We start from the raw sequence: 107,971 nt of genomic DNA on the forward strand, positions 1-107,971 counted from the left end.
AAATCAAATTGGGCCCAGAAAATCGACAAAGGACCCTTCCGCGCGTTCCCAGTTACTGGCGGGATAACATTCACTTACGGTGGATTGAAAGTAGATGACAAGGGTGGTGTCCTCAGGGAAGGTGGTTCAACAATTGCAGGCCTATTTGCATGTGGCGAGATCGTCGGCGGCGTCTTTTTTGCGGGCTACCCGGGCGGGTCCGGCCTCACGTCAGGCGCTGTATTTGGCCGCCGCGCGGGGTATGGGGCATCTCAGGCATAATGCAATCAATGACATCTGTGCTGTTGATCGTTGAGTGCGACAAAGATCGTTTCGGGAAAGCTGTCTTGCAGCGCTGAACGAATAGCCAACTTGCGTTCGGTTCTGGATCAAACGTTTTCAAATTCCGGTTTCCCGAAAGTCGACTTTAGCCGTAGCACAGAAAACTGTTAATTATGGGCTCACTGCTGTCATTCGCTGCGCTTGCACTCAGATCGGGACATCGAAAAGACCGCCAATAGCCGCTGTGCGGGACAAAGCATGCGTAATTGAGCTGCCTCTGTTCTGAGGTCGAGCTCCCGATAAGATCACAGGATTACTGTGAACAAGGGAGATTGAAGATGGAATATTATGCTGGATTGGATGTGTCGCTACGGTCGTGCGCTGTTTGCATTATCGATAACAAAGGAAAGGTTGTGCTTGAACGTGAGCTTGCTTGTGAAGTGAGTGATATTTCTGACTGGTTGAGGAAGTTCGCGTATTCGGTTGAACGGGTCGGTTTTGAAGCAGGAACGATGAGCCAGCTTTTGTTCTTTGGTCTCCAAGGCGAGGGTTTAGCTGTCGTTTGCATGGAGGCGCGACAAGTGAACGCCGCCCTGTCAGCGATGCGCAACAAGACCGACAAGAACGACGCGCGAAGGATCGCTCAGATCCTGCCCACGGAGGGGTTCAGTCCGGTTCATATGAAGAGCCGCGAGGCGCATGGCTTAAGAGCTCGCTTGAGCAGCCGAAAGGCGCTGCTCAACAAGACCATCGAACTTTCGAATGAAGTGCGCGGGTTGCTGAAGATCTTTGGTTTGCGTCTGCCCAAAACCGTTGGTCATGGAAGCTTTGACGATATCGTACGGCCTATGATCCAGATGAATGACGTCCTCATTCATGCCTAGATACCGCTGCTGGACGCGCGGGTCGCTCTGTCTCAGCACTATCTTGAACTGGATCACCGCGTGAAGCGCGCGGCCAGCCACGATGAAGTCTGCATGCGGCTGTTGACGGTTCCGGACGTAGGAATGATAGCCGCGCTCACGTTCAAAGCGGCTGTAGATGATCCTTTGCGGTTCAAAAGCTCCCGCATGGTTGCCGCGCATTTTGGTCTCACTCCGCGACGATACCAATCTGGCGAGAGCGACAATCCTGGCAGAATATCACGTGCGGGAGACCGCGATGTTCGATCAACACTCTATTCCGCCGCAAACGCGATGCTAATGCGAACGATGGCGGCGTCACAACTGAAGTCATGGGGTATGCGATTGATGCGTACAAAGGGGCGACGGCGCGCTGTTGTTGCTGTTGCGCGCAAGCTGGCGGTCCTGCTGCATCGGATGTGGATTGAGAATACGGAATTCCCTTTCGAAGGGCTGGAGAGTATCAAATGTTTCTAGCTGACCCAATACTCAACCAAACGGGATCGTCCTTTCCGGACGAGGTCTGTGGGTGAAGCCGAATATGGCTGCTGCGCAACGAGAAGCGCGAGACGAAGCAAGGCTCTCCACAACCGATCCGGCATATGCATGCAGGGTGCCGCATAGCTACCAGTCAGACTGCGCAGAGAAGCGTGACTGTGATAAGTACGATGCCAAACTGATCAAAGGAAAAGAGCTTGACCGATAGACTGAATTAGGGAAGGAGTCTTTTGCTATAAATTCGCAAACGGCTGCTTTTTATGCGTAACGGAAAGCGAAAGTTTGCAGGAATGCAAGCGGCCTTCCACTTTTTATGCATAACGGGCAAATGGGAGCGGGTGAGTCAGATTCCTTTTTTGGGAATGGTTATCCAGAAAAACCCTCAGCTAAGCTTTCAATGCCGTTCCAGCAAAAATATCGACTGGGATACTGCGTAGGCTTTGTCAGTTCGAAATTTTTATCACAAGAGAGGGCTGTTATCAAGCTCGCTGTATTTCGTAAAACGCAGATGCCGGCTTCTCAAAGAGTTTCAAACACTGGGCTCTGTCACTCTTGGCGGCGCTCTGTTCACGGGTTTTTCGAGGTAACGAGATAAGTAAAATGCTACATCCGGTAATTCTGTGCTTCTCAATATCGCCGGCGAGGGTTTCCAATCGCGATTCAAGTACGGTTTGCGAGGGTTTCGAGATGTTTACTGCAATCGTGATCGGGGTTGATACCGGCAGTCCCTGCGAGATCAATTGGGACGCAACTTCGGCGGATTTTCCGATAGCCATGTAGAAGGCTAAGGTTGTGCCGGGCTTAGCGTGGCTATGCCAATCGGGCATCTGTGCACCTGGTTGGGTCTGACCTGTTGAGAATACAACTGTGTCGGTTTCTCCACGACTGGTAAGGGGACGCTTCAATGTTGCCGCAGCCGCACTTGCTGCGGTGACGCCAGGAACAACTTCGATTGGAATGCCTGCAGTGTGGGCGGCATCCAATTCTTCCGTCGCGCGGCCGAACAACATTGGATCGCCAGATTTGAGCCGCACGACCCGTTTGCCCTGTTTGGCCGCGGCCACGATAACGGCGCAGATGCGGTCCTGTGGCCATGCGCTGGCGCCAACGACTTTTCCCACAAATACGCGCTCGGCGTCGCGGCGGGCAAGTTCAAGAACTTCAGTATCCACAAGGCGGTCGTAAAAAATGATGTCAGCCTCTTGGAGGCGTTCAACAGCACGAAGTGTCAGCAGGTCTCGCGCGCCGGGGCCTGCACCGACCAGCGAGATTGATCCTGTGGCGTCGGTCTGTGGTGCACCGCCAGCTTGGATGGCATCTTTTAACAGGCTGGCGGCGTCACGTTCGGCGCCCCGTTTGTGCGCCTGCCAAGGCGCGCCGGAAAACGCCCATCTCCAAAATGCGCGCCGCTGCGCACGCGGCACGCGCATGGCAGCAGCGCCCCGCATGCGTCCCGCAAGGGCCGCAAAAGAGCCCAAAGACGGATCGAGCAGTTGTTCAACTTGTGTCTTGATGCCGCGTGCCAGTACCGGGGCGGTGCCTTCTGTCCCGATGGCCACGACAACCGGATCACGGTCGACCAAAGACGGCGTTGTGATGTCACATAAATGCGGCTGGTCAACGACATTGACGGGCACTGATGCGGATTTGGCGATTGCGTGCAGGCTGGCATCAATGCCGGGACAGCCTGTACCGATAAAGGCCATGGCGGCCCCTTGGAAACTGTGGGCTGTGATGGGCCCTTTTATGTGTGCAGCACGCCCTTCGGCCACGAGACCTTGCAATTCATCGTCCGGCTCATCTGCCAACAGTACGATTTCAGCATCGGTTTTCAGCATCAGACGCGCCTTTTGCGCGGCTTGCTCCCCCCCGCCCGCAATTACGATGCGGCGATCGGTTGTTTTGATGAACATCGGAAAACTTTTCATGCGTGGTCTCCTGTCAGGCGGCTTTTTTGCGATGGCGGTTGGTCCATAGATCACGGGCGCGGCTGTCAGGGTGTGCAACACCCAGCGTATCGAGTGCGAGCGCTGCCGTGCCTTCGACGACGGCTTGTGCAAAGGGATCATCAAGATGGCCTGCCCACAGCGCCGCGAGATCGGAAGGATCAGGCTCCACCGAGGCCAGACGCCGTATCTCGTCCAATTGTGCGACCGCTTTGCCCTGCCACGCGGTGCCATCTCGCAGGCCAAAGGCCGCAACGTCTTTGCTGGGGTGCCGTTCGAATTCACCGCCGCCGCCTTTGATGACGCTCAGGCTTTGCTGTCCCAAAAGAGCAGAGGCATCGGCTTGGATTTCGCGGTATACGGGATGGAACACGCCCTGCACCGAAGCATCCGTAGCACAGGGGTTCAACAGGCGCACGACCGTATTGATGCAAGAGCGTAGCCCCAAGCTATTGCGCAATTGCAAGAGCGCGAAGAGCGGCGGCGATAACACTTCAAGCGGGAGATAGGTGATGCCCGCGCAGGACAGCGCCTTGTTTGCGGTCGAAAGATCGGGTGCGATCTGAACGCCTAATGCGGCACACCCGTCCCGTACATCAGCGTGATTGGCCTGATGGGAATTCCAGCCATGCAGCAAAACAGGATAACCCGCTTGCGCCACCAGTTTCGCGCTGAGCAGAAACCACGGCAGGCCGCGGGTGCGACCCGCAGCGTAGCTTGGCCAATCCAGTGCGGGCGAGAGGGAGGACAGCTTGATGTGGCTACGAGCAGCTTGCACAAACCCGGCAAGCTCTGCTGCCGTCTCCCCTTTCATGCGCATCAGCATTAGCAGCGCGCCGATGGCCTCTGGTGCGGCATTGCCCGATAGGATGACCTCCATCGCCTCGCGCGCCTCATTCTGATCAAGAGAACGCGCGCGGCCCGGACCGCGCCCTAAAATCCGCACATAAGGGGCAAGGCTCATTCTGCAGCCTCGCGGATGACGCCCGCGCCAAGGAGCGCCCGAAGCTCGGGGCGGCAGGAGCCACAGTTTGTCCCGGCCTGAAGGGCTTCGCCAATTTGCTCGACGGAAGACAGCCCGTCGGCCTCAACCGCACGCAAAATGGTATTCACGCCGACTTTGAAGCAGGCGCACAGGACTGGTCCGGGATCGGGCCGCCCGATGGGCGCGCGACCGGACAACATGTCATCAGGCAATTCGGCAAGGTAGTCCCGCATGAGGCTGACGGGTCGCGGCGCTACAAATACGGCGGCTTCCACACCGTCATCGCCTATAAATGCGGCACGAAAACTGCCGCCATGAAGGTCTTGTATGGTTTGCGCTGGCAAATCACCCACACCGAGCATGTCGCGGGCGTAGCTTTCCCAATCCTGCGGTGCTTGCGCCCCCGCCAACTCACAGCGCCACCCCGCATCGGTGCGCACCCGCGCCCAATAGGCGCTTTGGGGATTTATTGGCCTCCGAGAGATGGCAAAGGCGTACCAGTTTGCGGCGTAAGGGGCTAACGCGACGGCGGCCCCTTTGCTTTCTGGCTGGCCCGAGACGGGATCAACAGCGGCTGGAATAACAACATCGATGCGGCCGCTGGGCGCTGTTTCCCCTGTCCAATGGATCGGCGCAAAGATCTCCCCCTTGCGCACGCGGTCGGTGATTAATGCCCGCAGGATCGCTGTGCCTGTGCCGCTCGTGACCTGCACAAGGCTTGCGTCTGTAGTGCCTGTCGCGGTGGCATCTGCGGGATGTATCTCGATAAAGGGCTCGGCCAGATGGGCAGAGAGGCGGGCGGATTTTGCGGTGCGTGTCATTGTGTGCCACTGATCGCGGGTGCGCCCGGTGTTGAGGCGGAACGGAAAGTCGGAATTTGTTGGCTGCGCCATTGGTAAGGGCGTTAATGCCAACATACTGGCGCGGCCCGACTTGGTGAAAAAACCGCCGTCTGCAAAGAACCGTCCGCCTTCTTGCGAGGCATAGGGCCAGCGGAACGGGTCGAGTGCGTCGTATTGCGCATCTGTCAAATCGGCATGGCCAGAGATGTCGAAATCGCGTCCCAGTCCGCCCGCGATGCCAGACAATGCGGCGTGCTCCCGAAAAATCTCGGCCACGTTCGCGAAATCGAAAGCTGAATGCCAGCCCATCCGCCGACCCACCTCCGCCAACTGCGCCCAATCGGGCCGCGACGCCTCATAACTGGGCAGAACAGCGCGCTGGCGGCTGATGGTGCGATCCGAATTGGTAACCGTGCCGTCCTTCTCGCCCCACGCACTGGCGGGCAGCAGAACATCGGCAAGCTGTGCGGTGTCTGTCCGGCCCGTTACATCGCTGACGACGGTAAAATCACATCCCTTGATCGCGGCGGCGACAGCATCTGCATCGGGCATGGAAACAGCCGGATTGGTGTGAATGATCCAGAGTGCCTTGATCTTGCCGCTGCCCACCGCGCGGAACATGTCTACGGCCTTGAGGCCTGCGGCCTCCGGCATCTTGGGCGCGTCCCAGAACAAGCGGACCGCATGGCGGTGGGCAGGGTTCTCCAGATCAAGGTGGCAGGCCAGCATATTGGACAGCCCGCCCACTTCGCGCCCGCCCATGGCATTGGGCTGGCCGGTCACGGAAAACGGCCCACAGCCCGGCGTGCCGATGCGCCCCGTCGCAAGGTGGCAATTCAGGATCGCGTTGACCTTGTCGGCCCCGCTGGTCGATTGGTTCACCCCTTGGCTGAAGATGGTGACCGTCTTTTCCGATCGCAGCCAGATGTTGACAAACGCGCGCAGCTGGTGTCCGTCGAGTTCGGTTAACGATACATCACTGGCGCGGGCGCAGCGCAGCGCCTCGGGATATCCGTCGACATGGGCCGCGACATAGCCCGCATCGAGGGCACCTTGTTCGTCAATCTGGGTCAGCAGATGATTGAACAGCGCCACATCCGACCCCGGTGCCAGTGGCAGATGTAGATCCGCCGCATCGCAGGTGGCCGTGCGGCGGGGGTCGATCACCACCAGCTTCAAGTGCGGCCTTGCGGCTTTGGCAGCCAGAATGCGCTGGTGCAACACCGGATGGCACCACGCGAGGTTGCTGCCTACCAGCACAATCGTATCGGCCAGTTCAAGGTCCTCGTAAGTCCCTGGCACCGTATCTGTGCCAAAGGCGCGTTTATGCCCCGCAACAGTCGACGCCATGCACAGTCGTGAATTGGTGTCGATATTGGCCGTGCCCATGAAGCCTTTGGCCAGCTTGTTGGCGACGTAGTAATCCTCGGTCAGCATCTGGCCCGAGAGGTAGAAGGCAACACTGTCGGGGCCGTGCTCGGCGATGGTATGCGTGAACCTGTCCGCTACCAGTTGCAGCGCCTCGTCCCACGCCGCTTCTTTGCCGTTCACCATCGGTGCGGCGAGCCGCCCCTCATGGCCAACGGTTTCGCCCAGAGCTAACCCTTTGGAGCACAAGCGGCCAAAGTTGGCAGGGTGATCAGGGTCACCTTTGACCTCCAACCCCGCGACAGTTGCGGTCAGCAAGACGCCGCAACCGACACCGCAGTAAGGGCATGTGGACCGGACGGTCACGCTGCGGACCGTCCGGCAAGTGCTGTGCCATCCAGCAGAATGCGACCGTCCTCAACCTTGACATCATAGGTAGGGATTTGGCCTGTGTCGGCACCTTGGGCCTGCCCCGTCTCGAGCGAAAAAACCCAATTATGCAGCGGACAAGTCACCGCGCGGCCGTGCACGATCCCCTCGGACAGTGGTCCGCCCTTGTGCGGACAGGTATCCGAGGCGGCGAAAACTTCGGCCTCGCTGGTGCGAAACAGCGCGACACAGCCAACAGGTGTTTTGACCAGTCGCGCGCCGCGCAGCGGAATGTCTTCGATGTGGCCCACGTCGATCCAGCTCATTCTGCGGCCTCCAGTGTGAGATCGGCAAGCGGTTGGTAAGTATCCGCTTTTGCCGCATGTTCGGCCCATGGATCATTCCGGTAGATGGACTGGGACAATTCGAACCGCGCGACGAGTGCGGCGCGGTTTGCCAGATCATCAACTACCTGTTCTTTGACCCAATCGAGGCCCACTTTCGCGACCCATTTATAGCCACGATCCAGATATTTGGCGTTCTCGCGATAGATCTGGATGTAGGCGGTGGTCACGGCGATCGCTTCGTCCTCAGTTGCAACTTTCGCCAGCAACTCAGTCTCGCGCACATCCATGCCAGCGGCCCCCGCAACAGAGACCTCATAACCTGAATCGACACAGATGATGCCCACGTCCTTACAGGTTGCCTCAGCACAGTTGCGCGGGCAGCCGGAGACACCCAGCTTGACCTTATGCGGTGTCCACGACCCCCAAAGCAGCTTTTCCAGCTTGATCCCGAGGCCAGTGCTGTCTTGCGTGCCAAAGCGACAATGGTCTGTACCCACGCAGGTTTTTACCGTGCGCAGCCCTTTGGAATAGGCGTGGCCCGACACCATGCCTGCTTGGTTCAGATCGTACCACATGGACGGCAGGTCTTCTTTCTTGACGCCCAGCAGGTCGATGCGTTGACCGCCTGTCACCTTGACCGTGGGTACGTTGTATTTGTCCGCGGCGTCGGCAATCGCGCGCAGCTCGTCCGGCGTGGTGATACCCCCCCACATGCGCGGCACAACGCTATAGGTCCCGTCTTTCTGGATATTGGCGTGGTTGCGTTCATTCACGAAGCGCGATTGTGGGTCGTCCTGATACTCCAGCGGCCAGTCCGCGATCAGATAGTAGTTAATGGCGGGGCGGCAGACGTGGCACCCGTTCGGTGTGCTCCATGCCAGTTGTTGCCAAACGGCGTCCTGGGATTTGAGCGCTTGGCTCTTAATCAGGCGGCGGACGTCCTCGTGTGTTAGCTCGGTGCAACCACAGACCGAGGCCGCAGCGGGAATGACAAAATCATCCCCCAAAGTGACAGCGAGGACTTGTTCCACCAGCCCCGTGCAGGTCCCGCAAGAGCCGCTTGCCTTGGTGCCTGCCTTGATGTCGGCAAGCGTGGTGGCACCGCCTTCGATTGCGGTAACGATCTGACCTTTGCAAATGCCGTTGCAGCCGCAGATTTCTGCGTCAGCCGGTAAGGCTGCAACGGCCTGCAACGGGTCCACGGCACCGCCTTGCATATTGGGGCCAAAGATCAGTGTCTCACGTATGTCCGAGATATCGGTTTTGTCGCGGATCAGGCCGAAGAACCAATTGCTGTCGGTGGTGTCGCCATAGAAGACGGCACCAACGACCACGTTGTTTTCCAGCACCAGCCGCTTGTAAACACCCCGTGCAGGGTCGCGGAAAACGATGTCTTCGCGGCCGTCCCCTTCTGCAAAATCACCCGCACTGAACAGATCACAGCCCGTGACTTTGAGCTTGGTCGACAACTCCTTTTGCACAAAAGCGGCTTGTTCACCCATCAGCGTCTGCGCTGCAACTTTCGCCTGCTCATAGAGTGGAGCGACAAGGCCAAATATCGCACCTTGATGCTCCACACATTCACCAACGGCGAGGATATCAGCGTCAGAGGTGACCATCTGGTCATCCACATGAATGCCCTTGCCGACGGCGAGGCCTGCCTCCGCCGCCAGTTTGATGTTCGGGCGGATGCCCACGGCCATGACCAGCAGATCACAAGGCAGCTCGGTCCCGTCGTCCAGCAGCAGTGCGCGCACCTTGCCGTCCTGCCCGAGGATCTCCTTGGAATTGGCGGCGCATTTAACCGTTATGCCCTTGTCGATCAGCGCACGGCGCAGCAGATAGCCTGCCGCCTCGTCCAACTGCCGCTCCATCAGGTGGCCCATGATGTGGACCACGGTAACGTCGACGCCGCGCGCGGCCATGCCCGCCGCAGCCTCAAGCCCCAGAAGGCCGCCGCCGATCACGACCACTTTGTGCCCCTCACCGAGGTCCATCATCCGCTGGGTGTCTTCCAGATCACGATAGGCGATGACGCCTTCCAGATCGTGACCGGGCAGCGGGATCATGAAGGGATTCGAGCCTGTGCCGAACACCAGCTTGTCATAATGAAGCACATCGCCGTTCTCCGCCGTCACGGTTTTGGCCGCCGTGTTGATATCCGCGACACGCTCGCCGAAACGGCAGGTGATGCCATGCGCGCTGTACCAATCCGCGTCGTGGGTGACGATCTCCGCGTAGGTTTTCTCACCCGACAAAACGGGCGAAAGCATGATGCGGTTGTAGTTTCCGCGTGGCTCGGCATTGAAAAGCGTGATGTCGAAGCCCGCGTTTTGCTCGACCAGCGTTTCCAGCATCCGCCCCGTGGCCATACCGGCCCCGATAACGATAAGTTTCTGTCTCATGATCTACTCCGCCGCGATGGGTGATTTGAGTTTGGGTTTACCACCAGAGGTCGGCGATTTAGGTTTCGCGCCGTGCTCGTATTCCTCAAGGAAATCAAGGACCTCTTGCCGGTAGGTGTAGTAGTCGGGATGCTCCAGCAGCGCCTTACGGGTGCGCGGCCGCGGCAGTTTCACATCCGTGATCTTGCCGATGGTCGCCTGCGGCCCGTTGGTCATCATCACCACGCGGTCAGCCAGCAAGATCGCCTCGTCCACATCGTGGGTCACACAAATGGCGGTGACTTTGGTGCGTGACCAGACCTCCATCAGCACTTCCTGCAGCTCCCAGCGGGTGAGACTGTCGAGCATGCCGAAAGGTTCATCGAGCAGCAGCAGTTTGGGCGAGAGCGCAAAGGCCCTCGCGATGCCCACGCGCTGCTTCATGCCGTTCGACAGATCCGCCGCGCTCTTGTCCATGCTGTCGGCCAGACCAACCCGCTCAAGATAGTATTCCACCACATCCTGACGCTCGGCCCGTGAGGCGCGGGGATAGACTTTATCCACCCCAATCGAGACGTTCTCCTTGGCCGTGAGCCATGGAAAAAGGTTGGGCGACTGGAACACAACGGCGCGTTCGGGGTCGGCACCTTCGACGTGCCAACCGTCCAGACGGATTGCCCCGCTGGAGATCGGGTTGAGACCCGCAGCCATGGTCAGAACCGTGGACTTGCCGCAGCCCGAGTGCCCGATGAGCGAGATAAACTCGCCCTTGTTCACTTTGAGATCGAAATCCTCGACCACCGTGAGCGGGCCTTTGGGAGTTGGGTAAACCTTGTCGAGCTTCGAGAATGTAAGGTAGCGCTCGTCTAGCGGACTGGCTTGGGCGGCTTTCACGGCGGCAGGCACCGAATGGATGGGCGTGACGCTTGGCAGGGTGCGCGTTTCCTCGACCTTGGCCTCGATGCCCACATCCATCAGGTATTTCGTGATCTCGGCCCTCAGCTTCTTGAAGCCCTCGTCATTGTTCATTGCAGAGCGATCGCGCGGGCGCTGCAGCGTGATGGGAAAAGGATCGGCCAGCGTGCCATCGGGATTGAGCACGATCACGCGGTCGGCCATCAGAATTGCCTCATCCACGTCATTTGTGATCAGAAGGCAGGTCTTTTTGTCCTGCTCCCAAATCTCCAGAATTTCATCGGCCAGATTGGCACGGGTCAGCGCATCAAGCGCGGACAAAGGCTCGTCCAGCAGCAATAGCTCTGGGTCCATCGCGAGCGCACGTGCCACGGAAACCCGCTGTCGCATGCCACCCGAGAGTTCTGCGGGGCGGCGCGATGTGGCGTGCCCCAGCCCCACCATGTTGATATAGTGGTCTGCTTTCGCGGATTTCTCGGCCTTGGAGAGTTTGGGAAAGACAGCCTCGACCGCTAGCAAAATATTGCCCTTCACCGTTAGCCACGGCATCAGCGAATAGGACTGGAACACGAGGCCGCGCTCTGGACCAGGGCCTTTGATGGGCTGGCCCTTGAAGGTGACCGATCCTGTGTCGGGCGCATCCAGCCCCGCCACCATATTAATCAGCGTCGTCTTGCCCGTGCCCGAGAAGCCGAGAATGGCTATAAACTCGCCTTCCTCCACATCCATCGAGATATTGCGCAAAATCTCGGAACGGTCCGTGCCATGGCCATAGCCGCGGCAGAGGTTATCGAAGGATAGAATTGCCATATCGCTCACCGGTTATTCGAGAATGTGAACAGGGATTGCAGCGCGTACATCACACGGTCCAACAAAAATCCGATGATGCCGATGGTCAGCACCGCGACGATGATCTTGGCCAGTGATTGAGACGAACCATTCTGGAATTCATCCCAGACGAATTTTCCCAAACCGGGGTTCTGCGCCAGCATTTCTGCAGCAATCAACACCATCCAGCCCACACCGAGGCTCAGGCGGAGGCCGGTGAAGATCAGCGGAAGCGCGGAGGGCAGCACCAGCTTGGTGATCTTGGTATATGTGTTCATTTTCAGCACGCGAGAAACGCTGACGAGGTCCTTGTCGATGCTGGCCACACCAAGGGCGGTGTTGATCAGGGTGGGCCACAGCGAACAAAGCGTCACCGTGATGGCCGACACGAGGAAGGATTTCGCGAACAGTCCATCGTTTGTGACGTAGACGGCCGAGACGACCATGGTGACGATGGGCAACCATGCAAGCGGCGAGACGGGTTTGAAGATCTGGATAAGCGGGTTCAGCGCTGCGTTGGCCGTGGGTGACAGCCCCGCCGCGATGCCCAGCGGGATCGCTACGGCGGAGGCGATGAGAAAGCCAAAGAAAACTGTGCCGATGGAGGTCCATATCTGATCGTAGTACGAGGGTGGTCCCGTATATCCGATCTGCTTGACCTCATCCGCGCGGCCCGCGTCGATCAGGCGCTGGTTCCGCGCATCCACACGCTCCACGAACTTGGCTTCTTTTGCGGCCTTGCGCACGGCGTCTTCGTGCAGATTGACGGCTTCGGTCCAAACGGCGGCGGGACCGGGGATGGCCCCGAGCGATGTGACAACGCGGGGGGCCAGCATGGCCCATAGCGTCAGAAAAATCATGATCGCCAGCAGCGGCACGACCAGCAACCGCCAGATTTCCTTGACCTGCCCCTTGGGGTTGTCACCGGCAGCAGCGCGCAGCAAAGGCGTGATCCATGTCAGGCCAATGACGCTGAACCATTTGTCAGCGGTGTTGATGCGCGAGAAAAGCCGCGCCTTGCGGGCGGCCTTGGCGGCCTCGGTTTCGAAACTGGGGTCAACGGTTGTCATCGGGTGTGCTCCGGCTGGCGTGTGCGAATGGGAGGGGGCTGGGCCGCACAAAGCTCTCCTTTGCGCGGCCTGCTGGTTCAGTTGACGACTTCGTCGCCCTTGACCGTCTCACCTGATTTCAGGCCGATGGTCAGGCTGTCGATGTAGGCATTGGGCGCAGTACCATCATAGACCACACCGTCGATGATATCGCCTTCGGGCGTCGCGGGGCGGTAGCCGTTGGTGTCCCAGGGGAAGTCCGCCTCGTTCGCCAGACCCTCATCCACAAGGCTGCGGGCCGCAGTCAGATAGATGTCGGGGCGGTACACGGATTTGGCAACCTCGTCATACCAGGCATCGCTCTGCGTCTCGGCGATCTGGCCCCAGCGGCGCATCTGCGTCAGATACCAGACGGCATCGGAGTAGTAGGGATAGGTCGCGTTGTAGCGAAAGAAGACGTTGAAATCAGGGATGTCGCGCACATCGCCTTTTTCATACTCGAAGGTGCCGGTCATTGAGGCCGCGATGACATCCGCATCGGCACCCACGTACTCAGGCTGGCTGAGCAATTCGACAGCTTCCATGCGGTTGCCATTGTCATTCTCGTCCAGCCACATGCCTGCACGGATCAAGGCGCGCACGATAGCCTTAGTGGTGTTGGGATTGGCCTCTGCGAACTCTTCGGTGATGCCAAAGACCTTTTCGGGGTTGTTCTTCCATATCTCGTAGTCGGTGATCACGGGCACGCCAATGCCCTTGGCCACAGCCTGCTGGTTCCATGGCTCGCCCACGCAGTAACCGTTGATCGTGCCGGCCTCCAGCGTCGCAGGCATCTGCGGCGGAGGGGTCACGGAGAGGAAGACATCCGCGCCAATCTGGCCGGTCACATTCTCGGGGCTGTAGAAACCGGGGTGCAGACCGCCAGAAGCCAGCCAATAACGCAGCTCGTAGTTGTGGGTGGACACGGGAAACACCATGCCCATGTTGAACGGCTCCCCGCGGGAGGCGAACTCCTCAACCACCGGTTTCAGCGCCTCGGCACTGATCGGGTGCTGCGGGCGGCCATCATCCATGCTGGAAATATGCGGGCGCATCATGTCCCAGACTTCATTGGATACCGTGATACCATTGCCGTTCAGATCCATGGAGAAGGGCGTGATGATATTGGCCTGCGTGCCGTAGCCAATGGTGGCGGCGATGGGTTGGCCCGCCAGCATGTGTGCGCCTTCGAGTGTGCCGTCGATCACACCGTCGAGCAGCACTTTCCAATTCGCCTGCGCTTCGAGAGTTACAAACAGACCTTCATCGTCAAAATAACCTTGCTCATAGGCGACCGCCAATGGCGCCATATCGGTCAATTTAATAAAGCCGAATGTCAGCTCGTCGACTTCAAGATCTTGCGCCCAGGCCGGGCTGCACAGGGCCGTCGTGGCCGCAAGGGAAAGGAGAAGTTTTTGCATCGTTAATTCCTTAGGAAGAGCGTCCAGCCAAGAGCCAGACAACGAAAAAAGCCGCTTCGATCCTGTGCAGGGAGGATGCACAAGGTCGAGCGGCATTGCTCACGGAGCCCAATCTTTGGGGGTATTCCACGACAGACATCGTTGCCCGTCTGAGATCAGAAAGGTTTGATTCGGGAGATAATGCAACCCTACAGAAGATAACCATTGGATATTTTCTGCATTGCAGCAAATGCTGTGGGGCAAGTTGCCGCTTTTTTGATCACTCAGGCGTACTTGGGTCAAAAACGCGACCATCAAAGAACCTGTCCGCTGTTAAAGTGATTTGACCAAATGCTGACGCAACGGCTGTGGGGTGGGACAAGGCCCCCTCAACCCGGCTGGATGCGCCCGGTACATCCATGCCTGATCCATCAAGTGCTGCACGGTAAATGTCTGGGCGGAACACTTTGCTGGCCGCCTTCATGGACTGTACGCGGTCAAGTCCGGTACGCCGCGCCAGTTGAAGCCCAATCCATTCTGCCTGTGAGCGCCACGGAAAGGTTGCGGCACCACGGTGAAAGGCTAAGAAATCGGGTATATTACGCCGCTCGCCACGGGGTGAGATTACCAAATGCCCTGTCAGGGCCCGCTCCAATATATCCCAAGACAGATTCAAATAATCAGGTCGTGACAACATTTCAGCTGTGAGTGTAGGCGATGTCGGTTTGGCCAGCCACGCAGCGGCCTTGACCAAGCTGCGAATGAGCTTGCCGCATAGAACAGGGTTTTCTTCGGCCCACCCAGTGCGCATCGCGAGGACTTTTTCTGGAAAGCTTTGCCAGATGGCGCTGCACGGGAGCAGCAAATGTCCGACCTCCTGCTCTACCACGAGAGAGCCCCAAGGCTCGCCCACACAAAAGGCGTCAATCTCGTCTGCGGCCAGAGCATCCGCCATCGAGGAAGGGGGAACAGTTCGAATATCAACGTTTTGTGGAGCTGGAAGACCCAATGCTGAAAGCCAGTAGATCAGCAACTCTGCATGCATTGAAAACGGGAACGGTACACCGATGCGCAAGGGCACTGGTGTCGCTGCTATAAGAGCGGTGCCAGCTGCGGAGGCATCCTCAAAACCAAAATCATGGCCACCCGCCTGCAATTTTTCTGCGATTGCGTTGGATACACCGATCACAGTGCCGTTCATTGAAAGGACCGAGACAGCACAAAAAGGTGCCGTTCCAGCACCGAGATCCAGCGCTGACGCGATTGGTAAAGGGGCCAGCATATGCGCCGCGTCCACCGCGCCAAAGTTGAGCATATCGCGTACGGACGACCATGAAGGGGCTGCTTTCAAGATCAGATCCAGACCTTCCTCACGGGCAAATCCCATTTCTTGCGCAATGATCAGCGGGGCTGCGTCCAGCAGTGGAACATATCCAATCGAGATCGACGTCATGACAAAAGCCCTGCTGCTGTCACTAACCCCTGAGCCACATCCGCGACCTTGCGGCCCTGATCCATCGCCGTGCGTCGTAGCAGGGCATAGGCCTCTTCCTCGTCCACACCGCGTGCTTTCATCAAAATGCCTTTGGCACGGTCGATCACCTTGCGCTCCTCCAAGGCGCGCTTGGATTGCTCCAGCTCCTTGCGAAGCCGCCCGAACATATTAAACCGTGTGATCGCCGCATCGAGGATCGGTCGCAAACGCTTGGCGCTCAGCCCGTCCACAACATAGGCGGACACGCCCGCCTCGATGGCCGAGCGTGCCAGCCCCGCGTCATCATGATCGACGAACATCGCCACAGGCCGCGTCATCGGATCAGCGGCCAGCGTCAATTCTTCCAACGTATCGCGCGAGGGATCACTGACATCAATCAGCACAACGTCGGGATTGATCGCCTTGATACGCGCCGCCAATGTGCCGCGCTGTGTCAGCACCTCAATCGTTCCAAGACCCGCAGAAGCGAGCGCATCGACAATCTGCTCGGCCCTTTCGGTGTCCTGTTCAACAATAACAATTGAAAGAGCGTTTTCCATTCATCTCGGGTTCCATTGTGTCCGAAGAAAAGCAAGAAGAAGCGGCGCTCTTACCTCTCAAAGAATGCGGATGCACAATTTAGTGGCGAAACTGACAGGGATAAGCTCGGTAGTTGTGTATCAATACTGCCAATTCCACCCCGGCGCTATGCGCTGAAATCTCGCGAATACTATCCGGTCCATGGACCTGTCGCGGTTTGATGCCGCTCCTTTGATAGCATTTACTGCAGCAAAGTAGACGAACTATGGGACTGATGAGGACGGACGAATTTCGTCGAGATGCGGTGCGGATCGCGCTGACAAGCGGGTTGAAGCGCAAGCAGGTGGCTGACGATCCATTGCCCGGCAGGGTATTGCGCAGCAATGTCCCGATAGGGAGGGTGTCGGGATGGCGACGCTGAACAAATGGATCACGGCGCATAAGACACGGATGTGGTGACGAAAGAGGATTTGAGGCTCGCCCAAGAAAATGACCGGCTTCGGCTTGAGATCCGGCTCCTCAAGGATGAGAGGGAGATCTTAAAAAAGGCCACCCAGTTCTTTGCGGGCCTAAAGCAATGAGACTTAGGTTTGTCCACTGCCCGGCAGTGCCTTTTTGCAGGCACGAGAGGGGAAGAACACAGGGGCCATTTCCCTGCCAATCGGCTGTGTGATGTCGTTGGCGTCAGCACACGCGGGTTACGCGCATTTTGCAGCCGACCAGCCAGTCGCGGACAGCGATCTGATCTGGTCACGTTGGCCCACATCAAGAAACAGTCGCTGCTTAGTTTGGGCAGTTATGGCCGTCCACGCATGACCGAAGAGTCAAAGGAGATCGGTCTGAACGTGGACCACCGTCGTGTTGGCAGGTTGATGCGCCAGAACGGCATTCTGTTGAAACGTGAGTTTAACCCCTGCTTAGCCATCCGGCGATATTCCAATGCCCGTTCACGCGCTTGATTGATCGTTACGATGTCAGCCCCGCCCAAGCCTAAGGCAGTGCGCAGCGGTGCGCCCTTCTTGTTTCTCTGCCCTTTGACAATGACTCGCGCAATCCAACGCCGCGTTCCGGAAGGGTCCACCACCAGATAGAGACCGTCGCCATCACCATGCCGTCCAGCACCAAGACTCTCGACCAACTTTTTTGTCAGTTTGCCAGATAAGACCATCTTAGAAAGACCTTGTTCCATCCCACTCAAGGAACAAGCGTAGGTGCCATCGAAAGAAACTCAAGCCAATCGGCCAAGCCCACTAAGCCCAACCATACAAACATAAAAGGCCGCCCAAGGCGACCAGATCAAACCGTTCATAATGTAGTAGTGGCGGACCGAGGAGGATTCGAACCCCCGACCCCCTGATTCGTAGTCAGGTACTCTATCCAGCTGAGCTATCGGTCCACTGGGCGCGGTCTAATGTCCCTGTTACGGGTTTGCAAGCCCAAGTTTCACCCAAATAGAAAAGAGTGTGTCATCCGTCAGGAAATGCTGCCGCCCTTAGGCAGGGTGACACGAAAAGTCGTCCCGTTTTCGTCAGACCCGCATAATTCCAGCGTACCGCCATGACCCCGAACCAGTTCCGCCGCGATGGCGAGGCCGAGGCCCGAACCACCTTTGCGCGCACCGCCTTGGAATGGCGTAAACAGATGCGCGCGCGCCTTTGCGGGAAGTCCCGGCCCGTCATCAACGACTTCAATTTGCCAGGCTGCGTCAGACTCGACTGCTCTGAGAGTGATCTCACCGCCTTCAGCCGTCCCCGAGAGCGCTTGCCGTGCATTGCGGACCAGATTGGAAAGAACACGAAACAGTTGCTCGGGGTCGGCACGCACCATCATGGTCGCTGGAACATCGCATTTGAATGCGATCGCGTCTTCGCCGCTGGCGAACTTTTCGCCTTCAATCACGTCTTCGGCGATCTGGCTGAGCGGGATTACGGTCAACGTCGGGCCAGGCTCCTCCGCTTTGCCGAAGGCAAGTGTGCTTTCACAAAGATGCACAGCTCGGGTGATGGAGCCAACCAGTTTGGGTGCCATACGCTTTACGATCGGGTCCTCAGACGTTTCGATCCGATCGGTGAACAGCTGCGCGGTTGTCAGCATATTGCGCATGTCATGGCTGATTTTGCTCACGGCTGATCCAAGCTGTGCCAGCCGTTCCTTCTGCTTGAGTGCTTGTGTCAGATCGGTTTGCAGGCTGCGCAATGCAACCTCAGCTGCCCGCAACTCTGTCACGCTCGCTTCGGGTTCGATGATGCGGCTGGCGTCTTCTGGGGACTGAGCGTACCGCTCCATATGGCCGACAACACGGGCTATCGGTTTCAGCAGCAAGGCTCGCATCGCCAAAAACAATAACACCGCGGTGAAGACCGAGATAACTGCGGAAAGAATCAGGATACGCATGCCGTAGTCAATCATCGCCATGCGCAGCGGCCCGCTTTGCATGGTAATTTCGATCAGCAGCCCTGCTTCACGCACAGGCGCACCAATGACGCGGATCACTTCGTTCTTCGGAGATATCAACCGGATCATGGCGTCGCGGATCAAGACGACCGCAGTGGCGTCACGCAAATCATAGGTTTGCGAAATAGATTGCGGCATATCGCTTGATAACATCAATTGCCGGACTTCGTTGCGCCGCAAAACCACATTGAACACCTCGGCATTCTTGAGCAATTCGTCCTCAAGCGCCGGATCAAGCATATCGTCCGCCAAGAGCGCCAGCGATGCGATCTGCGCCCGTTCCAGCCGGTTGAGCATATAGTCTTCGCGAAAACGCGCGATAGACGGCACAAAAATCAGAACTTCTGCCAACATCACAAAGATCGTTGTCAGGATCAGCAACCGCCCGGACAGGGAATTCAGCATGCGGGCTCTAACCTTGCGCGCCGGCGGATGGGACGCCCTCGCAGACGCGTGTCGCCCGCATCATGGCACGAACCGCTGCACAAAACCGACAACGCGCTTGACCCACACGTTCTCGAACAGACGTGGACTGTAATAGGCACCAGCGGCACGTTTATTCACTTCGCCAATTGTCGGATAGGGAGCAACCATAGCTGCAATCTGGCCCATTTTCATGTTGTTTGCCAGTGCCAGCGCCCACAGGTTTATCAGTTCGCCCGCCTGATAGCCTACGATTGACGCACCGACGGGTCGGCCTTTGACCACCATCAGCTTGATGAAACCCTTTGTCTTGCGTTCAGCAATGGCGCGGTCGTTGTGGTTGTAATGGAACCTCACGACTTCTACTGCGCTCCCGTGCTCCTCTTTCGCCTGCGCTTCGGTCATTCCGACCTGCGAAAGCTCCGGCTCGGTGTAGGTTGCCCAGGGAATATGGGAGGTTTTTGCCTTTGACGGCAAGCCAAAGAGGATAGAGCGAATAATAACGCCCGCATGATATCCTGCGACATGGGTAAATTGCAGGCCACCTGCCACATCCCCGATGGCGTAGACCTTCTTATTTGTGGTGCGCAGACTGGCGTCCACTTCGATACCGTTCTTGCTTGGCTTTACCCCTGCTTTTTCCAGATCAAGCTTGTCCGTATTCGCCTTGCGCCCGACAGCCATCAAAAGATGCGTGCCGGAAAAGACACGACCATCCTCGGCCTGCACCTCAATCGCGCCTGCTGTGCCGCTGATCTCGGTTGCTTTTGCATCTTCTTCAATCACCACGCCTTCGTCGCGCAGAGTATCCAGCACAACGGCAGCAAGCTCCGGATCGTCCTTGCCCATCGCCTTTCCGCCTTCAATGACCGTCACTTTGCAGCCCATCCGGATGTGCGCTTGCGCCATTTCCATCCCAATTGGGCCACCACCGACGATCAGCAAATGCCCGGGCTTTTCGCGCAGGTCGAAAAGGGTTTCGTTCGTCTCGTAGGGCACACCATCAAGACCCTTGATCGGCGGCACCAAAGGAGACGAACCTGTGGCAATGACGATCCGGCGGGCCTTTATCACTGTATCTCCGGCCTGCACCTCGTTCTCGGAGATGAACCGGCCGAATTCGCGGATCACGTTGACACCGAATCCTTCAAACCGCTCCTGACTGTCTACGGGCGCGATCTGTGCGATGACGTCTGCGACATGATCCTTGGCCGCGGCATAATCCACCTCCCCGGCGGCATCTGCTACGCCGTATTGCGCTGAATGCCGCTGCCCATATGCTGCTTTGCCTGTGGCAATCAGCGCTTTGGACGGGACGCAACCGTAGTTGAGGCAGTCGCCCCCCATCTTGTGCCCTTCCAATAGCACGACATCCGCGCCCATCTGTGCAGCACCTGCGGCAACCGACAAACCGCCCGAGCCCGCACCGATAATGAGTACATCCGTTTTGATCCGCTTCATTTGATAAGGTCCTTCTTGCCGGTCACGGCTTTGAGTATGACGGGAAGCACTGACAACAGGCAAAGTCCCAGAATTGGCAGCAGGATATGCGGCTCAAAAATAATGCCGAGGTCGGGTGTGCCGCCTCTGGCAAACACCGCGCCCAAGCCCGCGCCTACAGAGGTGAACACCACAGAACCCGGAATGATCCCCAGAAAAGTAGAAATCGCAAAACGGTAGAGCGGAACGCCCACAAATGCGGGGATCAGATTGGCCACAAAGAAGGGCACAGCGGGCACCAACCTAATAAAGAACAGCATCGACCACTGGTTCTCGTCGATACCTGCCTTGATCTTTGAAACCACTCCATCAGAGGCGTCCATGCGCGCCTTGAGCTTTTCGCCCAGCCCCATGCGTGCGGCCTCAAAGATCAGCACAGCACCGATTGTGGCACCCGTAATGTTAAAGATCGTGCCCAAGGCGGTTCCGAACAGAAACCCACCAGTCAACGTCAGGATCACCGCGCCGGGCAGGGAAAAAGCCACGACAATGACGTAGCCAGCCAGAAACACCAGCACCGTCAAAAGATAGTTGCTGTCCCGAAAGGCAATCAGCGCCTCCCTGTTGTCGCGCAAGGTGTCAAAGCTCAGATAATCACGCAAAGTGAAAGCACCGACCAACGCCACGGCTGCAACCAATAGCAACGGAAGATAACGCCTCACGCCGGACTTCTCATGTTTTACACCGCTCATACCGCTCATCTATCATACCCCTTGCGTCACTGCGCGTTTGCCTCTTTCTTAAATGACCTGTTGGTGGTGCTTTGGACAGGTAGATCACGGTCGCTTGAACATAGGTGTTGATTTGGTGGCAAAATCATTGATGCGGAGCGTGTTCTGAAACATATCTGCGAGGTGTTGGCAGGAAATGTTGCAAATCTGCGCCAATTCCTGTCCGCAGGGTTTGACTTGCCTCCGGTGCACCAGTAAAGGACGGGCTTGAATTGCCGCTGACATACCGAATCCGGGTCAGCCACGTATTAGATGGAGCAGGACGCGATGAAACGCACCTTTCAACCTTCGAACCTTGTTCGTAAACGCCGCCACGGTTTCCGCGCGCGTATGGCCACCAAAGCTGGCCGTAAGATCATCAATGCTCGCCGCGCCCAGGGCCGGAGCAAACTGAGCGCCTAAACCGCGCCGCAGGATGACAGTTATGACACCGCCGAAGGCCCCAGAGGATGGCAAGATTGCCGCCGAAGGGAACATGCCTCCGGCGGTTTCTTTACGTGTAGAAACGCTTTCAAAACGCGCTGACTTCCAGCGTGCAACACGATCTGCACATGTGGCGAAACCCGGATTTGTTCTTCAGATGCGGCGGCGCCGCCCCGAAGAGAACGTGAACGCGGCGATTGTCCGTACTGGGTTCACCTGCTCCAAGAAAGTCGGTAATGCAGTTGCCCGCAACCGGGCCAAGCGCCGTCTGCGCGAGATTGCCCGCCTTGCCCTGCCGCATCACGGTATTGCAGGAAACGACTACGTCCTTGTCGGGCGCAAGGACGCAACAGCCACCCTGCCCTTCAGCCAGTTGCAAACTGACTTTTTGCACGCACTTGATATTCTGCATGGCCGAAAGTCGTGACTGTTCTGGCACGCATCCTTGCTTTGCCTGTCTACGGGTATCGTCTCGTCTTCAGCCCGTGGGTGGGCCACAATTGCCGCTTCCAGCCCACTTGCAGCGTATACACACTCGAAGCACTGCAGAAACATGGTGGTGTCAAAGGTGGATGGCTTGCACTACGCCGCATCTGCCGTTGTCACCCATGGGGCAGCAGTGGCATTGACAATGTACCTGACTAAATGGACTGATCACCTGACCTTGTCGAATGTGATCTGAACCTCACCGATATCCACACCGTATTTCTTCATGTAGGCTCGGTTGTAAACGCGCGTATCGCTCACCTGCCACAGCCAATCGTTAAAGTTGACCCTTAAGGTTCCGTCAGGCACCGGCAGATCAATGCTGTAAACCCAGTTGAACGCATCACCCGACGCGACGCCTTTCGCCTGTCCCAACACACCGTCCGCCGTACCCGACCACGTATCAGGGCCGGTCTTCGTCATCCGCCAGATCCGCTGCTCCGTGCTTCCGTCCGCATAGTCGAAATCCTCAACAAGCGTGAGTGTTTCACCGTCCCACGTCCCTTTGATATCAACGTCGAAACGACGTCTGACCGTTCCGAAGGTATCCTGAAATTGACCTGTCGCCAGCACACGCCCGTCAAAGAACTCTTCTATCTTTAACACGCGATCGGAAAGCTTGGGGTCATCCATCGACGGCTTGCCTGTACAGGCAGCAAGACCGAACAACATACTTAAAAGGATCGCGAAAAGGCGCATCTTTTCCTCCACTGGTTTCATCAATCGCTTGATCGGCTCTGGGCGTTGATCTAATCCAAAGCCATGCTTGATCAACCCGATGAAATTCACGCGCTCCTCCAAGGCGCACCGCAAACAACCGAGTTCAAGAAACTTCGCAAACGCATTGTGCGTCAGACCCGTGAAGCGATTGACCAATACGGGATGATCGAGCCGGACACCAAATGGCTTGTCTGTCTGTCAGGGGGCAAAGACAGTTATACCTTGTTGGCAGTGCTGCACGAATTGCAATGGCGCGGGCTGCTTCCGGTTGAACTTTTGGCCTGCAATCTTGATCAGGGTCAGCCCGGCTTCCCGGCGACCGTATTGCCCGAGTTTCTTGAAAAGATGGGTGTGCCACACCGGATCGAGTATCAGGACACCTATTCTATTGTGATGGACAAAATTCCGCAGGGTCGCACCTTTTGCGCGCTCTGTTCGCGGCTCCGTCGTGGCAATCTATACCGTATTGCCCGCGAAGAAGGATGCAGCGCCGTCGTGCTTGGTCATCACCGGGACGACATCCTTGAGACATTCTTTATGAACCTCTTTCATGGCGGACGTTTGGCAACGATGCCGCCGAAATTGTTGAACGAAGAAGGTGATCTTTTTGTCTATCGCCCTCTTGCGCATGTGGCCGAAGTTGATTGCGAGAAGTTCAGTAACGCATTGAATTACCCGATCATTCCTTGTGATCTTTGCGGCTCTCAGGACGGGCTTCAACGCCAGCAGGTCAAGCAAATTCTGAACGGGTGGGAGGCCAACAGCCCCGGCCGCCGACAGGTCATGTTCCGTGCATTGATGAACGCCCGACCTTCCCATTTGCTAGACCCGAACTTATTCGATTTCGCTGGGCTTTCGCGAGAGTAGGCAAATTTTTAGGTAAATTCCGGCGAACCTTTGAAGTGTTGTTAACACACGGATTACCTCATTCGAATTAGGGTGCCTCCAGTCGCGGTAACTGAACCGCTTGCAGGAGGTATTGATGGTGGATTCCGTGTCCCGCACCCTCGAACGGCTATGCCGTCGGGCGACGAATATACTGATGGGACCGCCGGTGTTCGCTTTTTTGCCAGCTCTTTGTCTGGCCGCATTCTGGTTCGGCGGCGAAGGTGCGTTGATCGTTCTGGCTGGTCTCTTGCCTGTGCTTTATCTCGTCGCCGGTAGCTTCAACAGTCGCTCTTGGAACCTGCAAGATACCGCAACGGGCATATTTCATCGCACTGCGTTCGAAGAATTGGTGGAGCAGATGTTCCTGCGCACGCAGGACAGTGGTCGCCACGCCGCGATCTTTTGTCTCGCGGTCGAGGATTTCAACCAGATTATCGAACGTTACGGGCATGCCGCCGCGGATACAGTCGTTCAAAAGCTCGGGGACAGGCTGATTGCTGCTTTGCGCTCTGATGATCGGGTCGGGCTTCTTGCTGATGCGCGTTATGCTGTTTGTACTGAAGCGGTACGCCATCTCGATCTTGAACTGTGCATTCAGATGGCGGGCCGCCTGCAATCTGCGGTCGAAGAACCGATATCGATTGACGGAACAGCAATTTATGTGTCGGCCTCTGTCGGTTTCTGCCAACACAGCCGCTCGCCAGGTCAGTCTGGTGCCTTATGGCTGGAAGCATCCGCTCTCGCCCTTCGTGAAGCCCAAAAGCGCGGACCGTCGGCAATCAGGGCATTCTCGGACCAAATGCGACGAGACAATGAGGCGCGCGCGGCCTTGCGCGAAGATGTTGTCGGTGCGCTAGAAGGCGGACAAATTCAGCCTTGGTTTCAACCTCAGATTTCAACAGATACAGGTGAGATCACAGGATTTGAGGCACTTGCCCGCTGGAATCACCCGGACCGCGGGATGATCTCCCCCGCGGACTTTCTGCCTGCAATCGAACAGGCAGGACAGCTTGAACGACTTGCGGAGGTGATGATCTACCACTCCTTCGCGGCGCTCAAGGCTTGGGATGGAGCGGGAGTAAATGTGCCGCAGGTTGGTGTAAACTTCGCCGGCTCAGAGCTTTCCAACCCAAAGCTGCTTGAGAAAATCCAGTGGGAGCTTGATCGTTTCGATCTGTCTCCGAACCGCTTGGCCGTTGAAGTCCTTGAAACAGTTGTCGCCAGCGCACCCGACGACATGATTACACGCAACATAAATGCGATGGGAAAACTAGGATGCCGGATTGATCTGGATGATTTCGGCACCGGCCATGCCTCGATTGCGTCCATTCGCAGGTTTTCGGTCAGCCGCATCAAGATCGACCGGTCGTTCGTGATGAAAGCTGACCGCGACGCTGAACAACAGCGTATGATCAGCGCGATTCTCACCATGGCCGAAAGGCTGGGTGTAGAAACGCTTGCGGAAGGTGTCGAAACTGTCGGGGAACATGTTCTGTTGGCACAGCTTGGGTGCGACCATGTTCAGGGCTTTGGCATCGGACGCCCGATGCCGTTCGAGAAAACTCTCGATTGGATAGACCGGCACAAGACCAAGCTTCAGGATGTTCCGCGCATTCTTGATAAGCGCGGCCTTTGAATCAAACCATCGCCCTATGCCGCCACGATTGTCAGATGGGATGCCCCAAACTGGCCCAACTGCCATACGTTATACTGGCAAAATACCCGAATCCGCTTGACCTTTAGGGCTGCACTCTGTTGAACCACCGTAGTTTTCGACAGACATTCAGGTGGCAGTTCCGATGGACGAACAGAACAAAAATCTTATCCTTGCGACGGCACTTAGCTTTGTCGTGATCCTGACATGGTTTGTCCTGTTTCCGCCTGAAGAACCCGTTCCTCCGGCCGAGGTGACCCAACAGACAACTGGCAATTTGCCCGCTGATGCAACCGTTCCGGCAGCCACCATTGATGGCACCTCCCCTGCGACGATTGCGACGGCTCCGCAAACCCGTGCCGATGTGCTTGAGAACGCGCCACGTGTCCAGATCGAGACACCGCGTCTGACAGGCTCCATCTCGCTTTTGGGCGGGCGTATCGATGATCTGCAGCTGAAGGATTACCGCACCACGGTTGATGACGGCGCACCTATTGTGACGATGTTGTCGCCAGAAGGAACACTGGATGCCTACTATGCGTTGCAAGGTTGGGCGGCAGGCAGCGGTATCGCGGCCGATGCGGTCCCTGGCCCTGACACCGAATGGACGCTGAGCGAAGGAACCAATCTTGGCGTTGATAGCCCGATTACCTTGTCTTGGGACAACGGTGCCGGTCAGGTCTTTACACGCACCATTTCTGTTGACGATAACTACATGTTTTCATTGGCACAATCCGTTCAAAACGGTGGCGACGCCCCCATAACTGTCGCCCCTTACGGGATGATCGTGCAGCATACCGAGCCTGACGATCTGGAAAATTTCTTTATTCTTCACGAAGGTGCCGTTGCAATCGCCAATGGCGAGCTTAGCGAAACGAATTGGGATGACATTGCCGAGGCAGAGGTCGACCCCGCTTGGGGACGACAGGCCATCGTTCAACAGGACGTCAGCGAAGGCTGGATCGGTTTCACCGACCATTTCTGGCAGGCCATTCTGATCCCTGGCGAGGGCGAAGTCTTTGACCAAGCGCTGACATACGACGTGCGCAGCGACATATACCGCGCCGTGACCCGTCTGCCCACGCAGACCATCGCCGCTGGTGCAGACGCCACAGTGACAACACAGTTCTTTGCAGGCGCAAAAGAATGGGCGATCCTGCGTGAATACGAAGATGCTGGTGTTCCAAAATTCATCGACAGCATTGACTGGGGTTGGTTCTTTTTCCTGACCAAACCAATTTTCTGGCTGTTGCACGAGTTGAACAAGCTGATTGGCAACATGGGTTGGGCCATCATCGGGCTGACGCTGATCATCAAAGCGGTGCTGTTTCCACTGGCGTACAAGTCTTATGTCTCAATGGCAAAGATGAAAGAGCTTCAGCCTGAAATGGAAAAGCTGAAGAAAGATGCGGGTGACGACCGGCAGAAAATGCAGCAAGGCATGATGGAGCTTTATAAGAAGAATAAAGTGAATCCGGCTGCCGGGTGTTTGCCAATCCTTCTTCAGATCCCGATTTTCTTCTCGCTCTACAAAGTTATCTTTGTGACCATCGAGCTTCGCCATGCGCCTTGGTTCGGCGTGTTTCAGGATCTCTCTGCTCCCGATCCGACCTCCATCTTCAACTTCTACGGTCTGGCTCCCTGGGCCGCGCCGGAACCAACATCGTTTATGGCGCTTATCTTTATCGGTATTCTGCCATTGCTGTTGGGTATTTCCATGTGGCTACAGCAGAAACTGAACCCGGCCCCCACTGATCCAACGCAGCAGATGATCTTTGCTTGGATGCCATGGGTCTTCATGTTCATGCTGGGTAGCTTTGCTTCCGGTTTGGTGGTGTACTGGATCGCGAACAACACGATCACGTTTACCCAGCAGTATCTGATCATGCGCAGTCAGGGGTATAAGCCGGACCTTATGGGTAACATCAAATCCAGCTTTTCGCGCAAAGCCAAACCGGCTGCCGCGAATGACAGCAAAGCGCCGACGCAAAAAGGCGGCAAGTAATGCAGATCACCGCGCTCTATCGGCATCCGATAAAGAGCCACGGACGCGAAAGTCTGGATCACGTCACGCTGATTGAAGGGCAATCCATGCCCTTCGACCGTCGATGGGCCGTTGCTCATGAAGCTGCCAAAGTAGAAGAAGCCGAATGGGTCGCCTGCGCAAATTTCAGCCGTGGATCAAAAGCTCCGCTGCTGATGGCGGTTAATGCGACGCTGGACGAGGCATCAGGCCAAATCACACTCACGCACCCTGACAGACCAACGATCACAGTGCATCCGACGAGGGATGAAAAGGCGCTGATTGACTGGGTGATGCCGCTTGTTCCCCAGAACCGCGCCTTGCCAGCCAAAGTCGTAGAACTTCCTTCGCGCGGTTATACCGACAGTCCCTACGCGTCTTTGTCCCTTTGCAACACCGCGTCCCACGCTGCGGTTGAAACACTTGCCCAGACACCGCTGTCCCCTCTGCGCTGGCGGGGCAATATCTGGTTCGACGGCGTGCCCGCTTGGGAAGAGTTCGGTTGGGTTGATCGGGATGTCCGTCTTGGTGCTGCTGTGTTGCGGATCAAAGAGCCGATTGTGCGGTGCCTTGCCACAACAGCGAACCCCGAAACCGGGGAGCGCGATGTCGATACCCTGCGTACGTTGAATATCCTTGGTCACCAAAATTTTGGCATCTACGCGGAAGTCATCACCGGCGGAGCCGTGGCCGTCGGCGACAGTCTGGAGATCTTGTAATGCAGCTACCCTTTCCCGTCGCCGAAGAAGATGATCCGCAGGTTCTTGAACAGGGGCGGCTGCTTTTTGCGGGCGAGACGACCTTTGTCAAAGGTGTTGTCGCGATGGACGGCCTACCGCCACCTGACCGTATGGAAGTATGCTTTGCCGGCCGGTCCAACGTTGGCAAATCTACCCTGATTAATGCGCTGACCGGTATGAAGGCCCTTGCACGGGCATCCAATACACCGGGCCGCACGCAAGAGATCAACTTTTTCACCGCCGCCGAGAGCCATTACCTTGTTGATTTGCCGGGCTACGGTTTTGCAAATGCACCGGTGCCGGTGGTTGAGAAATGGCAGCGCTTGCTCAAGCAATATCTCTCTGGCCGCCAGACCTTGCGCCGCGCCTTTGTGCTGATCGATGCGCGGCACGGCGTTAAAAAGGTAGATGAGGAAATCCTGTCCCTGCTCGACAGTTCTGCCGTGACCTTTCAGGCAGTCCTGACAAAGGCTGACAAGGTGAAAGAGAAAGAGCGGGAAAAAGTGCTAAATCAGGTGCGCACAGCATTGTCCAAGCACCCTGCTGCCTACCCCGAGATTGTCGTTACCAGTTCGGAAAAGGGTTGGGGCATCCCCACCCTTCGTGCCATCATCGCCACACTGGAATAACCGGCCCAACAAAACACATGAGAACACAGAACATGAATCGCGACTGGATCGCCACCGCGCAAACGCTGTCACAGGCGCTGCCGTATCTGCAACGCTACGCCGACGCGACTGTCGTGATAAAGCTGGGCGGTCACGCTATGGGCAGTGACGAGGCGATGGATGAATTCGCCCGTGACGTCGCGCTTATGCGGCAAGTCGGCGTGAACCCTGTGATCGTCCATGGCGGTGGTCCTATGATCAACGATATGCTTGGACGCCTGAATATCCAGTCCGAATTCAAGAACGGCAAACGCGTTACAGATCCCGCCACCATGGAAGTGGTAGAGATGGTCCTGTCCGGTCTCGTCAATGCCCGCATCGTGCAAGCGATCAGCGAACAGGGTGGGCGTGCGGTGGGCCTGTCCGGTAAGGATTCGAACCTGATTATTTGCGAGGCAGAGGACCCGGAGCTGGGTCTGGTCGGCAGACCGGTAAAGATTGACCCGCGTATCCTGCGTGATCTGGCGGACAAAGGCATCATCCCCGTCATCGCTCCTTTAGGTATGGGGACGGAAGGCGAAACCTTTAATATCAACGGCGATACTGCCGCCGGCGCAATCGCCGCCGCGTTACAGGCCGACCGCTTGCTGCTGCTAACTGACGTGGCCGGCGTCAAGAATGCCGAAGGCGATGTACTGACTGAACTGACCGCAGGCCAGATCAACGAAATGATCAGGGATGGATCGATTGCAGGCGGGATGATCCCCAAAACCCAAACGGCTCTTGAGGCACTTGCCGGTGGGGTCCGTGCCGCTGTTATTCTGGACGGGCGTGCGCCTAACGCCTGCTTGCTAGAACTGTTCACCGAACATGGTGCGGGCAGCATCATCCGGCGCGGATGACGTTCGAGGCGCTGCAGGACGCCGCGACAGAACGGCACCTGACTATCCTTGGTGCCTTTCACCCGACACTGCAGGATAACGCGCCCGAGGGTTGCAAGACCCTCGTGATGCTGGGGCCGGACGAGCCTGCCTTTTGGCCAGCCTTCAAAAAAAGCCCTGAAATGCAGGATGGTCGACCTGACCCAATGGACCGCTGGTCAACACGTGTGATCGGGGACTGGGCGCAGGAAATCGGTGCCACGGCGCTCTACCCATTTGGGGGCGAACCCTTCTTGCCCTTTTACACATGGGCTTTGCGCACAGGCCGCATCCACAGCTCCCCGGTTCATTTACTGGTCCACGACCACGCAGGTTTGTTTGTCTCCTTCAGGGGCGCACTTGCCCTAGCCGAACACCTGGACCTGCCCCCTGCTCCGCCAAAGCCCTGCCTTGCCTGCGCGGATCAGCCTTGCAAGAACGCCTGCCTCGCGGGTGCGCTAACACCTGCAGGGTATGACGTCCCAAAGTGCCAAGCGTTTCTGGCCACCGATGCCGGTGCTGTGAATACAAGGCTGGGCTGCAACGTACGCCGTGCCTGTCCGGTGTCACAATCTTATGGACGGATACCCGCGCAATCGGCTTATCATATGCGACAGTTTACCAAAGGTAGCTAAGATGAAACGTTTGATCCTCATGCGCCATGCAAAATCTGATTGGAGCGGAGGACCGAGCAGTGACCATGACCGCCCGCTAAACCCGCGTGGACGGAAAGCCGCCAGCGCTTTGGGGGCGTGGATGACGTCGAAAGAGCTGATGCCAGAACAGGTGCTTTGTTCATCTGCGATGCGAACGAAGGAAACCTTTGTCAGGCTTGATTTGGGCGATATCGCGAACTTCCGCTATGATCGCGCCCTTTATCTGGCAGAACCCGATACCCTCCTCAACGCTTTGCAGGCGGCGACTGGCGATTGTGTGCTGATGATCGGCCACAATCCGGGCAGCGGCATGATGGCAGAAGCGATAGTGCAGGAAACCCCCAACCATCCGCAATTCATGTCTTACCCCACGGGGGCGACCCTTGTTGCAGACTTCGATATCACCGACTGGCGCGATGCCTGTTGGGGAAAAGCAGTCGCGCGACACTTCATAGTGCCGCGCGATCTTTAACCTTGCTGGACGACTTTAACCGCCCCTGGTCAGTGACCCAGAATCTGGCTCAGGAACAACTGCGTACGCGGTGACTGCGGATTGTTAAAGAACTCTTCCGGCTCGTTCTGCTCAACGATCTGACCTTCATCCATAAAGATCACGCGGTTCGCCACCTGACGGGCAAAACCCATCTCGTGCGTCACGCAAAGCATCGTCATGCCTTCTTCGGCCAGCTCGATCATGGTGTCGAGCACCTCTTTGATCATTTCGGGATCAAGCGCTGATGTTGGTTCATCAAACAGCATAATGCGCGGCTTCATGCAAAGCGACCGCGCGATTGCCACACGCTGCTGCTGGCCACCTGACAACTGACCGGGGAACTTGTTCGCCTGATCGGGGATCTTTACCTTTTCAAGATAATGCATCGCCACTTCCTCGGCTTCCTTCTTGGGCGTTTTACGTACCCAGATCGGAGCCAGCGTGAGGTTGTCGAGAATGCTCAGGTGCGGGAACAGGTTGAAGTGCTGGAAACACATACCCACTTCCGACCGGATCTTGTCGATGTTCTTGAGGTCAGAGGACAACAGCGTCCCGTCCACTTCAATCGACCCTTTCTGGTGTTCTTCCAACGCGTTGATACAGCGGATCAACGTAGATTTACCTGACCCTGACGGCCCACAGATTACAATGCGCTCGCCCTGATAAACGGTCAGGTCGATGTCACGCAGAACGTGGAACGACCCGTACCATTTGTTCATGTTCTGGATCGAAATCGCGACCTGATCCGATACTTTCAACTTTGCAGCTTCGGCCATTTTTCTAGCCCTTTCTTAACGATGATCTGTCGCGAGACGGCGTTCGAGCCACTGCGAGTATTGTGAGATGCCATAGCAGACGACAAAGAACAGTGCGGCGGCAAAGCCGAGCAGTTCCCAATAGACGCCGTTCCATTCAGTTGAGGCGAGGATCGGTCCGCGGATCATGCCGACAAGGTCAAACATGGAGATAACCGAGACCAGCGTGGTGTCCTTGAACAGACCTACCGCGATGTTCACGATACCGGGGATCGAAATCTTCAGCGCCTGCGGGAGAATGATCAGGCGCATCGCCTGCGCATAATCGAGCCCCAGACTGTCCGCCGCTTCATATTGCCCCTTGGGCAAAGCGGCCAAACCGCCGCGCACCACTTCGGCGATATAGGCTGAAGAGAACATGGTGATCATGATCACCACGCGCAGGAAAAGATCGACTGTCGATTCAGGCGGGAAGAAATACGCCAACATAACACTTGCCACAAACAGCAGGGTGATCAGCGGCACGCCACGAATGAACTCGATGAAAATAACACAAATCCATTTGATCAGCGGCATGGAAGACTGCCGCCCCAGCGCCAGTGCAATGCCGATGGGCAAGGACAGCGATACGCAGGTCAGGCCCAGCATCAAGTTCAGCATAAAGCCACCCAGATCACGCGATGGCACGGACGCCAACAATGGCTCTTGTGGTGCAATTGCCGGAACGATGTATCCGGCGATGAACCACACGACGAGTGCTGCGGCGATACCGCCAAAGAACCCTTTGGCAAAGCTCCCTGTCACCAGACGCGCATAGACCATGTAGCCGACAACCACGCCCAGAAGCGCAAATATCGGCGTCCAGATCGTGCCACCCCAGATCAACCAATAGGCGATGAAGGGGAACAGAGCCGTCACGATCAGCAACTTGCGTGGCAGATCAAAGAACAGAACCGGCGCGATTGCCACGAACATGATCAGGAATGCGACTGTGGGCCGCCAGTAATATTCAGCCGGATAGGAATAGCCGAAGATGAGTTGGTCCCAACGGTCTGTCAGAACCGAGAAACAGGCAGCCGATTTGCCCTGCAACACTTCGCGGCATTCAGCCAAGGAGGCCGTGTTCCACAGCCCGCCAAATATCCAAGGCAGGGTATTCGACAGGATCAGATAGACCACATAGATCGCCGCAACCGTGAGCAGCGCGTTGGCCCATGTGGCGAAAAGGTTGTCGCGCATCCACTTCACAGGCCCCGACGCGTTTGCCGGTGCAGGTGACTGCGGAATTGCAGTGTCGCGGACGTAAGCGACAGATTGTGCGTGTGTATCGCTCATCTTAGCGCTCCTTCAGCTTCATTGCGTTGTTATAGACGTTCATCACCGAGGAGATGATCAGCGAAATCACAAGATAGAAGAGCATCAACAGCAGAACGCACTCAATCGCACGGCCCGTCTGGTTCAGCGTGATGCCCCCGAGCGTCGCGGTGATGTCGGCATAGCCAACCGCAATAGCGAGCGAGGAGTTCTTGGTGATGTTGAGGTATTGCGAAATCAGCGGCGGTATGATCACCCGCAACGCCTGCGGCAAGACAACAAGGCTCATGGTGCGGTTCGGGCGCAGGCCCAAAGCCGATGCGGCCTCGGTCTGGCCTTTGGAAACCGCTTGAATACCGGCGCGCACGTTTTCGGCGATGAAAGCACCGGTGTAGATCGACAGAGCGAACCATAGGGCGATCAATGGACCACCGATTTTCAAACCGCCGGCGAAGTTGAAGCCTTTCAGCTCGGGAATTTCCCAAGCCAGCCCGAGGATCAGCATCAGTATAATGATCGGCACAAACCAGATCGCGAGGTTGGTCCAGAGCGTATTCGGGCGCACGCCCGTCTCTGCCTGAACATGGTTCGCGCGCTCCGTGACTTTTCTCGTTACGAAAAAGGAGCCGACCAGCGTCGCAATCACCAACAGCCAGTTAATGATGCTGCCATCCGCGCCGCCAATACCGCGTGTGAAATAAGGACCGGGCGCATAAACACCACGGTTGGTGAAGGCGAACAGATCGAACAACATACTTGATGTCGCATTATCGCCGCGGAACGCCCTTGGTCCCGGCATGACTGCGATCATGATGGTAAAGATGATCACGATCCAGATCAAAACAGGGATATTGCGGAAAATCTCGACGTAGAAGGCCATGAGTTTGCGCACCAGCCAGTTGTTCGACAGGCGCAAAACACCGGCAACCACACCAAAGACGGTCGCGGTGATACAAGCCAGCACCGCGACAAGCAGCGTATTAAGAATTCCCACCATGGCAGCACGTAAGTTGCTGGACTGGCTATCGTATTCAATCAGTGTCTGGTTAATGTCATAGCCCGCTGGGGTACCCAGAAACGCGAATGAAATGTTCAAACCGGCAGCGCGCAAGTTCGCAGCAAGGTTGGAATAAAGGTAGGCAAGCGAAAGCGCCAATATGATGGCAGCGATGACCTGCAATGTCATGGAGCGGTAGCGCGTGTCGTTCAACAGCATGGATAGCCGGAACGAGCCCCCTTGAGGGTCGGTGGTGGTCGACATCAGAAATATCCCCGTTGGCCCGATCGGTGATTATCATCAGCACCTTTGCGGTGCCCGTATCGGGAAAGTTCGTTGGCTAAGCGCTAGGCGCGGTCGTCAAATGTGCAAAGGGCGCGGAGTGATCCGCGCCCTTTGACAGAAGTGTTTAGCGGAATGGAGGGCTGTAAAGCAGGCCGCCATCTGTCCACTGTGCGTTCAGACCACGGGCCAGACCGATTGGTGTTTCTTCGCCGATGTTTTTCGCAAAGATTTCACCATAGTTGCCCTGTGTTTCGATTGCGCGCTTGGCCCAATCTGCGTCCAGACCCAGCATCTCGCCCAGTGTACCTTCGGTACCCAGCAGACGCGCAACTTCGGGGTTGTTTGTGCCGGAAGCCATTTCGCCAACATTGGCAGAGGACACACCCAGCTCTTCAGCTGTGATCAGCGCGTTCAAAGTCCAACGGACAACATCGCCCCATTCGCTGTCGCCGTGACGAACCAGCGGGCCAAGTGGCTCTTTGGATACGATTTCTGGCAGCAGCGTGTGGTCGCCGGGGTTTTCAAATGTTGCACGTGTCGCCGCCAAGCCGGAAGCGTCCGTTGTGTAAACATCGCATGCGCCAGCAAGGTACTGCTGCTGTGCTTCTGCGTTTGTTTCAATCGGCACGGGCTCATAGTTGATGTTGTTGGAACGGAAGAAATCCGCAAGGTTCAGCTCGGTTGTTGTACCGGTCTGAATGCAGACTGTCGCGCCGTCCAGATCCTTGGCTGAGGAAACACCCAGCTCTTTAGGAACCATAAAGCCTTGGCCGTCATAGTAGTTCACACCAACGAAATCGAACTTCAGGTCGACGTCGCGTGAGAATGTCCATGTTGTGTTACGGGCCAGCATGTCGATTTCGCCGGATGCCAACGCGGTAAAACGTGTCTTACCTGTTGTCGGGACGAATTCGACGGCTGTTGCGTCGCCGATGACGGCTGCTGCAACCGCGCGGCATACCGCAACGTCAAAGCCTTTCCATTCGCCGTTTGCATCTGGAGCCGCGAAGCCGACCAGACCGGTTGTTACACCACAGTTCAGCTTACCGCGTGCTTTTACGTCGTCCAGCGTACCGGCCGCTGCTGCGCCCGCTGCCAGACCGGCAATCGTCAGAGCGCCGAAAAGTACTGATTTGTTCATTGTTACCTCTTCCTGATAATCCGCCACGTTGGATGGGCGGTTGAACCGGCGCTTTTGCGCCGGAGGCGATACCTTACGGGTTGTCCCGCTCAGTGGCCCATACTGTGCTCGGATTCCCGTTTAAAGGTCAAGAGTTAGTGCTGCAAAAACGGGCAATAACGCGCGCTGACCATCAGTAAAGATGACGAAAACATCAGTCCAGCGGATCAACGGCGCGACAAAGCGTGAACATGCGACTGGCGTGGAGGAAACTTTCTTTCTTCAACGCGGCCAACTCTTCTGCCTGATCGTCCGCGCCCCACTGCTCCGCCTGCCAGATCTCGTCCAGCCGCGACAGGGTCCAGATTTCATCGGCTGAAGCCCGGTTCAACGCTGTGGCAAATCCGAGAATCAGTGACCCCGACAGGCTCACAAGGTCGTGGAACGCTGCGAGTTCAAAGGGGCTCAGGGCATGGGTACGCCGCCGCAAAGCCTCTAGCGCGGTTGGGTCCTGAGGCGCGTGCATCACTCCAACTCGCGGTATCAGCCGTGCTTCGAGCGCTTCTGCAGCCCAATCCAGCATCGGGTCCCAAAGCGTTGCCTGACGCGCAATCAATGCGTCAGGCTGCGGTGCGCGATAACACAGCAGGTCGCTATCGCCGTAATCCGCAAGCATATCCGCAACCTCACCGTGCTGAATGGCGACTTTGTCGATTGCAGCATTCGCCGTTTTGGTCGCTGGCATCAGGTGAGGTTTGATCTCTTCTTCCTGTGCATCCCATTCTTCAGCGACGACCTGTGCCATCGCCTCCGTCGGCATAATCAGGGCGCGTTTGGCTGGTGTTTTAACTTCGCGTCCATCCAGTCGCACGCCGAAACCCTCGGCCTCTGGAACAACTGAGGCCTCTTTCCAAAACCGTTTGGCTTTCCACGCACCGCTCATATCTGCAGCCCCCACACCTCTTGCAATACAGTCGGCAAGCCCGCGAAATCATCAATCATATGCGCCGCAGCACCCAACCTGTCGCGTCCATGATAGCCCCAGCTTACCCCGATCCCCGGGACGCCTGCAGCTGCGGCCATTTCCATATCGAAACTGGTATCGCCCACCATCACCGTATCGCCGGTGCTGACGCCCGCATCTTGGATTGCCTGCCGGATCATCGACGGATGCGGTTTGGACGGATGAAAGTCCGCGACCTGCTGGGTCACGAAAAGACCTTCCAATCCATGGCCCTCTATCAGTTTATCAAGACCGCGTTTAGATTTTCCAGTCGCCACCCCAAGCAGGATATTGTCGACCGCCTGCAAGCGTTCCAGCGTCTCTTTGGCACCTGCGTAGAAAGGCGCAGTCTGGGCTGTGCCTGCTTCGGCACGCTCGGTCATATAGGTGTTCTTGTATGCTTCGACCATCTGCCGATGCGCGGTGGTCGACAGCTCGGGTGCCAGGATCGGGTAGATTTGGTCCAATGACAGGCCCACAACACTCAACAGCGTCTGACGGTCGGGAAGCGGATGATCGACGGCGGCAAACGCAGCAGCCATTGACGATACAATCGTGGCCTGACTGTCGACCAGCGTACCGTCGACATCAAAAATGACCAAACGCAGGCGGTCGCTCATTGCAGGCTCTCGAACGGATCATCAGCGGCAAGATCTTCGGTCCAGCCAAATGTCTCCCACGAATGGGCCATATGCTCGGGCAATTCCGCAGTCACTGTCATCAGCTTGCGGGTCGAGGGATGTTCAAACCGCATCAGACGGGCATGCAGATGCAGCTTTTTACTGATCATACCGCCCAGTTGCGCACCCCAGCCGTCGCCCATGTTTTCCTGACCAGATCCGCCATATTTACCATCGCCGACAATCGGATGTCCGATCTCGGCCATATGCGCACGCAGCTGGTGTGTTCGGCCCGTCACAGGCTCCAACGCAACCCATGACGCCCGCGAACCCACGCGGTAGAGCGTTGCATAATGTGTCTGTGCACGTTTGGCACCCGGTGTGTCGTTCATATCGCGCGGGTGTACGGCGATCATCTTTTCGCCTTCACCGCTCTTGCCGTGACCACCCGCTTTGACCAGCCCGTAACTGATCTGACCCAGATAGGGGGTCGGCACACCGGCGACGATAGCCCAGTAAATCTTGCGGGTCTCACGGTGGCGCATCGCTGCGGTCAGGGATTTCGCTGCTTCACGCGTTCGCGCCAACAACAAAACTCCTGATGTGTCCTTGTCCAAGCGGTGCACAAGACGCGGCTTTTCGTCTGCGTCGAACATCAATGCCTCACCAAGGCCATCAACATGCCGGTCGCCCTGCCCTGATCCACCTTGGACGGGCAAACCTGGCGGTTTGTTAAGCGCAATCACATGGTCGTCGCGGTAGATTACGCACTGACGAATAAACTTGGCATCCGCATCCGTGACCCGCGTCCGCTTGGGTGGCGGCGGCGCTTCCTGATCCGGCAACGGCGGAATACGAATTTCCTGCCCCACTTCTACACGGGTCGACCCTTTGACACGCCCCCCGTTCACACGAATCTCTCCCTTGCGGCACATCTTTTCGATTTTGCCTTGGGAAATCAGCGGGAACATGCGTTTGAACCAGCGGTCCAACCGCTGATCTCCATCACCTTCCTGCACCGTCAGGGTCTGTACCCGGCTCATAAAAACACTCCACGGGCCAGCCATAGGCCCAACATCAAAGCTGCGATCGACAGCACCACCGACAAGGCCACGTAAAGCCCTGCCGCACCATAGTTTCCCCGTTCCATCAACGTCACCGTTTCAAGCGAGAAGGCTGAAAAGGTTGTGAAGCCGCCAAGAATACCGGTCATCACGAACGGGCTGAGGTGTGTGAGCCCACGATGGGCCGCAGCAACGACAAACACGCCCATCAAAAACGAGCCAAGGATATTCACCGCGATAATTGCCAGCGGGAAGTCGGAAACACCGGTTAGCCGCAACACACCCATGCCTGCCGCAAAGCGCAAAGCGGCACCGATGGCACCTCCAAAAGCAACAAGAAACATGGTAGAAATCATCTGCGGTCTGTCGTTGTTTCAACCCGGATTGTCAAGTTTAGCGGCGCAAGCGGCCCTAGCCGTCGCGTTTGCTGCGCAGCTTGGTGAAATAATCCAACCGCTTTTTCAGTTCACGTTCGAAACCGCGCTCGACCGGTGCGTAAAGCACGGGGCGCTGCATGGTTTCAGGAAAGTAGTTTTGCCCGGAAAACCCGTCTTCGGCATCGTGGTCATAAGCATAGCCCGCGCCATAACCCATATCCTTCATCATGCCCGTGGCTGCGTTCAAAATATGCTTGGGCGGCGGCTCTGATCCGGTTTCTTTTGCCGCCTTGCGTGCACCCTTATAAGCCACATATCCCGCGTTCGATTTGGGCGCCAATGCCAGATAGGCAACCGCCTGCGCCAGCGCCAGCTCGCCTTCGGGCGAGCCTAACCGCTCGAATGTCTCCCACGATTGAAGACAGACCGCCTGCGCTTGCGGGTCTGCAAGCCCGATGTCTTCCACCGCCATCCGCGTAATCCGCCGCGCCAGATATCTGGGATCTTCGCCGCCCTCCAGCATCCGCGCGAACCAATAAAGGGCCGCGTCCGGGTCGGAACCACGCACGGACTTGTGCAGCGCAGAAATCAAATTGTAATGCGCGTCCCCGCCTTTGTCATACTGCGCCGCCCTGCGCATGAGACGCTGACCAAGCGCTGCCTTGTCCAGCTTCTGATCCGGTTTCCATGCGGCCACTTGCTCGATCAGGTTGAGCAAAGCCCGCCCGTCGCCATCAGCCATCTCAAGCAAAGCTTCCCGCGCGGGACCATCAAGGGGGAGCGTACGGTCCAGCTCCTGTTCGGCACGCTGTGCAAGCAGTTCCAACTCCGCCAGCGACAACCGCTCCAATACCAACACCTGTGCGCGGCTCATCACAGCAGCGTTCAATTCGAAACTGGGATTCTCGGTGGTGGCACCAACCAGCAAAATGGTCCCGTCTTCCATGTGCGGCAGGAATCCATCCTGCTGCGCTTTGTTGAAACGATGAATCTCATCGACGAACAACAGCGTGCCTTGCCCGTTCTGCCGTCGAATTTTGGCAGCCTCAAACACGCGCCGCAACTCGGGGACACCTGAAAAAATAGCACTGATCTGGACGAAATGGAGATCGGTCTCGTCCGCCAATAAACGCGCGATCGTGGTCTTGCCCACGCCTGGCGGTCCCCAAAAGATCAATGAAGTCAGACTTCCGGATGACAGCATCACTGTCAGTGGCGCGTCAGGCCCCAGAACCTTCTGCTGACCGATCACCTCTGCAATGGATTTGGGACGCAGCCGGTCCGCCAAAGGTCGGGGTGCCGTATCCGGCACCTCTGCGCCACTATCAAATAAATCCGCCATACCAATCATATGCGCGGCTCGATTGATCAGCGCAACACCCCGTCTTCACTTGGCCGACAAACTCAGATCCGGCCGCACAAACAAAAAGCCCTGCCAATTGGCAGGGCTTTCGTTTCGCAAAGTGCGAAAATTCTTATTCTGCGGCTTCTTCAGCTGCAACGCGGGCTTTGTCGCCGGCGCCTTTGGCATCGCGGTCGCGGTCCACGAACTCGATGATCGCCATCGGAGCCATATCACCATAACGGAAACCCGCTTTCAGAACGCGAACGTATCCGCCCTGACGATCCTTGTAGCGTGGCCCCAGAATGTCAAAAAGCTTGGCGACATACTTGTCTTGCTTGAGCTTGCTTGCAGCCTGGCGGCGTGCGTGAAGATCGCCACGCTTTGCCAGTGTGATCATCTTTTCAATCACCGGGCGCAGTTCTTTTGCTTTTGGCAATGTTGTCTTGATTTGCTCATGTTCGATGAGCGAGCCTGCCATGTTTGACCAGAGCGCCTTGCGGTGCTCATGTGTACGGTTCAGGCGGCGGTATCCACGTGCGTGACGCATGTTGTAGTCTCCTAGATGTGCCCTCTACGGGCGGTTTTACTTTGTCTGGCCCGCGATGCGTGTCTTGGGCTCTCCTTGGGGCGCTTGGGCCCGGTCGTGGTGTAAGGCGGGGATCACCCCGCCTTACGTTGGCTTAAAAGTTGTCTTCGAACTTCTTGGCCAGATCTTCGATGTTGTCCGGTGGCCAGTCTTCGACGTCCATGCCAAGGTGCAGCCCCATACCAGACAGCACTTCCTTGATCTCGTTCAAGGACTTGCGGCCAAAGTTCGGCGTGCGCAGCATTTCCGCTTCGGTCTTCTGGATCAGATCGCCGATGTAGACGATGTTGTCGTTCTTCAGGCAGTTTGCGGAACGGACGGACAGCTCCAGCTCGTCTACCTTCTTGAGCAGCAACGGGTTGAACTCCAGACCGTCATCCTCATCCGCGCGGGATGCTGATTCAGGCTCGTCAAAGTTCACAAAGATGCCCAGCTGGTCCTGCAGGATGCGTGCAGCGAATGCCACCGCGTCATCCGGCGTAATGGAGCCGTCTGTTTCAACTTTCATCGTCAGCTTGTCATAGTCCAGAACCTGACCTTCACGGGTCGGCTGCACGTCATAGCTGACCTTCTTGACCGGCGAATAAATCGCATCAATCGGGATCAAGCCAATCGGCGCGTCTTCCGGCTTGTTCTTGTCCGCAGAAACATAGCCCTTGCCGGTGTTGACTGTCAGTTCCATGTAGACGTCTGCGCCATCATCAAGGTGGCAGATCACGTGATCACGGTTCAGGATCTCGATGCCTGCGCTCTCGGAAATGTCGCCAGCCGTCACAACACCCGGACCTTTTGCAGAAATCGACAGACGCTTTGGCCCTTCAACTTCCATACGGATGGAAACACCCTTGAGGTTCAGAATGATATCGGTCACGTCTTCACGCACACCGGCAACAGATGAAAACTCGTGCAAAACATTGTCAATTTGTACGGATGTGATCGCAGCACCCTGCAGGGATGACATCAGGACGCGGCGCAGCGCGTTGCCCATCGTCAAACCAAAACCGCGCTCAAGCGGCTCGGCCATCACGGTCGCCTGACGCGCTGGGTCATTGCCCGGCTTTACGTCCAGCTGTTGTGGTTTAATCAGTTCAGCCCAATTTTTGTGGATCATGGTAACCCTCCATCCTTGTAACTGCTGCATGTCCGGTCAGCAGCTACGCTCGAGGTTTCAAAAAGCGGTATGGGGCCTGCGCATAACACGCAGACCCCGTAAGTCTTGTCGTCGCTTAAACGCGGCGGCGCTTTGGTGGGCGACAGCCGTTGTGCGCCATAGGCGTCACGTCACGAATTGACGTGATGTTGAAGCCTGCCGCGGCCAGAGCGCGCAGCGCGGATTCACGACCGGAGCCGGGACCCTGCACTTCAACTTCCAGCGTTTTTACGCCGTGTTCCTGCGCCTTGCGGCCCGCATCCTCAGCAGCCATCTGGGCCGCGTAGGGTGTGGATTTCCGTGAGCCTTTGAAGCCCATGGTGCCGGACGAGGACCATGCAATCGCATTGCCCTGAACGTCGGAAATCAGGATTTTTGTGTTGTTGAAGCTGGAGTTTACGTGAGCAACCCCTGCTGCAATGTTCTTGGAGACCTTACGCTTGGTCTTGCGTGCATCGCGTGCCATCTATTCAGCCTCCCTTATTTCTTCTTACCGGCAATGGCCTTTGCGGGGCCTTTGCGTGTGCGAGCATTTGTGTGCGTACGCTGACCACGTACAGGCAGGTTACGACGGTGGCGCAGGCCACGGTAGCAACCCAGATCCATCAAACGCTTGATGTTCATCTGTGTGTCACGACGCAGGTCACCTTCGACGGTATAGTTTTCGTCGATGTGCTCGCGGATTTTCAGGATCTCGGCATCGGACAATTCGTTGATGCGACGAGAGAAGTCGATACCAACTGCTTCGCAGATTGCTTCTGCGGAGGAGTTACCGATACCGGTGATGTAAGTGAGGGCGATTGGAACCCGCTTTGCAGTCGGGATGTTAACGCCGGCAATACGTGCCACGTGTGCAATTCCTTTTCGTTGCGGGTCCGTAATACCAGACCCTTTTTTCACAAACGAAGCCCGAGGCAATAGAGGCCGTCGGGCTAAGGCTGATCAGGTGATCTTGCGGGCGGGGGCGACCCGAACCGCAAATTGATTCTCATTCGAGATAGCGCTGACTATGGGGTTTTGGCACAGGCGTCAACCCGCTCTGACAGGATCGGAGCCGCTGGCAAAATATGCTTTGGAAATCCGTCCGGACTTTTCAATAAAGTCCGGTACGTGTCCTAGCTATCCAGCGCCTCGGCGATCTCGCCCTGTACCGCTTCCATGGAACCCAAACCGTTCACAGAACTCAGCATTTCTTTGGCGTAGTAGTAGCCAATCAGCGGTGACGTCTGTTTGTAATAAGCCATGAGACGCGTCTTCAGGCTTTCTTCGTTGTCGTCTGACCTGCGGGTGAACTCTGCTTCTTTACCGCAGTTCGTGCATTTTCCATCGGCGGGCACAGGCTTGGTATTATCGTTATAAACCTCGCCGCATTCGCTACACGTCGACCGTGCTGTAATTCGGTCAACCAGCGCTTCGTCGTCGACGCGCATCTCGATGACAGCATCAAGGGTTTTGCCCTCATCCGCCATCAACTTGCCCAGTGCATCCGCTTGTTCAAGCGTACGCGGGAACCCGTCAAAGATAAAACCGCCCGCGTTGTCGCCTTCAAGCTTTTCGCGGATCAGGCCGATCACGATCTCATCCGTGACCAACTCACCACGCGCCATGACGCCAGCAACCATATTACCCATTTCAGTGCCCGAAGCCTTGGCCTCGCGCAACATGTCACCTGTCGAAAGCTGCACCATGTTCCGCGTTGCGACCAGATGGCGCGCTTGTGTACCTTTGCCTGCGCCCGGAGGCCCTAAAAGAATAATATTCATCGACGTACCGGGCTCCGTTTCTTGCGTGTGCCTTTACCTTTGCCGCGTAGGTTCGATTTTTCAAGCAGACCTTCGTACTGATGCGCCAAAAGATGACTTTGAACCTGCTGAATCGTGTCCATCGTGACTGATACAACGATCAAGACCGACGTACCGCCAAAGTAGAACGGGATCGCGAACTGGCCGCGCAGGATTTCAGGGAACACGCAGACCAGCGCGAGATAACCAGACCCGAGCACGAGTACGCGGTTCACCACATACTCAAGATATTCGGCTGTCTTCTTACCAGGACGGATACCAGGCACAAAACCGTTCTGGTTTTTAAGGTTGTCGGCCACGTCATCGGGCTTGAAGCTTACGTTGAAGGTGTAGAAATACGCGAAGAAAACGATCATCGCGATAAAGAACAACAGGTACAGCGGCTGACCGGGGCCGAAGTTGGCCAGCAACACAGACATCACCGGACCGGTTGAATTGCCCGAGAACGTGCTGATCGTAATCGGAAGCAGCAAAAGGCTGGAGGCGAAGATCGCCGGAATAACACCTGCTGGGTTAACTTTGACCGGCAGGTGACTGGACCCACCGTCGTACATTTTCTGACCAACTTGACGGCGCGGGTACTGGATGTGGATCTTGCGCAAGGCGCGCTCCATAAACACCACAAACATGATCGTCAGAACCACCATAACCAACACGCCTACAATTACCGCAGGGCTGATGGCACCGGACCGGCCAGACGCAAAGAATTGCGCGATCGCTGCAGGAACTTCGGCGATGATGCCAACAAAGATGATCAGAGAAATACCGTTACCAATGCCGCGAGCGGTGATCTGCTCACCAAGCCACATCAGGAACATCGTGCCGCCGACCAGCGTGATCATACAGGCAATACGGAAATACATCCCCGGATCAGCCGCGATATCACCGGCTTCAAGACTGACCGCAAGGCCGTAAGCCTGCAAAGTAGCCAGCGCGACAGTACCGTAGCGTGTATATTGGTTAAGCTTCTTACGTCCCTGCTCGCCTTCTTTCTTCAGCTGCTCCCATGGGCCGTACATAGACCCCAGAAGCTGCACGATGATCGATGCAGAGATATAAGGCATGATGCCAAGCGCAAAGATACCCATCCGACCCAGCGCACCGCCGGTGAACATCGACACCATGCCCCCGATGCCCTGCCCCGCGCTGTCCATAAATTCGCGCAACGCGCCACCATCAATGCCCGGAACGGGAATAAAGGTGCCAAGGCGATAGACGATCAACAATCCCAGTGTGAACAGGATCCGGTTGCGCAGGTCTGTGGCCTTGCCCAATGCGGACCAGCTAGTGTTGGCGGCCATGTTTTCGACGGCTGATACCATTGTGCGGTCTCTTTTCGTTGTTATGCAAACGCCGCCCAAGCTGATTTCCAGCGGGCGGCGTCCCTAGAAAACTCAAGAGGTATGTAAGCGGGTCGCGGCCCGCTCACAAGCCTTGAACGTGGTTTAAGCTTCGGCCGCTTCCGCTTTTGCTGGAAGGGTCACGCTGCCGCCGGCTTTCTCTACCGCTTCGACTGCGGATTTTGACGCGCCTGCAACGTGCAGATCAACCTTGGCGGTGATGTCACCTTTCGCCAGAACCCGGATACCGTCCAGCTCACGACGCACCAGACCGGAAGCGATCAGAGCAGCCGCATCAACCGGCTTTTTCGCGTCCAGTTTCTTCTCATCGATGAATTTCTGGATCAGGCCGAGGTTAACAACGGCGTAGGATTTGCGGTTCGGCTTGTTAAAGCCACGCTTTGGCAGACGCTGGTACAAAGGCATCTGGCCGCCTTCGTAGCCATTAATCGCCACGCCCGAGCGGGATTTCTGACCTTTGATACCACGGCCACCCATTTTACCGGTGCCGGAACCCGGACCACGGCCAACGCGCTTGCGCTTCTTCGTTGCACCCGGGTTGTCGGACAGTTCATTCAACTTATACATTGTCGCTTCTCCTTTTGCCGGAAATGCCCCCCAGCGACGGGAAGTGAGCAGACGCGGCGTTGATATATAGGCGGCCGGATTCGGGGCCACTGGGGGCGTATATGCTAATCGGTTTTTCTTAGCAATAGACACCAATGCTACCTACCGCTTCAACTCCACCCAAGCATCAAATACATAGAAACCCCAAAGCAATGGATTGGACGCCCCAGATGCGCTTCTTCTATCTTATGAACAACACAGCTTTTGGGCTTTTGATAGGCTTTGAATTGGGCCTAGGTCTCGCTTGGATATTCAGCGCAGATATTGGAGATGATGTCACAAAATTCTATACTTATCTGATTGCGGCATCAGTTTCTCTGATAGCTGCAACAATTACGCTCATTGGTGTGTTCGCAAGTATTGAAAGAGCAAATTCAGCGGAAGCCGAAACGCGCCATCGAAAACTGATCTCGGCACGAGCCCTCTTGCCTACTAGCCTTGCAAAAATGTGCAAAATTTGTGAAGCTGGAATGCTGTATTCGAACGGTTTCGAAAAATTTTTGAAAGATCTAGGTGAAGCCGAATTCAGGGCTACCTCCCTGAAAGAGCTCGAAGTTCCAAGCGATGTAGTTGCCGTTTTCCGAGATATCATTGAACTCAGCGACGATGAAGCTATCAGAAACCGGATAGCCGGGGTTATTCGGGAACACCAAGTACACTTAGCAAGATGGTCTTCAGAATTTACAAAAAACACTGGTATGCTCCCTAAAACCAAAGACGAGTTAAAACAACGAACCGTCGGTTGGGCATATCTTTACGCAATCACTGTGTCGCTATTCGGCTATGGTAGAGGAGAGACTGAAAAATTGCAGAATGTCGATCCACACCAGTTAATCAGCTCTGCCCTAAATGTCCGCTACCACTCTTCAATTTTTGTTGAAGATTTTGAGGAAGAAGTCGGACTGTACGCCCGCACCTTCGAACGGCGTTTCAAATAGCAAAACGCCCCGCAGTTTCCCGCGAGGCGTTTCAATCTCAGGCAACGGAGTTTTTAAAAAACTCCGGGACGTTTTCTTCAAAAGAAAACGACTACCCCTTCTCTTCGACAATCTCGATCATGTGGCTGATCTTGTTGATCATGCCGCGCACGGAAGGTGTATCTTCCAGCTCGCGTGTGCGGTGCATTTTGTTCAGGCCCAGACCAACCAGCGTAGCACGCTGTTTTGCAGGGCGACGGATCGGAGAACCAATCTGTTTGATGACAATTGTTTTCGCCATGACTTAGGCCTCCTCAACTACGGGTGCTTGCTCACCGCTCACCTGCGGGGCATCGGTCTTGGGCAGAATGTCCGCCACTTTCTTACCGCGACGCTGAGCAACGGAGCGCGGGGAAGATTCCTTGCGCAGGCCGTCCATTGTGGCGCGGATCATGTTGTAAGGGTTCTGCGAACCGATGGACTTGGACACAACGTCCTTCACACCCAACATTTCGAATACGGCACGCATTGGACCACCGGCGATGATACCGGTACCTTCTGGTGCTGTACGCATAACCACTTTACCGGCGCCGTGACGGCCTTCCATATCGTGGTGCAGCGTGCGGCCTTCGCGCAGCTGTACGCGGATCATTTGGCGCTTGGCCTGCTCGGTTGCCTTGCGGATCGCCTCGGGCACTTCTTTGGCTTTACCTTTGCCAAAACCCACGCGACCTTTTTGGTCACCAACTACGACCAGTGCAGCAAAACCAAAGCGCTTACCGCCTTTTACAGTTTTGGACACACGGTTGATCGCGACAAGGCGATCCTGAAATTCGGGGGTCTCGTCGCGGTTATTGCGGCGGTTGCCTCCACGGTTGTCGTCTCTGGCCATGCTGGCCTCCTTGATCTGCGGGCGTGTGCCCTGTTTGGTTCAATCCTAGTGGGCATCTGCCCCCGGATCATCGAGAGGGCCGGTATGGCCCTCTTCGCATTGTTTGGATGATAGGGTGGGTCAAACCCACCCCTACATCAGATCTTCAGACCGCCTTCGCGGGCCGCATCTGCAACCGCTTTTACTTTGCCGTGGAACAGGAAACCGCCCCGGTCAAAGTATGCTTCTTCAACACCGGCTTTTTTCGCACGCTCGGCGATTGCCGCGCCCACTTTCGAAGCTGCTTCGATGTTGTTCTTGCCCACGAAACCCAAATCCTTTTCGAGTGTCGAAGCAGAAGCCACTGTCTTGCCGTTCAAATCGTCGATCAGCTGAACGCTGATGTTCTTGTTTGAGCGGTGCACGCTGAGGCGCATGCGCCCTGCGTTTACGCGGCGAAGTTTGTTCCGAACGCGCAGGCGGCGTTTGATGAACAGTTGTCTTTTGCTGTTTGCCATCTTGTGCGTTCCTTACTTCTTCTTGCCTTCTTTGCGGAAGACGAACTCACCCTTGTAGCGGATGCCTTTGCCCTTGTAGGGTTCGGGCTTGCGCCAAGCGCGGATGTTCGCGGCGACTTGACCAACAAGCTGTTCGTCAATGCCTTCCACAACGATTTCGGTCTGTTTTGGCGCCGTTACAGTCACACCATCAGGTGCAGTGTAATCAACGTCGTGCGACAGGCCGAGGTTCAGTTTCAGCGTGTTACCCTGCATTTGCGCACGATAACCAACACCTTGGATCTCAAGCTCTTTCTTGAAACCTTCGGTAACGCCGGTGACCAGGTTCGCAACCATTGTGCGGCTCATGCCCCACTGCTGGCGTGCGCGCTTGGATTTGCCACGTGGGATCACGGAAACCGTGTTGTCTTCCACTTTCAGATCGACGTCGTCTGTCGCCTTGAAAGTACGGACACCCTTGGGGCCTTTGACTTCGATTGACTGGCCAGACACAGAGGCTGTTACACCACTGGGCAGCTCAACCGCTTTTTTACCAATACGAGACATCTTGCGCTCCTTAGAATACGGTGCAGAGCACTTCGCCGCCAACATTGGCGCTACGTGCATTTGCGTCCGACATCACACCCTGAGGGGTGGAGACAATCGACACACCCAGACCCTGACGGACCTGTGGGATGTCATTGGCGCCCATGTAAACGCGGCGACCGGGCTTGGAAACCCGCTTCAGCTCGCGAATAACAGGTTCGCCCTCGTAGTACTTCAGGCTGATTTCGATGGCAGGATGGCCGTCGGCGCCTGTCATCTTTTCGTAGCCGCGAATGTAGCCTTCGTCCGCAAGCACATCCAGAACCCATGCACGCAGCTTTGAGGCTGGTGTCATGACTGTGGATTTGCCGCGCATCTGGCTGTTGCGGATGCGTGTCAGCATATCTGCGATAGGATCGTTCATAATGTGCGCTCCTTACCAGCTCGACTTGACCATGCCGGGGATCTGGCCTGCTGAGCCAAGATCACGCAGCGCGATACGCGAGATTTTCAGTTTACGGTAATAGGCGTGAGGACGGCCCGTCAGCTGGCAACGGTTGTGCAGACGCACAGCGCTAGAGTTGCGGGGCAGCTTCGCCAGCTTCAGGGAGGCGCGGAAACGCTCTTCCATCGGCTTGCTCTCATCACTTACGATTTCCTTCAAGGCAGCGCGCTTTTCAGCGTACTTCTTGACCAGTGCTTCACGCTTTTTCTCGCGTGCGATCATGGATTTCTTAGCCATATCTAAATCCTTCCCGCGCTTATTTCGTGAAAGGCATGTTGAACGCTGTCAACAATGCTTTCGCTTCTGCGTCGGTTTTCGCCGTGGTGGCGATGACGATGTCCATACCCCAGTTTTCATCGATTTTATCAAAATCGATTTCGGGGAACACGAGGTGCTCTTTGAGACCCATGGCATAGTTGCCACGACCATCAAAAGATTTAGCCGAGATGCCGCGGAAGTCGCGGATACGAGGCATAGCAATCGTGATCAGACGATCCATGAATTCATACATACGCGCGCCGCGCAGGGTCACTTTCGCGCCCATTGGCATTTCTTCACGTACGCGGAAACCCGCGATGGACTTCTTGGCAATCGTCGTCATGGCTTTTTGGCCGGCGATCAGTGTCAGGTCTTCCTGAGCTGATTTGGCTTTCTTGCTGTCACGTACGGCGGCAGCACCACAACCGATGTTCAACACGACCTTATCAAGACGCGGGATCATCATGTCGTTGCTATAGCCAAACTCTTCACGCATCTTTGCACGAATTTCATCGCGGTAGACTGTGAGAAGGCGGGGTGTGTACTCTGCGTTATCAAGCATCGATCACATCTCCCGTGGTTTTGGCAAAGCGTACTTTCTTGTCGCCTTCCATCTTGAAGCCTACGCGTGTCGCTTTGCCATTGGCATCAACGAGCGCGAGGTTGCTCAGATCAATCGGCATTGCCTTGGGGATACGACCGCCCTGGCTTTCCTGTGATTGACGTGTGGCGCGGATAGAGATGTTGATCCCTTCCACGACGGCCTTGTTGGCGGATGGCATGACGGACGTAATGTTGCCTGTCTTGCCTTTGTCCTTACCGGCCAGCACGATGACCTTGTCACCTTTGCGAAGTTTAGCAGCCATTACAGCACCTCCGGCGCGAGCGAGATAATCTTCATGAAGTTTTTGCCGCGCAATTCACGAACAACCGGCCCAAAGATACGTGTACCAACGGGTTCGTTATTGTTGTTCAGGATGACTGCTGCGTTGCGGTCAAAGCGGATGGCTGTGCCATCTTCGCGACGAACTTCTTTGGCTGTGCGAACAACGACGGCCTTACGGACGTCGCCTTTTTTCACACGACCGCGAGGGATGGCTTCCTTGACCGACACGACAATAATGTCGCCGACGGATGCGTACTTACGCTTGGAACCACCCAATACCTTGATGCACTGAACACGGCGCGCGCCGCTGTTGTCAGCAACATCCAGGTTGGTCTGCATCTGGATCATTTGGTTTCTCCCGACCTTCAGGGCGCGATGCGTGCGTGATCCCCGGGGTTTCGATTAAGTTGTTCGGTGCTTCAGGCTTCCGCCGTGATCACTTCCCAACGCTTGGTCTTTGACTTTGGTGGACATTCAATGATGCGAACGCTGTCGCCGACTTTGAATGTGTTGTTCTCATCGTGGGCCCGGTACTTCTTGGACTTACGGATGGTCTTCTTCAGAACCGGGTGCGTAAAGCGACGCTCTACGGATACGGTGACTGTCTGGGCGTTGGCGTCCGATGTAACGGTGCCAGTCAGGATACGCTTGGGCATTGATTAGGCCTCCGTCGCAGCGGTCGCTGCTTTCTGGTTCAACACTGTGTGCACGCGGGCCACGTCACGCTTGACGCTACGCAGACGCGCAGGGTTTTCAAGCTGGCCGGTGGCCTGCTGGAAACGCAGGTTGAATGCTTCTTTTTTCAGGTTCACAAGTTCATCGCGGAGTTGATCCGGTGTCTTGTCGTGCAGTTCCTTGGCGTTCATGCGCCTCTCCTTTCAACATCACCGGCAGGCCGCATGTGCGTTACCCTGATTCCGGTGGAGTCTGTTCCGAAGTGCGCCGTATAGGAGGGTTATCGATAGGGTGCAACCCTTCATTCCCACAATCACAGGATACTGCTGACGCATGTCGGCTTTTGCGTTATCCTATTACCATTTTTACAATCAATAAGGATTTCTCAATGCTATTGCGCACCCTGACCGCCCTCGTCTTCTTTGGCTTTCCCGCTCATGCCGATGTCTGGAGCTTCGGGACCCCTTCAGGAAACATCGAATGCATCGTTGGCGAAGGCTTCAACGGATCCGATATTGAGTGCACCATCTACAAACGCAACCAGCGGGCGAAGGTAAGTGCACTTGCTGCCTGCCCCACCAGTCGCGGCATCACCTTTTTCATGCAGGAGCGCGGCGGCGTTCAAGGGGCTTGCACCGCGCCCGGTGCGCGGGCCATCGGCACACAGAGGGTGGCTGAATACAACGTCGAGGGCAAATTTGGAGGATTCACTTGCTACTCAGCCACCTCTGGTTTGCAATGCCGCAACCTCGACGGCCATGGCTTCCACCTGTCACGCAACAACCAACAAGTCTTCTAGGATGATCTGGCCACTGGCCAACACGCGCGATAAGACAAACACATGACCCAAATCAAATCCCTCTTCGCCACCCGCCTTTATCACGCGCAACTCTCTGCACAGGGGAAACCCATTGATCCGGACGAGATGGAAGCCTCCTGTATCGCCATTGCCAATGACGATGAAGCGGGTCAGGATTGGTGCGAGGAGAATGGCTATGCCGGGTACACCTCTTACGCATCACTCGATGACCTGCCTTACCGGTTCCCCATATTCGCAGACCTCGTCAAAGTGCTGGACAAGCACGTGGCGGCTTTTGCCAAAGACCTCGCTTTCGATCTGGGCAACCGCAAGCTCAAACTCGACAGCCTCTGGATCAACATCCTGCCCGAAGGTGGAATCCACACCGCCCACATCCACCCTCATTCGGTGATTTCCGGTACCACGTACGTGACCATGCCCGAAGGCGCGAGCGCGATCAAATTCGAGGACCCACGGCTGGCAATGATGATGGCCTCACCGGGGCGTTTGAAGGATGCACCGGAGGAGTTGCGCCAGTTCATCTACGTAGAGCCTGAGGTTGGTGACGTCCTGCTTTGGGAAAGCTGGCTGCGCCATGAGGTGCCTATGAATATGGTTGAAGAAGATCGTGTATCGGTCAGTTTTAATTATGCGTGGGCAGCATGACCGGCAGCGCCGACCTGCGCCATACTCCCTTGGCTGATCTTGTCGTCGATGATTGTAAGCGGCCAACAAAACCCGATCTCGGCTCGGTGGACAAAAACGCCCTTCGGGCCGGCCGGCACCTTGCGGCCATCCACCGGCATTACCTTGGCGATCTCGCGCGGATAAAAGAGGTGCTGCAACGGGTTGAGGCAGGTGACGCCCCACCGGCAGAACTTGCGCACATTGTGATTGATGCGGAAATGACCAAAAATCTGCGGGCAGTAGGGACAATCTGTGGACAGGAATGCGGTGTCCTAAAAATGCACCATGACATCGAAGAGCAGTCAATCTTTCCCTTGCTACACAACCGTGGAACATCGCAGATCAAAATAATCGTTGAACGACTGCAAACAGAACACCTTGTGGTCCACGAATTGCTTGAGCGCCTTGGCACTGCCGCCCAGCAGCTTTCGAATGAACCATCTGACGATGCATTTCAGGACACAACCGCCATTTTCGATCAACTTTTGGCGGTCGTGAAATCGCATTTCAAATATGAGGAAACAACGCTGGAAGAAGCTTTGGGTGTTTTCGGCGTAAACGTCTGAACACCTCAAGATAGGTCAAACGAAAAGCCCCCGCTGATTACTCAGCGGGGGCTTTCTATTTCCTAGTAGACGGAACGGGCATTTGCGGACAAATACCCTGCCTCCGGCGCGCCAGACCCCGCCAAAGCGGGGTCTACGTTGTTACCAGTCTTCGCGTACGACGACCCGGGTCTTGATCGGCAACTTCATCGCCGCAAGACGCAGCGCTTCGCGCGCGACATCATCGTTCACGCCGTCGATCTCGAACATCACGCGACCGGGCTTCACTTTGCAGGCCCAGAAGTCCACGGAACCTTTACCTTTACCCATACGAACTTCGACAGGCTTTGAGGTGACAGGTACGTCTGGAAAGATACGGATCCAGACACGGCCCTGACGCTTCATGTGACGCGTCATGGCACGACGTGCAGCTTCGATCTGACGTGCAGTTACACGCTCAGGCTCAAGCGCCTTCAGGCCGTAGGTGCCGAAGTTCAGGTCAGACCCGCCCTTCGCCAGACCCTTGATCGAGCCTTTGAACTGCTTGCGGAATTTCGTCCGTTTTGGCTGTAGCATTTCAGGCCTCCTTAGCGCCGACCGCCGGCACCGCGAGGTGCTGGGCCGTCTTGCATTTCCTGTGCCTTGCGGTCACGCGCGGCCGGATCATGTTCCATGATCTCGCCCTTGAAAATCCACGTCTTGATGCCGATGATGCCATAAGCAGTCGCCGCTTCAACGTGGGCGTAATCGATGTCAGCACGCAGTGTGTGCAGGGGCACGCGACCCTCACGGTACCATTCGGTACGCGCGATCTCTGCACCGCCCAGACGGCCGGCAAGGTTACAACGGATGCCCAGTGCACCCATACGCATAGCGTTCTGTACCGCACGCTTCATGGCGCGACGGAAAGAGACCCGGCGTTCCAGCTGCTGTGCGATGCTTTCGCCAACCAGTACCGCATCCAGCTCCGGCTTGCGAACTTCAACAATGTTGAGGTGCAGATCGGATTTGGTGATCTTGGCGATTTTCTGACGCAGACCTTCGATGTCTGCACCTTTCTTGCCGATGATCACACCTGGACGTGCTGTGTGGATTGTCACACGGCACTTCTTGTGCGGACGCTCGATGATGACGCGGGCGATACCGGCCTGCGCGCATTCTTTCTTGATGAAGGCGCGGATGGCGAGGTCTTCAAGCAGAAGATCACCGTAGTCCTTCGTGTCGGCATACCAGCGGCTGTCCCAGGTACGGTTGACCTGCAAACGCATGCCGATCGGGTTTACTTTGTTACCCATTATGCTTGCTCCTCAACTTGACGCACGACGATTGTGACTTCGGCAAAAGGCTTCATGATCTTGCCGAACCGGCCACGCGCACGTGGACGTCCACGCTTCATGGTCAGGTTCTTGCCGACATAGGCTTCCGCCACGATCAGCTCGTCTACGTCCAAGTTGTGATTGTTCTCGGCGTTGGCGATTGCAGACTGAAGACATTTCTTCACATCCTGCGCGATCCGCTTTTTGGAGAATGTGAGGTCGGTCAATGCCCGCTCCACTTTCTTGCCACGGATCAGACCAGCAACGAGGTTCAGTTTCTGCGGCGACGTTTTCAGCATGCGCAGCTTTGCACGTGCTTCGTTGTCTGCCACGCGGCGGGGATTCTTATCCTTGCTCATGGCTTATTTCCGCTTCGCTTTTTTGTCGGCGGCATGACCGTAGTAGGTCCGTGTTGGTGAATACTCACCAAACTTCTGACCGATCATTTCTTCGCTGACGTTTACAGGGATGTGCTTGCGGCCGTTGTAGACACCGAATGTCAGACCCACAAACTGAGGCAGGATCGTGGAACGGCGCGACCAGATCTTGATCACTTCATTCCGACCGCTCTCACGTGTCGCTTCGGCCTTCTTGAGGACATAAGAGTCAACAAAAGGACCTTTCCATACTGAACGAGACATAAATTAACGCCCCTTCTTCTTGGCGTGCCGTGAGCGGACGATAAGTCTGCTGGACGCTTTGTTCTTGTTACGTGTCTTGGCACCCTTGGTTGGCTTGCCCCATGGGGTAACCGGGTGACGACCACCGGATGTACGGCCTTCACCACCACCGTGCGGGTGGTCGATCGGGTTCATAACGACACCACGTACAGAAGGACGGATGCCCTTGTGACGCATGCGGCCCGCTTTACCGTAGTTCTGGTTGGAGTTGTCAGGGTTGGACACGGCACCAACGGTGGCCATGCATTCCTGACGCACCAGACGCAGTTCGCCGCTGCTCAGACGGATCTGAGCATAGCCACCGTCACGACCAACGAACTGGGCGTATGTACCGGCGGCACGTGCGATCTGACCGCCCTTGCCGGGCTTCATCTCGATGTTGTGGATGATTGTACCGATAGGCATGCCTGAGAAAGGCATCGCGTTACCGGGCTTGATGTCTGCCTTCTGCGAAGCAATCACCTTGTCGCCAACTGCCAGACGCTGAGGGGCAAGGATGTAGGCCTGCTCGCCATCTTCGTACTGGATCAGGGCAATAAATGCTGTCCGGTTCGGGTCATATTCGATCCGAGCGACTACAGCGGACATGTCCAGCTTGTTGCGCTTGAAATCAACGATACGGTAGAGGCGCTTTGCACCACCACCTGTACGACGCATTGTGATCCGTCCGGTGTTGTTCCGTCCGCCAGATTTGGTCAAACCCTGAGTGAGGGCCTTGACCGGGCGGCCTTTCCAAAGCTCCGAACGGTCGATCAGTACCAGCCCACGCTGGCCCGGCGTCGTCGGTTTGTACGACTTGAGTGCCATGTTGTCTGTCTTCCGTTTAGCTGTGCGGCAGAGATGGCTTTTGAAGGCCGGTGTCTGCCGATGGTTATAGGGCCCCGAAGGTCCCCGATTTATCTGCTGCATGCGCAGCAATAACAAAACCCCAGACGAATCTGGGGCCATGCCGATGGGGTCGTTTAGGGGGGATGCGGGTGAGGGTCAAGTAGAACTAGGCCTTGCGATCAAGGATTGGTCTTTTCCCTGCATACTCCAGTGTTCTAGTCCTTATTCCAGAAGACAGCGCTCCGCCGATCTATACGAGTTGACCGCTGCTGAGCACACCTGCGGATTTCAGGTGCTCAACGGGTGAAACCGCTTCCTTCGCGCTTACTAGGTCGTCAGCTATCTTTCTCGGATTTACGCGCAAATATGCACGGATCTATCTGGGCCACCGCCGTTGAAAGCGCTGAAGCAACAACGGCCCTTATATCCGCTCCCCCACCCCATACCCAAACGGGTAGCTCACTACTGCCGATGCTCTCATAGCTATCCGCAGGGGCGCAGGACAGCGTGTGATCCGTCTGGCATCAATGGTCCCAAGGAAACGACCTCCAGGATGACCACAAATGAAACAACAATCGCTCCTGATGAAAGCACGCAAGGCCCGCGTCACCGCGTTACGGCGACTGAACAAGAGGGGACGCTCCAGCCGGACAAGACCTTCGCGTCTGACCTTTCGCTCTGCCACTGCTTTTGCCGAACAGATGACGGTAGACCGGTTGTTCAAGAAGTACGGCACGATGACCGGATTGGGCTAACGCCTCACCAATGGTCAAGGACCATGGTGCAACCGGCATGGATGCCTACACCCCGGACGCAAGCGTTTTGCGTCCTACCTCACTCACCGGCGCAATTCGTTGCGCCGGTCTTTTTTGTGCTGGCTGTGCTGACGCTCAGACACACATGCGGCATTCACCAACGGATCTGAAACGCAAAAAGGCCCCGCCGCTTCCGGCAGGGCCTTTTCAATTCTACGCAGACCGATCAGAGACCGGTAGATACGTCAATCGTGTTGCCCTCTTCGAGCGTCACGTAGGCTTTTTTGACGTCTTTCCGCTTGCCCAACTGGCCGCGGAACCGCTTTACCTTGCCTTTGGTGATGGTCGTGTTCACGGCCTTCACCTTAACACCGAAGAGCGCCTCGACGGCTTCTTTGATCATTGGCTTGTTGCTCTCCATCGCCACTTCGAAAACAACCGCGTTGGCTTCGGATGCCATGGTCGCTTTTTCTGTGATGATCGGCTTGCGGATCACGTCATAGTGGTTGTGCTTGGCGCTCATTTCAAACGGGCCTCCAATGCTTCGACGCCCGCCTTTGTGATCACCAGAGTGTCACGCTTGAGGATGTCATATACGTTTGCGCCCATTGTCGGCAGGATATCCAGACCTTCAATGTTACGCGCGGCTTGTGCGAAGTTTTCGTTCACTGCAGCACCGTCGATTACCAACGCGCGCTTCCAACCGAGGTTGGAAATCTGCTTGGCCAACGCGGCTGTCTTACCTTCGGATGTTGCATCCTCAATAATGACCAGCTCACCGGCTTTTGCTTTGGCGGACAGCGCATGACGCAGACCCAACTTGCGGAACTTCTTGGTCAGCTCGTGACCGTGGCTACGCACCTTGGGACCCTTGTAAACACCACCCCCGCGGAAGATCGGAGCAGAACGTGCGCCGTGGCGCGCGCCGCCGGTGCCCTTCTGGCGATAGATCTTCTTGGTGGAGTAGTCGACTTCGGACCGTGTCTTGACCTTGTGTGTGCCGGCCTGCGCGTTGTTACGCTGCCAGCGCACGACGCGGTGCAGGATGTCGGCACGTGGCTCGAGGCCGAACAGAGCCTCGTCCAAGTCTACCGAACCGGCCTTGCCGCCGTCGAGTTTGATGACATCGAGTTTCATGCGTCACCTTCTTTCTTGTCTGCATCGCCAGCTTCAGGTGTTGCACCCTCTTCTGCGATCTCGGCTTCGGCTGCTTTCAGCGCTTCTGCTTCTGCGGCTGCCTGCTCTTCTGCAAGGCGTGCTGCTTCTGCTTCGGCCTCAGCGGCGGCTGCGGCGGCTGCTTCTTCAGCGGCTTTTGCGGCTTCGCGTGCGGCAGATGCCAGTGCTGCAGGAACGATGGCATTGTCGGGGAACGGCTTTTTGACCGCGTCCTTAACTGTGACCCAACCGCCCTTGGAGCCTGGAACAGCGCCTTTGACCATGATCAGGCCACGTGCAGCATCTGTTTTCACAACTTCGAGGTTCTGCGTCGTCACGCGGGCAGCGCCCATGTGACCGGCCATTTTCTTGCCTTTGAAAACCTTACCGGGATCCTGACACTGACCTGTAGAACCGTGTGAACGGTGAGAGATGGAAACACCGTGCGTCGCACGCAGACCGCCAAAGTTGTGACGCTTCATCGCACCGGCAAAACCTTTACCGATCGATGTGCCTGCAACATCAACGTACTGACCTGCGAAATAGTGGTCCGCAATGATCTCTTCGCCAACGGGCAGCATCGCATCCGCGTCAACGCGGAATTCTGCAACCTTACGCTTTGGTTCAACCTTTGCTGCTGCAAAGTGCCCGCGCATCGCCTGAGACGTCCGCTTGGCTTTTGCTGTACCTGCGCCAAGCTGAACAGCAACATAGCCGTCCTTCTCAACTGTACGCTGTGCAACAACCTGAAGGTTATCGAGGTGAAGAACGGTTACAGGAATCTGCTTACCGTCTTCCATGAACAGTCGGGTCATCCCCAACTTTTTTGCAATAACGCCTGAGCGCAACATAACAATTACCCTCCGACTATTATGACTGCAGCTTGATCTCGACGTCCACACCAGCGGCGAGGTCGAGCTTCATCAGCGCGTCAACGGTCTGGGGAGTCGGATCAACGATATCCAGCAGGCGCTTGTGCGTGCGGATCTCGAACTGGTCACGGGATTTCTTGTCAACGTGGGGGCCACGCAGAACGGTGAATTTTTCGATTTTGTTGGGCAGTGGGATCGGTCCACGGACCGATGCGCCTGTCCGTTTCGCGGTGTTCACGATTTCCTGTGTGGAAGTATCCAGCACGCGGTAATCAAACGCCTTGAGACGGATGCGGATATTCTGGCTTTGTGCCATAAGTGTCATCCCCTTGGGTCGGGGTTTCAACGGATTGGAGGATATCGGCTCATCCGGCACCCTCATCGCGTCTTATGTCAACTCAAACGGGGCGCGCTATTTGCGCACCCCGCTGAGTTAGGTGGCGTATAGGGTGAGTCTGTTTGGGTGGCAAGAGAAATAGCAACATTTTCGAGCCGTGCCGGAACAGTCGATTTATCTAACTGTGTAGCTCCTGAAATTGCCCGTTCCAATAGATGAGGGCACCCGCCTGCGCCGTCCCCCGTATTGCCCTGACCCGTCCGATCACGATGGAGTGGGTACCGCGATCTATCATCTCATCCACCTCGCAATCAAATGCGGATGGTGCCCCCTTGAGCAATGACGCCCCCGTGACGCAGGTCTCCCACTCAGCCCCTTCGTAGCGCGCCGGCCCTTTGACGCCGCCAAATCCCGCAAACTTCTCTCCCACATCTTGATGACCGGCACCCAGCGACGACCACCCAAAGCAACCGTACTTCTTGAGCAACGGCCAACTTGACGCGTTCCGGTTGACGCAGGCCAGAAGCAGCGGCGGTTCCGCACTTAGTGAAATGGCGGAAGTGACGACAAGCCCAGACTTGTCATTACCCAAGCCAACCGAGATGATCGAACAATTCCCGACCAAGGCCCGCAAAGCGTTCGTAAAGGACTTTGGTGAAATCTCGGGCACTTATCTGATTCCGGCTTCTTCCAGAAGGGGCAGTACATTGTCACGGAAAAACGGGAACTCTTCGACGTAATCGACAAAGGAAAGTGTCGTTCCGGCAAAGCCGGTTTTATGCAATGTGATGATCCCGTCAGCGACTTGTCGTGGCGTCCCCACCAACGGAAAACCACCGTGCCCCATCGCAAAAAGGTTCTTGATCTGCGCCAACAGGTCGTGCGGAAAGCTTTGAGCATGGGCGAATTGAAGGTTAACAAGATTGTCGACAGCATCCCAATCCGCCAGATCGCCCATCAAACGGTCCCTCAGCGCCGTTGCTTCTTCTTCGGTCTCTCGACAGATCACATGGCTGAAGGTTAAAACACCGACATCGCGGCCTTTGGAGCTCGCCAAGTCTTGTAGCTCTTTGATCTCCTCAACAGAGCGCGTCAGATCAATAGCAGGGGTGAAAAGGTAATCCGCATTGTCCGTGGCAAACGCCCGCCCCGTTTCGGACCCCGCTGCATTCAGAATCGGAGGTCTGCCATCTACGGGCTTCGGATCACCGGCGACATGCTTGAGGTTGAAGTACTTGCCGTCCCAGTCGAAATACTCATCAGACGTCCAGAGGTTCTCGACGACATCGAACCATTCCTGCGCGTAACCGTACCGGGTCTCATGATCATCTGGCAGGGTCAGACCAAGCGCTTCGTATTCGGGCTTGTTCCAGCCAGCCACGATATTGAGGCCGGATCTTCCATTCCCGATCTGATCCATCGTCGCAATCTGCTTGGCCACCACAACCGGATTGTTCGCAGCCGTGTGGATTGTGGCAAAGACGGAAATATTTTTGGTTGATGCCAGTAGCGCCGTGGCCCACGTCACGGTCTCCAGCACACCCCCGTGAAAATCCGTTTCGCCGCCGTAGCCAATCCATCTGGCAATCGGCAGCATAAAGTCGATACCGGCATCATCCAGCATCTGTCCCAGCTTGAGATTATTGTCCCAGCTGTTGACCCAACGGTCAGGCGATTTGGTCACTGTCATGCCTGATGAACAGTTGGATGAGAATGTCCCGAGCTTGAAGCCTGATTTTTTCTTCATGAGGTTCGTCATGGCGTGTTCCTTTCCAAATATAATTTTAAGATAGAATATTAATTTAAAGTTAGATTCTAAAATTCGGTTGCGTCAATACTTTTGATGGGGATCAATAGGCCGCAGGAGGTAACCCATTGTCCGAAAGCGAAAACAATCGATCCAATCCGGTGAACTTCGAGTGGCATCTGGCTGGCGACCCCGTTGAGGTCGCTTTCACAGAACTTGAATTTGCCCTCATGCGCACCTTCGAAGGGTTCGGTAGATGGCAGTCAGAATGCCTTGCCTCTGTTTCCGAGCTTGCAGCAAGCGGTCCAGAGAATGCGCTGCTGCATATCATTCGAATGAATGACCGACCAAAATCGATCAAGGAACTGGCACGCCTGACCAATCGCGATGATGTCCCAAACATCCAATATGCGATCCGTAAACTGGTGGGTGCTGGCCTCGTCTGCAAAATGGGATCGGGGCGGGGCGGTGTAACCTACGAAGCCACGGCGGAAGGGCGGAAGGTTACCGATGACTACAGCGCGTTAAGGCGTGCATTACTGATCAAAGAGATCAAGAATTTGCCCGAGTTTGCTGAAAGGTTTCAAGAGGCTGTTCGAACCTTGAACATGCTCTCCGGCATTTATGAAGAGGTATCGCGCGTGGCGGCGACGCACCGGCGGTGACAAGCTGCGCGTTATGCGCAAACGTAAAAGGCCGCCCCGGTGTGGAGCGGCCTTTTGTATTTCTTGAGCAACCGAGCCGACACCTTGCTCTCGTGATCTTTTCCTCAAGGGGAAAAGACACTGCCACAAGGCGTCGCACCGGCAACAACGCCGATGTGTTGTTGCTTATTCAGTGATCTTGGAAACCACGCCCGCGCCAACGGTGCGGCCGCCTTCGCGGATCGCGAAACGCAGGCCCTGCTCCATCGCGATCGGCGCAATCAGCTCGACGTCGAACTTCAGGTTGTCGCCAGGCATAACCATTTCAGTGCCTTCTGGCAGCTGAACAGTACCGGTGACGTCTGTTGTCCGGAAGTAGAACTGTGGACGGTAGTTCGCAAAGAACGGCGTGTGACGGCCACCCTCTTCCTTGGTCAGGATATAGGCTTCGGCTTCGAACTTTGTGTGCGGGTTCACGGAACCGGGCTTACAAAGAACCTGGCCACGCTCAACACCTTCACGGTCCACACCACGCAGCAATGCGCCGATGTTGTCGCCCGCTTCACCACGGTCCAGCAGCTTGCGGAACATTTCAACGCCTGTGCAGGTCGTCTTCTTGGTGTCGCGGATACCAACGATCTCGATTTCGTCGCCAACGTTGATCACGCCACGCTCGACACGGCCTGTCACAACTGTACCACGACCGGAGATCGAGAATACGTCTTCCACAGGCATCAGGAACGGCTGGTCAACCGCACGTGCAGGTGTCGGGATGTATTCGTCAACAGCTGCCATCAGCTTTTTGATGGAGTCTTCGCCGATCTCGTTGTCACGGCCTTCCATGGCTGCCAGAGCGGAACCAGGAATGACAGGGATGTCGTCGCCAGGGTACTCGTAAGAGGACAGAAGCTCGCGGATTTCCATTTCCACCAGTTCCAGCAGCTCTTCGTCGTCAACCTGATCCACTTTGTTCATGTAAACAACCATGTACGGGATGCCAACCTGACGGCCGAGCAGGATGTGCTCGCGTGTCTGTGGCATCGGGCCGTCGGCCGCGTTCACAACCAGGATCGCGCCGTCCATCTGCGCGGCACCGGTGATCATGTTCTTAACATAGTCCGCGTGACCCGGGCAGTCGACGTGCGCGTAGTGGCGTGTCTCTGTCTCGTACTCAACGTGCGCTGTGGAGATCGTGATACCGCGTGCTTTTTCTTCGGGCGCGCCGTCGATCTGGTCGTACGCTTTGAAGTCACCGAAGTACTTGGTGATCGCTGCTGTCAGTGTCGTCTTGCCGTGGTCAACGTGGCCGATTGTGCCGATGTTCACGTGCGGCTTATTACGTTCAAACTTTTCCTTTGCCATGGTAGTAGCGCCCTTTTTGACTGAGGGGCCACAATCGGCCCGATCCTTATATGGCGGGCGATGTATTGGACTGCGGGATGAAAATCAAGCGCGAGTTGATGTATCGCGCGAAAGGATGACTATTCCGCAGCCACGGCAGCGTCAGCTGTGCCATCGAACCAGCCATTTTCCTTATTTTGCTGCACCAGATAGTTCTCAAGCTGCTTGGCAGCATTCTGCGCGAGGTTCTTAAGCTGCTCTTCGGCGGACTTGGTATATCCCGATCCGACAACAGGCCCCTGATCCAGCGATTCCAGCACCGTGATCTGATGCGGCTTGGGGGTGAGCTTTTTGTTTTTGGCGTCATCCCAGACCGTTACGTTGATGATCAGGATGGATTTGGGCGAAAATACCAGCGGAATACCGGGCTGCGCCAGCACATAACCTTCGATGCTCATCCCGAAGTGATAGTCGCGTGTACCGGAATAGCGACCAAACCGTTCTTCTGTGGCATCTGTCAGCGCTTTGACCAGCACCTCTTCGCTGACTTCGCGGCTGAGCGGGCCTTTGACGGCTTTGGGAGCAACCGCGATGTTATGGACCAGATTGAAATCGCCCAACGGCACCGGCGCATCGGCCAGATCGCGGGCACCGTTGCAGGCAGTAAGCACAAGAAGACCGATCAAAATCAAACTCTGGCGTAGCACATTCAATCCTTTATTCGTCCCGGCACAACTTGCGCGATACCCCAGTAACGGCAAATGTGCAATCTACGCAGCAGGCCGGGCTTGGCAGGTGGCTACCCTTCACTGGGCCGTCTTTTCACAGATTCTCTGTAAGGCCTGCCAGTCGCTATCACTCATCGATGGCGTATATCCGGCATCTTCCTGCACGACCGCCTGCGCCGCCGTAATGCGCTCCCCCAACGACGGGTGGCTGAGGAAATGCGCTACAACGCCATCGCTGTCGCCGTATTTCTTGCGCATATTCGCAAACATATCGCCCAGCGCGCCGGGGTTTACCCCTGCCTTGGCCAGCACGTCGTGCGCAAAAGCATCAGCGCCTGTTTCAGCCGCTTGAGAGTACTGGGCAGAAATTAGCCGTTCGGTCAGGAACAACACTGCCGCACCACCGGCAAAATCGCCAAACAAAAGTCCCAGAACGCCGATGGAGCCCGCCGAGCGCAGCGCATGGCGTGTCGGGTCACTGCTGACCACGTGCCCGATCTCGTGGGCGAGCACCGCGGCTACCTCGTCAGGGCCTTCAGCGGCTTCAATAAGCCCGCGGAACAGCACAACGAAGCCGCCGGGCAGCGCAAATGCATTGACCATCTCGTGGTCCAGAACGGACACGGTGACCTGATCGCCAAAGTCGACATCGGTGCCCAGACGTATGACCAACCGCTTCAGAGCGGCGGCACCTTCGTCAGCCTCGCACACGGCGAGCGGGTTCAGACCCGTCTCATCCAACGCATTTCTGATTTGGCCAAAGGTCGCCTCGCCCAGCGCGCGCTCGCCCTCTGGCGGGATGAACCCTGCAAGATTGTCTGCAAGCAACGGCACCAGCACGAAAATCTGCAATCCAACAGCAGCCACAGCCGCGACCGCCCAGGCGATCAACCGCCCACGCCCTTTGGGTGGTGCCGGTTTCGAAAGATTGGGCAGATGCGCCAACAGGCTCTGATCCGTGGCGAAAAGTCGGGCGACCGGATCAGTTGTGCGGCGCAGGACATAGCCGTTCTTTCCCGCCATATCCGGGAGTTTGCGGACCTCTTCGACCGGCCATCGCAATGTCTCTCCGTGGTCAAGCCCGATCTGCAGCATGCCGGCGGCGATATGCAGCGACACTTCTTCCGGTTCCGGGCTGTCACCATCGAAATAGGCGGCACCGAAGCCGTCAAACCCGATACTCATATCGCAGCCCCCAAATCGAGCGCTTCGGCAAAGCCCTCTGCTTCGGCGAATTCATCCCGCGTGCGTTGGCTAATCAGCGGCAGACCTGCGATTAACGGCAGACTGGTTGTTCGCGCCATATGACGCATCAGCGGAAATGTAACGAAAGTATTATAAAGCACGCCCCACATCAGGAAGAATGTCAGATACAGGATCGCCAGCAAAACAAACGAAAGCCAGCTTGGCATGTCCTGCAATACGTCCATACCAAGATAATTGTTCGATGCCAGACTGTCAGGTCCAGCGAACATCAATATCGCCAGCAGAACAAGGGCCAGCACCCCCAACACCAGCATGGTATAGGCGATGAAATTACCGAGCACATAGATGAAGGTCACGCGCGCACCACTTAGCGCGGAAGCGAACTGTATGCCCGGACCGATTTTGTGATTAGCCATGATCCGCTTGGACACCCAACGGTAGTAGATCGCGCCGAAAACCATGCCTGACAACGCAAGCGGGAACAGTAATAAACGCTCGGGATCGTGCCATGCCGTCGCAAGACTGCCTCCTTCGAAAAGATCCTCAATCGCCGGAAAGATCAGGCTGCTATCGCTCAGATCGGCAAGTACCGGATCCCACCAGAACGTCCAGAGCGCAGCACCTGCAAGTAAAAGCAGGCTCAGGACAAGCGGAATAGTGGCGCGGTACAGCATCTGCCAGTTTCCACCCTGCAAAAGCCGTGCGGAGCCGTAGAACGTCCGATCCGTTTTGTATTTCTCCAGCAAAAACGTCATGCGCGGCCAGAGAATGCCAAGCGTCACAATCGTCACGAACCAGTACCAAAGCGCCCGCAGTGCATAGCCCCACGCGCCTTTCTCAAGACCAAAGCGCACGCCACGCCAACGGGTGCGGGCCAGCACGTACCGCCTCGCGCGGTAGCGGGCATAAAACCAAATGGGAATGACCCCCGCGAAACTGAGCACATAGCCCAGAACGGAAGAATTGAAGACAGAGAAGCTGACGAACATTAGCAACAGGTTCACGATGCCGATGTAGAAGGTCAGGATGACCACCGCGATAAAAAAGCCCAGAAGCTTTTCCAACGGATCACCCACATATTCCAACGGATGTCCGCCGGGCCGCATGGCGGACCAATACCACCGCCGCAGGCGGGTTTTCATCCAGAAGCGGTAAAAGCCAAGTGTTAAGATTGTGAAGAATCCGGTCTTGAGCGCGAGCCAGAAGAGAGCTCCGCGTTTTCCGGTAAATGTAACGCTGATCCCGTTTTCCGGCTCCGTCCCCATGGGGACATCCAGCGGATGGGGAACAGTTCGCCATGGGCCGTTAAGATTTGTCGTCTCGGTCATGACCCTATCACGGCATCAGGTGAAAGAATTGTCACGGGGAAAACCGCGCGGTGCCATTCTGCCGGCCCCGGCCCGCTTGCCCGTCCATTCGGCCAACTCTGTCTCTGTACGGGTGCGTCCCGCCGGATCAAGCCACGACAGCCCTTCGTCACGCAGGAAGGTTGTGGCGTCAGACAACCCGCCGTCTTTGTATTTTTGCAGACGCACGCCTTTGCCCTTCGACATCTCTGGCAGTTCGTCGAGCGCGAACACCAGCACTTTGCGATTCTCGCCCACCGTTGCCACGCTATCGCCAGCGACCGGTTTGCACACCAGCGCCCGGGTGTCGCCGCGTACGTTCAACACCTGCTTGCCGCTTTTCGTCTGGGCCACGACTTCGGCCTCGGGCACGACGAATCCGTCCCCCGCGCTGGAGGCGACCAATAGCTTGCGATCAGGTTGGTGGATAAACAGCGCGACGATCTGTGCCTCGTTCGGCAAATCGACCATGAGGCGAAGCGGCTCCCCCATGCCCCGCCCACCGGGCAGGTTAGACGCCGAAAGCGTATAGAAGCGCCCGTTCGAGCCAAAGACCAGCAAGCGGTCCGTGGTCTCTGCGTGGAAGATATGCGCGGGCCCGTCGCCGTCTTTGAATTTCAGCTCACGCGCCAGATCGATGTGACCTGTCATCGCCCTGATCCAGCCCATTTGCGAACAAACAACCGTGATCGGCTCGCGGTCGATCATCGCCTCAAGCGGCACATCCTCGATTTCGCCGGCTTCGGCAAAGGTGCTACGCCGTGCGCCCCCTTCGTAGTCTTTGCCAAACTGCTTCTTCGTCGCCCGCAGCTGGTCTGTAATCGCATCCCACTGGAGGCTTTCGCTTTCCAGCAAATCCTCAAGGCCCGCGCGCTCTTCCATCAGCGCAGATTGCTCGCGCAGCAGTTCAAGCTCTTCCAGTCGCCGCAGGGACCGCAGGCGCATGTTCAAAATGGCATCGACCTGAACGTCCGACAGCTCACCATCGCCCGGTGGCGGGGTGACATAATCCGCTTCGTCCATCGCGCGGACATGGGTCTTGCCCCAGTCTTCGCGCATCAGGGCGGCCTTGGGATCATCGTCATAACGGATAATATCGATCACACGGTCGAGGTTGAGAAACGCAATAATGAAACCTTCGAGCACCTCAAGACGGTGATCGATCTTTTCCATCCGGTGTGCCGAACGCCGCTGCAAGACTTCGCGCCTGAAATCAAGGAAGGCACGCAGCACTTCCTTCATCGAGCAGACCTTGGGTGTCACACCGTCGATCAACACATTCATGTTCAGCGAAAAGCGAACTTCGAGATCGGAGTGCCGGTACATCATGCCCATAAGCACTTCGGGATCGACGTTCTTGGACCGCGGCTCAAGCACCATGCGGATGTCTTCGGCTGATTCGTCGCGGACATCAGCGAGAATCGGTATCTTCTTGGTCTGGATCGCCTCGGCGATCTTTTCGATCAACTTGCCCTTTTGCACCTGATAGGGAATCTCGGTGATGACGATTTGCCATTGGCCACGCCCCAAGTCCTCAACTTCCCAACGGCAACGCAGGCGGAACCCGCCCTTACCGGTGCGATAAGCGGTGGCGATGTTCTCTGGCGGCTCCACAATGATGCCGCCGGTGGGGAAATCAGGCCCCGGCACGAAGTTCAGCAGAGTGTCATCCCGGCAATCCGGCACCTTGATCATATGGATACAGGCGTCGCAAAGTTCCGCAATGTTGTGCGGCGGAATGTTCGTCGCCATCCCCACCGCAATACCGCTTGATCCATTGGCGAGCAGATTGGGGAACTGAGCGGGCAAAACCGCAGGTTCGGTCAGCGTGCCGTCATAGTTCTCGCGGAAATCGACAGCGTTTTCTGTCAGACCTTCCAGCATCGCCTCGGCGACTGCCGTCATCCGTGCTTCGGTATAGCGCGAGGCGGCAGGGTTATCGCCGTCGATGTTGCCAAAGTTGCCCTGCCCGTCGACCAACGGGTAGCGCACGTTGAAATCCTGCGCGAGCCGCGCCATCGCATCATAGATCGCGGCGTCCCCGTGCGGGTGATAGTTGCCCATCACGTCGCCGGAAATCTTTGCCGACTTTCTGAAACCGCCGTTCGACGCCAGTCTCAATTCGCGCATCGCATACAAGATGCGGCGGTGCACAGGCTTTAGCCCGTCGCGGGCATCCGGCAAGGCGCGGTGCATGATTGTGGACAACGCATAGGTCAAATACCGCTCGCCCAACGCAAGGCGCAGCGGTTCGGAGACATTGCGTGGATCAGCCTCGGGAGGATCGGTCAAATCTGACATGACGTGTTTTCTATCCGCGCCATTCGACAGCAGCAAGCGGTAGGTTGAATGCAACTGCACGTATTGCGGCATGAAGGACACGCGGGGACCATAAATCCGGTTTTCCCCTCAAAGTTAAGCAAAGATTACCGTAGTGCATCACAGAGCGCAGGTTTTGTGCTAGACTTCCGATTAGTAGATTTACGGGGCGATGTGATGGTACGTTTTATTATGCTTTCTTTCGGCTTTATGGGCTGGGCGTTTTATGAAATGAGCGGCGGCAATGAATTTGACGCGACCGCCGTCCGGACTGCACGGCTTGAAGCCGAAGCCGCAGAGAAAGCCGCTAAAGCTCCCCCGACTGCCGCTGTTGTCGCGCAAGCTGACAAAGCATTTATCGACACTGATCCTCCGCTTGCGCCGGCACCAGCCGAAGTAACCCGCGTTTCGCTGAACCTCACATCACTTGAGACTACGCCGCAGCAGAAGACAGTGACCGTTCCGAAGAACGTTGGAAACGTGACATCGTCCGCTGACACACCAGCGATCATCCCCAGCCTGATTGATCCGAACGACGGCGTGACAACAACTGCCGCCGCGAACGGGGCGGGCCTGAACGATATCCGGACCGTATCCGGCAACCGCGTGAATGTTCGTGGCGGGCCCGGCACGGATTTCGGCATCGTCAGCCGCCTTGTACGGGGCGACGAGGTTAAAATCGTGCAGGATGACGGCAACGGCTGGGTACGTTTTGAAACCCTTGACGGGGACACCGGCGGCTGGATGGCAGACTTCCTGCTGACCAACGGATAATCCCAAGCCGCTCAGGCGGTTGCAAATATATGCAGTGCACGCGATGAAAGGCCTCCCTTGACCGGAGGCCTTTCTCATGTCCAACACACCCGCGCAAAAATCCATCCTGATCACAGGCTGTTCCAGCGGGATCGGATATGCCGCCGCGCATGGCATGCGCGCAGAAGGCTGGCGGGTTTTTGCGGCATGCCGAAAAGCAGAGGATTGCGCGAGACTTGAGGCCGAAGGATTCAACGCGCCGCAACTCGACTACGCGGACGAGCAGAGCATCAAGGCGGCCCTGGCGGAAGTTTTGGCCGAAACCGGCGGCACGCTCGATGCACTTTTCAACAACGGGGCTTTTGCCCTGCCCGGCGCAGTTGAGGATTTACCGACGGACGCATTGCGCAGCATTTTCGAGGTGAACTTTTTCGGCTGGCACACACTGACACGGGCTGTTTTGCCGGTCATGCGCGCACAGGGGCACGGTCGGATTGTTCAGTGTTCATCAGTGTTGGGTCTGGTCACTCTGCCCTGGCGCGGGGCGTATATCGCGTCAAAGTTTGCGCTTGAAGGGCTGACCGATACGCTCAGGATTGAAATGCGCGACACCGGCATTTCGATCAGCCTGATTGAACCGGGGCCTGTCACCTCGAAGATCAGGGCAAATTCGATTCCGCATTTTGAGCATTGGGTGGACTGGGAAAACTCTGCCCGCGCTGCCCAGTACCGCGACAAATTGTTGAAACGTCTTTATGCGTCCAGCGGTCCGGACCGGTTTGAACTGCCGCCCGAAGCAGTGGTTGCAAAGCTGTTGCATGCTGTCACGCACCCGCGCCCGAAACCGCGGTATTACGTCACAACCCCGACCTATATTTCAGGAATACTGCGCCGTATCCTACCGACGCGGGCGCTTGATTGGGTGGTGAGCCGCTGATAGCCCTTGCGGATAAGGCCATCCCCGCTACATCTCAGCGTCAATGACAAGGAATCCTTATGTTTGACGATCCGCTATTCATCATCGTTCTGATCGCTGTGCTGGCCGTTGCCGTTATCCTGATGTTGGGAATGGGCGGATTTGCCAGTGGCGGTGCCTTCAACAAGAAACATTCCAACAGACTAATGCGATACCGCATCGTTGCGCAGTTTGTGGCGGTCCTGCTCATCCTGCTGTTTGTCTGGCTTCGCGGAGGAGCAAACTGATGGTCGTACTCAACAAGATTTACACACGCACCGGTGATGCCGGGACTACGGCGCTGGGCAACGGGTCCCGTGTGGCGAAATACGATGCGCGGGTCGAGGCATATGGCACCGTTGACGAGTTGAACTGCTTTGTCGGGATCGCGCGGCTTGAAGCGGAAGGCGAAACCGATGCAGCCCTTTCCCGTATACAGAACGATCTGTTTGATCTGGGCGCGGATCTATGCCGCCCCGATATGGCCGCTGACAAAGATGCCGAGTACCCGCCCCTTCGGATGGCCGCCGCACAGGTGGACAGGCTGGAAGCCGAGATTGACGTGATGAACGCAGCGCTTGAGCCGTTGCGCAGTTTCATCTTGCCCGGTGGCACCAAACTGGCGGCACAGCTGCACGTCTGCCGCACAGTCGCCCGCCGCGCCGAACGTCTGGCGGTGTTGCTTGCCGGCGAAGAAGATGTGAACGAAGCGGCGGTGAAATACCTGAACCGTTTAAGTGACTGGTTTTTTGTTGCCGCGCGCGTTTCGAACAACGGCGGTAAGGATGATGTGTTGTGGGTGCCAGGCGCTAACCGTTGAACGTTCAGCCGTAAAATCAACAGCTTTGGGAGCCCAGAATAAAGAAACCCGAAGCTTACGTTGCTGGATGGGGGCGCTAACACCACGGAAACGCGGCGTCCTTAGTGCCGTAAATGACGATTTTGACCTGTTTCGCACGGCGGCCTTTCGATAAACCGACCGCAGAGACATGAACGGACTGACCTTAGCGGGTGAGTCGCAACCAAGGAGAGAGACGCTCATGAAGGTGCTTGTACCTGTCAAACGCGTGATCGACTATAACGTGAAAGTACGCGTCAAAGCGGACGGATCGGGAGTTGATCTTGCCAACGTAAAAATGTCGATGAACCCGTTTGACGAAATTTCCGTCGAACAGGCGATCCGTCTGAAAGAAGCCGGTCAGGCGGACGAAATTGTCGTCGTCTCCATCGGCGTCAAGCAGGCGCAAGAGACATTGCGCACAGCCCTTGCGATGGGTGCAGACCGCGCCATTCTGGTTGTCGCATCAGACGATGTGCACAATGATATCGAGCCGCTGACCGTTGCGAAAATCCTGAAAGGGATTGTAGACGAAGAACAGCCCGGTCTGGTTCTGACCGGCAAGCAGGCCATCGACAACGACATGAACGCCACCGGTCAGATGCTGTCAGCGCTGATGGGTTGGTCACAGGCGACATTCGCATCCGAAGTTGCGATCGAAGGCGACAAAGCCAAAGTCACACGCGAAGTCGACGGTGGTTTGCAGACCATCGAAGTCAGCATGCCAACGGTCATCACTGTTGACCTGCGCCTGAACGAACCACGCTATGCGTCCCTGCCCAACATCATGAAGGCCAAGAAAAAGCCTTTGGATGAAAAGACACCGGCAGATTACGGCGTTGAAGTCGCTAACCGTCTCGAAATCGTGAAAACGGTTGAGCCTGCAGAGCGTGCAGCGGGCATCAAAGTCGCATCGGTTGATGAACTGGTCGAGAAACTCAAAGAAGCGGGGGCTGTGTAAATGGCTGTTCTACTCCTTGCAGAAGTAACCGATGGCGAACTCGCGATGGACGCAACGGCCAAGGCCGTGACTGCGGCGAAAGCGCTTGGCGATGTTACGATCCTCGCGGCTGGCGGCTCTGCTGCGGCGGCGGGCGAAGCGGCGTCAAAGATTGATGGTGTATCAAAGGTACTGGTTGCCGAGGATGCGTCTCTTGGACATCGCCTTGCGGAATCGACAGCTGCGCTGATCGTTTCACTTGCCGGTGACTATGACCATATCGTTGCTCCGGCCACGACGGACGCCAAGAACGTAATGCCTCGCGTTGCGGCCCTGTTGGATGTGATGATCATCTCTGACGCTTCGGGCGTGGTGGATGCATATACGTTCGAGCGTCCTATTTACGCGGGCAACGCGATCCAGACAGTAAAGTCTTCTGACGCGAAAAAGGTTATCACCTTCCGGGGTGCATCCTTTGACGCGGCGGGCACTGGCGGCTCAGCTTCTGTTGAAACAATCGGTGCGGCGGCTGATCCCGGTCTGTCCTCATGGGTTGAAGACAAAGTTGCGGCGTCTGATCGTCCGGAACTCACATCAGCAGGTGTGGTTGTTTCCGGTGGTCGCGGCGTCGGCTCCGAAGAAGACTTCGCCATGATCGAAAAACTTGCTGACAAGCTGGGTGCCGCAGTTGGCGCATCACGTGCGGCGGTTGATTCCGGTTACGCGCCGAACGACTGGCAGGTTGGCCAAACGGGTAAAGTTGTTGCCCCGGATCTTTACGTCGCGGTCGGCATTTCCGGTGCGATCCAGCACCTTGCCGGTATGAAAGACAGCAAGATCATTGTCGCCATCAACAAAGATGAAGAAGCGCCGATCTTTCAGGTGGCTGACTACGGTCTGGTTGCGGACCTCTTTGAGGCCGTGCCTGAACTGACGGAAAAGCTCTGACATTTCACGCCGGCATTTAATGCATTGCGAAAATCTGAAAAGGCCCGTCTTGATCGACGGGCCTTTTTCCATGGTATGCAGGGTTTATCCCGAGCGTACATTCCGTGCTGCTTCAACGCAGCAGATCTATGGCATCCACCAGCGCTTCGGCGGCTTCCTTGTGAGCCATTGGCCCCAGCATTTGTGACGCAGCCATGATATCCATCTCGTCATAGAGCATCTGCTCGGTGCCCTGCGCGAGCGCTTCGGTTGAGGCGACAACCTCGACCACTGCGGTGGTGTAAGGCGCGATTTCATCCATCATGTCACGCGTGACAAAGAGCGGATCGCGACCGATGTCGTCTTTCTCCACGTTCCCCTCATCTTCGGGCGCGTGATCGGACAGCCAAAGCACGATGGATTTACCGCTGATTCGCTTCAGCATCAGTCGCATCCGCGCGACCCATGCATCCTGCAACTCTTGTTGGACTGCTGCAAACCGCTCAGGCGATACTTTCTTGAGGCAGCTCAGCATGTGTTTGTTGAAGTGGAAGTCCGCAAAATCAACCTCGCGGAATATGGTGCGCAGCAAAGTTGAGGTCGTGACAAACCGGTCGTTCCGGCGCGGATGTACTGCATAAAAACGATTGGTCATGTTCTGTGCGCCCATCACCTGAACAACAGTGATCTGCGCTGCAGAGGCTGCTTCCATCACAAAAGGATCGGACGAAAAGGCATCTATGCCCGCGTTTTGCTGACCGAAGTTTGCGCAGTTGGTGCCGATAGTATTCTCCACCAATGCCGGAAACGGCGTTTCGATGAATTTGCCATATGTCTCGGTCGTGCCGATGAACGCCAGATAGGGCTGCGTCAAATCCCGCCTCGGCCCTCTGAACAACAGTTTCGATGTACCATAGCGGCACGGCAGATAGTCGAGGGGCCCCAGCCCCAATGCATCATAGGTCATTTCACCCACCTTTGTTTACTCACCCGAAACAGACATAGGCGGGTGCGGCTTGCGATTCTGTTAAATGCTGATTTTGCTGCAAATTCGTTTGAACACCGGCTCTTGCAGTGCCCCCCTCGCCGCCCCTATTGTGCAATCAACCTAGGAGGGGACGCTTCATGGATATCCAGACAATCGGCATTGTTGGCGCGGGACAGATGGGCAACGGGATTGCCCATGTCATGGCATTGGCCGGATACGATGTGATGCTGACAGATATCAGCGAAGAGGCGTTGAAAGCGGCGGTGGCGCTTGTTGAGGGCAACATGGCCCGTCAGGTCGGACGCGGGAAAATTTCCGAAGCAGACATGACTGCTGCGATGGGGCGCATTGCCACCACCACGACCCTGACCGATCTTGGCCCAAGCGATTTGATCATCGAGGCCGCGACAGAGCGCGAGACCGTTAAACAGGCGATCTTTGAAGACTTGCTGCCGCATATCAAGCCCGAGACGATCCTGACGTCCAACACCTCGTCCATCTCGATCACCCGTCTGGCCAGCCGGACAGACCGGCCCGAACGGTTCATGGGTTTCCACTTTATGAACCCTGTGCCGGTCATGCAGCTGGTTGAACTGATCAGGGGCATTGCCACGAATGAAGAAACATTCAGCGCGTGCAAGGCAGTGGTCGACAAGCTGGGCAAGACTGCAGCATCGGCCGAGGACTTTCCCGCCTTCATCGTGAACCGTATCTTGATGCCGATGATAAACGAGGCCGTTTACACGCTTTATGAAGGCGTAGGGAACGTTCAATCCATCGACAGCTCGATGAAGCTGGGGGCGAACCACCCCATGGGTCCGCTTGAGCTTGCTGATTTCATCGGGCTGGACACCTGTCTGGCGATCATGAACGTCCTGCACGACGGGCTGGCGGATACAAAGTACCGGCCTTGCCCCTTGTTGACCAAATATGTCGAAGCAGGGTGGTTGGGACGTAAAACACAGCGCGGATTTTATGACTATCGTGGTGATGTGCCTGTGCCGACGCGGTAAGACACCAGCGCTGGCTGCCTGTTTGTGAGGAAGTTGCGCGCGAGTTTATTGGCTAAGAGAGCCAAATGATCAGTCTTTTAGCGCCAGAGTATGCGCACGAAGCCACGCCATAAAACCGCGCGGATCTTCTGTGCGTGCCTCAATCTTTGCCGGATCAATCGGATGCCCGACAATTGGCCCTTGCGGCGCATTGCAGCTGTGGACGATCTCGTGCAGCAGCAGGCCCTGTCGCAACATCGGACTAAGCTTGTTGGCAATCTGGTAGGCGCGGCTGTTCTGGCCCGGAAATTTCATCGGAACAACTGTAGCGCCGGAACGGCGGATCATCTTGGCGGTGAAAACGTTCCACTCCGCTTCAATCGCAGGCCCCCACCAGGTTTCAGATGTTGCAACAACGCCGGACGGGAACAGCGCCACAACGCCACCATCCTTGAGGTGCTGCATAGCCTTCGCGCGCATCTCCACCCCCTTGCGTTGCGCATCGGGATCATGCGGAAACGGCACGGGAATCATAAAACTGCCCGCGACCTCATCAATAGAGGTGAGCAGCGAACGTGTCAGAATGCGGTAGTCAGGGCGAACGCGGCCAATCAGATCTGCAAAAATCATGCCATCAACCATTCCGTGAGGGTGATTGGCGACCACTACAACCGGCCCTTCCTTTGGGATCCGGTCAAGCTGGTGCTTCGGCGTTGTCAGGTCGATGCCCATGGTGTCCAGCGCACCGCGCCAGAACGCCTGCCCTGTGGGTGCACCTGCACGTTCAAACTTGCGCACCAGACGCAGGATTGTGAGCTTGCCCGTTAGCAATTCAATGAGGCTGATAACCCGGGATTTCCACGGATCCTCGAACGTCGAGGCATATGACAGACTGGCGCGGTCATACTTCACCGGCGCGTCATCGGTTTTGTTGCCAGCGTCCGGTCCGGTCATGGAATGTACGTCATCAACCAAGACGTTCCCCTTTTCAGGTTCGCTTGCAGGCGTTAATAGCCTTCGCCAAATTTGTCGGCGACAAGCGCCGTGAGCGCATCCGCCAGTGCATCGGCGTCTGTGCCAGAAGTGACAACGTCAATAGTGCTTCCCCGCGCTGCTGCCAACATCAAAAGCCCCATGATGCTGTCGCCTGATGCAGACATGCCATCCTTGCTGACCTCTGCGCGCGCGTCAAAAGCTTCGACCACTTCGACAAGTTTCGCAGACGCCCGCGCATGCAGGCCCTTCTCATTTACAATTTTAAGGGAAATCTGGGTCATGTTCGATAGCCTTTAACTGACACTGACATTCTGGCTGTCGATGTATTTCTTGCCTGCTGCCAGCGCCGCGCGCACCGCATCCGGAAGATCGAGCTGACGGGATTTGGCAAGTTTGATGAGCATGGGCAGATTCGCCCCGTAGATGATGCGGCGATCCTCAGGTTGGCAGGCCCGCAACGAGAGGTTCGATGGCGAGCCGCCAAAGAGGTCCGTTACGATGATAACACCCGAGCCCTGATCGACACTGTCTGCGGCATCACAGATTTCGTCCTGCTTTTCAGCGCGGTCGTGGTCTGCCTGTATGGAAATAGCCTGCACGCCGGTCTGCGCACCAACAACATGTTCTATTGCCGCAAGATATTCCTGCGCCAAACCGCCATGTGCCACTATCACAATTCCGATCACAGCGTGCCATGCCCTTCAAGTTGGCGATCCAGTTCGCGGTGCCTTATTGACACCTGCCATCCCTGTTGTGCAAGGCGCAATGCATGCTGTTCTGCCAAAGCCACAGAGCGGTGCTTGCCCCCGGTGCAACCGAAGGCGATCGAGATATTGGATTTCCCCTCTTCACGGAAAGCGGGCAGCAAAAGCGCGCTCAAATCAAAAACCTGCTCGGCGAAGGACGCAAACAGCGGGTCTTCCTTCACATATGCCGCAACTGCGCTGTCGCGTCCGTCGGCATCGCGCAGGGATGGTTCCCAATGCGGATTGCGCAAGAAACGACAGTCAAACACCATATCGACGGAGCGGGGCAAGCCGCGTTTGTATGAAAAAGACTGAACAGACACGTTCAGCAGGCGCTTTCCGTCGGGGGCAAACCACTGCTCCACCTCGGTACGCAACTGATGGATGTTGAGGTGTGTTGTCTCAATCAGGACATCGGCCCGCGAGCGCAGCGGGCGCAGCAGCCCTTCCTCACGTTCTATACCGGCAATAGGCGGCCCCCCATCCGACAAAGGATGCCGTCTGCGCGTCTCGGAAAACCTTTGCAACAATACGTCCGGCGCACAATCAAGGTACAATAAATCAACGCTCAGCTCGGACCGACCTGAAAGACGGCTCATCAGATCAAGAACGGCATTTGTCGAAAACCCCCGCGTGCGCGCATCAATGCCAAGCGCGAGGGGGCGCGTTTGTGTGCTGTCTTCGATCAGGCCCATAAGCATATTCATGGGCAAATTGTCGATGGTTTCGAAGCCGGCGTCTTCTAGCACATTCAACGCTGTTGAACGTCCGGCACCGGAAGGTCCCGTCACAAGAACACAGCGCCGCCTGTTTACAGGCAGATCGGAACCAGCGGAGAATGATACATCAGTCATCGTTCGGGAGGTATTCCTGCTTTGAGCCAAAGCAAGATGGCCGAGGCAAAATATGGCTGTGCAACGTTCCAAAGGCAAGGGATCTCTACCCCCAAGACGGTAAAGCTATGGCTTTCGGGTAGACGCGCAGTTTCTTTCCGGTCCAGATCGATCACCAGTCTGACCGGTGTCGGGCCCGCTGTGGGAACGCGCAGCAATCCCACGCCACGCGCCTCAATCAGTCCGGCAATCGTCGCAGGCGCGTCTGCCATCACTTCCCCCTGCGCGATATGCAGGGCAGTGCGGTCATCGGATACAAGCGTGCCACCCAGCGCAATCAGCTGTAGGGCAAGTGCCGATTTGCCGCGTCCAGATCGGCCGAAAATCAACGCCCCGCGACCGTCCACATTGACACAGGTGGCGTGAATGATCGGGTCAGAGGACAAGATCCCAACCAACCGTCAGGTCGGCAGCCCAACAACAAAGCGTGCGCCGAGAGGATCAGAAGTGATGTCAGCTTCGGTGGGGCGAATATTTTCCGCCCAGATCACACCGCCATGCGCCTCCACAATCTGTTTCGAAATCGCCAGCCCAAGACCGGAATTGTTGCCGAAGTGTTCGTCAGGCCGTTGCGAATAGAAGCGTTTGAAGATTTTCGAAAGTGCCTGTTCGGGAATACCGGGACCGGTGTCCTCAACAACAACCAGCACGCGGTTTTCGCGTTTGCGTGCCCAGACGCGGATCGCATCACCGTCCTCACAGAACGAGATCGCGTTGGTGATAAGGTTAACAAACACCTGTGCCAGCCGGGCCTCTAGCCCATGCACAAAAATCGGGTCCTCCGGCAGATCGGTGATGAAGTCGATCCCTTTGGTTTTGGCGTCTTCGCCAAGATACTGGCCCAGATTGCCGACCATGTGCAGAAGATCGAATTCTTCCTCTTCTTCTTTGACCAATTCGGAATCAAGCCGTGATGCATTGGAGATATCGCTAACCAACCGGTCCAGACGGCGCACATCGTGGTCGATAACGTCCAGCAGTTTCTCGCGTTGGTCCTCGCGTTTAATCATGCGCAAGGTGCCAACGGCAGACCGCAATGACGCAAGCGGGTTCTTGATTTCATGCGCGACGTCGGCCGCGAATTGTTCGTTGCCATCGATCCGGTTGTAGAGCGCCGACACCATGCCGCGCAAAGCACCTGACAACCGCCCGATTTCGTCCGGTCTGGCCGTCAGGTCAGGAATACGAATGCGGCCAGGATTCATTTTACGGGCATCTTTGTCGCGACCCAATTCTGCGGCAGCAGCCAGATCTGCAAGCGGATTGGCAATGGTCGAGGCGAGCACAAGGCTCAGTCCGATGGACACCAATGTCGCAATGACAAACATCTGCAGGACGCGTTCACGCTCTCCACGTACCAGCCTGTCAATTTCACCCGCAACAGAAGCAATGGCCACGACACCGACGGCGTCACCATTGTGCGAGATCGGGGTAAGGACAGTGAAAAGCGTGCCGCCATCACCATCAAGCGTGTTTTCAATCCAAGTCCCGCTCTCTAGGCTGCCTGCGACAAGGGGCTTGAATTGTTCTTCGATTGGAAGCCGGTCATTGGCCTTGCCTGAGCTGAACACTGACGCGACCTTATCCCAAAGCCAGTTCAGCCCATCCGTCAGAATGGTTTTACCACTCTCTTCCACAGGTTCGCCTGCGGGGTTCAGCTTTAGTTTGCCTTGGGTTTTGGCGATCAGGGTCTCTGTCGGGTCATACACAAAAACGTCAATGCCGCTGCGCAAATCAATCGCCGCCAGCGTCGCCGCCACATCAATCGCGTCCGCATCAGCGAGGCTGACCGCATCTCCTTCTGGCAGCTTCGCCTCAATCACATCCGCGATCAGTTCAGCCTCGGACACCAACGCGGCAGCGCGCTGCACGGCAAGGGAATCCCGTGAAGAGTTCAAATAGAGAATGCCCGCTACAAGGATATTCAGAGCGATCAGATTGAAGGTGATGATCTTGCGGGTGAGAGGCGACCCGCGCAGGGAAAAGAGGCCCCGCCGTTCACGGCGGACCCGCAATTCATCCGGCCCGGCATTGTCCGGCGCGACCCAATCGTCGCCCAGAACAACATCACCGTCCCGCGAAGGCGTGCTCAGATCACGCACAAAATTCCTTTCGGCAATCGCCATGAGGCTCGATCACTCTTCGTTATATCTGTAGCCGATACCGTAAAGCGTCTCAATCGCGGAGAATTCATCATCCGCTGTGCGCATCTTTTTGCGCAAGCGCTTGATGTGGCTGTCGATAGTGCGGTCATCCACATAAACCTGATCATCATAGGCGACGTCCATCAACTGGTCACGCGATTTAACAAAACCGGGACGCTGGGCCAAAGCCTGCAGCAAAAGGAATTCCGTGACCGTCAGGGACACGTCTTTGCCTTTCCACGATACGGCGTGGCGCAGCGGATCCATCTTCAGATCGCCACGATCCATGACTTTGGTCTCTTCGGTGTCGCCCACCTCGCCAGTGTCGACGGCGTCCTGACGGCGCAGCAAAGCGCGGATACGCTCTACCAACAGTCTCTGGCTAAACGGTTTTTTTACGTAGTCGTCCGCGCCCATGCGCAGACCGAGCACTTCGTCAATCTCATCATCCTTGGATGTAAGGAAAATAACCGGCATTGCCGTTTTCTGACGCAAGCGCTGCAACAGATCCATCCCGTCCATGCGCGGCATCTTGATGTCCAGCACAGCCATATCGGGAAGTTTCTTGTTAAATGCGTCGAGCGCGGCTTGCCCGTCGTTGTATGTTTCCACCTCGAAACCTTCGGCTTCAAGAGTCATCGACACAGACGTCAGGATATTCCTGTCGTCGTCCACCAATGCAATTTTTGACATTGCCCGTTTCCTTGTACTGCTCAATTATCGTTTTTTGTGTTTTGCCACATTGATCACGGTTTTTCCTGCTCGAATCAATCTTTAAGTGCGAATCACCCTAAGGCTGGGTCTCATTTCCGCTATAATTTGGTTAGGAATGACTAAATTGCCGCACTTTCGCCCGATACTTGTTGTTTCAAATTTGCCGGTTTCGCGCCTTTCGTGCCAAAGTTCGCCATGATGGCGCTAACTGCTCCAAGGCTGTCTGTTCATTCCCAAAACCACCGTGCTAAGAGGCGCAATAAGGCCCGAAAGGGTCGTGGTGAGATCATCCACTGACTTAGCTCTGCGCCCAGATATGCGCGCCTACAGGAGAAATTTTATGACATTTGGACGGGTAAACCCGCAGTTCCGCCTTGAGGATCAACAGATCACAGGGCTGGGCAATGTCTATTACAACCTGATGGAACCCGCGTTGATTGAAACGGCGATCAAGCGCGGTGAAGGCACTTTGGGGAACGGCGGGGCCTTTCTGGTGACCACCGGCAAATTCACCGGTCGCTCGCCAAAAGATAAACATGTCGTAAAGACACCCAGCGTCGCAGACTCCATCTGGTGGGAAAATAACGCGGAAATGTCTGTCGAAGGGTTTGATGCACTTTATGATGACATGATCGCCCATATGCAGGGCCGCGAGTATTTCGTGCAGGATCTGGTCGGCGGTGCAGACCCGCGTCACGCGATTAACGTGCGCATGGTGACTGAGATGGCCTGGCACGGTCTGTTTATCCGTCACATGCTGCGCCGTCCCGAACGTGCCGATCTTGATGATTTCACAGCAGATTTTACCGTCATCAACTGCCCGAGCTTTCAGGCGGACCCGAAAAAGCACAACTGCCGCTCAGAGACAGTGATTGCGATGAACTTTGATCGCAAACTGATCTTGATTGGTGGCACCGAATACGCGGGCGAGAACAAGAAATCCGTCTTCAGCCTGCTGAACTACCTTCTGCCGGAGAAAGGCATCATGCCGATGCACTGCTCGGCCAACCACGCGACAGGCAATCCTGTCGACACGGCCGTGTTCTTTGGCCTGTCCGGTACGGGCAAGACGACATTGTCGGCGGACCCACAGCGCACATTGATCGGCGATGACGAACATGGCTGGTCTGACAACGGCACATTCAACTTCGAAGGTGGCTGTTACGCCAAAACGATCAATCTGAGCCGCGAGGCGGAGCCGGAGATCTACGACACAACTTCGAAGTTCGGTACGGTGATCGAGAACATGGTTTACGACGACGAAACCAAAGAACTGGATTTCGACGACGATAGCCTGACAGCAAACATGCGTTGCGCATACCCGCTGCACTATATCTCCAACGCATCGAAAAAGGCCGTTGGTGGTCACCCCAAAAACATCATCATGCTGACCTGCGATGCGTTTGGTGTGCTGCCTCCCATCGCACGTCTGACACCCGCGCAAGCGATGTATCACTTCCTTTCCGGTTTCACCTCCAAAGTTGCCGGCACAGAGCGTGGCGTGACCGAACCGGAGCCTACGTTCTCAACCTGCTTTGGTGCGCCGTTCATGCCCCGCCGTCCGGAAGTGTATGGCAACCTGCTTCGTGAAAAAATCGCCCAACATGGCGCGACCTGCTGGTTGGTCAATACTGGTTGGACGGGTGGTGCTTATGGCACAGGCAGCCGCATGCCGATCAAAGCTACGCGCAATCTGCTCACTGCCGCTCTTGAAGGCGCTTTGGCAGATGTCGAATACCGCAAGGATGCGAACTTCGGCTTTGAAGTTCCCGTAGCCGTAAATGGCGTTCCGGATATCCTGCTGGACCCACGCCGCACCTGGGATGACGCGGAAGCCTATGACCGTCAGGCGGCCAAACTGGTGAACATGTTCTCGAGCAACTTCGAGCAGTATCTGCCATTCATCGACGAAGACGTGAAGAACGCCGCAATCGGTTAACTCGAACAAAGCCGCAGACTGCCAATGCAGCCTGCGGCCCAAATTTTAAGCAGCTCTGATCTGAACGTCTTCGACAGGCACAGGCATTTCGAGCACGAACCGCATTTCGGCCCTGTCCATATACCCGATGTAGCCTTCAATCGGCTTATCATTTTCCGGACGGTACCACCGAAGCGCCTGTGGCTGACAATGCAGGTATGCCTGCCGAACAGCGAACCCCTTGTTGGCGACAGTCTTTTCGATGAACGAGAATACATAGTCGGGGTCAAACCGGTTCATCGCCTGCCAGAACGCATTGCGGCCCAAAATGCTGGCCAGCCCCGTTCCCCTGAACTCTCCGGGTGCGCCGCCGATCCAGAATTCACCGTGATAACATGTCGTGCCGGTAATTTTTGAGACGCTTGGTCCTGCCCTGAATCGCGATCGCTGAAGATCAAGCTCAATGCCCGGTGGCGGGAAATCACGGAAGTTGAAGCGAAGGTAATCAGCAAGCGGCTTTTGGCCGGTGTCGATCATTCGCATCGCTTGCGTATGGATCACATCACCTTTGTCGCTGTAGCCGATGGTCCAAAATGCATTGGATTCGTTCAAATCATGCAGACTTGGATCGAAAGGAGCGCCAAGTATCTGATTCGGTCGTGCCTTTTCGAGAATTGCCCGATAGGCTTCAAAATCATTACCAAACGTCAAAGTAATGCCCAAATCTGACAACAATTGCGAACAATGTGCCGCAAATCGTGCCCCGTCGTCAAAGTTCAGTAGTGTCAACTTACCCGCCTCCAGAATGATGATTCACCCTAGAGTAGCGCACTTGTAGCGCTTTGGCTTGTTTTTTGCCGGTCTACCTGCGGTAGTCGACCTGAGCATCTGCGGGCATCTGCTCAAGCACAGACTGATCTAACCCTTGAATGCGAATTTTCTGTGACCTTTCTACGATCGATATCAATGCAAAACTGTTGTCCGGAAACCGCCCCCCCAGCAGCAATCGTTGGTACGCAAGCGGGAACGGCTCACCGCCCGTTTCGCGTGGGAATTGTGTAACGACTTCGTCCAGACGCAGGCCACCGGTGGCCATCACCTCCTCAAAAGACTGGTTCATCAGTCCTTCGAAATCGGCACCTCCGGGGAACTTTCCCAGATCCCGACCGATGCTGCTGCGGGCGTTTTTCCACCCCCACCATCCGGAGTAGAACGAATTCTCACCGATCTCACAGCAGATCCATCCATGGTCCGACCGACGGTAAACCATCAAGTAGGGGCGGATGCCTGCCATCGCCTCCGACTCGAGATATCCATCGGCTTTGCTCCAACCAGTAACAGAGTCTCGCAACAGGTCCGATCCTGCATCCCAAATATGGGTAAGTGGTTGTTGCTGTTGATAATAACTCCAACCACTCGATGCCTCATGAGAGAACCGAAGCAGGTTGTTCACGTGACCGGTTTGCCCGGTTACCCAAAGTTTGCCACGCGCCAGCAGATCCAACGCTTCGGGCAGCATTTCCTCACCATACGGTGTCAGCTGGTAATGGCGCCCCTCAATCACAAAAAACTTCTGACCGGCCGCTTCTTCAAGCTGCGTGATATGTCGACGCAAGGTCTGACGGGTGCTGTTCAGCTCCGTCACAGCATGGCTGAGGTTGAGCGTACGGGCGAGTGTCGTGAAGGAACGGATCATCTCATACAGCAGCGCAGGAGCGGACACAGGCGCTGGCGCCGCGTCAGCCGCGACAGGTAAAGGCGGCGAATCCGGTATGAGTGCGTTGACGTTCATTAGCGTCAGGGTAAATCAATCACCCACTAACGCAACAAAAATCATACACCTCAGGTTGATTTATTTTACCGACCGAGAGATATTTTTTACCGAAAATAAAATATCTAGCTAATTGAATGGATCGACAAATTTAGGCGACTAATGATGAAAGTCACAACCAGAGGTTAATGTATGTCCCATCCTGTTGATATTCACGTCGGTCGCAAACTGAAGCAGATCAGAACGCTAAGACGGCTGTCACAAACGGATGTTGCGCGAAAACTCGCACTGTCCTTCCAGCAGATCCAGAAATATGAGATCGGCTCCAACAGGATTGCAGCGAGCCGCCTCTTTGAACTGGCGCAGATTCTTGAAGTGCCGCCGTCCTATTTCTTTGAAGGTTTTCACGACAACGAGAACGCCGCCCCTCAAAAAGACCCCGGCATGGAAATCGTCAGCGCATTGGCCGCCATCAAAGACGATGAAATCAAAACGCGGATCGTGACGTTTATCGAAGACGTATCCGGTATGACTGTGGCCAAGCGCGGGTAGAATACCCTCGCACCTCAGATCAGGTCAAAGCGCGCCGAACAAGGTTAGCACCGGCGAACAAGAGCACGATAAGTGTCGCACGCTTGAACATCACCTGATCGATCCGGTCTACGACCCTGCCCCCGACCCACATACCCAAAACAGCGGGCAGAATTAGCAACACAGAAAAGGGTATGGTGTCACTCCGCAACACACCAGACCCGATATGCGCTCCGAAAAGCGCAAGTGACCCGGCACCATAAATCACGCCCTGCACCCGCATCTGATCTGCCTTGGGTGTACCCAGGGCCGTAAGATACATCACCGTCGGCGGACCCCAGACACCTGCAAACCCGCCCATGACACCGGCAATAGCACCCACAGCAATCTCAACGCGCGCACTGCGCCTGCTGAGCGAAAAGGCAAAGCCCAAGAGCTGGATGAAGGCGTAAGCAAAGGTCGGTATGCCGATCGCAAGCAACAGTACTGTGTCCGGCACGATGCGCACTGTCTGCGCGGCAGCAACCAGTGTGATTCCACCTGCGATCAGAAAATAGTGGAAGTCCTTGATAGACCGCCACGCCGCCTGCGGCCCGTGACGCAGCGACTGCATGGTATTGGTAACCAACGTGGGAATAATGAGTCCCGCCAGCGCGAGTTCCGGCGCAAGAAACAGCGTCAGGCCGGAAATCAGAACAAGCGGCATTGCAAAACCGACCACGCCTTTGACGAATCCCGCGCAAAAAGCGATACCTAGGGCCCATATGAAGGTGAGTGGTCCCAGAAACGGGAAAAGAACGTCCATGGCCCTACATAGCACCTCTGAAACGGGGTGCACGGCCAAAGTGGTCGCGCAATTTTCGAACAAATTGACGCAGCAAAAAGTATCTTTATTGTGCTGCGCTTGCGAAGGCGGTATCTGCATTGCAGAAAATCAGAGGGTATACACATGGCACATGACGGTCAGGATATGACATTGGCGCAGGCTCCGGTTCTGCTGGAAGACTTGTTGGGATTGACCGCTGCTGCTGTGCCGCCGGTCGAGGCGCTTTTAGAGAAAGCCAAGACAAGCGTGCGGGGCATGGTCAGTAAAGATGGTCGTGTCTCTGCCGGTTTGATCGAAGCGCACCAGACAGCCGCTCATGGTCTTGCCTGGCTTGCGACATACGCCCAGTCCCTGCGTGAGATGCAGCGGTGGGCCGAAGCGCTTCAGTCTGAGGGCAAGTTTGGCGAGACCGAACAACTGATCCACCAGATCGCCTTTGGTGAATACCTTTGGCAGATCTATGGCGGCATTCAAATGAACCAGGGCGAGATTCTGCGCCTGCAGGATCTGGGGCTAAGCCAGGAGGACATGCGCGGCCTGATGAAGCCCGCAATCCAGACGCTGACGATGGGCGGCAACACCCAGAACGCACGCACCCGTCTTGTCGAGCTGATGCAGGAACATTCTGCAAACGTCAGCGTCGGGAACACCGGTCTGGATGAAGAACTGGAAATGATTCGGGAGCAGTTCCGCCGCTATGCCGTTGAAAAGGTCGAACCCTTCGCACATGAATGGCACCTCAAGGATGAGCTGATCCCGATGGAGATCATCGAAGAGCTGGCTGAGATGGGTGTTTTCGGCCTGACCATCCCCGAAGAATTTGGTGGGCTGGGTCTGTCCAAAGCCTCCATGTGCGTTGTCTCCGAAGAGCTATCGCGCGGATATATTGGTGTCGGTTCTCTCGGCACGCGCTCCGAAATTGCGGCAGAGCTGATCATCGCAGGCGGCACGCAGGAGCAGAAAGAAAAGTGGTTGCCGCGTCTGGCCTCTGCCGAGACATTGCCAACAGCGGTATTCACCGAGCCGAACACAGGCTCCGACCTTGGCAGCCTGCGCACCCGCGCAACGAAGGACGGTGACGATTACAAGATCACCGGCAACAAAACGTGGATCACACACGCGGCGCGGACCCACATCATGACATTGCTGGCACGCACCGACCCCGAGACGTCAGATTACAAGGGACTGTCGATGTTCCTCGCCGAGAAAACACCCGGCGACGATGCAAACCCTTTCCCGACCGATGGCATGACCGGCGGCGAAATCGAGGTCCTCGGTTATCGCGGCATGAAGGAATACGAGCTGGCCTTCGACGGTTTCCACGTCAAAGGAGAGAACCTGCTGGGCGGCGAAGAGGGCAAGGGTTTCAAACAGCTGATGGAGACCTTTGAAAGCGCCCGCATCCAGACCGCAGCACGGGCCATCGGTGTGGCACAATCCGCGCTCGATATCTCAATGCAATATGCGCAGGACCGAAAACAGTTCGGCAAGTCGCTGATCAACTTCCCCCGTGTGTCATCAAAGCTTGCGATGATGGCAGTGGAGATCATGGTGGCCCGCCAGCTGACCTATTTCAGCGCGTTCGAAAAGGACGAAGGACGCCGCTGCGATGTCGAGGCCGGCATGGCGAAACTGCTTGGTGCACGTGTTGCATGGGCTGCGTCAGACAACGGACTGCAAATCCATGGCGGCAATGGTTTTGCGTTGGAATACAAGATCAGCCGCGTGCTGTGCGACGCGCGTATTCTCAACATTTTTGAAGGTGCTGCCGAAATTCAAGCGCAGGTCATTGCGCGGCGCATTCTTGGCTAAAACGAAAACAGCGTCGAGGGGGAGCAGAGCCTTTTAGCTCCCCCTTGTCACAGTCATATTCGGAGCCGTATCACAGACGAATGAAACGTGCCCGCCTCTCCCGTGATAACTGGATAACCGCCGGATTTGACGCCTGTTCCACAGGCGGCCCGAATGCGCTGGCTGCCGAACCCCTGGCCCGCGCCCTTGGCACAACCAAGGGGTCTTTTTACTGGCATTTCAAAGATGTTCCAGCTTTTCAAGACGCCATACTGGCAACCTGGCAAGAGCAGGCGCTGGGTGAAATAATTGTCCTGTTGGAAGAAGAGGGCGACGCCGACAAACGGTTGCGTAGCTTCGGGCATATTGTCCTCGCTTCCAAACTGGAACCGCAGCTGCGTATCTGGGCACAAAATGACAGCCGCGCGGCTAGAGTACTGGCAGAAGTGGATGCCGAAAGGCTTGCTTATCTAGCGCGGCTTTTGGGCCTATTGGGTTTGCGCAATCCTGATTTCGCACGCGCCTTGCAGGCCGCGTTGACCGGCATTCCCTTGTTATCCGCAAAACCCGACACCGCGCCGTTTGAGGCGCTTGTGGATACCGTTCTGGCGCTGGCGTAGATCGTTTTGCCAGGCCATATCGCTCTTGCCGTTATCCTAATGCTGACGCTTTTTCAGCGTGACGAAACATTGCGCAGCTACGGGGGCGCCGGCCACGAGTGGCAATTGATCGAAATGAACGGGGACACTTTCGACGGTCAGGCAACTCTGACCTTTCCGACCCGTAACGTCATCGCAGGGCGCGGCCCCTGCAACAGCTACCAAAGCCGCAACGCAGTGCCGTTTCCCTGGTTTGGAGCAGAGCCCATCAGGTCAACGCGAATGGCCTGCCCGTCCCTCGCGCAGGAGACAGAATTCTTTAACGCGCTTCAGGCAGCAACGATTGCAAAAGTAACAGACGGGTTACTGGTTCTGTCGAATGACGAGACCGATCTTTTGGTGTTCAAAGCTGGCGATTGAACGCATCAATCAACCGTCCGCGTGCTGTGGGCAGGGGCTTGTCACCCAGATCACGCGCCAAATGATGTGTCAGAAAATATCCGGTTGTCTTGAACGCTTTCGAGATTTCCGCGTCAGATGCATCGCCCTCATTGCGCAAGACTTCCGGCAAAGGTAGCAGCTTGTCTGCCCACTCTCCCGCGCCTTCGGCCGATACAGCGCGTCCTGATTTGGGTGACACATAAACCAAGCCTTCGGTGGCACCCGTCACAGCGCAACAACTCAGATCAAGCCCGTAACCCATTTCCTCCAGCAGTTTTAGTTCCCACTGCAGATAGGCCAGCGGCCACAGCTCGCCTTGGCCGAGCAAATCCAACAACGCCTCTGTCCGGGCATAAAGAGGAGCGTGGGCCTCCCGCTCCGGCAGGCAGAAAGACAGCAACGCCGTCACCGCGTTCAGTCCTGCCAAAGACAACCTGTCCCCCATGGCCGCCGCCGCACGACTGCGCACCGGCTCAACCGTAAAAGTCCCTATGTGGTCTTCCAGACGGGCGCGCCAGACAACATCAAGCTGCGCACCCGGTTGCAAAATCGGCGCAATCTTGCGGCTTGTACCACCACGTACAATGCCTGCGTGACGCCCCTGTTCCGGAGTGAAGACTTCGATGATCGCCGACGTCTCGCCATGCCTGCGGTTACTCAGCAAAATGCCCTGCCCGCGCCACTCCATTATTCCAGCCCTTCGGCATCCAGCAGATGGCGCCCTTGGCGGTCCTCGACCTCGATCACCCAAAGGTCAGGATCAAATCCGCGTTGCCGCGTGACAGTATCATCGACATCGCGTTCTTCTCCGCTGGTAAGCTCTACCCAGCGCCGTTCGCCGGACATCAGGTCAAAGGACCGCTGAAAGAGCACCGCCTGCCCGTCAAGCGTTGCCAGCTTAACCAGCACAGCACCACCGGTGTCATCTCCATGCGCGACGACGAAAGCCGGGATGTCATATACCGACAGACGGGCCAGATAGGCATCGACCCAAAAACGCGCGGTCAGCCGTGCCATGTCACGTCCCGCCTCACTTGGCCACGAACCCAATCCTGCACGTTTATAGAGCGCACCATCCGCTCAATTGTTACCGTCTTTGAAGTCCAGCCCCATCTCGGTGTAGCGCTCGGCTTCGTCCAGCCAGTTTGATCTCACCTTTACTTGCAGGAACAGGTGGATGCGTCGGCCAAGAAACTCTTCCAATTCCTCGCGGGAGGCTTTGCTCACGGCCTTGATTGTCTCACCCTTGTTGCCAAGGACGATACCCTTGTGACCATCGCGTATCACGTAGATCAGCTGGTCAATCCGTGCAGAGCCATCTGGGCGTTCTTCCCAGTTCTCGGTCTCGACCGTCAGCTGATATGGCAGTTCCTGATGCAGCCGCAGCGTCAGCTTTTCGCGGGTCATCTCTGCGGCAATCATGCGCATGGGCAGATCGGCAATCTGGTCTTCGGGATAAAGCCAAGGACCCTCAGGCAACTCACCTGCAAGCCAGTGGCGCAGGGTATCCACACCGTGGCCGCGTTCCGCTGAAATCATAAATGTTTCTGCAAAAGGGTAACGTTCATTCAGGTTCTTCGACAGTCCCAGCAACACAGGCGCATCAACGCGATCGATCTTGTTGATGGCCAGCGCCACTTTGCGCCCTTCGCCGATATCGGCCAAACCCTCAAGGATGCGCTCCACCCCTTCGGTGACACCGCGGTTTGCCTCCACCAGCAGAACAACTAAATCAGCGTCCGCCGCTCCGCCCCAAGCAGCCGCGACCATGGCGCGATCCAGACGGCGACGCGGTTGAAACAAACCGGGCGTGTCAACAAACACAATCTGCGCGGCACCTTCCATCGCCACACCACGAATGCGCGCGCGGGTTGTCTGTACCTTGTGCGTCACGATCGAGACCTTGGCCCCGACCATGCGGTTCAGTAGCGTCGACTTGCCGGCGTTCGGCTCTCCGATCAGGGCGACGAAACCGGCCCTCGTGTCGGCGGGGGCGGATGTGCTCATGTGTCGTTCTCCAGTTGCGCCAAAAGCGAGGTTGCTGCGGCCTGTTCGGCTGCACGTTTCGAAGGGGCCATCGCCTGCGCTTCTTCTCCGGTCTCTAGCCGTGCTGCGATGGTAAAAACGGGTGCGTGGTCAGGGCCACTGCGGTCCGTCTGCACATATTTGGGCGGTTGCAGTTTGCGGGCCTGTGCCCATTCCTGCAACGCGGTTTTGGCATCCCGCGCATCGTCTTCCACAGTGTCTACACGGCTGCCCCACAGCTGCAGGATCATCGCCATTGCCGCATCAAAACCAGCATCCAGATAGACCGCTGCGATAACCGCCTCTATGGCGTCACCCAAAAGTGCCATCTTGCGACGCCCGCCCGAGATCATCTCGGACCGGCCCAGCTTCAGCACTTTGCCCAGATCAATCTCGCGCGCAACTTCCGCGCAGGTTTCCTTGCGCACCAGTGCATTGAAACGCGGCGCAAGCTGCCCTTCGCTGGCACCCGGATCACGTTCAAGCAGGGCTTGGGCCATCACAAGACCAAGCACACGGTCGCCCAGAAATTCCAGCCGCTGGTTGTCGTCACGGTTGGCCGAAGACATGGAGGCGTGAGTCACCGCACGAACCAGGAGTGCGGGATCGGAAAACTGGTGTCCGATGCGCCCTTCAAAGGCCTTGAGATCGCCGCTCAGCTTCATTCAACCCCTTTGAAAAAGCGGTCGCTGCGCCATGTCCAGAAATACAGCATCGACGTGCCGGCAGAGCTGAACATGATCCGATCAGCGCGGCCAATCAGGTTTTCATAGGGTACAAATCCAACACCACCCACCTGCTGCGCCAGACGGCTGTCAGCAGAATTGTCGCGGTTGTCGCCCATAAAGAAGTAATGCCCTTCGGGCACAGTGTAGACGCCTGTTCGATCCGATTGCTGATCCGCGATGTTCAGGACGGAATAGCTGACACCATTTGGCAGCGTTTCAATCTGGCGTGACTTTTCACACGTGCCGCCTTCGCCTACAGGGCCGTTTTCACAGCGGGGGCGCAGACGTTGTGGCCCTTGCGCGGCCATTTCCTCTGTAAAGACACCCGTATCTTCCCGCGCAACCGCTTCGCCGTTCAGATGCAAAACGCCCGCTTTCATTTGTACCGTATCGCCCGGCAGACCAATTAGACGCTTGATGTAGTCACGGCCCGACACTGGGTGACGGAACACCACGACGTCACCGCGCTCAGGTTCACCGCCCCAAAGGCGGGTGTTGTCCCCGTCAAAGCTTCCACAGATGTCACGCGAATCTACTTCGATTCCAAAACGCGGCAGCATCAGCGACGGACAGGATGCGTAGGAATAGCCATAGGCCATCTTGTTCACGAACAGGAAATCACCAATCAGAAGCGTTTCTTTCATGGAGCCGGACGGAATCCAGAACGGCTGAAAAAACAGGGTGCGGAAAATGCCCGCGATCAGCAAAGCATAGACAATTGTCTTGATCGTTTCGACAAAGGCATTGCCGGATTTTTCCTTGTCGGCCATGCCGCATCCTTTTGGTTCAGGTTTTGGGTTACATGCGGGCGGGACGCAGTGCTGTCAAGGTGGGGTCGTCGCAATCGGCAAAGCCTCGATCACGACAAAGGCCTGCGCCCAGGGATGATCGTCTGTCAGCGTGACATGTATGACCGCTTCATGACCATCGGGCGTCATGCTGGCCAAGCGTTCTGCCGCCCATCCCGTGACCTTCATCACCGGTTGACCCGTGCGCAGATTGCTTACGGCCATGTCGCGCCATGAGATGCCCATGCGAAGCCCCGTTCCAAGCGCCTTTGAACATGCCTCCTTGGCAGCCCAGCGCTTCGCATAAGTGCCGGCCACATCCTTGCGCCGCTCTGCTTTGGCCTGCTCAATCTCGGTAAAGACACGGTTTCGGAACCTGTCGCCAAAGCGGTCAAGCGTGCCCTGTATCCGCTCGATGTTGGCCAGATCAGTACCGATCCCGAGGATCATTCTTTATTGCCGGATTGGGGACTATCCAGGCGGTAAAGGTGATTGACCATCTCGGCGTGGACACCACCCGAATAATCAAAAGCACCACCGCAAGCCGCGTGAAACTGTGGCAGGCTCAGGTCCGGGAAACGGAACATCTCATCGTCAATGTATTCCTGCTCGGCCCCGAAAATGACCCGATCGATGCCCGCCCAGCGCATCGCGGCGAGACACATCTCGCAAGGCTGGCATGACGAGATAAGCGTGCACCCCTTCAATCGACGGGTGCCCAAAGCCGCAGCCGCTTTGCCGATGGTGACGACTTCGGCGTGGCGGGTCGGATCCTGATCCTGTTTTGCAGTGTTCCGCCCACGCACCAACTCGCGCCCTTCATGCAGGATCGCAGCCGTAAAGGATGGCTTGCCTTCAGAAGCCCCAATCTCGGCAGCCCAAGCGTTGATGCTTTGCATGACCTCACGCTCCAGCGCGGTAGGCTCAACGGTGCCGGTCATGCGCGTGCGGCGTCCATCAGGCGGCGCATTTCGCGGATCGCAGGGTCAAGCCCGCGAAAAATCGCCTCACCAATCAGAAAATGCCCGATGTTGAGCTCTTTTACCTCTGGAAATGCCGCAACCGGTGTGACGGTGTCGTAGGTCAGGCCGTGGCCGACATGTACCTCAAGCCCGAGATCATGGGCAAAGGCGGACATTTCGCGCATCTTCTCCAGCTCGGCGTTTGATTCATCCATCCGCCCTTCGGCAAAGGCATCGCAATAGGCACCGCTGTGCAACTCGATCACTTGCGCCCCAATGCGGTTCGCCGCTTCGATTTGCCGTTTGTCCGCAGCAATGAAGATCGACACACGACTACCCGCTTCCCGCAAAGGCGCAATAAAGTGGGCAAGACGGTTTTCCTCACGTGCAACTTCCAGACCACCTTCGGTCGTCCGCTCTTCGCGCTTTTCCGGCACAATGCAGACTGCGTGGGGTTTGTGACGCAGCGCGATTTGCTGCATCTCATCAGTCGCAGCCATCTCGAAGTTAAGCGGTACGCTAAGCCCTTCCATCAGCCCTTCAATGTCGGCATCCGAGATGTGGCGGCGGTCTTCGCGCAGGTGGGCGGTGATGCCGTCGGCACCGGCTTCTTCCGCAATCTTTGCCGCCTTCAGCGGATCAGGGTACGCACCACCGCGTGCGTTGCGCACAGTTGCGACATGGTCAATGTTCACACCCAAGCGCAGTTTTTCCGTAGATCCCATATCGCGTCCTTTCTATTTCACTTCGTCCGCCCGGCGTTTTGCATCCGCCTTGGCAGCCGTCTTCTGTTTCAGCGCCTCGAATTTGGCCTTGATCAGTCCGCGCCTGCGTTTCTGATAGGCCTGAAGCAAAGGTACAGACAGGTAATACGCAATAGTGGCGCAAATCACGCCGGGTACAATGCCGCCGATGAGATATGGATAAAAGACGTCACGGGAAAAGATCGACAGGCCAGACCAATCCACGCGGTCATCGGTGAAAATTGCCACGAAGTTGTGCCACAGATCACTGCCAGCGTCGCCGAACTTGCGGCTGAGTGTGCGCAACTCTCCCTCTTCCAGCTCGGTCCCCAGAATGAGGTGGCCGGTCTTCAGCGATGACAGTGCGATGAAAACAAAGGTCAGCGGGTTGCCGACGAAGGTCGCCATGACTGCGGCAAGCATGTTGCCTTTCATGAGCCGTGCCAGCAATGCCGCCGCCACAATGTGGAAACCGAAAAGCGGCGTGAAGGTAACGAAGACACCCGCCCAAACACCACGCGCAATGCGCTGCGGGCTGTCAGGCAACCGTTTCATCCGGTGTTTGACATAGTGAAATGCACGCGCCCAACCGCCGCGCGGCCACAAAAACTCGGCCATCGCACGCAATGTCGGTTTCGGATCGCGGCGTTTGAAAATCAAGTCATCTATCCCGGGTTCGTCTGTCGCTGCCAAATGGCGGGCTATCAGGTCTCAAAGTCATCTCGTGGGCGATTGCGCGTCAATTTTGCGATATCGCTCAATCGCGGCAACATCGCTTTCGGCCTCAAGCGTCAGCATAAGCGAATGCAGATGTGCCACATCCCGCAAATCCAGATAGATCAAAATCCGGTAAAAATCAGGCTTCCGCTCAAGAAACTCAAGATCAGAGATATTGGCGGAGGCTTCGCCGATCAAGGTGCAGATGCGCCCCAAAACGCCAGCGCCGTTGCCCACCGTCAAATCAATCACGGTGCTATAGACGGCTGGATGGTTCCCGTCATGCCAACGCAGGTCGATCCAGCGGTCCGGCTGGTCCTCATAGTCGGACAGGCAGGCGCAATCGATCGTGTGAACCGTCACCCCCTCGCCGCGGAATGTGATGCCCACGATCCGTTCGCCCGGCAGCGGGTTGCAGCAGGGAGAGCGGGAGAATGACTGCCCTGGTTCCAGACCGACAACAGCACGCTTTGCATCAATCTGTTCACCTTTGCTGGGCGTGATATCGGCATAAACAGATTGGACAACCTCGCGGCCCGTAATCTCTGAGCTGCCGAGCTGGGCCAGCAGGGCCTGTGCGCTGTCGATCCGCATGTTCTTCGCTGCTGTGCGCAGTACCTTGTCCGTTGCCCGTTTCCCCACTTGGGCAAAGGCCGAACGGGCAAGCTCCTGACCCAATTTGACAAAGCGTGCACGGTCTTCTTCGCGCAAGGACCGTCGGATCGCGGATTTGGCTTTGCCCGTGGTGGCAATATCAAGCCATGTCGGTTGCGGGGTCTGGCCCTGCGCACGAATAATCTCAATCGACTGGCCATTCTTGACACGGGTCCACAGCGGCACGCGCATTCCGTCGATCTTGGCCCCCACACAATCGTTCCCGATACGTGTGTGGATGGCATAGGCGAAATCGATTGGCGTGGCACCACGCGGCAGTTTGACCACCTCGCCTTTGGGCGTAAAACAGAACACCTGATCCGCATACATCTCAAGCTTGACCGCTTCGAGAAAGTCTTCGTGGTTTTCTTCGGCGTTGAATTGCTCGGATAGTTGTGAAATCCACTTGGCCGGATCAACGGCAAACGGGTTCCGCGAACGTTTACCATCGCGGTAGGACCAATGCGCGGCAACACCCGTCTCGGCCACATCGTGCATCTGGCGCGTTCTGATCTGCACCTCGACACGCTTGCCGTCACGGCCCGACACCGTGGTGTGAATTGAACGGTACCCGTTTGATTTCGGCTGGCTGATATAATCCTTGAACCGTCCCGGAACAGCCCGCCAACGGCCATGGATAATCCCGAGGGTACGGTAGCAGTCTTCCTCCGAGCCGGTCAGAACACGGAACCCGTAGATATCAGACAGCCGGGAGAAGCTCTGCTCCTTCTCCTCCATCTTGCGCCAGATCGAGTAAGGCTTCTTGGCGCGGCCAAATACCTCTGCCTCTATGCCCGCTTTATCGAGTTCGGCACGCATGTCGCCTGTAATCCGCTGGATCACATCACCGGTTTCGCGTTGCAGCGTGATGAAACGGCGGATGATGCTGGCGCGGCCTTCGGGGTTGAGCACACGGAAGGCCAGATCTTCCAGCTCTTCACGCATCCATTGCATACCCATACGACCCGCAAGCGGCGCATAGATATCCATTGTCTCACGCGCCTTCTGGACTTGCTTGTCAGGCCGCATCGCCTTGATCGTGCGCATATTGTGCAGACGGTCAGCAAGTTTAACCAGAATAACCCGCAGGTCCTTGGACATCGCCATGAACAGCTTGCGGAAATTCTCGGCCTGCTTTGTCTCGGTCGAATTCAGTTGCAGATTGGTGAGCTTGGTAACGCCATCGACAAGCTCGGCCACCTCGGCGCTAAAGAGCCGCTCGATGTCCTTATAGGACGCGCGGGTGTCTTCAACAGTGTCGTGTAGCAGCGCGGTGATGATTGTCGCATCGTCCAGCTGCTGCTCTGTCAAAATGGCGGCGACAGCGACGGGGTGCGTGAAGTAAGGCTCGCCCGAATGGCGAAACTGGCCGTCATGCATCTCGTGGCCGAAGTCAAAGGCCGCGCGCAGACGTTTTTCGTTGGTCTTGGGATTGTAGGCCCGGACAAGCGCGATCAGATCATCAGCAGTGATTTCAGTCGTATCCATCATCTGCCTCATGACCCGCGCCGGGCGGGAGGGGCTTACCCCTGCCCTTGTGCCGCCATCAACTGACGCAGCAGCATTTCTTCGGACATGCTGTCTTCTTCCGGCTTGTCCTGCTCCGCACCCATCAGGAGCGCCATTGCGTCTTCTTCAGGCTCATCCACTTCGATCTGGTTCTGGTTCGATTCGATCAGACGCTCGCGCAGATCGTCAGCGGATTGTGTTTCGTCCGCGATCTCACGCAGAGAGACAACGGGGTTTTTATCGTTGTCGCGATCCACAGTCACAGCAGATCCTGCAGAAATCTCACGTGCGCGATGTGCCGCCAGCATAACCAGTTCAAACCGGTTCGGGACCTTATCAACACAATCTTCTACGGTGACGCGTGCCATGGAATTCTCCAATATCTCAAAATGCGCTTAGAAGACGCCTACCTAGGGCGCTTTGTCCCGATTTACAAGCCGTTATTCCAGCAAACGCACCGCTGCGAGATCTTCTTTTTCGAGCGCATCGCGCATCTGCAAAACGGTGCGCCCCAGCACCGGATGCACCCACTCAGCGGCCACATCGGCAAGCGGCACCAGTACAAATGCGCGTTCATGCATTCGTGGATGTGGAAGGATCAGATGCTCAGGGCTTTGGTCCATCTGCTGGTCCAACCGCATTTTATGCCACCTGTCATAGGTTTGCAGGTCTGGTGCGACAGTTTCACCGAATGCAATAAGATCGATATCAAGTGTTCGTTGACCCCAGCGCTTGTCTCTTTTGCGGCCCAGCGCCGCTTCGATCTCGTGCAGCGTATCGAGGGTTTGTTGCGCGGACCACTCTGCACTCACAACTGCCGCAGCGTTCACAAAGTCCGGTCCATTCCCCACAGGAAACGCAGGTGTGCTATAAAAGGGGCTTATGGCGCGAATCACCGCGCCTTTATTTTCCAGACGACGCAGAGCATCGCGCAGTGTTTGCGAAGGTGTTCCTGCACCTGACGTGAGGTTAGAACCGAGCGCCAACAGTATTGTATCATTGCCTGTGCACATATTTCGGCGTTATTCCCCCTGTTTTCGGGCTTGTAGCGCAGGCACAATCTTCTAAACAAGCGCGCATCGGCGGATGCGGGCCTAATTGACGACAATTGATTTGAATGACCCAGCATCAAGCTACATCACTGTCATGAGTTTGGCGACGGGAACGTCGAAAGGTAATTAGAAATGTTTTATAAAGATGAGCGTCTTGCCCTCTTCATTGACGGCTCCAACTTATACGCAGCGGCCAAGACGCTCGGCTTCGACATCGACTACAAATTGCTGCGCCACGAGTTCATGCGCCGTGGCAAGCTGTTGCGAGCGTTTTACTACACGGCACTTCTGGAAAATGACGAGTATTCGCCAATCCGTCCGTTGGTGGACTGGCTGAACTACAATGGTTTCACCATGGTGACGAAGCCTGCCAAGGAATACACCGACAGTATGGGCCGCCGTAAGGTCAAGGGTAACATGGACATCGAGTTGGCCGTGGATGCAATGGAACTTGCTCCGCATGTCGATCACATCGTGATCTTCTCGGGCGACGGTGACTTCCGCCCGCTGGTAGAAAGCCTTCAGCGGCAGGGCGTGCGTGTCTCGTGTGTCTCTACCATCCGCAGCCAGCCGCCGATGATCTCGGATGATCTGCGCCGTCAGGTTGATAACTTTATCGAACTGGAAGACCTGCGTGACGTGATTGGTCGCCCTCCTCGTGAGAATGACGGCCCACGCGACGACTGAACGCATGGCGCACCCTCTGGACCCCGGCTGTCTGAGCCATTACCTCTGTTAGGGTCCAAGGAGCGTACCATGTCAAAGCCAGCGTTAACTTTATACCTTGCAGCGCCACGGGGCTTTTGCGCGGGCGTTGACCGCGCGATCAAGATTGTCGAGATGGCTTTGGAAAAATGGGGTGCGCCCGTTTATGTCCGCCACGAGATTGTTCACAACAAATTCGTCGTCGACAGTCTGCGTGACAAGGGCGCGATCTTTGTCGAGGAATTGAGCGATTGTCCCGATGACAGGCCGGTGATCTTTTCCGCCCATGGCGTCCCGAAATCAGTTCCGTCCGCCGCACAGGCCCGCAATATGATCTATGTGGACGCGACCTGCCCACTTGTCAGCAAAGTACATATCGAAGCACAGCGGCATGCAGACGCCGGATTGCAAATCATCATGATCGGGCATGCGGGACATCCCGAAACCGTAGGCACTATGGGGCAACTGCCGCCGGGCGATGTAGTTTTAGTTGAGACACCGCAAGATGTCGAAACTGTCACCATCAGAGATCCCAAAAAACTCGCTTATGTGACCCAGACAACGCTGAGTGTGGACGACACCGCCGATGTGGTCAGCGCGCTGCAATCACGGTTTCCCGATATCATCGGTCCCCACAAGGAAGACATCTGCTACGCCACCACAAACCGGCAGGAAGCGGTCAAGGCAATGGCCCCTAAGTGCGATGCAATGCTCGTGGTTGGCGCGCCCAATTCGTCCAATTCCAAACGGCTGGTCGAAGTCGGCGCACGCGCCGGGTGTAAATACGCGCAACTCGTCCAACGCGCCGATGATATCGACTGGCGCAGCCTTGAAGGGATCAGTTCCGTTGGCATCACGGCAGGTGCTTCAGCGCCCGAAGTGCTGATTAATGAAGTCATTGACGCCTTCGCTGCACGCTACGAGATGACGCAGGAATTGGTCGAGACGGCCGTCGAAAACGTCGAATTCAAAGTGCCGAGAGTCCTGCGGGAGCCCGCCTGAGATGGACCGGCTGTCGATCGTCTGGGAATGGCACGACGGCAGCTATGATCGCGCACAATTCACACGACAACCGAGCGGCTGGCGCGTCACCGGCAGGCATGGCGACACACGGTATATGATCGGCCTTGATAACGGATTTACCTGCCAATCGCTTGAAGTGACCAGCGATGCCGCCGGGCTCACGCTCAACCGTACCAGCGCCGGATGGTTCGAGACCAATACGGGCCTTGTGCCGAACAGCGCCAAAGCCGTTGATCTTGATCTGGGCTGGACGGCGGTCACCAATACCTTCCCCATTAAACGGCTGATGCAGAAGGCGCAGGACGAGAGCACCTTTGACGTGCTTATGATCAGCGGTCCCGATCTTGGGATGCGCGTGGTCGAACAAACCTACAAACGATGGGAGGACGGTTGGGTCTATGCGAACGTGAGCAGCGGCTTCACTGCCGACCTCACAGTGGACAAATCCGGGTTGGTAACGGATTATCCGGGTCTGTGTAGCCGAAAGGATCTAAGCTGATGATCTTACTCCAGTTTCTACTGACGGCATTTGTCGTCGTCATCGCGCCCGGTACCGGCGTGATCTATACGCTCGCGCTTGGCCTTGGTCAGGGTCGGCGTGCCGCGCTTTGGGCCGCATTAGGCTGCACCTTCGGGATCGTGCCACATCTGGCCGCCGCAACCCTTGGGTTGGCGGCAATTCTTCACACCTCTGCCGTGCTTTTCAACGTCGTGAAATGGGCCGGTGTTGCCTACTTGCTCTACCTCGCATGGCAAAGCCTGCGATCTGGTGGTGCGCTTGCCGTCTCGGCCACCAAAAGCGCTGAGGCAGGCTGGATCATCGCGCGGCGTGGTGCGCTGATTAACATTCTGAACCCCAAGCTTTCGATTTTCTTCCTCGCGTTGCTCCCACCATTCCTGAGTGGCAATGCCGCCACCGCAACGATTGAAATGACGCTGATGGGGGCAATCTTTATGGTCCTCACGTTCGTGGTTTTTGTTCTCTACGGGGTGTTTGCCGCTGCGGCGCGCAAACGGCTTTTGAGTTCCGAGCGGGTCATGGCGTGGCTCAACCGATCCTTCGCCGCAATCTTTGCCGCACTCGCGGGGCGTCTGGCACTGGAAAGGGCCTAAGCGATGTTGTTGGGACGCATTCCACCCGCCGCCCTTTTGCTTGGCCTTGCCGGTCTGATCCCGTTCCTTTGGGCCGCACTACTTGTACTGGACCTCTTTGCGCTGCCTGACTGGCCCCTGCCCGCGACCCTGACCACCGATGGAAAACTCATTATGATCCGCTACGGGGGGATCATTCTACCCTTCATGGCGGGTGTTCTCTGGGGGTTTGCAACCAAGGCACAGGGTCTGCAAGCCGCGGCCGCCTATGCGCTTTCTGTCCTGCCCGCCCTATGGTGGTTCTTCATGCCCGGCACCGGCGTAAACAGTGCCCTGACCAACCTGACAACAGGCTTTATCGGGCTGCTTTTGCTCGACTACGCCTTCCACCGCTGGGAGCTTGCCCCGGCATGGTGGATGGCCTTGCGCGTTCAACTCACGATCATCGTTGTTGCATGTCTCTGCATCGGGATTTTCCTGTGAGCGAACCTGAAACCATAGCCGTCTATGACGCCCAGGCAGACGATTATGATCGGATGATGCGCAAGGAAGCCGAAGAACAGCCAATTTATCAGGAATTTGTAGCCTCTTTGCCGAAAGGTGCACATGTGCTCGATCTGGGCTGCGGCCCCGGCAACTATGCACGCCTGTTCGCAGAGGCCGGATTGAAGGTCACCGCCATCGATGCCTCTGCCGAAATGGTGCAGCGTGCGGACAAGATCGAGGGTGTCAACGCACGACAGGGCTTCTTTGACGATATCAACGACGTGGATGCCTACGATGGCATCTGGGCCAGCTTTAGCCTGTTGCACGCCCCGCGTGCTGATCTGCCGCGCCACCTTGCAGCGTTGCAAAAAGCGCTGAAATCCGGTGGACAATTTTTCATTGGTATGAAAACCGGCACCGATGGCGGACGCGATAATCTGGGACGGTTTTATGAGTATTACACTATTGAAGAGCTGGAGGGATTGCTGCGCACCGCAGGGTTCACCCCGGACCGCAACTGGACCGGATACGGCAAAGGTCTTGCGGGACAATACTAAGGCTGGGTGGTGATCGACGCACATGGCTAATCTCTATGCTTATACAGACGGCGCTTGCTCCGGCAATCCCGGCCCCGGTGGCTGGGGCGCGCTCATGCAGGCGCGGGACGGCGACACGGTGGTCAAGGAACGCGAGCTGAAAGGCGGCGAGCCCCAGACGACCAACAACCGTATGGAATTGCTGGCGGCGATCCACGCGCTGGAAGCTTTGGACCGGCCTACCAAGATCACAATTGTCACGGACAGCAACTACGTCAAGAACGGCATCACCGGCTGGATTTTCGGCTGGAAGAAAAACGGTTGGAAAAATGCGGCCAAGAAGCCCGTCAAGAATGCGGAGCTTTGGCAGCGTCTGGATGCCGCCAATGCACGCCATGATGTGACATGGGAATGGGTCAAAGGCCACGCAGGCCACCCCGAAAACGAACGGGCGGACGAATTGGCCCGCGCTGGCATGGCCCCTTTCAAGCCATGACAATCGTCTCGTTTCTGGATTACGCCTCTGTGCTGGTCTTTGCCATTACAGGTGCGCTGGTCGCGAGCCGCGCACAGCTTGACCTGGTCGGGTTTGCCTTTATCGCCAGCCTAACCGCACTGGGTGGCGGCACGATCCGTGATCTTTTGCTGGACCGTAATCCGATCTTCTGGATCGCCAATCCAACCTATCTGGGTGTTGCAGCGGCAGCGTCACTGGTCATCTTTTTCACGGCGCACCTATTTGAAAGCCGGATGCGGGCTTTGATCTGGTTGGACAGTTTTGCGTTGGCAGTGGCAGTAGCAGCGGGCGTAGGTGTGGCGATATCGCTGGAGCAATCGACCACCATAGTGATCCTCATGGGCATGATTACCGGCTGCATGGGGGGATTGATGCGTGATGTAGTTGTCGGCGATGTGCCGGTAGTGCTCAAGCAGGGTGAGCTTTACGTAACTGCCGCTTTCGCAGGGGCTGCCACGGCAACGGTGGCGAAAGTGTATGGTCTGGAGACGCCGCTTGCCCTTCTGGCCTGCGCTGCGGCTACCTGGATCTTGCGTGCCGGATCATTGGCTTTTGGCTGGAACCTGCCCGTATACAGAAGCACACCGCCCAAGAGCTGAGGCGTGGCGCAGAGCCCGACCTACGGTTGCTTCATCGCCTCCAGTGAAACGGTACGATAATGAGAGCCCCGATCGAGGACACGATCGCGTTTGTTCCAGGCGAGTTGAAGCCTATTCCGAACATGATCCGCACGAAGTAGAACAGAAATGCGCCGCCGATGCAGATTATGATCGACTGGATAATGCCGTTATGGGTCCAGCCGGTTTTCTCGGACGCATACCCGATGATACCCGCGATCACGACAGTACCGAATAGGGTGAGGAACATCAGCTGTCTCCGTTCAGTTCTGTGCCGGGCGCAATCTGTGCACCGCTTTGAAACACTGCCGTATCCTGCGCAGCCTTGCCTGCCCGTTGCAAGCGCAACAGCTGGACCGCACCCTTCCCGCAAGCCACCCGCAAATCAGCATCCAGAACCTCGCCGGGTTTGCCGCTGCCTTGCGCCAAAACGGAACCAAGCACTTTGATCCGTGTGCCGTCCATTTCGAACCATGCACCTGGAGACGGGGACAGCCCGCGAATGAGCCGATCTACCTGAGCGGCAGGCTGTGCCCAGTCGATCCGCGCTTCGCCCTTGTCGATCTTGGCGGCATAGGTCACGCCTTCTTCCGGCTGGGGCTGCGGAGTCAAAGTATCGATCTGCGCGAGGGCATCTACAATCGCCGTGGCACCCAAACTGCATAGATCGTCATGCAATTGAGCCGTTGTCTGGGTTGCACCGATTTCGATTTCACGCCGTAACAATACTGGTCCGGTATCAAGCCCCGCATCCATTTGCATAATGCAGACGCCGGTCTTTTTATCCCCTGCCATGATGGCCCGGTGGATCGGTGCCGCACCGCGCCAGCGGGGCAACAGGCTGGCGTGAATGTTCAGGCATCCTTTCGACGGTGCGTCCAACACGGCCTGCGGCAGGATCAATCCATAAGCAACCACGACAGCAATATCCGCCTTGAGCGCGGCAAACTCCGCCTGAGCCTCCGGCGTTTTCAATGACACCGGATGGCGCACCTCAAGGCCCAGCGCGTCGGCGCGGACATGTACAGGGGTCGGTCGATCCTTTTTGCCGCGTCCAGCGGGACGGGGCGGTTGGCAATAGACCGCTGCGATCTCGTGACCGGCATCCACCAGCGCGTCCAGAACGGTGACGGAAAATTCCGGCGTTCCCATGAAAACAATGCGCATTCGACTTTCTCCGTCTCGTAGTGGGCCAAGGGACCACCTTACTTGCTGCGTCAGCCGCCGAGCTTTTTGGCTTTGCGCAAGAGCATGTCGCGCTTGGTCTTGCTCAGCCGGTCGAAATACATCCGCCCTGCCAGATGGTCGATCTGATGCTGCACACTGGTAGCTTCCAGTCCTACGAACTCACGCCGGGAAATCACGCCATGCTCATCCAGATAGCGGACAGAAACTGCACGCGGCCGGGTGATCTTGGCCGAGACACCGGGCAAACACGGGCTCGCCTCTTCGTGCTCGTTCGGTTTTGCAGAGGCTTCAAGGACCTGTGGATTCGCCATCAGAATGCGCCGCTTGCGGTCGTTAGACGTATCAACAACAGCCAGCTGCATCATGACACCGATCTGTGTTGCGGCCAATCCCACGCCGGGCATCGCATCCATCGTGTCGACCATATCAGCCCAAATCTCGCGCACCTCGTCAGTGATTTCTGACACCTCTGGCACCTTTGTGCGCAGGCGTTTGTCCGGCCATTGCAGGATCGGTCGAACCGTCATTGCGCTGCATACTCCGCCATCAGAGCCTCGCGGTCAGCGGCCATAAGGTGGTCAAAGGTGACCACCCCGTCCAGATGATCCAGCTCATGTTGCGCACATGCGGCCGCAAAGCCGTCAAAGCTCTGGACATAGCGTCCGCCATTCAGACCGGTCCAGACCATCTGCACCTGCGCCGGACGGGAGACGTTCGCCATCACACCCGGGATACTCAGACAACCTTCATCGTTGCTTTGGCGTTCTTCACTTACTTCTTGCAACATCGGGTTGATGCAAATGATCGGGTCGGACTTTCCTTCTTTCCAGCCTGTATCCATCACGAAAATCCGCTGCATGACACCAACTTGCGGCGCAGCAAGACCGCGACCGGGTGCTGCGTACATTGTCTCAAGCATATCGGCAGTAAGGGCTTCGATCTCGGGCGTGATCTTCTCAACCGGCGCACAAGTCTCTGTCAGCCGCGCATCGGGCCATGTCAGGATCGGCAGCACCGTCATGCGCGGGCCAGCTCACGTTTAAGCTTCACCATCTTGCGAGTCATCATCTGGCGTTTGAGCGGTTTCAGGTAGTCAATGAACAGCTTGCCATCCAGGTGGTCAATCTCGTGCTGGACACAGGTGGCCCACAACCCATCGAAGGTATCGGTTTGCAGCTTCCCGTCGCGATCCATCCACTCGACATCTACAACCTTTGGGCGGGTCACATCCGCATAGAGGTCAGGCAGGGATAAACAGCCTTCTTCATAGGTGTTCTCCTCATCGGACGAAGCCAGAACTTTGGGGTTGAACATGACCATCGGGCGCGGCGTCTCGCCCTCTTCTTTCACGCAATCAAGGACGATCAGACGGTCCATGATCCCGATCTGCGGAGCGGCCAGCCCGATGCCCGGCGCTTCATACATGGTCTGCAGCATGTCGTCCGCCAGCAGGCGCAGATCATCGCTCAGGTCCGCCACCGGTGTGGCAACCTTTTTCAGTCTCGGGTCGGGGTGCAAAAGGATGTTGCGTTTCATGGGAGGGATGTAGGCGATGATATCGCGCACTGCAAGCAAGGGCTTGCGGCCCGCGTTCACCACGTTAGCTTGAGCCCAAGCTAAAGGAGCCAGCCCCATGAGTTTTGACGAGATCATCGACCGCCGCGACACCCATTGTGCAAAATGGGACAAGATGGAGGCGCTCTATGGTGTGCCACGCGATGAAGGCATCGCGATGTGGGTCGCTGACATGGACTTCCGTCCGCCGCAGGTGGTGCAGGATGCGGTGCAGGCGATGCACGATCATGGGGTCTATGGCTATTTCGGGGATGACAGCAAATATCTGGGTGCCATCCAGTGGTGGATGGAAAACCGGCATGGCTGGAAAGTCGATCCTGAGTGGATTTTCACCACACACGGGTTGGTGAACGGCACCGCAATGTGCGTCGACGCCTTCACCGCCGAAGGAGACGGCGTGGTGCTGTTCACGCCTGTCTATCACGCCTTTGCCAAGGTAATTAACGCTGCGGGTCGCAAGGTCGTTGAATGTGAAATGCCCGTGCGCGATGGCCGCTACGAAATGGACTTCGTTAGCTGGGATGCTCAGATGACAGGCACCGAAAAGATGGTGATCCTCTGCTCTCCGCATAACCCCGGCGGCCGGGTCTGGACCCGTGATGAATTGCAGGGTGTGGCAGATTTTGCCAAGCGGCACGATCTGATCCTTGTATCCGACGAAATCCACCACGATCTGGTTATGCCCGGTAACACACACATCCCGATGGCTAAAATCGAAGGGATCACCGACCGGTTGGTGATGATGACCGCGACAACCAAGACGTTCAATATCGCTGGCAGTCATTCCGGCAACGTCATCATCGAAGATCCCGACTTGCGCGCGAAATTTGGCGGGCGGATGATGGCGCTGGGATTATCGCCGAACTCGTTCGGGCTTTTCATGGCAACGGCAGCGTATTCTCCCCAAGGAGCGGCGTGGGTAGATGACTTGGTCAGCTATCTGGATGGCAACCGTCGCCTATTCGACGACGCGGTGAACGCGATCCCGGGATTGAAATCCATGAACCTCGAAGCGACCTATCTTGCGTGGGTCGATTTTGAGGATACCGGGATGGCACGCGACGAGTTTACCAGACGCGTTCAGGAAGATGCGCGTATCGCGGTTAATCACGGCCCAACGTTTGGCAAAGGCGGCGAAAGCTATCTGCGCTTTAACATCGCAACGCCGCGCTCGCAGGTTCAGGAAGCTTGCGACCGGTTGGCCAAAGCATTCGCAGACCTTCAGTAAGGATCAGCCCCCCGACAAATCTTGCGCCATCATCAAGGCGTTACCGTCAGGATCATAAAAAGTCGCGAGGCTGACCATACCTTCCATGGTGTCGGTCGGCCCGTCAAACCGTACGCCCGCCTGTTCAAGGGCTGTGCGCGCCACGGTGATATCAGCCACACCAAAGACAGGCACCGCGTTACCCGGCGCGGGCTCTGCCTGTTCTCCCAAGCCGATCGTCACACCCTTCGTCATCGTCTCAAGCTCGCTCCAGCCAGCCTCGTCAATATGCATCTTCAAAGTGAACCCCAGCATGTCCGAGTACCACGCCGCGCTGGCATGACGATCCTTGACTGACAGCGCAAAAGTTATCGTTTCGTCCAATGTGACTACTGACACCGCTCTTTCCTCCGACATTAAAATATATTAACTATACTTTATGGACATAAACTTACTTGTCAAGATTACTTCGCGGGCGTGGTCGCTAACCATACTGGCCCGCATTCACCGCGGGACACCGGCACGGCAAGCAGCGCTTTTGGCAGATACAGGCGCAGGCCGGACTGCTTTCGCGGCAAGCCTGAAACATCTGATTGATTTGGGAATGCTGGAGCGAAATCCGGGACATGGGCATCCCTTGCGGCCTGAATACCGGCTCACCGCCATAGGGGAAAAAGCGGCTGCGATGGCTGACCGGATCAAAGCCATAGCGCCCGAAACATCCCTGTTACGGCGTAGTTGGACGGTGCCGGTTCTGGCCGTGAGCGGAACACCGAAACACTATTCTCAAGTCAAAGGAGCGCTAGGGCCGATCACTGACAGGGCGCTCTCCCAATCGCTTAAACAACTGCATGATGCGCGTTGGATTGAACGCGAGATCAATACGCACACCACGCCGCCGCGCGTGAGCTATTGTGCAGTCGGTCCAGGCAGACAGATCTACCGCGCCGCCGGACTAGAGGCTCAGGGCTGAGCGGTTATCCGTAATCAGACCAGCGGGCGCAGTGCCGGACCTTACAAAATCCAGAGCGGCGGCAGATGCCACTGCTGTTGCACGCTTGAATTCGTACCGCATCTCATCTGTTTCCAGTTCGGACGCGACGACAAGGCATTGGAAGAGGTGAACCGACCCGTCATAGAGATCGACGAGGCCGCGCAACGTTGGAGCATCCGAGGCCGTAACCGCAAAGCCGGTCTTCCACATCCGCAAGACCGGATAGACAATACCACCCACCTCAAGCCGCAAACGTGACGCTTTTCGCAGACTTTCATTCCGCGCCGCATCCAGCCCCGCCTGAATCTCTTTCGACAGCATCGCTTCCATATGATTGTCCTCCCCAGGTCCCTCATAAGTCGTTCGTTTTCGAACAAAGGCAAGCATCAGATTTTCCTTTTTGCGGGTTTGTCGCACAAGCGCCGACTGTGCGCCTGTGCAGGTAAGCTGCGCAGCGATACCTATGGGCAGATTATGACAGCAACACTACGTTCCGGTTTAAAGAATAGAAGGAGTGGACGATGGGTTTGTTGGTTGACGGGAAATGGCAAGACCAATGGTACGACACCAAGTCTTCGGGTGGAAAGTTCGAACGCTCTGCCGCTAAATTTCGCAATTGGATTACTGCTGACGGATCAGCCGGCCCAAGCGGTGAAGGCGGGTTCCCCGCGCAAAGCGGCCGCTACCACCTCTATGTCAGCTACGCTTGCCCATGGGCACATCGCACCCTGATCTTTCGTGCCATAAAGGACCTTACAGATCACATCAGCGTCTCAGTTGTGCATCCCGACATGTTGGGCGACGGTTGGACGTTTGATCAGGACTTTGACGGCGCGACCGGAGACACATTGTTTGGCCTGCCCTACGCACGTGACATCTACACGCGTGCCGATCCGGTCTTTACCGGTCGCGTCACTGTTCCGATCCTTTGGGATAAGGAACGCGGCACAATCGTCTCGAACGAAAGCTCGGAAATCATACGCATGTTCAACACGGCGTTTGATTCGATAACCGGCAACACACAGGACTTCTGGCCAGAGAAGCTTCACGCGGAAATTGAACCGCTGAATGATCGTATTTACGATACATTCAACAACGGGGTTTACCGCTGCGGTTTTGCGACAACACAAGAAGCCTATGACGAGGCTGTCGTGCCGTTGTTCGACACGCTCGACTGGCTCGAAGATATCCTAAGCCGTCAACGCTACCTTACCGGAGATTCGATCACAGAAGCAGACTGGCGGCTGTTCCCCACTTTGGTACGGTTCGATAAGGTCTACCACCTTCATTTCAAATGCAATCAGAAGCGGATTATCGATTATCCGAACCTGTGGGCCTACACGCGCGAACTTTTTCAGTGGGACGGAGTTTCAGAGACG

General features: G+C 56.5%; 131 protein-coding genes, 1 tRNA gene and 1 pseudogene (2 of these 133 cut by a window edge). 44 read left to right on the forward strand and 89 right to left on the reverse strand.

Features of this window, described 5'->3' with window-relative positions:
* The 3 genes from tcuA to Z946_RS21780 form a co-directional block, all read left to right on the forward strand.
* On the forward strand, window positions 1–261 hold the end of the coding sequence (tcuA, locus tag Z946_RS0105165; RefSeq protein WP_025054671.1) for an FAD-dependent tricarballylate dehydrogenase TcuA. Its footprint begins 1,209 nt before the window's first position; 261 of the gene's 1,470 nt are visible here — the last part of the coding sequence; its start codon lies beyond the left edge, outside the window; the stop codon is at window positions 259–261.
* A 338-nt stretch (window positions 262–599) separates the two neighbouring features.
* Window positions 600–1,145, forward strand: coding sequence for an IS110 family transposase (locus Z946_RS21775; protein ID WP_241461300.1), 546 nt, complete (start codon window positions 600–602; stop codon window positions 1,143–1,145).
* Between the two features lie 60 nt (window positions 1,146–1,205).
* Entirely contained in the window at window positions 1,206–1,640 is a 435-nt protein-coding gene (locus tag Z946_RS21780) for a transposase (RefSeq protein ID WP_241461301.1), read from the forward strand.
* A gap of 500 nt (window positions 1,641–2,140) precedes the next feature.
* On the opposite strand, the gene cysG is transcribed toward Z946_RS21780, so the two are convergent.
* The 10 genes from cysG to Z946_RS0105225 form a co-directional block, all read right to left on the reverse strand.
* Complete coding sequence (cysG, locus tag Z946_RS0105180) at window positions 2,141–3,589, reverse strand: siroheme synthase CysG (RefSeq protein WP_025054672.1); 1,449 nt, start codon at window positions 3,587–3,589, stop codon at window positions 2,141–2,143.
* A gap of 13 nt (window positions 3,590–3,602) precedes the next feature.
* Entirely contained in the window at window positions 3,603–4,571 is a 969-nt protein-coding gene (locus Z946_RS0105185; RefSeq protein ID WP_025054673.1) for a glycosyl transferase family protein, read from the reverse strand.
* A complete protein-coding gene (locus Z946_RS0105190) occupies window positions 4,568–7,168 on the reverse strand; it encodes a nitrate reductase (protein ID WP_025054674.1) in 2,601 nt (866 codons plus the stop codon). The genes Z946_RS0105185 and Z946_RS0105190 overlap by 4 nt, the downstream gene beginning before the upstream one ends.
* Window positions 7,165–7,497, reverse strand: a complete 333-nt coding sequence (gene nirD / locus Z946_RS0105195; protein WP_025054675.1) for a nitrite reductase small subunit NirD — start codon at window positions 7,495–7,497, stop codon at window positions 7,165–7,167. The genes Z946_RS0105190 and nirD overlap by 4 nt, the downstream gene beginning before the upstream one ends.
* On the reverse strand, window positions 7,494–9,923 hold the full coding sequence (gene nirB / locus Z946_RS0105200; protein WP_025054676.1) for a nitrite reductase large subunit NirB: 2,430 nt from the start codon (window positions 9,921–9,923) through the stop codon (window positions 7,494–7,496). The genes nirD and nirB overlap by 4 nt, the downstream gene beginning before the upstream one ends.
* A 3-nt stretch (window positions 9,924–9,926) precedes the next feature.
* Window positions 9,927–11,627, reverse strand: a complete 1,701-nt coding sequence (locus Z946_RS0105205) for an ABC transporter ATP-binding protein (RefSeq protein WP_025054677.1) — start codon at window positions 11,625–11,627, stop codon at window positions 9,927–9,929.
* 5 nt (window positions 11,628–11,632) lie between these two features.
* Window positions 11,633–12,715 carry an ABC transporter permease gene (locus Z946_RS0105210; protein WP_025054678.1) on the reverse strand — a complete coding sequence of 361 codons (1,083 nt, stop codon included), beginning with the start codon at window positions 12,713–12,715 and terminating at the stop codon, window positions 11,633–11,635.
* Window positions 12,716–12,792: 77 nt separating this feature from the next.
* A complete protein-coding gene (locus tag Z946_RS0105215; protein WP_025054679.1) occupies window positions 12,793–14,154 on the reverse strand; it encodes a CmpA/NrtA family ABC transporter substrate-binding protein in 1,362 nt (453 codons plus the stop codon).
* 259 nt (window positions 14,155–14,413) lie between these two features.
* Window positions 14,414–15,586, reverse strand: coding sequence for an ABC transporter substrate-binding protein (locus Z946_RS0105220; protein WP_025054680.1), 1,173 nt, complete (start codon window positions 15,584–15,586; stop codon window positions 14,414–14,416).
* Entirely contained in the window at window positions 15,583–16,167 is a 585-nt protein-coding gene (locus Z946_RS0105225) for an ANTAR domain-containing response regulator (protein WP_025054681.1), read from the reverse strand. The genes Z946_RS0105220 and Z946_RS0105225 overlap by 4 nt, the downstream gene beginning before the upstream one ends.
* 245 nt (window positions 16,168–16,412) lie before the next feature.
* Between Z946_RS0105225 and Z946_RS21350 the strand changes: the two are divergent.
* Window positions 16,413–17,049: pseudogene (locus Z946_RS21350) on the forward strand (transposase family protein); the annotation flags it as partial.
* Here Z946_RS21350 and Z946_RS0105235 read toward each other — a convergent pair.
* From Z946_RS0105235 to Z946_RS0105255, 5 genes are all read right to left on the reverse strand, one after another.
* Entirely contained in the window at window positions 16,944–17,336 is a 393-nt protein-coding gene (locus tag Z946_RS0105235; RefSeq protein WP_338152241.1) for an Arm DNA-binding domain-containing protein, read from the reverse strand. The pseudogene Z946_RS21350 and the gene Z946_RS0105235 overlap by 106 nt on opposite strands.
* A gap of 130 nt (window positions 17,337–17,466) precedes the next feature.
* Window positions 17,467–17,543 (reverse strand) — tRNA-Arg (locus Z946_RS0105240).
* A 77-nt stretch (window positions 17,544–17,620) separates the two neighbouring features.
* Window positions 17,621–19,006, reverse strand: coding sequence for a sensor histidine kinase (locus Z946_RS0105245; RefSeq protein WP_025054683.1), 1,386 nt, complete (start codon window positions 19,004–19,006; stop codon window positions 17,621–17,623).
* A gap of 60 nt (window positions 19,007–19,066) precedes the next feature.
* Window positions 19,067–20,485, reverse strand: a complete 1,419-nt coding sequence (locus tag Z946_RS0105250) for a dihydrolipoyl dehydrogenase family protein (protein WP_025054684.1) — start codon at window positions 20,483–20,485, stop codon at window positions 19,067–19,069.
* Window positions 20,482–21,216: a TVP38/TMEM64 family protein gene (locus Z946_RS0105255; RefSeq protein ID WP_025054685.1), complete on the reverse strand. Its 735-nt coding sequence runs from the start codon at window positions 21,214–21,216 to the stop codon at window positions 20,482–20,484. The genes Z946_RS0105250 and Z946_RS0105255 overlap by 4 nt, the downstream gene beginning before the upstream one ends.
* Before the next feature lie 306 nt (window positions 21,217–21,522).
* On the opposite strand from Z946_RS0105255, the gene rpmH reads away from it, so the two are divergent.
* Genes rpmH through yidD form a run of 3 tightly spaced genes read left to right on the forward strand, consistent with a single transcriptional unit; the run spans window position 21,523 to window position 22,323 of the window.
* Window positions 21,523–21,657, forward strand: a complete 135-nt coding sequence (rpmH, locus tag Z946_RS0105260) for a 50S ribosomal protein L34 (protein WP_025045894.1) — start codon at window positions 21,523–21,525, stop codon at window positions 21,655–21,657.
* A gap of 22 nt (window positions 21,658–21,679) precedes the next feature.
* Window positions 21,680–22,105, forward strand: a complete 426-nt coding sequence (gene rnpA / locus Z946_RS0105265) for a ribonuclease P protein component (RefSeq protein ID WP_025054686.1) — start codon at window positions 21,680–21,682, stop codon at window positions 22,103–22,105.
* Window positions 22,102–22,323: a membrane protein insertion efficiency factor YidD gene (yidD, locus tag Z946_RS21355; RefSeq protein ID WP_174416548.1), complete on the forward strand. Its 222-nt coding sequence runs from the start codon at window positions 22,102–22,104 to the stop codon at window positions 22,321–22,323. The genes rnpA and yidD overlap by 4 nt, the downstream gene beginning before the upstream one ends.
* A 9-nt stretch (window positions 22,324–22,332) precedes the next feature.
* Here yidD and Z946_RS0105270 read toward each other — a convergent pair whose 3' ends face one another.
* Window positions 22,333–22,863 (reverse strand): DUF3833 domain-containing protein, encoded by a 531-nt coding sequence (locus Z946_RS0105270; protein ID WP_025054687.1) that lies wholly within the window; start codon window positions 22,861–22,863, stop codon window positions 22,333–22,335.
* 63 nt (window positions 22,864–22,926) lie between these two features.
* Here Z946_RS0105270 and ttcA point away from each other — a divergent pair, with 63 nt between their 5' ends.
* The 8 genes from ttcA to Z946_RS0105310 all read left to right on the forward strand — a co-directional run bounded on the left by ttcA (window position 22,927) and on the right by Z946_RS0105310 (window position 30,845).
* Entirely contained in the window at window positions 22,927–23,751 is an 825-nt protein-coding gene (ttcA, locus tag Z946_RS0105275; protein ID WP_025054688.1) for a tRNA 2-thiocytidine(32) synthetase TtcA, read from the forward strand.
* A 115-nt stretch (window positions 23,752–23,866) separates the two neighbouring features.
* A complete protein-coding gene (locus Z946_RS0105280) occupies window positions 23,867–25,408 on the forward strand; it encodes a putative bifunctional diguanylate cyclase/phosphodiesterase (protein WP_025054689.1) in 1,542 nt (513 codons plus the stop codon).
* A 163-nt stretch (window positions 25,409–25,571) separates the two neighbouring features.
* On the forward strand, window positions 25,572–27,431 hold the full coding sequence (gene yidC / locus Z946_RS0105285; protein ID WP_025054690.1) for a membrane protein insertase YidC: 1,860 nt from the start codon (window positions 25,572–25,574) through the stop codon (window positions 27,429–27,431).
* Window positions 27,431–28,168 (forward strand): MOSC domain-containing protein, encoded by a 738-nt coding sequence (locus Z946_RS0105290; protein ID WP_025054691.1) that lies wholly within the window; start codon window positions 27,431–27,433, stop codon window positions 28,166–28,168. The genes yidC and Z946_RS0105290 overlap by 1 nt, the downstream gene beginning before the upstream one ends.
* Complete coding sequence (gene yihA / locus Z946_RS0105295) at window positions 28,168–28,818, forward strand: ribosome biogenesis GTP-binding protein YihA/YsxC (RefSeq protein ID WP_025054692.1); 651 nt, start codon at window positions 28,168–28,170, stop codon at window positions 28,816–28,818. Before Z946_RS0105290 ends, yihA begins: the two co-directional genes overlap by 1 nt.
* 17 nt (window positions 28,819–28,835) lie before the next feature.
* Window positions 28,836–29,699 carry an acetylglutamate kinase gene (gene argB / locus Z946_RS0105300; protein ID WP_025054693.1) on the forward strand — a complete coding sequence of 288 codons (864 nt, stop codon included), beginning with the start codon at window positions 28,836–28,838 and terminating at the stop codon, window positions 29,697–29,699.
* Window positions 29,696–30,352 (forward strand): hypothetical protein, encoded by a 657-nt coding sequence (locus Z946_RS0105305; RefSeq protein WP_025054694.1) that lies wholly within the window; start codon window positions 29,696–29,698, stop codon window positions 30,350–30,352. The genes argB and Z946_RS0105305 overlap by 4 nt, the downstream gene beginning before the upstream one ends.
* A 1-nt stretch (window position 30,353) precedes the next feature.
* Window positions 30,354–30,845: a SixA phosphatase family protein gene (locus Z946_RS0105310; protein ID WP_025054695.1), complete on the forward strand. Its 492-nt coding sequence runs from the start codon at window positions 30,354–30,356 to the stop codon at window positions 30,843–30,845.
* A gap of 29 nt (window positions 30,846–30,874) precedes the next feature.
* On the opposite strand, the gene Z946_RS0105315 is transcribed toward Z946_RS0105310, so the two are convergent.
* From Z946_RS0105315 to rplO, 16 genes are all read right to left on the reverse strand, one after another.
* Window positions 30,875–31,642 (reverse strand): amino acid ABC transporter ATP-binding protein, encoded by a 768-nt coding sequence (locus tag Z946_RS0105315; RefSeq protein WP_025054696.1) that lies wholly within the window; start codon window positions 31,640–31,642, stop codon window positions 30,875–30,877.
* Window positions 31,643–31,657: 15 nt separating this feature from the next.
* Entirely contained in the window at window positions 31,658–32,956 is a 1,299-nt protein-coding gene (locus Z946_RS0105320) for an amino acid ABC transporter permease (protein WP_025054697.1), read from the reverse strand.
* A gap of 1 nt (window position 32,957) precedes the next feature.
* The gene (locus Z946_RS0105325) at window positions 32,958–34,196 is read right to left on the reverse strand and encodes an amino acid ABC transporter permease (protein WP_025054698.1); all 1,239 of its coding nucleotides are present in this window, start codon (window positions 34,194–34,196) and stop codon (window positions 32,958–32,960) included.
* A gap of 145 nt (window positions 34,197–34,341) precedes the next feature.
* Window positions 34,342–35,358: an amino acid ABC transporter substrate-binding protein gene (locus Z946_RS0105330; protein ID WP_025054699.1), complete on the reverse strand. Its 1,017-nt coding sequence runs from the start codon at window positions 35,356–35,358 to the stop codon at window positions 34,342–34,344.
* A gap of 193 nt (window positions 35,359–35,551) precedes the next feature.
* Window positions 35,552–36,280, reverse strand: coding sequence for an ATP12 family chaperone protein (locus Z946_RS0105335; RefSeq protein WP_025054700.1), 729 nt, complete (start codon window positions 36,278–36,280; stop codon window positions 35,552–35,554).
* On the reverse strand, window positions 36,277–36,960 hold the full coding sequence (locus Z946_RS0105340) for an HAD-IA family hydrolase (protein WP_025054701.1): 684 nt from the start codon (window positions 36,958–36,960) through the stop codon (window positions 36,277–36,279). The genes Z946_RS0105335 and Z946_RS0105340 overlap by 4 nt, the downstream gene beginning before the upstream one ends.
* A complete protein-coding gene (locus Z946_RS0105345; RefSeq protein WP_025054702.1) occupies window positions 36,957–38,003 on the reverse strand; it encodes an RluA family pseudouridine synthase in 1,047 nt (348 codons plus the stop codon). The genes Z946_RS0105340 and Z946_RS0105345 overlap by 4 nt, the downstream gene beginning before the upstream one ends.
* The gene (crcB, locus tag Z946_RS0105350; protein WP_025054703.1) at window positions 38,000–38,380 is read right to left on the reverse strand and encodes a fluoride efflux transporter CrcB; all 381 of its coding nucleotides are present in this window, start codon (window positions 38,378–38,380) and stop codon (window positions 38,000–38,002) included. The genes Z946_RS0105345 and crcB overlap by 4 nt, the downstream gene beginning before the upstream one ends.
* A gap of 55 nt (window positions 38,381–38,435) precedes the next feature.
* Entirely contained in the window at window positions 38,436–39,743 is a 1,308-nt protein-coding gene (locus Z946_RS0105355) for a replication-associated recombination protein A (protein WP_025054704.1), read from the reverse strand.
* A 133-nt stretch (window positions 39,744–39,876) separates the two neighbouring features.
* Complete coding sequence (gene rplQ / locus Z946_RS0105360; protein ID WP_025054705.1) at window positions 39,877–40,293, reverse strand: 50S ribosomal protein L17; 417 nt, start codon at window positions 40,291–40,293, stop codon at window positions 39,877–39,879.
* Between the two features lie 133 nt (window positions 40,294–40,426).
* Window positions 40,427–41,443, reverse strand: coding sequence for a DNA-directed RNA polymerase subunit alpha (locus tag Z946_RS0105365; protein ID WP_025054706.1), 1,017 nt, complete (start codon window positions 41,441–41,443; stop codon window positions 40,427–40,429).
* Between the two features lie 115 nt (window positions 41,444–41,558).
* The gene (gene rpsK, locus Z946_RS0105370) at window positions 41,559–41,948 is read right to left on the reverse strand and encodes a 30S ribosomal protein S11 (RefSeq protein ID WP_025050527.1); all 390 of its coding nucleotides are present in this window, start codon (window positions 41,946–41,948) and stop codon (window positions 41,559–41,561) included.
* A 14-nt stretch (window positions 41,949–41,962) separates the two neighbouring features.
* Entirely contained in the window at window positions 41,963–42,331 is a 369-nt protein-coding gene (gene rpsM, locus Z946_RS0105375; protein ID WP_025054707.1) for a 30S ribosomal protein S13, read from the reverse strand.
* Window positions 42,332–42,597: 266 nt separating this feature from the next.
* Window positions 42,598–43,245: an adenylate kinase gene (locus Z946_RS0105380; RefSeq protein ID WP_025054708.1), complete on the reverse strand. Its 648-nt coding sequence runs from the start codon at window positions 43,243–43,245 to the stop codon at window positions 42,598–42,600.
* Window positions 43,242–44,606, reverse strand: coding sequence for a preprotein translocase subunit SecY (secY, locus tag Z946_RS0105385; protein ID WP_025054709.1), 1,365 nt, complete (start codon window positions 44,604–44,606; stop codon window positions 43,242–43,244). The genes Z946_RS0105380 and secY overlap by 4 nt, the downstream gene beginning before the upstream one ends.
* Before the next feature lie 123 nt (window positions 44,607–44,729).
* Window positions 44,730–45,212, reverse strand: coding sequence for a 50S ribosomal protein L15 (rplO, locus tag Z946_RS0105390; protein ID WP_025054710.1), 483 nt, complete (start codon window positions 45,210–45,212; stop codon window positions 44,730–44,732).
* Between the two features lie 227 nt (window positions 45,213–45,439).
* Between rplO and Z946_RS0105395 the strand changes: the two genes are divergently transcribed.
* A complete protein-coding gene (locus tag Z946_RS0105395; RefSeq protein WP_152540554.1) occupies window positions 45,440–46,189 on the forward strand; it encodes a hypothetical protein in 750 nt (249 codons plus the stop codon).
* A 91-nt stretch (window positions 46,190–46,280) separates the two neighbouring features.
* Here the strand turns inward: Z946_RS0105395 and rpmD are convergent, their stop codons facing one another.
* The 11 genes from rpmD to rpmC all read right to left on the reverse strand — a co-directional run bounded on the left by rpmD (window position 46,281) and on the right by rpmC (window position 50,597).
* Complete coding sequence (gene rpmD / locus Z946_RS0105400; protein WP_025054712.1) at window positions 46,281–46,469, reverse strand: 50S ribosomal protein L30; 189 nt, start codon at window positions 46,467–46,469, stop codon at window positions 46,281–46,283.
* Window positions 46,470–46,472: 3 nt separating this feature from the next.
* Window positions 46,473–47,060: a 30S ribosomal protein S5 gene (gene rpsE / locus Z946_RS0105405; protein WP_025054713.1), complete on the reverse strand. Its 588-nt coding sequence runs from the start codon at window positions 47,058–47,060 to the stop codon at window positions 46,473–46,475.
* 137 nt (window positions 47,061–47,197) lie between these two features.
* On the reverse strand, window positions 47,198–47,557 hold the full coding sequence (gene rplR / locus Z946_RS0105410) for a 50S ribosomal protein L18 (RefSeq protein ID WP_025054714.1): 360 nt from the start codon (window positions 47,555–47,557) through the stop codon (window positions 47,198–47,200).
* A gap of 12 nt (window positions 47,558–47,569) precedes the next feature.
* Complete coding sequence (gene rplF, locus Z946_RS0105415) at window positions 47,570–48,103, reverse strand: 50S ribosomal protein L6 (protein WP_025054715.1); 534 nt, start codon at window positions 48,101–48,103, stop codon at window positions 47,570–47,572.
* A 10-nt stretch (window positions 48,104–48,113) separates the two neighbouring features.
* Window positions 48,114–48,506 (reverse strand): 30S ribosomal protein S8, encoded by a 393-nt coding sequence (gene rpsH, locus Z946_RS0105420; protein ID WP_037969073.1) that lies wholly within the window; start codon window positions 48,504–48,506, stop codon window positions 48,114–48,116.
* A 12-nt stretch (window positions 48,507–48,518) separates the two neighbouring features.
* On the reverse strand, window positions 48,519–48,824 hold the full coding sequence (rpsN, locus tag Z946_RS0105425) for a 30S ribosomal protein S14 (RefSeq protein WP_025050517.1): 306 nt from the start codon (window positions 48,822–48,824) through the stop codon (window positions 48,519–48,521).
* 19 nt (window positions 48,825–48,843) lie between these two features.
* Window positions 48,844–49,407 carry a 50S ribosomal protein L5 gene (gene rplE / locus Z946_RS0105430; RefSeq protein ID WP_025054717.1) on the reverse strand — a complete coding sequence of 188 codons (564 nt, stop codon included), beginning with the start codon at window positions 49,405–49,407 and terminating at the stop codon, window positions 48,844–48,846.
* Window positions 49,400–49,711 carry a 50S ribosomal protein L24 gene (gene rplX, locus Z946_RS0105435; protein ID WP_025054718.1) on the reverse strand — a complete coding sequence of 104 codons (312 nt, stop codon included), beginning with the start codon at window positions 49,709–49,711 and terminating at the stop codon, window positions 49,400–49,402. The genes rplE and rplX overlap by 8 nt, the downstream gene beginning before the upstream one ends.
* A complete protein-coding gene (rplN, locus tag Z946_RS0105440; RefSeq protein WP_008757934.1) occupies window positions 49,711–50,079 on the reverse strand; it encodes a 50S ribosomal protein L14 in 369 nt (122 codons plus the stop codon). The genes rplX and rplN overlap by 1 nt, the downstream gene beginning before the upstream one ends.
* Before the next feature lie 71 nt (window positions 50,080–50,150).
* Complete coding sequence (gene rpsQ, locus Z946_RS0105445; RefSeq protein WP_025050514.1) at window positions 50,151–50,387, reverse strand: 30S ribosomal protein S17; 237 nt, start codon at window positions 50,385–50,387, stop codon at window positions 50,151–50,153.
* Between the two features lie 3 nt (window positions 50,388–50,390).
* On the reverse strand, window positions 50,391–50,597 hold the full coding sequence (gene rpmC / locus Z946_RS0105450; protein WP_025054719.1) for a 50S ribosomal protein L29: 207 nt from the start codon (window positions 50,595–50,597) through the stop codon (window positions 50,391–50,393).
* 197 nt (window positions 50,598–50,794) lie between these two features.
* Between rpmC and Z946_RS0105455 the strand changes: the two genes are divergently transcribed.
* Genes Z946_RS0105455 through Z946_RS0105465 form a run of 3 tightly spaced genes read left to right on the forward strand, consistent with a single transcriptional unit; the run spans window position 50,795 to window position 52,458 of the window.
* A complete protein-coding gene (locus Z946_RS0105455) occupies window positions 50,795–51,205 on the forward strand; it encodes a DUF6636 domain-containing protein (RefSeq protein ID WP_025054720.1) in 411 nt (136 codons plus the stop codon).
* A gap of 42 nt (window positions 51,206–51,247) precedes the next feature.
* Window positions 51,248–51,871, forward strand: a complete 624-nt coding sequence (locus tag Z946_RS0105460) for a 2OG-Fe(II) oxygenase family protein (protein ID WP_025054721.1) — start codon at window positions 51,248–51,250, stop codon at window positions 51,869–51,871.
* Complete coding sequence (locus tag Z946_RS0105465; RefSeq protein ID WP_152540555.1) at window positions 51,868–52,458, forward strand: hemerythrin domain-containing protein; 591 nt, start codon at window positions 51,868–51,870, stop codon at window positions 52,456–52,458. Before Z946_RS0105460 ends, Z946_RS0105465 begins: the two co-directional genes overlap by 4 nt.
* A gap of 141 nt (window positions 52,459–52,599) precedes the next feature.
* On the opposite strand, the gene rplP is transcribed toward Z946_RS0105465, so the two are convergent.
* From rplP to rplB, 5 genes are read right to left on the reverse strand one after another with little or no spacing between them, the layout of a single operon-like run.
* Window positions 52,600–53,013: a 50S ribosomal protein L16 gene (rplP, locus tag Z946_RS0105470; protein WP_025054723.1), complete on the reverse strand. Its 414-nt coding sequence runs from the start codon at window positions 53,011–53,013 to the stop codon at window positions 52,600–52,602.
* Window positions 53,014–53,024: 11 nt separating this feature from the next.
* Window positions 53,025–53,732: a 30S ribosomal protein S3 gene (gene rpsC / locus Z946_RS0105475; RefSeq protein WP_025054724.1), complete on the reverse strand. Its 708-nt coding sequence runs from the start codon at window positions 53,730–53,732 to the stop codon at window positions 53,025–53,027.
* On the reverse strand, window positions 53,732–54,112 hold the full coding sequence (gene rplV / locus Z946_RS0105480; RefSeq protein WP_025054725.1) for a 50S ribosomal protein L22: 381 nt from the start codon (window positions 54,110–54,112) through the stop codon (window positions 53,732–53,734). The genes rpsC and rplV overlap by 1 nt, the downstream gene beginning before the upstream one ends.
* A gap of 3 nt (window positions 54,113–54,115) precedes the next feature.
* Window positions 54,116–54,394: a 30S ribosomal protein S19 gene (gene rpsS, locus Z946_RS0105485; RefSeq protein ID WP_025054726.1), complete on the reverse strand. Its 279-nt coding sequence runs from the start codon at window positions 54,392–54,394 to the stop codon at window positions 54,116–54,118.
* A gap of 3 nt (window positions 54,395–54,397) precedes the next feature.
* Window positions 54,398–55,240 (reverse strand): 50S ribosomal protein L2, encoded by an 843-nt coding sequence (gene rplB, locus Z946_RS0105490; protein ID WP_025054727.1) that lies wholly within the window; start codon window positions 55,238–55,240, stop codon window positions 54,398–54,400.
* 584 nt (window positions 55,241–55,824) lie between these two features.
* On the opposite strand from rplB, the gene Z946_RS0105495 reads away from it, so the two are divergent.
* Entirely contained in the window at window positions 55,825–56,016 is a 192-nt protein-coding gene (locus Z946_RS0105495) for a hypothetical protein (protein ID WP_025054728.1), read from the forward strand.
* A gap of 226 nt (window positions 56,017–56,242) precedes the next feature.
* On the opposite strand, the gene Z946_RS0105500 is transcribed toward Z946_RS0105495, so the two are convergent.
* From Z946_RS0105500 to Z946_RS0105525, 6 genes are all read right to left on the reverse strand, one after another.
* Window positions 56,243–56,539, reverse strand: coding sequence for a 50S ribosomal protein L23 (locus Z946_RS0105500; protein WP_025050502.1), 297 nt, complete (start codon window positions 56,537–56,539; stop codon window positions 56,243–56,245).
* Window positions 56,536–57,153, reverse strand: coding sequence for a 50S ribosomal protein L4 (gene rplD / locus Z946_RS0105505; protein ID WP_025054729.1), 618 nt, complete (start codon window positions 57,151–57,153; stop codon window positions 56,536–56,538). The genes Z946_RS0105500 and rplD overlap by 4 nt, the downstream gene beginning before the upstream one ends.
* On the reverse strand, window positions 57,150–58,022 hold the full coding sequence (gene rplC / locus Z946_RS0105510) for a 50S ribosomal protein L3 (RefSeq protein ID WP_037969074.1): 873 nt from the start codon (window positions 58,020–58,022) through the stop codon (window positions 57,150–57,152). The genes rplD and rplC overlap by 4 nt, the downstream gene beginning before the upstream one ends.
* 19 nt (window positions 58,023–58,041) lie before the next feature.
* Entirely contained in the window at window positions 58,042–58,359 is a 318-nt protein-coding gene (gene rpsJ, locus Z946_RS0105515; protein ID WP_011567658.1) for a 30S ribosomal protein S10, read from the reverse strand.
* A 199-nt stretch (window positions 58,360–58,558) separates the two neighbouring features.
* Window positions 58,559–59,050 carry a flavin reductase family protein gene (locus Z946_RS0105520; protein ID WP_025054731.1) on the reverse strand — a complete coding sequence of 164 codons (492 nt, stop codon included), beginning with the start codon at window positions 59,048–59,050 and terminating at the stop codon, window positions 58,559–58,561.
* Window positions 59,051–60,139 carry an LLM class flavin-dependent oxidoreductase gene (locus tag Z946_RS0105525; protein ID WP_025054732.1) on the reverse strand — a complete coding sequence of 363 codons (1,089 nt, stop codon included), beginning with the start codon at window positions 60,137–60,139 and terminating at the stop codon, window positions 59,051–59,053.
* Window positions 60,140–60,357: 218 nt separating this feature from the next.
* Here Z946_RS0105525 and Z946_RS0105530 point away from each other — a divergent pair, with 218 nt between their 5' ends.
* On the forward strand, window positions 60,358–60,792 hold the full coding sequence (locus Z946_RS0105530) for a winged helix DNA-binding protein (protein ID WP_081780866.1): 435 nt from the start codon (window positions 60,358–60,360) through the stop codon (window positions 60,790–60,792).
* 165 nt (window positions 60,793–60,957) lie between these two features.
* On the opposite strand, the gene tuf is transcribed toward Z946_RS0105530, so the two are convergent.
* From tuf to Z946_RS0105555, 5 genes are all read right to left on the reverse strand, one after another.
* Window positions 60,958–62,133 (reverse strand): elongation factor Tu, encoded by a 1,176-nt coding sequence (gene tuf, locus Z946_RS0105535; protein WP_025054734.1) that lies wholly within the window; start codon window positions 62,131–62,133, stop codon window positions 60,958–60,960.
* A 119-nt stretch (window positions 62,134–62,252) separates the two neighbouring features.
* Complete coding sequence (locus Z946_RS20455) at window positions 62,253–62,819, reverse strand: hypothetical protein (protein ID WP_241461302.1); 567 nt, start codon at window positions 62,817–62,819, stop codon at window positions 62,253–62,255.
* Window positions 62,820–62,918: 99 nt separating this feature from the next.
* Window positions 62,919–64,025, reverse strand: coding sequence for a M48 family metallopeptidase (locus tag Z946_RS0105545; RefSeq protein WP_025054735.1), 1,107 nt, complete (start codon window positions 64,023–64,025; stop codon window positions 62,919–62,921).
* Entirely contained in the window at window positions 64,022–65,287 is a 1,266-nt protein-coding gene (locus Z946_RS0105550; protein WP_025054736.1) for a DUF898 family protein, read from the reverse strand. The genes Z946_RS0105545 and Z946_RS0105550 overlap by 4 nt, the downstream gene beginning before the upstream one ends.
* 102 nt (window positions 65,288–65,389) lie before the next feature.
* Window positions 65,390–67,693, reverse strand: a complete 2,304-nt coding sequence (locus tag Z946_RS0105555) for a DNA topoisomerase IV subunit A (RefSeq protein WP_025054737.1) — start codon at window positions 67,691–67,693, stop codon at window positions 65,390–65,392.
* A 195-nt stretch (window positions 67,694–67,888) separates the two neighbouring features.
* Between Z946_RS0105555 and Z946_RS0105560 the strand changes: the two genes are divergently transcribed.
* The 6 genes from Z946_RS0105560 to Z946_RS0105585 all read left to right on the forward strand — a co-directional run bounded on the left by Z946_RS0105560 (window position 67,889) and on the right by Z946_RS0105585 (window position 72,145).
* Window positions 67,889–68,485: an SH3 domain-containing protein gene (locus tag Z946_RS0105560; protein ID WP_025054738.1), complete on the forward strand. Its 597-nt coding sequence runs from the start codon at window positions 67,889–67,891 to the stop codon at window positions 68,483–68,485.
* Between the two features lie 76 nt (window positions 68,486–68,561).
* Window positions 68,562–69,401 (forward strand): SDR family oxidoreductase, encoded by an 840-nt coding sequence (locus tag Z946_RS0105565; protein ID WP_025054739.1) that lies wholly within the window; start codon window positions 68,562–68,564, stop codon window positions 69,399–69,401.
* Between the two features lie 59 nt (window positions 69,402–69,460).
* The gene (locus tag Z946_RS0105570) at window positions 69,461–69,667 is read left to right on the forward strand and encodes a twin transmembrane helix small protein (RefSeq protein WP_025054740.1); all 207 of its coding nucleotides are present in this window, start codon (window positions 69,461–69,463) and stop codon (window positions 69,665–69,667) included.
* Window positions 69,667–70,239 carry a cob(I)yrinic acid a,c-diamide adenosyltransferase gene (locus Z946_RS0105575; protein WP_025054741.1) on the forward strand — a complete coding sequence of 191 codons (573 nt, stop codon included), beginning with the start codon at window positions 69,667–69,669 and terminating at the stop codon, window positions 70,237–70,239. The genes Z946_RS0105570 and Z946_RS0105575 overlap by 1 nt, the downstream gene beginning before the upstream one ends.
* Before the next feature lie 220 nt (window positions 70,240–70,459).
* Window positions 70,460–71,218 carry an electron transfer flavoprotein subunit beta/FixA family protein gene (locus Z946_RS0105580; RefSeq protein WP_025054742.1) on the forward strand — a complete coding sequence of 253 codons (759 nt, stop codon included), beginning with the start codon at window positions 70,460–70,462 and terminating at the stop codon, window positions 71,216–71,218.
* Window positions 71,219–72,145 carry an electron transfer flavoprotein subunit alpha/FixB family protein gene (locus tag Z946_RS0105585; protein WP_025054743.1) on the forward strand — a complete coding sequence of 309 codons (927 nt, stop codon included), beginning with the start codon at window positions 71,219–71,221 and terminating at the stop codon, window positions 72,143–72,145.
* Window positions 72,146–72,257: 112 nt separating this feature from the next.
* Here Z946_RS0105585 and Z946_RS0105590 read toward each other — a convergent pair whose 3' ends face one another.
* Window positions 72,258–73,091: a DUF6473 family protein gene (locus Z946_RS0105590; RefSeq protein ID WP_025054744.1), complete on the reverse strand. Its 834-nt coding sequence runs from the start codon at window positions 73,089–73,091 to the stop codon at window positions 72,258–72,260.
* Window positions 73,092–73,249: 158 nt separating this feature from the next.
* Here Z946_RS0105590 and Z946_RS0105595 point away from each other — a divergent pair, with 158 nt between their 5' ends.
* Window positions 73,250–74,125 (forward strand): 3-hydroxybutyryl-CoA dehydrogenase, encoded by an 876-nt coding sequence (locus Z946_RS0105595; RefSeq protein WP_025054745.1) that lies wholly within the window; start codon window positions 73,250–73,252, stop codon window positions 74,123–74,125.
* Between the two features lie 69 nt (window positions 74,126–74,194).
* Here the strand turns inward: Z946_RS0105595 and Z946_RS0105600 are convergent, their stop codons facing one another.
* Genes Z946_RS0105600 through Z946_RS0105630 form a run of 7 tightly spaced genes read right to left on the reverse strand, consistent with a single transcriptional unit; the run spans window position 74,195 to window position 79,576 of the window.
* Window positions 74,195–75,058 carry a lysophospholipid acyltransferase family protein gene (locus Z946_RS0105600; protein ID WP_025054746.1) on the reverse strand — a complete coding sequence of 288 codons (864 nt, stop codon included), beginning with the start codon at window positions 75,056–75,058 and terminating at the stop codon, window positions 74,195–74,197.
* Window positions 75,059–75,111: 53 nt separating this feature from the next.
* On the reverse strand, window positions 75,112–75,381 hold the full coding sequence (locus Z946_RS0105605) for an HPr family phosphocarrier protein (RefSeq protein WP_025054747.1): 270 nt from the start codon (window positions 75,379–75,381) through the stop codon (window positions 75,112–75,114).
* A 12-nt stretch (window positions 75,382–75,393) separates the two neighbouring features.
* Complete coding sequence (locus Z946_RS0105610) at window positions 75,394–75,786, reverse strand: PTS sugar transporter subunit IIA (protein ID WP_025054748.1); 393 nt, start codon at window positions 75,784–75,786, stop codon at window positions 75,394–75,396.
* Window positions 75,783–76,700, reverse strand: a complete 918-nt coding sequence (rapZ, locus tag Z946_RS0105615) for an RNase adapter RapZ (RefSeq protein ID WP_025054749.1) — start codon at window positions 76,698–76,700, stop codon at window positions 75,783–75,785. The genes Z946_RS0105610 and rapZ overlap by 4 nt, the downstream gene beginning before the upstream one ends.
* A complete protein-coding gene (locus Z946_RS0105620; protein WP_221228632.1) occupies window positions 76,697–77,125 on the reverse strand; it encodes an HPr kinase/phosphorylase in 429 nt (142 codons plus the stop codon). Before Z946_RS0105620 ends, rapZ begins: the two co-directional genes overlap by 4 nt.
* Before the next feature lie 15 nt (window positions 77,126–77,140).
* On the reverse strand, window positions 77,141–78,865 hold the full coding sequence (locus Z946_RS0105625; protein WP_174416549.1) for a sensor histidine kinase: 1,725 nt from the start codon (window positions 78,863–78,865) through the stop codon (window positions 77,141–77,143).
* Between the two features lie 9 nt (window positions 78,866–78,874).
* Window positions 78,875–79,576: a response regulator transcription factor gene (locus Z946_RS0105630; RefSeq protein ID WP_025054752.1), complete on the reverse strand. Its 702-nt coding sequence runs from the start codon at window positions 79,574–79,576 to the stop codon at window positions 78,875–78,877.
* 361 nt (window positions 79,577–79,937) lie between these two features.
* On the opposite strand from Z946_RS0105630, the gene Z946_RS0105635 reads away from it, so the two are divergent.
* Entirely contained in the window at window positions 79,938–81,536 is a 1,599-nt protein-coding gene (locus tag Z946_RS0105635; RefSeq protein ID WP_025054753.1) for a phosphoenolpyruvate carboxykinase, read from the forward strand.
* A gap of 45 nt (window positions 81,537–81,581) precedes the next feature.
* Here Z946_RS0105635 and Z946_RS0105640 read toward each other — a convergent pair whose 3' ends face one another.
* Together Z946_RS0105640 and Z946_RS0105645 are read right to left on the reverse strand one after the other, a co-directional pair.
* Complete coding sequence (locus Z946_RS0105640) at window positions 81,582–82,304, reverse strand: hypothetical protein (RefSeq protein ID WP_025054754.1); 723 nt, start codon at window positions 82,302–82,304, stop codon at window positions 81,582–81,584.
* A gap of 73 nt (window positions 82,305–82,377) precedes the next feature.
* A complete protein-coding gene (locus Z946_RS0105645; RefSeq protein WP_241461304.1) occupies window positions 82,378–83,307 on the reverse strand; it encodes a LysR family transcriptional regulator in 930 nt (309 codons plus the stop codon).
* 171 nt (window positions 83,308–83,478) lie between these two features.
* Between Z946_RS0105645 and Z946_RS0105650 the strand changes: the two genes are divergently transcribed.
* Complete coding sequence (locus tag Z946_RS0105650; RefSeq protein ID WP_025054756.1) at window positions 83,479–83,838, forward strand: helix-turn-helix domain-containing protein; 360 nt, start codon at window positions 83,479–83,481, stop codon at window positions 83,836–83,838.
* 19 nt (window positions 83,839–83,857) lie between these two features.
* Here the strand turns inward: Z946_RS0105650 and Z946_RS0105655 are convergent, their stop codons facing one another.
* Complete coding sequence (locus tag Z946_RS0105655; protein ID WP_025054757.1) at window positions 83,858–84,622, reverse strand: sulfite exporter TauE/SafE family protein; 765 nt, start codon at window positions 84,620–84,622, stop codon at window positions 83,858–83,860.
* A 144-nt stretch (window positions 84,623–84,766) separates the two neighbouring features.
* Here Z946_RS0105655 and Z946_RS0105660 point away from each other — a divergent pair, with 144 nt between their 5' ends.
* From Z946_RS0105660 to Z946_RS0105670, 3 genes are all read left to right on the forward strand, one after another.
* The gene (locus tag Z946_RS0105660) at window positions 84,767–86,455 is read left to right on the forward strand and encodes an acyl-CoA dehydrogenase family protein (RefSeq protein ID WP_025054758.1); all 1,689 of its coding nucleotides are present in this window, start codon (window positions 84,767–84,769) and stop codon (window positions 86,453–86,455) included.
* An 80-nt stretch (window positions 86,456–86,535) separates the two neighbouring features.
* A complete protein-coding gene (locus Z946_RS0105665) occupies window positions 86,536–87,054 on the forward strand; it encodes a TetR/AcrR family transcriptional regulator (protein WP_025054759.1) in 519 nt (172 codons plus the stop codon).
* A gap of 39 nt (window positions 87,055–87,093) precedes the next feature.
* Window positions 87,094–87,453 (forward strand): META domain-containing protein, encoded by a 360-nt coding sequence (locus Z946_RS0105670; protein WP_025054760.1) that lies wholly within the window; start codon window positions 87,094–87,096, stop codon window positions 87,451–87,453.
* On the opposite strand, the gene recO is transcribed toward Z946_RS0105670, so the two are convergent.
* From recO to folK, 12 genes are all read right to left on the reverse strand, one after another.
* The gene (recO, locus tag Z946_RS0105675) at window positions 87,437–88,162 is read right to left on the reverse strand and encodes a DNA repair protein RecO (RefSeq protein WP_025054761.1); all 726 of its coding nucleotides are present in this window, start codon (window positions 88,160–88,162) and stop codon (window positions 87,437–87,439) included. The two genes, Z946_RS0105670 and recO, sit on opposite strands and share 17 nt — an antisense overlap.
* Complete coding sequence (locus Z946_RS0105680; RefSeq protein ID WP_025054762.1) at window positions 88,162–88,491, reverse strand: DUF1491 family protein; 330 nt, start codon at window positions 88,489–88,491, stop codon at window positions 88,162–88,164. Before Z946_RS0105680 ends, recO begins: the two co-directional genes overlap by 1 nt.
* A gap of 63 nt (window positions 88,492–88,554) precedes the next feature.
* Window positions 88,555–89,481, reverse strand: coding sequence for a GTPase Era (gene era, locus Z946_RS0105685; protein ID WP_025054763.1), 927 nt, complete (start codon window positions 89,479–89,481; stop codon window positions 88,555–88,557).
* Window positions 89,478–90,164, reverse strand: coding sequence for a ribonuclease III (gene rnc / locus Z946_RS0105690; protein WP_025054764.1), 687 nt, complete (start codon window positions 90,162–90,164; stop codon window positions 89,478–89,480). Before rnc ends, era begins: the two co-directional genes overlap by 4 nt.
* Complete coding sequence (gene lepB, locus Z946_RS0105695) at window positions 90,161–90,997, reverse strand: signal peptidase I (protein ID WP_025054765.1); 837 nt, start codon at window positions 90,995–90,997, stop codon at window positions 90,161–90,163. Before lepB ends, rnc begins: the two co-directional genes overlap by 4 nt.
* Window positions 90,998–91,051: 54 nt before the next feature.
* Window positions 91,052–91,465 (reverse strand): holo-ACP synthase, encoded by a 414-nt coding sequence (acpS, locus tag Z946_RS0105700; protein ID WP_025054766.1) that lies wholly within the window; start codon window positions 91,463–91,465, stop codon window positions 91,052–91,054.
* Entirely contained in the window at window positions 91,462–91,956 is a 495-nt protein-coding gene (locus tag Z946_RS0105705) for a nucleoside deaminase (protein ID WP_025054767.1), read from the reverse strand. The genes acpS and Z946_RS0105705 overlap by 4 nt, the downstream gene beginning before the upstream one ends.
* Window positions 91,953–92,702: a pyridoxine 5'-phosphate synthase gene (locus Z946_RS0105710; protein WP_025054768.1), complete on the reverse strand. Its 750-nt coding sequence runs from the start codon at window positions 92,700–92,702 to the stop codon at window positions 91,953–91,955. Before Z946_RS0105710 ends, Z946_RS0105705 begins: the two co-directional genes overlap by 4 nt.
* 12 nt (window positions 92,703–92,714) lie before the next feature.
* A complete protein-coding gene (locus tag Z946_RS0105715; RefSeq protein ID WP_025054769.1) occupies window positions 92,715–93,380 on the reverse strand; it encodes a DUF2062 domain-containing protein in 666 nt (221 codons plus the stop codon).
* Between the two features lie 57 nt (window positions 93,381–93,437).
* On the reverse strand, window positions 93,438–95,579 hold the full coding sequence (locus tag Z946_RS0105720) for a RelA/SpoT family protein (protein ID WP_037969075.1): 2,142 nt from the start codon (window positions 95,577–95,579) through the stop codon (window positions 93,438–93,440).
* Window positions 95,580–95,614: 35 nt separating this feature from the next.
* Window positions 95,615–95,968: a DNA-directed RNA polymerase subunit omega gene (rpoZ, locus tag Z946_RS0105725; protein ID WP_025043502.1), complete on the reverse strand. Its 354-nt coding sequence runs from the start codon at window positions 95,966–95,968 to the stop codon at window positions 95,615–95,617.
* A 72-nt stretch (window positions 95,969–96,040) separates the two neighbouring features.
* Complete coding sequence (gene folK / locus Z946_RS0105730) at window positions 96,041–96,613, reverse strand: 2-amino-4-hydroxy-6-hydroxymethyldihydropteridine diphosphokinase (protein ID WP_025054771.1); 573 nt, start codon at window positions 96,611–96,613, stop codon at window positions 96,041–96,043.
* A gap of 171 nt (window positions 96,614–96,784) precedes the next feature.
* Here folK and Z946_RS0105735 point away from each other — a divergent pair, with 171 nt between their 5' ends.
* The 8 genes from Z946_RS0105735 to Z946_RS0105770 all read left to right on the forward strand — a co-directional run bounded on the left by Z946_RS0105735 (window position 96,785) and on the right by Z946_RS0105770 (window position 101,610).
* Window positions 96,785–97,339 carry a LabA-like NYN domain-containing protein gene (locus tag Z946_RS0105735; RefSeq protein ID WP_025054772.1) on the forward strand — a complete coding sequence of 185 codons (555 nt, stop codon included), beginning with the start codon at window positions 96,785–96,787 and terminating at the stop codon, window positions 97,337–97,339.
* Window positions 97,340–97,408: 69 nt separating this feature from the next.
* The gene (gene ispH / locus Z946_RS0105740) at window positions 97,409–98,359 is read left to right on the forward strand and encodes a 4-hydroxy-3-methylbut-2-enyl diphosphate reductase (protein WP_025054773.1); all 951 of its coding nucleotides are present in this window, start codon (window positions 97,409–97,411) and stop codon (window positions 98,357–98,359) included.
* Between the two features lies 1 nt (window position 98,360).
* The gene (locus tag Z946_RS21000; protein WP_025054774.1) at window positions 98,361–98,879 is read left to right on the forward strand and encodes a putative glycolipid-binding domain-containing protein; all 519 of its coding nucleotides are present in this window, start codon (window positions 98,361–98,363) and stop codon (window positions 98,877–98,879) included.
* Window positions 98,879–99,493: a LysE family translocator gene (locus Z946_RS0105750; protein WP_025054775.1), complete on the forward strand. Its 615-nt coding sequence runs from the start codon at window positions 98,879–98,881 to the stop codon at window positions 99,491–99,493. Before Z946_RS21000 ends, Z946_RS0105750 begins: the two co-directional genes overlap by 1 nt.
* Before the next feature lie 3 nt (window positions 99,494–99,496).
* Window positions 99,497–99,955: a DUF3429 domain-containing protein gene (locus Z946_RS0105755; protein ID WP_375782147.1), complete on the forward strand. Its 459-nt coding sequence runs from the start codon at window positions 99,497–99,499 to the stop codon at window positions 99,953–99,955.
* A complete protein-coding gene (locus Z946_RS20465) occupies window positions 99,952–100,515 on the forward strand; it encodes a class I SAM-dependent DNA methyltransferase (RefSeq protein ID WP_037969076.1) in 564 nt (187 codons plus the stop codon). The genes Z946_RS0105755 and Z946_RS20465 overlap by 4 nt, the downstream gene beginning before the upstream one ends.
* 22 nt (window positions 100,516–100,537) lie before the next feature.
* Complete coding sequence (rnhA, locus tag Z946_RS0105765; protein WP_025054777.1) at window positions 100,538–100,990, forward strand: ribonuclease HI; 453 nt, start codon at window positions 100,538–100,540, stop codon at window positions 100,988–100,990.
* Complete coding sequence (locus Z946_RS0105770) at window positions 100,987–101,610, forward strand: trimeric intracellular cation channel family protein (RefSeq protein ID WP_025054778.1); 624 nt, start codon at window positions 100,987–100,989, stop codon at window positions 101,608–101,610. The genes rnhA and Z946_RS0105770 overlap by 4 nt, the downstream gene beginning before the upstream one ends.
* A 31-nt stretch (window positions 101,611–101,641) precedes the next feature.
* On the opposite strand, the gene Z946_RS0105775 is transcribed toward Z946_RS0105770, so the two are convergent.
* Genes Z946_RS0105775 through def (Z946_RS0105795) form a run of 5 tightly spaced genes read right to left on the reverse strand, consistent with a single transcriptional unit; the run spans window position 101,642 to window position 104,352 of the window.
* Complete coding sequence (locus tag Z946_RS0105775) at window positions 101,642–101,878, reverse strand: hypothetical protein (protein WP_025054779.1); 237 nt, start codon at window positions 101,876–101,878, stop codon at window positions 101,642–101,644.
* Window positions 101,878–102,795 carry a methionyl-tRNA formyltransferase gene (gene fmt / locus Z946_RS0105780; protein WP_025054780.1) on the reverse strand — a complete coding sequence of 306 codons (918 nt, stop codon included), beginning with the start codon at window positions 102,793–102,795 and terminating at the stop codon, window positions 101,878–101,880. The genes Z946_RS0105775 and fmt overlap by 1 nt, the downstream gene beginning before the upstream one ends.
* 50 nt (window positions 102,796–102,845) lie before the next feature.
* On the reverse strand, window positions 102,846–103,343 hold the full coding sequence (gene def, locus Z946_RS0105785) for a peptide deformylase (RefSeq protein ID WP_025054781.1): 498 nt from the start codon (window positions 103,341–103,343) through the stop codon (window positions 102,846–102,848).
* Complete coding sequence (gene def / locus Z946_RS0105790) at window positions 103,340–103,837, reverse strand: peptide deformylase (RefSeq protein WP_025054782.1); 498 nt, start codon at window positions 103,835–103,837, stop codon at window positions 103,340–103,342. Before def (Z946_RS0105790) ends, def (Z946_RS0105785) begins: the two co-directional genes overlap by 4 nt.
* On the reverse strand, window positions 103,834–104,352 hold the full coding sequence (gene def, locus Z946_RS0105795) for a peptide deformylase (protein ID WP_025054783.1): 519 nt from the start codon (window positions 104,350–104,352) through the stop codon (window positions 103,834–103,836). Before def (Z946_RS0105795) ends, def (Z946_RS0105790) begins: the two co-directional genes overlap by 4 nt.
* Before the next feature lie 97 nt (window positions 104,353–104,449).
* Between def (Z946_RS0105795) and Z946_RS0105800 the strand changes: the two genes are divergently transcribed.
* A complete protein-coding gene (locus Z946_RS0105800; protein ID WP_025054784.1) occupies window positions 104,450–105,619 on the forward strand; it encodes a MalY/PatB family protein in 1,170 nt (389 codons plus the stop codon).
* Window positions 105,620–105,622: 3 nt separating this feature from the next.
* On the opposite strand, the gene Z946_RS0105805 is transcribed toward Z946_RS0105800, so the two are convergent.
* Entirely contained in the window at window positions 105,623–105,997 is a 375-nt protein-coding gene (locus tag Z946_RS0105805; RefSeq protein WP_025054785.1) for a VOC family protein, read from the reverse strand.
* A 40-nt stretch (window positions 105,998–106,037) separates the two neighbouring features.
* Here Z946_RS0105805 and Z946_RS0105810 point away from each other — a divergent pair, with 40 nt between their 5' ends.
* Window positions 106,038–106,571: a winged helix-turn-helix transcriptional regulator gene (locus Z946_RS0105810; RefSeq protein WP_025054786.1), complete on the forward strand. Its 534-nt coding sequence runs from the start codon at window positions 106,038–106,040 to the stop codon at window positions 106,569–106,571.
* Here the strand turns inward: Z946_RS0105810 and Z946_RS0105815 are convergent.
* Window positions 106,554–106,922 (reverse strand): hypothetical protein, encoded by a 369-nt coding sequence (locus tag Z946_RS0105815; protein WP_025054787.1) that lies wholly within the window; start codon window positions 106,920–106,922, stop codon window positions 106,554–106,556. The genes Z946_RS0105810 and Z946_RS0105815 overlap by 18 nt on opposite strands.
* Before the next feature lie 191 nt (window positions 106,923–107,113).
* Here Z946_RS0105815 and Z946_RS0105820 point away from each other — a divergent pair, with 191 nt between their 5' ends.
* Window positions 107,114–107,971 carry the 5' portion of a glutathione S-transferase family protein gene (locus Z946_RS0105820; RefSeq protein ID WP_025054788.1) on the forward strand. 114 nt of this gene lie beyond the right edge of the window, so only the first 858 of its 972 coding nucleotides appear in the window; it begins with the start codon at window positions 107,114–107,116; its stop codon lies beyond the right edge, outside the window.

It is taken from the genome of Sulfitobacter noctilucicola, assembly GCF_000622385.1.
Taxonomy (GTDB): domain Bacteria; phylum Pseudomonadota; class Alphaproteobacteria; order Rhodobacterales; family Rhodobacteraceae; genus Sulfitobacter; species Sulfitobacter noctilucicola.

Excerpts from the sequence above, each read along its gene's own strand:
- Z946_RS21775 (WP_241461300.1), top strand. The coding sequence starts at position 600 with ATGGAATATTATGCTGGATTGGATGTGTCGCTACGGTCGTGCGCTGTT.
- cysG (WP_025054672.1), bottom strand. The coding sequence starts at position 3,589 with ATGAAAAGTTTTCCGATGTTCATCAAAACAACCGATCGCCGCATCGTA.
- Z946_RS0105185 (WP_025054673.1), bottom strand. The coding sequence starts at position 4,571 with ATGAGCCTTGCCCCTTATGTGCGGATTTTAGGGCGCGGTCCGGGCCGC.
- nirD (WP_025054675.1), bottom strand. The coding sequence starts at position 7,497 with ATGAGCTGGATCGACGTGGGCCACATCGAAGACATTCCGCTGCGCGGC.
- nirB (WP_025054676.1), bottom strand. The coding sequence starts at position 9,923 with ATGAGACAGAAACTTATCGTTATCGGGGCCGGTATGGCCACGGGGCGG.
- Z946_RS0105205 (WP_025054677.1), bottom strand. The coding sequence starts at position 11,627 with ATGGCAATTCTATCCTTCGATAACCTCTGCCGCGGCTATGGCCATGGC.
- Z946_RS0105210 (WP_025054678.1), bottom strand. The coding sequence starts at position 12,715 with ATGACAACCGTTGACCCCAGTTTCGAAACCGAGGCCGCCAAGGCCGCC.
- Z946_RS0105215 (WP_025054679.1), bottom strand. The coding sequence starts at position 14,154 with ATGCAAAAACTTCTCCTTTCCCTTGCGGCCACGACGGCCCTGTGCAGC.
- Z946_RS0105220 (WP_025054680.1), bottom strand. The coding sequence starts at position 15,586 with ATGACGTCGATCTCGATTGGATATGTTCCACTGCTGGACGCAGCCCCG.
- Z946_RS0105225 (WP_025054681.1), bottom strand. The coding sequence starts at position 16,167 with ATGGAAAACGCTCTTTCAATTGTTATTGTTGAACAGGACACCGAAAGG.
- Z946_RS0105235 (WP_338152241.1), bottom strand. The coding sequence starts at position 17,336 with ATGGAACAAGGTCTTTCTAAGATGGTCTTATCTGGCAAACTGACAAAA.
- Z946_RS0105245 (WP_025054683.1), bottom strand. The coding sequence starts at position 19,006 with ATGCTGAATTCCCTGTCCGGGCGGTTGCTGATCCTGACAACGATCTTT.
- Z946_RS0105250 (WP_025054684.1), bottom strand. The coding sequence starts at position 20,485 with ATGAAGCGGATCAAAACGGATGTACTCATTATCGGTGCGGGCTCGGGC.
- Z946_RS0105255 (WP_025054685.1), bottom strand. The coding sequence starts at position 21,216 with ATGAGCGGTGTAAAACATGAGAAGTCCGGCGTGAGGCGTTATCTTCCG.
- rpmH (WP_025045894.1), top strand. The coding sequence starts at position 21,523 with ATGAAACGCACCTTTCAACCTTCGAACCTTGTTCGTAAACGCCGCCAC.
- rnpA (WP_025054686.1), top strand. The coding sequence starts at position 21,680 with ATGACACCGCCGAAGGCCCCAGAGGATGGCAAGATTGCCGCCGAAGGG.
- Z946_RS0105270 (WP_025054687.1), bottom strand. The coding sequence starts at position 22,863 with ATGCGCCTTTTCGCGATCCTTTTAAGTATGTTGTTCGGTCTTGCTGCC.
- ttcA (WP_025054688.1), top strand. The coding sequence starts at position 22,927 with ATGCTTGATCAACCCGATGAAATTCACGCGCTCCTCCAAGGCGCACCG.
- Z946_RS0105280 (WP_025054689.1), top strand. The coding sequence starts at position 23,867 with ATGGTGGATTCCGTGTCCCGCACCCTCGAACGGCTATGCCGTCGGGCG.
- yidC (WP_025054690.1), top strand. The coding sequence starts at position 25,572 with ATGGACGAACAGAACAAAAATCTTATCCTTGCGACGGCACTTAGCTTT.
- Z946_RS0105290 (WP_025054691.1), top strand. The coding sequence starts at position 27,431 with ATGCAGATCACCGCGCTCTATCGGCATCCGATAAAGAGCCACGGACGC.
- yihA (WP_025054692.1), top strand. The coding sequence starts at position 28,168 with ATGCAGCTACCCTTTCCCGTCGCCGAAGAAGATGATCCGCAGGTTCTT.
- argB (WP_025054693.1), top strand. The coding sequence starts at position 28,836 with ATGAGAACACAGAACATGAATCGCGACTGGATCGCCACCGCGCAAACG.
- Z946_RS0105305 (WP_025054694.1), top strand. The coding sequence starts at position 29,696 with ATGACGTTCGAGGCGCTGCAGGACGCCGCGACAGAACGGCACCTGACT.
- Z946_RS0105310 (WP_025054695.1), top strand. The coding sequence starts at position 30,354 with ATGAAACGTTTGATCCTCATGCGCCATGCAAAATCTGATTGGAGCGGA.
- Z946_RS0105315 (WP_025054696.1), bottom strand. The coding sequence starts at position 31,642 with ATGGCCGAAGCTGCAAAGTTGAAAGTATCGGATCAGGTCGCGATTTCG.
- Z946_RS0105320 (WP_025054697.1), bottom strand. The coding sequence starts at position 32,956 with ATGAGCGATACACACGCACAATCTGTCGCTTACGTCCGCGACACTGCA.
- Z946_RS0105325 (WP_025054698.1), bottom strand. The coding sequence starts at position 34,196 with ATGTCGACCACCACCGACCCTCAAGGGGGCTCGTTCCGGCTATCCATG.
- Z946_RS0105330 (WP_025054699.1), bottom strand. The coding sequence starts at position 35,358 with ATGAACAAATCAGTACTTTTCGGCGCTCTGACGATTGCCGGTCTGGCA.
- Z946_RS0105335 (WP_025054700.1), bottom strand. The coding sequence starts at position 36,280 with ATGAGCGGTGCGTGGAAAGCCAAACGGTTTTGGAAAGAGGCCTCAGTT.
- Z946_RS0105340 (WP_025054701.1), bottom strand. The coding sequence starts at position 36,960 with ATGAGCGACCGCCTGCGTTTGGTCATTTTTGATGTCGACGGTACGCTG.
- Z946_RS0105345 (WP_025054702.1), bottom strand. The coding sequence starts at position 38,003 with ATGAGCCGGGTACAGACCCTGACGGTGCAGGAAGGTGATGGAGATCAG.
- crcB (WP_025054703.1), bottom strand. The coding sequence starts at position 38,380 with ATGATTTCTACCATGTTTCTTGTTGCTTTTGGAGGTGCCATCGGTGCC.
- Z946_RS0105355 (WP_025054704.1), bottom strand. The coding sequence starts at position 39,743 with ATGGCGGATTTATTTGATAGTGGCGCAGAGGTGCCGGATACGGCACCC.
- rplQ (WP_025054705.1), bottom strand. The coding sequence starts at position 40,293 with ATGCGTCACGCACGTGGATACCGCCGCCTGAACCGTACACATGAGCAC.
- Z946_RS0105365 (WP_025054706.1), bottom strand. The coding sequence starts at position 41,443 with ATGATCCACAAAAATTGGGCTGAACTGATTAAACCACAACAGCTGGAC.
- rpsK (WP_025050527.1), bottom strand. The coding sequence starts at position 41,948 with ATGGCACGCGATGCACGCAAGACCAAGCGTAAGGTCTCCAAGAACATT.
- Z946_RS0105380 (WP_025054708.1), bottom strand. The coding sequence starts at position 43,245 with ATGAATATTATTCTTTTAGGGCCTCCGGGCGCAGGCAAAGGTACACAA.
- secY (WP_025054709.1), bottom strand. The coding sequence starts at position 44,606 with ATGGTATCAGCCGTCGAAAACATGGCCGCCAACACTAGCTGGTCCGCA.
- rplO (WP_025054710.1), bottom strand. The coding sequence starts at position 45,212 with ATGTATAAGTTGAATGAACTGTCCGACAACCCGGGTGCAACGAAGAAG.
- Z946_RS0105395 (WP_152540554.1), top strand. The coding sequence starts at position 45,440 with ATGAACAACACAGCTTTTGGGCTTTTGATAGGCTTTGAATTGGGCCTA.
- rpmD (WP_025054712.1), bottom strand. The coding sequence starts at position 46,469 with ATGGCGAAAACAATTGTCATCAAACAGATTGGTTCTCCGATCCGTCGC.
- rpsE (WP_025054713.1), bottom strand. The coding sequence starts at position 47,060 with ATGGCCAGAGACGACAACCGTGGAGGCAACCGCCGCAATAACCGCGAC.
- rplR (WP_025054714.1), bottom strand. The coding sequence starts at position 47,557 with ATGGCAAACAGCAAAAGACAACTGTTCATCAAACGCCGCCTGCGCGTT.
- rplF (WP_025054715.1), bottom strand. The coding sequence starts at position 48,103 with ATGTCTCGTATTGGTAAAAAAGCGGTTGAGCTGCCCAGTGGTGTAACA.
- rpsH (WP_037969073.1), bottom strand. The coding sequence starts at position 48,506 with ATGAACGATCCTATCGCAGATATGCTGACACGCATCCGCAACAGCCAG.
- rpsN (WP_025050517.1), bottom strand. The coding sequence starts at position 48,824 with ATGGCTAAGAAATCCATGATCGCACGCGAGAAAAAGCGTGAAGCACTG.
- rplE (WP_025054717.1), bottom strand. The coding sequence starts at position 49,407 with ATGCTTGATAACGCAGAGTACACACCCCGCCTTCTCACAGTCTACCGC.
- rplX (WP_025054718.1), bottom strand. The coding sequence starts at position 49,711 with ATGGCTGCTAAACTTCGCAAAGGTGACAAGGTCATCGTGCTGGCCGGT.
- rplN (WP_008757934.1), bottom strand. The coding sequence starts at position 50,079 with ATGATCCAGATGCAGACCAACCTGGATGTTGCTGACAACAGCGGCGCG.
- rpsQ (WP_025050514.1), bottom strand. The coding sequence starts at position 50,387 with ATGCCCAAGCGTATCCTGACTGGCACCGTTACATCGGACGCCAACGCC.
- rpmC (WP_025054719.1), bottom strand. The coding sequence starts at position 50,597 with ATGAACGCCAAGGAACTGCACGACAAGACACCGGATCAACTCCGCGAT.
- Z946_RS0105455 (WP_025054720.1), top strand. The coding sequence starts at position 50,795 with ATGCTATTGCGCACCCTGACCGCCCTCGTCTTCTTTGGCTTTCCCGCT.
- Z946_RS0105460 (WP_025054721.1), top strand. The coding sequence starts at position 51,248 with ATGACCCAAATCAAATCCCTCTTCGCCACCCGCCTTTATCACGCGCAA.
- Z946_RS0105465 (WP_152540555.1), top strand. The coding sequence starts at position 51,868 with ATGACCGGCAGCGCCGACCTGCGCCATACTCCCTTGGCTGATCTTGTC.
- rplP (WP_025054723.1), bottom strand. The coding sequence starts at position 53,013 with ATGCTACAGCCAAAACGGACGAAATTCCGCAAGCAGTTCAAAGGCTCG.
- rpsC (WP_025054724.1), bottom strand. The coding sequence starts at position 53,732 with ATGGGTAACAAAGTAAACCCGATCGGCATGCGTTTGCAGGTCAACCGT.
- rplV (WP_025054725.1), bottom strand. The coding sequence starts at position 54,112 with ATGAGCAAGGATAAGAATCCCCGCCGCGTGGCAGACAACGAAGCACGT.
- rpsS (WP_025054726.1), bottom strand. The coding sequence starts at position 54,394 with ATGTCTCGTTCAGTATGGAAAGGTCCTTTTGTTGACTCTTATGTCCTC.
- rplB (WP_025054727.1), bottom strand. The coding sequence starts at position 55,240 with ATGGCACTCAAGTCGTACAAACCGACGACGCCGGGCCAGCGTGGGCTG.
- Z946_RS0105495 (WP_025054728.1), top strand. The coding sequence starts at position 55,825 with ATGAAACAACAATCGCTCCTGATGAAAGCACGCAAGGCCCGCGTCACC.
- Z946_RS0105500 (WP_025050502.1), bottom strand. The coding sequence starts at position 56,539 with ATGAGCGCCAAGCACAACCACTATGACGTGATCCGCAAGCCGATCATC.
- rplD (WP_025054729.1), bottom strand. The coding sequence starts at position 57,153 with ATGAAACTCGATGTCATCAAACTCGACGGCGGCAAGGCCGGTTCGGTA.
- rplC (WP_037969074.1), bottom strand. The coding sequence starts at position 58,022 with ATGTTGCGCTCAGGCGTTATTGCAAAAAAGTTGGGGATGACCCGACTG.
- rpsJ (WP_011567658.1), bottom strand. The coding sequence starts at position 58,359 with ATGGCACAAAGCCAGAATATCCGCATCCGTCTCAAGGCGTTTGATTAC.
- Z946_RS0105525 (WP_025054732.1), bottom strand. The coding sequence starts at position 60,139 with ATGACGAACCTCATGAAGAAAAAATCAGGCTTCAAGCTCGGGACATTC.
- Z946_RS0105530 (WP_081780866.1), top strand. The coding sequence starts at position 60,358 with ATGCGCACCTTCGAAGGGTTCGGTAGATGGCAGTCAGAATGCCTTGCC.
- tuf (WP_025054734.1), bottom strand. The coding sequence starts at position 62,133 with ATGGCAAAGGAAAAGTTTGAACGTAATAAGCCGCACGTGAACATCGGC.
- Z946_RS0105545 (WP_025054735.1), bottom strand. The coding sequence starts at position 64,025 with ATGAGTATCGGGTTTGACGGCTTCGGTGCCGCCTATTTCGATGGTGAC.
- Z946_RS0105555 (WP_025054737.1), bottom strand. The coding sequence starts at position 67,693 with ATGTCAGATTTGACCGATCCTCCCGAGGCTGATCCACGCAATGTCTCC.
- Z946_RS0105560 (WP_025054738.1), top strand. The coding sequence starts at position 67,889 with ATGGTACGTTTTATTATGCTTTCTTTCGGCTTTATGGGCTGGGCGTTT.
- Z946_RS0105565 (WP_025054739.1), top strand. The coding sequence starts at position 68,562 with ATGTCCAACACACCCGCGCAAAAATCCATCCTGATCACAGGCTGTTCC.
- Z946_RS0105570 (WP_025054740.1), top strand. The coding sequence starts at position 69,461 with ATGTTTGACGATCCGCTATTCATCATCGTTCTGATCGCTGTGCTGGCC.
- Z946_RS0105575 (WP_025054741.1), top strand. The coding sequence starts at position 69,667 with ATGGTCGTACTCAACAAGATTTACACACGCACCGGTGATGCCGGGACT.
- Z946_RS0105580 (WP_025054742.1), top strand. The coding sequence starts at position 70,460 with ATGAAGGTGCTTGTACCTGTCAAACGCGTGATCGACTATAACGTGAAA.
- Z946_RS0105585 (WP_025054743.1), top strand. The coding sequence starts at position 71,219 with ATGGCTGTTCTACTCCTTGCAGAAGTAACCGATGGCGAACTCGCGATG.
- Z946_RS0105590 (WP_025054744.1), bottom strand. The coding sequence starts at position 73,091 with ATGACCTATGATGCATTGGGGCTGGGGCCCCTCGACTATCTGCCGTGC.
- Z946_RS0105595 (WP_025054745.1), top strand. The coding sequence starts at position 73,250 with ATGGATATCCAGACAATCGGCATTGTTGGCGCGGGACAGATGGGCAAC.
- Z946_RS0105600 (WP_025054746.1), bottom strand. The coding sequence starts at position 75,058 with ATGACCGGACCGGACGCTGGCAACAAAACCGATGACGCGCCGGTGAAG.
- Z946_RS0105605 (WP_025054747.1), bottom strand. The coding sequence starts at position 75,381 with ATGACCCAGATTTCCCTTAAAATTGTAAATGAGAAGGGCCTGCATGCG.
- rapZ (WP_025054749.1), bottom strand. The coding sequence starts at position 76,700 with ATGACTGATGTATCATTCTCCGCTGGTTCCGATCTGCCTGTAAACAGG.
- Z946_RS0105625 (WP_174416549.1), bottom strand. The coding sequence starts at position 78,865 with ATGGCGATTGCCGAAAGGAATTTTGTGCGTGATCTGAGCACGCCTTCG.
- Z946_RS0105630 (WP_025054752.1), bottom strand. The coding sequence starts at position 79,576 with ATGTCAAAAATTGCATTGGTGGACGACGACAGGAATATCCTGACGTCT.
- Z946_RS0105635 (WP_025054753.1), top strand. The coding sequence starts at position 79,938 with ATGACATTTGGACGGGTAAACCCGCAGTTCCGCCTTGAGGATCAACAG.
- Z946_RS0105645 (WP_241461304.1), bottom strand. The coding sequence starts at position 83,307 with ATGAACGTCAACGCACTCATACCGGATTCGCCGCCTTTACCTGTCGCG.
- Z946_RS0105650 (WP_025054756.1), top strand. The coding sequence starts at position 83,479 with ATGTCCCATCCTGTTGATATTCACGTCGGTCGCAAACTGAAGCAGATC.
- Z946_RS0105655 (WP_025054757.1), bottom strand. The coding sequence starts at position 84,622 with ATGGACGTTCTTTTCCCGTTTCTGGGACCACTCACCTTCATATGGGCC.
- Z946_RS0105660 (WP_025054758.1), top strand. The coding sequence starts at position 84,767 with ATGGCACATGACGGTCAGGATATGACATTGGCGCAGGCTCCGGTTCTG.
- Z946_RS0105665 (WP_025054759.1), top strand. The coding sequence starts at position 86,536 with ATGAAACGTGCCCGCCTCTCCCGTGATAACTGGATAACCGCCGGATTT.
- Z946_RS0105670 (WP_025054760.1), top strand. The coding sequence starts at position 87,094 with ATGCTGACGCTTTTTCAGCGTGACGAAACATTGCGCAGCTACGGGGGC.
- recO (WP_025054761.1), bottom strand. The coding sequence starts at position 88,162 with ATGGAGTGGCGCGGGCAGGGCATTTTGCTGAGTAACCGCAGGCATGGC.
- Z946_RS0105680 (WP_025054762.1), bottom strand. The coding sequence starts at position 88,491 with ATGGCACGGCTGACCGCGCGTTTTTGGGTCGATGCCTATCTGGCCCGT.
- era (WP_025054763.1), bottom strand. The coding sequence starts at position 89,481 with ATGAGCACATCCGCCCCCGCCGACACGAGGGCCGGTTTCGTCGCCCTG.
- rnc (WP_025054764.1), bottom strand. The coding sequence starts at position 90,164 with ATGAAGCTGAGCGGCGATCTCAAGGCCTTTGAAGGGCGCATCGGACAC.
- lepB (WP_025054765.1), bottom strand. The coding sequence starts at position 90,997 with ATGGCCGACAAGGAAAAATCCGGCAATGCCTTTGTCGAAACGATCAAG.
- acpS (WP_025054766.1), bottom strand. The coding sequence starts at position 91,465 with ATGATCCTCGGGATCGGTACTGATCTGGCCAACATCGAGCGGATACAG.
- Z946_RS0105705 (WP_025054767.1), bottom strand. The coding sequence starts at position 91,956 with ATGACCGGCACCGTTGAGCCTACCGCGCTGGAGCGTGAGGTCATGCAA.
- Z946_RS0105710 (WP_025054768.1), bottom strand. The coding sequence starts at position 92,702 with ATGGGATCTACGGAAAAACTGCGCTTGGGTGTGAACATTGACCATGTC.
- Z946_RS0105720 (WP_037969075.1), bottom strand. The coding sequence starts at position 95,579 with ATGGATACGACTGAAATCACTGCTGATGATCTGATCGCGCTTGTCCGG.
- rpoZ (WP_025043502.1), bottom strand. The coding sequence starts at position 95,968 with ATGGCACGCGTCACCGTAGAAGATTGTGTTGATAAGGTCCCGAACCGG.
- folK (WP_025054771.1), bottom strand. The coding sequence starts at position 96,613 with ATGTGCACAGGCAATGATACAATACTGTTGGCGCTCGGTTCTAACCTC.
- Z946_RS0105735 (WP_025054772.1), top strand. The coding sequence starts at position 96,785 with ATGTTTTATAAAGATGAGCGTCTTGCCCTCTTCATTGACGGCTCCAAC.
- ispH (WP_025054773.1), top strand. The coding sequence starts at position 97,409 with ATGTCAAAGCCAGCGTTAACTTTATACCTTGCAGCGCCACGGGGCTTT.
- Z946_RS21000 (WP_025054774.1), top strand. The coding sequence starts at position 98,361 with ATGGACCGGCTGTCGATCGTCTGGGAATGGCACGACGGCAGCTATGAT.
- Z946_RS0105750 (WP_025054775.1), top strand. The coding sequence starts at position 98,879 with ATGATCTTACTCCAGTTTCTACTGACGGCATTTGTCGTCGTCATCGCG.
- Z946_RS0105755 (WP_375782147.1), top strand. The coding sequence starts at position 99,497 with ATGTTGTTGGGACGCATTCCACCCGCCGCCCTTTTGCTTGGCCTTGCC.
- rnhA (WP_025054777.1), top strand. The coding sequence starts at position 100,538 with ATGGCTAATCTCTATGCTTATACAGACGGCGCTTGCTCCGGCAATCCC.
- Z946_RS0105770 (WP_025054778.1), top strand. The coding sequence starts at position 100,987 with ATGACAATCGTCTCGTTTCTGGATTACGCCTCTGTGCTGGTCTTTGCC.
- Z946_RS0105775 (WP_025054779.1), bottom strand. The coding sequence starts at position 101,878 with ATGTTCCTCACCCTATTCGGTACTGTCGTGATCGCGGGTATCATCGGG.
- fmt (WP_025054780.1), bottom strand. The coding sequence starts at position 102,795 with ATGCGCATTGTTTTCATGGGAACGCCGGAATTTTCCGTCACCGTTCTG.
- def (WP_025054781.1), bottom strand. The coding sequence starts at position 103,343 with ATGACGGTTCGACCGATCCTGCAATGGCCGGACAAACGCCTGCGCACA.
- def (WP_025054782.1), bottom strand. The coding sequence starts at position 103,837 with ATGACGGTGCTGCCGATCCTGACATGGCCCGATGCGCGGCTGACAGAG.
- def (WP_025054783.1), bottom strand. The coding sequence starts at position 104,352 with ATGAAACGCAACATCCTTTTGCACCCCGACCCGAGACTGAAAAAGGTT.
- Z946_RS0105800 (WP_025054784.1), top strand. The coding sequence starts at position 104,450 with ATGAGTTTTGACGAGATCATCGACCGCCGCGACACCCATTGTGCAAAA.
- Z946_RS0105810 (WP_025054786.1), top strand. The coding sequence starts at position 106,038 with ATGGACATAAACTTACTTGTCAAGATTACTTCGCGGGCGTGGTCGCTA.
- Z946_RS0105815 (WP_025054787.1), bottom strand. The coding sequence starts at position 106,922 with ATGGAAGCGATGCTGTCGAAAGAGATTCAGGCGGGGCTGGATGCGGCG.